Source organism: Planctomycetota bacterium (assembly GCA_033763975.1).
Lineage (GTDB): Bacteria > Planctomycetota > Phycisphaerae > Phycisphaerales > UBA1924 > RI-211.
Genome location: JANRJM010000013.1, coordinates 173,015 through 288,357, shown reverse-complemented (window position 1 = coordinate 288,357; position 115,343 = coordinate 173,015). Strand labels below are relative to the sequence as shown.

Genomic DNA, 115,343 nt, shown 5'->3' with positions numbered 1-115,343 from the left:
CGCGATCACCATCGGCGCGTCGTCGTACCGCGATCCGACGCGGTTCTTGGCGGGCGGCGCGGGCGGCACGGTCACGACCACCGGCGCGATCACCGGCACGACCGTCGACGCCGACCTCACCTTCGCCGGCGCGTCGAACGCCGTGTCGAACATCAGCACGCTCGGCACGCTCACGATCACCGGCGGCACGAACACCGCCGGCGGCGCGGGGGCCGCGGGCATCACGATCGTCGGCTCGCTCAACAACCTCGGCGGGTCGCTGGTCACCGGGGGCGGGGCGATCTCCCTCACCGGGCCGGTGGTGCTGACGGGCAACGCGCTCTGGGACAGCACCAACGCCGGGGCCTCGGCCGCCGGGGCGAACATCACGACCTCCGCCGGCATCGACGGCGCGTTCAACCTGACGCTCCGCGCCGGCACCGCCGGCGACATCACGGTGGGCGGGCTCACGGGCGGGGTCTCGCGCCTCGCGGACATCACCGTCGTCAGCGTCGCGGACACGACCGCGACCTTCACGGGCGACGTGCTCGCCGATTCGTTCACGCAGAACGCCGGGTCGTCGTCGTTCGGCGGGATCCTGAACGTGACCAACGGGGTCAGCCTCGCGGGCAACACGTTCACGTTCGCGGGCGACGTCGAGGCAGACTCGTTCACGCAGACCACGGGCAGCTCGACCTTCAACGGGCAGCTCAACGTCACGAACGCCATCGCGATCGACGGCACGACGTTCGCGTACAACCAGGCCGTGTCCGGCGGCACGTTCTCGCAGACCTCCGGCAGCGGGGCGTTCGCGGGCACCCTGACCGCGGGCGGGGCGATCGTCATCTCGGGCACGACGTTCACCTTCGGCGGGGCCGTCACGGGCACCACCTTCACGCAGAACTCCGGCGCGTCGACGTTCAACGGGCTGCTGACCACGTCGGCGGGCGGCGGGGTCTCGATCACGGGCTCCACGATCTCCATCAACGCGGGCATCACGACCACCGGCGGCGGTGGCGTCACGATCGTGAACTCCGGGCAGCTCACCATCGCGAACTCGAACCTCAGCCTCAACGGCGCGTTCGATAAGACCGGCGCGGGCGCCACGAACCTGGGCGCCAACATCACGACGGCCAACGCCAACATCGGATTCGGCGGCGGGGCCACGACGCTCACGCAGAACGTCACGCTCAGCACCGGCGCCGGCGCGGGCGACGTCACGTTCAACTCCACGATCGACGGCGCCCGCACGCTGCAGATCGGCGCGGGCACGGGCAGCGTCGCGTTCAACGCCGGCGTCGGCGGCGGCACCCCGCTCACCAGCCTCGTCGTCACCGGCGCGACCAACGTCACCGCCCTCTCCACCACCACCGTCACGCAGAACGTCGGCGTCACCGCGACCGGCACCGTCGCGTTCACCGGGCTTGTCACCGCCCCCACGGGCTTCGCCAGCAGCGGCGGGGTCTTCACCCAGCTCGGCGGCATCACCACGACCAACAGCGCCATCAGCGTCAACCACGCCGGCGCGGTCACCCAGGGCGGCGCCCTCATCGCCGGCTCCGGCGCCATCACCATCACCGGCTCCACCATCTCGCAGAACGGCACCGCCACGGGCGGCACGTACACCGCCACCGGCACCGACGGCATCGACATCGCCAACGACATCACCGCCACCACGGTCGACATCCACGCCGGCACCGACGGCACGGGCAACCTCACCTTCTCGGCGGCGAACATCGACGTCCTCGCCACCACCATCATGCTCAACGCCGGCGACGGCACGGGCGGCGTCGGCGGGGCCGCGGTCGACCTCACCACCAACGCCCCGGCCTTCCGCGCCCTCGCGGGCGGCTCCACCAGCCCCACCACCTTCGTCCACGAACAGGACGCCTCGATCTCCAACGCCCTCACCGCCCTCGCCGCCCAGTTCGGCAACGGGCCCGCCGGCATGAGCTACACGCTCTGCTCCAACGACGGCTCGGTCTTCATCACCGACGCGTCCAAGGTCGCCGGCTCCAACCTCACGCTCTGCGGCCTGGGCACCGGCGGCGGCTGCGTCGACATCTCCACCAACCTCGCCCTGGGCAACCTCTCGATCATCTCGCCCTGGTGCGTCTCGGCCTCCGTCACCATCGACGGCAACCTCGTCGAACTCCTCGGCGCAGGCCAGACCTTCGCCAACAACGTCGTCTTCCGCGCGGTCGAGCTCAACCTCGGCGGCACGGTCACCGGCACCGGCTCCCTCGCTTTCGAGCCCGGCAGCGCGTCGCAGGGCGTCACGCTCGGCGGCACGGCCAGCACCGGCGCCCTCGACCTCACCAGCGCCGAACTCGCGTTCCTCAGCAACGGCTACGCCGCCCTGCGGTTCGGCCGCGCCGACGGCACGGGTGTCGTCGGTACCGGCGGGGCCGTCACGCTCAACGACTCCACCACGTTCCAATCGCCCGGCGGGCAGGTCCGCATCGAGCACGCCCTGTTCGGCGTCGGCACCACCGCGTTCACGTTCGATGGCCCCGCGTTCCTCGCGGCCAACGTCACGACCATGGGCGGGGGCATGACCTTCAACGACGCCGTCACCGTCGCCGCCGCCGACGTGCTCGTCGACAGCACCGACGGCGGGGGCACCCCGCTGGGCGGGAACATCCTGTTCCTCGACACCGTCAACGCCGACGCCGCCGCGAACGATCGCGGGCTGCGGGTCGCGGCGGGCGGATCGGTCGTGGACTTCCGGGCCGACGTCGGCGGGGTCGAGGCGCTGGGCAGCCTGCTCGTGAACGCCGCGACCAACGCGCAGTCCATCTTCGTGGAGTCGGTCACCACCCGCGGCGCGCAGACGTACAACGGCTGGCTCTCGACCAGCGGGAACCTCACCAGCACGGTCGGCGGCGCGATCCTGGTGAACGGCAACCTGCAGCTCGAGAACGACCTGCTCATCGAGACCGCGGGCCTGTCGTCGTCGGACCGCATCGCCGTCAGCGGCCTGACCGACGGCGACGGGATGAGCGACTGGACGCTCACGCTCGACGCCGGGCTCGCGAACGCCGAACTGCTCGCGGCCGTCGGTTCGACGAACGCCCCCGCGTCGGTCATCGTCACCGGCGGCGGCATCATCGTCTTCGACGTGACCTCGGCCGGCGGGATCTCGCTCAACGGCGCCACCTTCCTCAACGGCGATCTCACGGGCGTGGGCGTGACGGTCGGCGGCCCGCTGCAGGTCAACGTCGACAGCGTGATCTCCGGTTCCACGTTCGCGAACCTGGGCGGCTCCGTGGGCTCCTTGGCCAACCAGGCCCGCCGCCTCACCATCAACTCGCCCACGACCACCATCGGCGGGTCGGTGGGGGGTGTCGCCGGCACCGAGCTGGGCTCGCTCGAGACCGATCTGGCGGGCGTCACCACGCTCGGCGGGTCGAGCTACAACGTCGTCGACGGGCTGCTCTTCCGCGACAACGTCGTGCTCTCGGGCGGCAGCACCGTGCTGTTCAGCGCACTCTCGACCGACTCGGGCAACGTGAACCACGGCGTGGTCTTCGGCGCCACGCTGAACGCGGCGGACTCCACCGCCCGCGCGGTCACCGTCAACACCGCCGCCGCGACCCGCTTCCGCGGGAGCGTCGGCGGCATGAACGCCCTGGGCTCGCTCACCACCAACGCCGGCGGGTTCACCCTGCTGGGCGGGAACGTCACGACGACCAACGTGCAGTCGTACGGCGACAACGTCACGCTCGAGAACGCCGCCCAGCTCAGCGCGTCGGGCGTCTCGTTCGCCGGCACGGTCGATTCGCTCGACGCCACGCCCCGGGCGCTCACCATCACCGCGCCGGGCGGCGGGGTGACCTTCGCGCAGGGCGTCGGCGCCACCAACGCGCTGGACTCGCTCAGCGTCACGGGTTCCACCATCGCGCTCCGCTCCGTCCGCACCTCCAACGCGCAGGCCTACACCGGGGCGGCGACCGTCGAGGGCGTCCTCCGCGTCGAGAACGGCGGCGGGATCACCGTCACCGGCCCGCTCACCGTCCTCGCCAACTCGCTGCTCTCCAGCAACTCCGGGGGCGTCAGCGTCACCGGGGCCACGTCGATCACCGACTCGACCATCTTCTCGCAGGACGGCGGCATCAGCATCACCGGCGCCACCACCCTCGCCAACGCCACCCTCGACACCGACACCGGCGCGATCACCATCACCGGCAACGTGCTGCTCACCGGCGACGCCGATTTCCTGACGCAGGGCAACGCCGCCGATGACGTCACCGTCACCGGCACCATCGACAGCTCGGGCGCCTCGCACGCCCTCACCATCAACGCCCGCGAGGACACGATGCTCCCCGGCGGGGACGTCACGCTCGGGGGCGACGCCGGGCTGGGCGCGGGGCTCTTCGCGCTCGACACGGTCACCATCGCCGGCAACACCATCTCGGTGCGGGGCGTCCGCAGCGCGGGCTCGCAGTCGTACACCGGCACGACCACGCTCAACGGCTCGCTCACCGCCACCGACGCCGGCGGCGCCGTGCTCCTGGGCGGGAACACGATCCTGGGCCAGACGCTCACGATCAGCACCGCATCCGGCGACGTCTCGTTCAACGGCACGGTCGACCACACCGGCACGCCCGCCGGGCTCACCGTCACCACCGGCGGCGCCAACACCGTCCGCTTCAACGGGGCCGTCGGCGGCGCGACCGACCCGTCGCGGCTCTCGAGCCTCACCGTCACCACCGCGCAGGGCGGCGTGGCGATCATCAACGCCCCGACGGTCCGGGCCAGCGGCGTTGTCGAGTTCAACAGCGGCGTGCAACTGGCGCAGGACGCGACGGTTGCCGGCTCCGCCGCGACCTTCGCCCGCGCGGTCGACAGCGACGCGACGCCACGCACCCTCAGCGTCACGAGCACCGGCGTCACCACCTTCGCCGGCGGCGTGGGGCAGACGGGCGTGCTCAAGCGCCTGACGACCGACGCCGGCGGGTCCACGCGGTTCCAGACCAACGCCCGCACGACGCACGGCATGATCTTCAACGACGCGGTCGAGGTCTTCGGGGCCGTCGTGCTCGACGGCGGGGGTAACGACACGTCCGACGACGCCGGCGATTCGGCCCTGCCCGGACGCTTCCGGCGCATGTTCTTCGGCGAGGGCATCTCCACCGGCGGCAGCGACGGCACCGCCGACCTCACCATCCTCACGGGCTTCGATCCCAACGGGGTCATCGCCCCGGTGGGCATCGAGGGGGACATCGGGGCGGCCAACGCCCGGTTCCGCAGCGTCAGCATCCGGCGCAGCGCGCAGGCCGGGTCCGCCAATGACGGGCGCGCGTCCACCGTGGTCTTCGCCCCAACCTTCGACGCCTCCGGCCGCGTCCTCGCGACCGGCGTGAACGACACGCGGAACTTCACGATCTTCGCCACCGAGAACTTCACGATGGGCGCGGGCGAGAAGATCACCGCGTTCGGCGCCTTCCGCGTGCTGCGGGCCGACTCCACCGGCGGCGACGGGCGCCTCACGGGCACCGCCACCATCGGCGACCTGGTCGCCCTGGGCGACATCACCGTCCGGGCCGCCAGCATCCGCATCGCTCCCCGCAACTCGACGTCGATCCTCGAGAAGCAGCGCGACAACGGCGGGGGCGTCGTGCAGAACGCCGCCCCCGTCACCGCCGCCGACGATCGCGTCAGCATCATCTCGGGCGGGTCCAACGCGTTCATCGGCTTCACCACGCTCACCGCGTCCGACGCTCCGCGGGTCATCTTCAGCAGCGAGGGCGCGGCCCAGGGCGACCTCCAGGGCGGGTTCCAGATCCAGGACTTCCAGTCCGGCAGCGACGGCATCGCCAACGGCGTGACCACCGCGCTCTTCGTCGACGAGGCGAACGCCTCGGTGCTCCGCCCGTTCGACCTCCGCGCCCGCGGCTCGGTCACCGAGACCATCGCGACGTCCATCGCGGGCGCCATCCCGCGCGAATCCGCCACGCGCGAAGTCTCCACGCCTCCCACCGTCAGCCAGGCCCTGCGTGAAGCCCTTCAGGAGATGGGCATCCGCGTCCGCGACCTCAGCTTCAACGAGCTCATCGAGTTCCTGGTCGGTTGGTCGACCTACCGCGACCTGCCGAACAAGCCCCGCCCGGCCAGCACCGACTACTCCGTCACCGCCAACCGGCTGTCGCTCGCCACGGTGCAGGCGGCGGTCGAGGCCTACCGCGCCCTGCTGTACACAACGACCGTCGGGCCCGACGGGCAGGAGATCTCCGAGAAGCGCACCGCCGAGCTCCAGGAGACCCTGGGCGCCGCGTGGGACGCCTACTTCGAGTCCACGGACGACCCCACGGGTGTTGGATTCCGCCAGTACCTGGAATCGCGTGGCGGGGAGGCGACGCCGGAAGAGGCCCGGGCGCTCGAGATCCTGAACGCCGCCCGGGAGGTCTTCGCCCGCCTGGACGCGCTGGGGCTGTCGTCGTTCGAGGCCTCGTTCCCGAAGGAAAGCCTGGTGGGCGAACTGCTCCCGCAGGAAATGACCTCGTCGGAGCAGCTCAAGGAGGCGATCGTCGGGCAGCAGTTGGCCATGTTCTAGGGAAAGGCTCCGACGCGCGGGCGGCGGGGTCAGGCAGCGGGGGAGTGAGCGGTGGCGTTAATCAACATCGAGAGTCTGACCCGCCCGCTCGAGGGCGAGAACCCGTGCGGGGAGAACCTCCGCTGGGATCGCGCGTACCTCGAACTGGAGCGGCTGGCCGAGGGAAGCGAAGAGCGCCAGGTCGGCACCACCGTGATCGCGGCCGAGGAGCCCGACTGGCGCGAGATCCGCGACAAGTGCGTCGAGCTGCTGGGGCGGGGGCGGCACCTGCGCCTGGGCGTGCTGCTCACCGTCGCGGCGGTGCGGCTGGAGGGCTACGCCGGGCTGCGCGACGGGCTGAAGGTCATCGAGGTGTGGCTCACCCAGTACTGGGACACCGTCTGGCCCGTGCTGGACGCCGAGGACAACAACGACCCCACCGAGCGGGTGAACGCGATCGGCGCGATCGCCACGCCGATGGCGACGTACGGCGACAAGACCCGCCTGCTCGACCGGGTGTACGACTGCCCGATCTGCGAGTCGCGCCAGTTGGGGAAGTTCTCGCTCCGGGACGTGGCGGTCGCCGCCGGAACGCTCAAGGAAGCCGGAGGCGGGTCGGCGCAGCCCGGGCAGGAGGGCGCCGAGAAGATCACGATCTCGATGATCGACGGCGCGTTCGCGGAAACGGCGGAAACGGACCGCGACCGGCTGGAGGCGATCGCCCAGGCCGCGGAAGAAGCGAGCGCGTCGCTGGACGTGATCTCGAGCGCGTTCTCCGAGAAGTGCGGGCCGGGCATCGGGCCCGACGTGATGCACCTCAAGACGATCCTGAAGGACGCGTCAACGGCGATCCGACGCCGCCTCTCGCCGGACGGATCCGGTTCCGAACAGACCACGATCGAAACGGTGGAAGTCACGGAGTCGGGCGAGACGGTGGTGGTCCGTCGGGCGGGGCTGTCGGGCGAGGTGACGAGCCGGGACGAGGCGGTGGCGGCGTTGGAGAAGGTGATCAAGTACTTCGAGGAGACCGAGCCGTCGAGCCCGGTGCCGTACGTGGCGACCCTGGCGAAGCTGATGATCGGGCGGGACTTCCGGGCAATTACCCGGGTGCTCCCGCCGGACGTGGTGCAGGTGATCGACACGGCGACGTCGAACGCGCAGTCGTAGGGGAGTCGAGATCCGAGGGGGATGGGGTGGTGCGTCGCGGGACGCTCTGGTACAGTGAACGAACACCCGGAATGTCGCAGCACGCGCGGGATGTCGTCCGGTCCGGGGGCCGGGGAGCGCGTGGAGAAGGTTTGGCGGTCGCGGGTTGAGTGACTCAAGGGGTCGCACATGGCCAAGGCAAGCAGTCAGAAGTTCATCGCTCGCAACCGCGCGCCGCGCGTGCAGATCGAGTATGACCTCGAGCTGTACGGGGCGCAGAAGAAGGTGAGCCTGCCGTTCGTCATGGGCGTGATGGCGGACCTGTCGGGCAAGCCGGCGGACGCGCTGCCGGGCGTGGCGGATCGCAAGTTCCTGGAGATCGACGTCGACAACTTCGACGAGCGTCTCAAGAGCGCGAAGCCCCGGGTGGCGTTCCAGGTGCCCAACACGCTGACGGGCGAGGGCAACATCCCGGTGGACATCACGTTCGAGAGCATGGAGGACTTCTCGCCCGCGGCGGTGGCGAAGAAGGTCGAGCCGCTGGCCCGCCTGCTCGAGGCGCGCACCCAGCTGGCGAACCTGCTCACGTACATGGACGGCAAGGGCGGGGCCGAAGCGCTGCTGAACAAGGTGCTGTCGGACCCGGAACTGCTCAAGAGTCTGGCGGCGGCTCCCAAGCCGGCCGAGGGGTAAAGCGCGGCAGGCCGCCGGGCGCCCGGGGGGGGCGGGGGCGGCGTTCGAGACAGGAACTACGGCCGGGCGGAACCCGCCCGAGCGTGGAGGAAGCGACCGATGGCCGAGGCACAAGCACAGGGGCTGAGCAGCATCCAGCTCGACGGGGGCGATCTCGAGTCACTCCTGCAGAAAGAGTTCAAACCCAAGACGTCGACCGCGAAGGACGCGATCGAGACCGCCGTCCGCACGCTCGCGGCACAGGCGCTCGACTCGACCAAGCTCATCTCCGACGACTCCGTGAAGTCGATCGAGGCGATGATCGCGGCGATCGATCAGAAGATCACCCAGCAGGTGACGCAGATCCTGCACCACGCCGACTTCCAGAAGCTCGAGGGCACGTGGCGCGGGCTCTACCACCTCGTCAGCAACACCGAGACCGACGAGTCCCTCAAGATCCGCGTCTTCAACATCTCCAAGAAGGACCTGTCGAAGACCATCGCGAAGTTCAAGGGCACGGCGTGGGACCAGAGCCCGCTCTTCAAGAAGCTCTACGAAGAGGAGTACGGGATGCCCGGCGGGCAGCCCTACGGCGCCATCATCGGTGACTACTTCTTCGATCAGACGGCCCAGGACGTCGAGATCCTCGCGGGCATGGCGCAGATCGCCGCGTCCGCGCACGCGCCATTCATCTCCGCCGCCGGCCCCACCCTCATGGGCATGGAAAGCTGGCAGGAGCTCTCGAACCCGCGTGACCTGACGAAGATCTTCCAGACGCCCGAGTACGCGCCCTGGCGCAGCCTGCGCGAGAGCGAGGACGCCCGGTACATCGGCCTCACGATGCCCCGCGTGCTCGCCCGCGCGCCGTACGACCCCAAGAACAACCCGGTGGAAGAGTTCGTCTACGAAGAGGACACCGAGGGCGCCAAGCACGACAAGTTCACCTGGATGAACGCCGCGTACACCATGGGCGTCAACATCACCCGCGCGTTCAAGCTCTACGGCTGGTGCTCGCGCATCCGCGGGGCCGAGTCGGGCGGCATGGTCGACGGGCTGCCGGTGCACACCTTCAAGACCGACGACGGCGGGACGGACATGAAGTGCCCGACCGAGATCGCCATCGGCGACCGCCGCGAGGCGGAACTGGCACGCAACGGGCTGATGCCCCTGTCGCACTGGAAGAACACGGACTACGCCGTGTTCGTCGGCGCCCAGAGCCTCCACAAGCCGGCCGAGTACGACGACCCGGACGCGACGGCCAACGCGAACCTGGGGGCGCGCCTGCCCTACCTGTTCGCGACGTGCCGGTTCGCGCACTACCTGAAGTGCATGGTGCGCGACAGGATCGGCGGGTTCTCGAACCCGGATCAGATGCAGAAGTGGCTCAACGACTGGATCAACCAGTACGTGGACTACGACCCGGCCAACTCGACCGAGACCTACAAGGCGACGCACCCGCTCGCGGGGGCGGAGGTCAAGGTGGAAGAGATCCCGGGGAACCCCGGGTACTACTCGTCGAAGTTCTTCCTGAGGCCGCACTACCAGCTGGAAGGCCTGACGGTGTCGCTGCGTCTGGTGAGCAAGCTGCCGTCGCAGAAGAAGTGAGTATCGGGCGGAGAGTGTCGCTCCGTCCGTGTCGGGTGGTTTGTCGGCCGCGTCGGGGGTGTTCCCCGGCGCGGGAACTTGAAGGAGAGGGTGTTCCTCTCCGGGTGTCGGAAGGTAAGGAGAAGCGGCTATGGCAGTTGACGCATTTCTGAAAATCGACGGGATCACGGGCGAGGCGATGGACTCGACGCACGCGAACTGGATCGACGTGCTGTCCTTCGGCTACGGCGTGACGCAGACGTCGGCGGCGTCGTCGGGCGGCGGTCTGACCGCCGGCAAGGCGAACCTGAACGAGTTCACGTTCTCGCAGAAGGTGCACCTCGGCTCGCCCGAGATGTTCATCCGCTGCTGCACGGGCAAGACCTCGCCCAAGGCGGACTTCGTGGTGCGCAAGTCCAGCGGCGACGCGAAGCCGCTGGAGTTCCTGAAGATCACGATGAAGAACGTGGTCATCACGAAGGTCGAGGCCTCCGGCGGCTCGTCGGGCGACGAAATCCCGACGGAGAACGTCGGCATGACCGCGGAAGAGATGAGCATCTACTACCAGGTTCAGACCGAGTCGGGCGCGGGCGGCGCGCACAAGACGGTCACCTTCAACCAGAAGCTCAACACGCACACGGTCGCCTGATCCGTTCGGCCGCTCGAGCGGCATGACACAACCAGTTTCCCTCGCGGGGATGCCTCCCCGCGAGGGGCTTTCTGTTGGCATGCCCGCGCATCGGCGCGGGCCAGGGAATGGGGGCTGCGCGCGTGACGCCGGAAGAACTCCTCAAGGCCGGACGCCTCGACGACTGTCTGTCCCAGACCGAGCGGGGGGTGCGCTCCGCGCCGGCGGACCCCAAGCTGCGCGTCATGCTCTTCCAGGTGCTCGCGGTGATGGGGCAGTGGGACCGGGCGCTGACGCAGCTCGAAGTGGCGGCGGAGATGAACGCCGAGAACGCGCTCATGGGGCAGATGTACCGCGCCGCCATCCTCTGCGAGAAGTTCCGCGAGGATGTCTTCGCCGGGCGCCGCAGCCCGCTCATCTTGGGTGAGCCCGAGGCGTGGATCGGCATGATGGTGCAGGCGGCGGCCCTGGCGGGGCAGGGCAATCACGCCGCCGCGAGCGATCTGCGCGCCCGCGCGCTCGAGGACGCGCCGACGTCGGCCGGCGAGATCGACATCGGGCCCGAGGAAGGGCGGACGCAGACGCAGCGGTTCGAGTGGATCGCGGACCTGGACGAGACCATGGGCCCGATGTTCGAGGCGCTGGTCGACGGGAAGTACTACTGGGTGCCCTGGAACCGCGTGCAGTTGCTCCGCCTGGAACCCCCGACCGACCTGCGCGACACCGTGTGGCTGCCCGGGCAGATGGTGCTGAGCGCCGGGGGCGAAAAGGTCGTGCTCATCCCCGCGCGGTACCCCGGGTCGGAGCTGGCCCGCCACGACGCGGGGCTGCGTCTGGGGCGGCGTACGGAGTTCGGGGACCGGGGCGGCTGGGAGGGCCCGCTGGGGCAGCGCATGCTGAACACCGACGCGGGCGAGTACGCGCTGCTGACGTGCCGGGCGGTGCGGATCGACGGCCCGCACGCACCGGTCGAGAGCGTGCCGCAGGCCGAGTAGCAAGGAGCGGGTCGGATGGCGGAACTCACGACATCGGAGCGATTGCAGCCGTCGCTGCTGGACCGCCTGATGGACGACGAGCCGACGGTGCGGACCGAATCGCGCGAGAAGCGGGTGATGTCGATGCGCAACCTGCGGACGGCGGTGCTGCGCGACCTGGAGTGGCTGCTGAACGCCGCCAGCCGCCCGACGGGCGACGAGATCCATCAGTACCCGCTGGTGGCGAAGAGCGTGCTGAACTACGGGATGCCGGACCTGACGGGGCTGGCGTCGGCGGGGCTGTCGCCGGTGCGGATCGAGCAGATGGTGTACGGGGCCATCCAGGCGTTCGAGCCGCGGATCACGTCGTCGACGCTGAACGTGCGGAGCGCGTCGTCGCAGGAGGGGTGGCACCTGACGTTCGAGATCGCCGGGGAGCTGTGCCCGCTGCCGATGCCCGAGGCGTTGTTCGTGCGGACCGACGTGGACATGGAAACGGGCCGCTGCGAGGTCCGGGAGGGCACGGGCTGACGATCGCCCGGCGACGCGCATGGACCGCCGCCTCATCCGCTACTACGACCGCGAGCTGCGCCACCTGCAGACGGTGGCGAAGGAGTTCGCGCACGAGTTCCCCAAGATCGCCGGACGTCTGGCGATCGAGGACTTCCCGTGCGTGGACCCGTACGTCGAGCGCCTGCTGGAGGGGTTCGCGTTCCTGGCGGCCCGGGTGCAGCTAAAGCTGGACGCCGAGTTCCCGCGCTTCACGCAGAACCTGCTCGAGACGGTCTACCCGCACTACCTCGCGCCCACGCCCTCGATGTGCGTGGTGCAGCTGCAGCCCGACCGGGGCGAGGCGGGCCTCGCGGACGGGTACCTCGTGCCCCGGGGCACGGTGCTGCGGGGCATGCCCGCGAAGGACATGACGGCGTGCGAGTTCCGCACGGCGCACGACGTGACGCTCAGCCCGGTGGAGGTCATCGAGGCCCAGTACTACACGCGTGACGTGGGCACGCTGGAGCTGGCCCGCGTGTGGGGCGCGCCCGAGGCGGACGTGACGCGGGCGCGCGGGGGGACGGGCGTCCGTGCCGCCCTGCGCCTGCGCCTGCGCACGACGGCGGGCCTGTCGTTCCACAAGATCAAGCTCCCATCGCTGACGATCTACCTGCGCGGGGCGGACGCGACGCCGTGGCGCGTGTACGAGCAGATGCTCGCGCACGCGCGGGGCGTCATCATCCGCCCGGTGCCCAGCGGGATGCGGGCCGGCGCCTGGCAGGTGAACCTGGGCCCGGAGGCGATCTCGCGCGTCGGGTTCGGCGCGAAGGAGGCGCTGCTGCCCTACGACGCGCGGAGTTTCCAGGGGTATCGCCTCCTGCACGAGTACTTCGCGTTCCCCGCGCGGTTCGGGTTCGTGCGGCTGAGCGGGCTGGCGCCGGCGCTGGCGCGCTGCGAGTCGGCGCTGCTCGACGTGATCATCCCGCTGAGCGCGGAGAACGCGGACCTCGAAGGCGCCATCGACGCGGGGACGTTCGCGCTGCACTGCACGCCGGCGGTCAACCTGTTCCCCCGCCGGGCCGAGCGGATCTACGTCTCGGACCGGTCGAACGAGTTCCTGGTCGTGCCGGACCGGACCAAGCCCTTGGACTACGAGGTGCACTCGGTGCGGTCGGTGACGGGGTTCGGGCTCAAGAGCGACGACGAGCGGGTCTTCCGCCCGTTCTACGCGGCGACGGACGTGGACGGCGGGCCGGGCACGGCGGGCGCGTACTTCGCCACCCACCGCGTCCCGCGGGCGCTCACGGAGCGCGAACGCCGGCAGGGCTCGCGCAGCAGCTACGCGGGGGGCGAGGTGTACGTGGCGCTCGTGGACGCGCAGGCGGCCCCGTACTCCACCGATCTCAAGCAGCTCGCGATCGAGACGATGTGCACGAACCGCGACCTGCCGCTGCAGATGCCGGTGGGCAAGGGCAAGACCGACTTCGCGCTCGACTCGGGCGCGCCGGTGGAGTCCGTGCGGGTGGTGGCGGGCCCCACCCCGCCCCGGGGCAGCCACGCCGAGGGCGAGACCGGGTGGCGGCTCATCAGCCACCTCGCGCTGAACTACCTGTCGCTGACGGACGAGGACCGCGACGGCGACGGGCAGATCACGCCCGACGAAGGGCGCGGGGCGGCGGCGCTGCGGGCGCTGCTGCGTCTGTACGGCGATGTGGGCGACCCGGTGATCCGCAAGCAGATCGACGGCGTGCGGGGCGTGCAGACGCGGGGCATCACGCGTCGCGTGCCCACGCCGGGCGTCGTGGCGTTCGCGCGCGGGCTGGAAGTGACGGTGACGCTGGACGAGGCACAGTTCGAGGGCACGGGCGTGTTCGCGCTCGGGGCCGTGCTGGAGCAGTTCTTCGCGAGGTACGTGTCGATGAACTCGTTCACCGAGACGGTGATCCGCTCGGAAGAACGCGGGGAGATCATGCGGTGGGCCGCCAAGGTCGGACAACGCCCGGTCCTCTAGGCGCGGGCACGGGAGGCCGGAGCCCCGGCGCGCCGGGTCCGGGCGCGAACGGCGCCCCCGACCCGCTGGAGGAGTTGCTGCGCGCCGAGCCGGAGCCCGAGCACGCACCGGCGGAGACGCGCCGTCCGATCGACCGGGCCGAGCGCGAGGACCTGTGGGACCGGCTGAACGTTCGGGCGTGGGGGCACGATTTCTTCGCGCTGGCACGCCGCATCGAGGCGCTGCACCCGGAGTTCCCCGGCTTCGGCGCGTCGTCGCGCGCGTCGGACGACCCCGTGCGCTTCGCGCAGGAGCCCACGCTGGCGTTCCCGCCCTGCACGGTGTCGCAGTTCCACTTCCCCAAGTCGACGGCCCCCGCACGCCTGTTCGTGCACTTCCTGGGGCTGCTGGGCCCGATGGGCCCGCTCCCGCTCCACTTCACCGAGCACGCCCTGCAGCGCGAGCTGCACTTCAAGGACCGCACGTTCTCGCGGTTCCTCGACGTCTTCAACCACCGCATGGTGTCGCTCTTCTACCGCTCGTGGGCCGCGAGCCAGATGCCCGCGAGCTACGACCGCGCGCTGCCGGTGGAGAACGCCGACGAGCTCGACGACGCCACCCGCGATCGGTATCTGGCGGGCGACGCCGACCGCTACGCGGTGTACGTCGGCTCGCTGTTCGGGCTGGGGGGCGAGGAAACCCGCCTGCGCGACGCGGTGCCCGACATCGGCAAGCTGCACTTCTCCGGGCGCCTCGCCACGCCGGGGCGCGGCCCCGAGGGCCTGTGCGCCATCCTCTCCAAGTACTTCGGCGTCGAGGTCGAGGTCGAGGAGTTCGCCGGGCGCTGGCTCGACCTTCCCGAGCAGTACTGGTGCCGCCTGGGCGCGCCGGGCCCGTCCTCCACGCTCGGCACGACGTCGGGCGGGATGATCGTCGCGGGCAACCGCGTGTGGGACTGCCAGGGCATGTTCCGCATCCGCCTGGGGCCGATGTCCCTCGCCGACTACCAGCGTCTGCTGCCCGACGGGCGGGCGGCCCGCCGGCTGGACGCGTGGATCCGCAACTACCTGGGCGATGAGTTCTCGTGGGAAGCCGTCCTCGCGCTGAAGGCGTCCGAGGTTCCCCCCACGCGACTCGGGGGCGACGCACGCCTGGGATGGACGACGTGGGTGCGCTGCGGCGAGAACACCGAAGATCGGGACGAACTGGTGATCAGGAGCACGCGCTGAAGGCAGGCTTCACGGGGAAGGCCGCGTCCGACTCGACCGGCGACCCTCAACTTCTGGAGTAACGTGGCATGGCGGGCATTCCTCGGGCGAAACTGTTCGGCAAGCTCAACGCGGTGGGGTACAAGGCGCTCGACGGCGCCGTCACGTTCTGCAAGCTGCGGAACAACGCGTACGTCGAGCTCGTGCACTGGCTGCACCAGCTCATGCAGACGCAGGACTCGGACCTGCACAAGATCATCAAGGCCTTCAACCTCGACGTCGGCCAGCTCGTCGCCGACACCCAGGGTGCGCTCGACCGCATCCGGGGCGATACCCAGGGCTCGCCCGATCTCGCGACGCACCTAGTGCACGGCGTGGAAAAGGCCTGGACCCTCGCCTCCCTGAAGTACGGCGAACACTCGATCCGCACCGGGCACGTCGTGCTCGCGTTCGCCTCCGACGACGACCTCAAGAAGGTGCTCTTCGGGATCTCCAAGCAGTTCCTGAAGGTGAACGCGGAGCAGCTCGCCGAGCAGTTCGCGAAGATCACCGACGGGAGCCCCGAGGCCGTCATGGCCGCCGCCGCCGATCGCGGGATCTCGGGCGCGCCCGGCGAGGCGAGCGGCGCGATGGCGCCCGCGCAGCTGGGCAAGCAGGAGGCCCTGGGCAAGTACTGCAAGGACCTCACCGAGAACGCGCGCTCGGGCAAGCAGGACCCGATCGTCGGGCGCGACGAGGAGATCCGCCAGTGCATCGACATCCTGATGCGCCGGCGTCAGAACAACCCGATCCTGACCGGCGAGGCGGGCGTGGGCAAGACGGCGGTCGTCGAGGGCTTCGCGCAGCGCATCGTGAAGGGCGACGTGCCGCCGCAGCTCAAGGACGTCCGTCTGCTGGAGCTTGACGTGGGCCTGCTGCAGGCCGGGGCGAGCATGAAGGGCGAGTTCGAGAACCGCCTGCGCCAGGTGATCGACGAGGTGCAGGCGAGCCCGCGCCCGATCATCCTGTTCATCGACGAGGCGCACTCGCTCATGGGCGCGGGCGGGGCGGCGGGCACGGGCGACGCGGCCCAGTTGCTCAAGCCCGCGCTGGCCCGCGGCACGCTCCGCACCGTCGCCGCCACCACCCAGAGCGAGTACAAGCAGCACATCGAGAAGGACCCGGCCATGAGCCGGCGATTCCAGGTCGTGAAGGTCGACGAGCCCGACGAGGCCAAGTGCCTGCTCATGATCCGCGGGCTCGCCGACGTCATGGAGAAGCACTTCAAGGTGCAGGTGCTCGACGAGGCGCTCGAGGCCGCCGTCAAGCTCAGCAAGCGGTACATCCAGGGACGCCAACTCCCCGACAAGGCCGTGAGCCTGATCGACACCGCGTGCGCCCGCGTCGCGGTGAGCCTGCACGCGACCCCCGGCGAGATCGACGACCTGCGCAAGCGCATCGACGGGCTCAACCGCGAGCTCGCGATCGTCGACAAGGAAATCCGCACCGGGGGCGACCACGCCAAGCGGCGCGAGGAACTCGTCGAGACCATCGCCATGGAGCAGAAGGGGCTCGACGCGCTCGAGGCCCGCTACGCGAAAGAGAAGGAGATCGTCGCGAAGATCCTCGACCTGCGGGGCAAGCTCGCGCCCGCGCCCGGCGCGGACGGGGCCAAGGGCGATGCCGCCAAGCCCGAGGCGGCCAAGGCGTCGGCCGAGCCCAAGCTGAGCGACGCGGAGCGCGCGAAGATCAAGGACGAGCTGACGGCCCTCAAGGCCCAGCTCGCGGAGTTCCAGGGCGAATCCCCGCTCATGACCCCCAGCGTCGATGCGCAGGCGGTGTCGGGCGTGGTGTCGGACTGGACCGGCATCCCGCTGGGGCGCATGGTGCGCGACGAGATGAAGACGGTGCTGACGCTGGGGGCGACGCTCGAGAAGCGCGTCATCGGCCAGCGCCACGCGCTCGACGCGATCGCGCAGCGCATCCAGCTCGCGCGGGCCAAGCTGGACAACCCCGGGCGCCCCGTGGGCGTCTTCCTGCTCGTGGGCCCCTCGGGCGTGGGCAAGACCGAGACGGCGATCGCGCTCGCGGAGGCGCTCTACGGCGGGCCGCAGGGCCTCATCACGATCAACATGAGCGAGTACCAGGAAGCGCACAAGGTGTCGCTGCTCATGGGCTCGCCCCCCGGGTACGTGGGGTACGGCAAGGGCGGGGTGATGACCGAGGCGGTGCGCCGGCGCCCGTACAGCGTGCTGCTGCTGGACGAGGTGGAGAAGGCGCACGCCGACGTGCACGAGATCTTCTTCCAGGTGTTCGACAAGGGCATGATGAAGGACAGCGAGGGCGTCGACATCAACTTCCAGAACACGATCATCCTGCTGACGAGCAACGTCGGCACGGACCTCGTGATGAAGATGTGCAAGGACCCCTCGCTGCGCCCGGACCCCGAGGGGCTGGTGAAGGGGATCAGGGAGCCCCTGCTGAAGGTGTTCCCGCCCGCGCTGCTGGGGCGGCTCAACATCGTGCCGTACTACCCCATCAGCGACGAGATGATGCGGGCGATCATCACGCTGCAGCTCTCGCGCGTGGGCCAGCGCGTGCGCGAGGGGCACAAGGTGCCGTTCTCGTACGACCCGGCGGTGGAAGACCTGATCGTGAGCCGCGTGACGGAGCTGGACAGCGGGGCGCGCGCGATCGACGCGATCATCACGCGCCAGATGCTGCCGGTCGTGGGGCGCGAGCTGCTCGAGCGCCTCATGGAAGGTCGGGGCGTGCACAAGGTGCACGTGGGCGTCAAGGACAGCGAGTTCCAGTACTCGTTCGAGTAGCAGCGAGGGAGTGGGGCGGCCATGCGGGGAGGGATCGTCATCCTGGGCAACGAGGGCACGCCGGGGCTGGACCTCGGGGTGTTCACCCCGTCGTTCCGCATCGCCTCCTCGGGCGGGGGGGGCGTGCCCGGCGACGTGCCCTCGAAGGTCTCGTACGTCGTGACCCGCGTGCGGGCGTACCTCTCGGACGAGTGGCGCCTGCTGGTCGACCAGCTCCGCACGCCCCGCACGATCGCGCTCATCGTGGGGGAGATCTTCGGGGGCGGGGCCGAGACGTTCGTGCCGAGCATGGCGTCGGCGGCGGGCGTGGTGGCGCAGTCGACGACGCTGCAGCAGGTCGCGCCGGACGTCAGCCGCCTTGTCACGCTCATGTGGAAGGCGGATTCCTGGCACGAACTGGAGGAGGCGGTGCGGATCCTCGCGCGCGTGATCGTGCGCGTGGGCCCGCAGGCGGCGTTCTGCATCCTCACGATGGGCAAGTGCCCGTCGATCTCGCCGGTGTCGCGCGCGATGGGGACGTCGGAAGCGGGCGGCGGGGCGATCGGCGAGGACGTCGTCCGCTCGTACATGTCGACGGGGGGCAACTCGCAGGGCGACGCGAAGCAGCGGTTCAGCAAGGGCATGAAGAGCCAGGTGACGCGGAACGTGCGCACCACGCTGGAGTTCATGGCCGAGACCGACGCCGCCGATCCGATCGTGGAGGAAGGGCCCAACGCGCTGGTGCAGCGGGTGCTCGAGGACATGAACCTCGAAGACTCGGTGATGCCCGAGCGCCTGAAGGCCGACACGCTGCTGATCGCGACGGCCGAATCGGGCATGGGCGGGTGGTTCGTGCACAAGGACTCGGGCGTGGGCACGCACGTGCAGGCGCAGGGGTACAAGGTAAAGGGCACGGTGGTGGCGCTCAAGGCGGCGGGTGCGCGGCGTGAGCAGGGTCGCCGCCTGTTCATCCCGCGCACGATGTACAGCCAGCTGCTGCGCCTGCCCCCGGAAGCGCCCCCGGCGCCGGTCCAGGAGATCGTGCCGGTGGGGTCGGTGATCGTCGAGATCGAGCAGAAACAGTTCGGCGGGCTGTTCATGTACCAGAACAGCGGGGTGGGGTTCCACGCGAAGGCGCGCGCGTTCCGGGTGAAGGGGCGCGTGCCGGCGAGCGTGGAGAGGCCGTCGGTGGGGGATCCCAAACGCCTGCTCTACATCCCCAGCGGGGCGTACCGCAACCTGCAGCAGTTGCCCCCCGAGGAACCGTGAACAGACGCAAGTTTGATCCGCGCGAGGCGCGCGGGCGGAGGTGAGGATCGATGGCGAAGTGGACACAGGCGAACCGCGCGATCGGCATCAGCACCCCGCTGGCGGACGACGTGCTGCTGCTGCAGGGCTTCTCGATGACCGAGGAGCTGGGGCGCCCGTTCGTGGCGCACCTCGAGCTGCGCAGCGAGCAGGGGGAGATCGACCCCAACGCGATCCTCGGCGGGAACGTGACGATCCGGGTGAACCTTCCCAACGGCGAGAACCGGTTCATCAACGGGTTCATCGCCCGGTTCTCGCAGGAGGAGTACCAGGGGGACGAGGCGTCGAACAAGTTCCGCGCGACGATGGTCCCGTGGCTGTGGTTCCTGACGCGGGCCGCCGGATGCCGCATCTTCCAGAACAAGAGCGTGCCCGACATCGTGAAGCAGGTCTTCGACGACCTCAAGTTCACGGACTACGAGTTCAAGACGACGGGGACGTACGCGGAGCGGGAGTACGTGGTGCAGTACCGCGAGACCTCGTTCAACTTCATCAGCCGCCTGCTGGAGGAAGAGGGCATCTACTACTGGTTCAAGCACGAGAACGGCAAGCACACGATGATCCTGAACGACACGCCCGCGCGCCACGAGCCCAACGAGCACTACGCGGAGGTCAAGTACGTGGGCGACGAGACCTCGTCGGTGGGGGAGGAGCGGGTGTGGGACCTGTCCGTCGAGCATCAGGTGCAGCCGGGGACCACGGCGATGATCGACTTCGACTTCACCGCCCCCACGAAGAACCTGTACGTGAAGCGTGAGGACCCCAAGCAGCACCCGCAGGCGGCGTTCGAGATCTTCGACTTCCCCGGGCGCTACAAGGAGTTCGCGGACGGCGAGACGTACGCGGCGATCCGGAACGAGGAGCTCGCGTGCCAGCACGTCGTGACGCGGCTTGTGGGGAACGTGCGGGGGATCACCGCGGGGAGCAAGTTCACGCTCACCGACTACCCGCTGGCCAGCCGCAACGCGGAGTACGTCTGCACGTCGGTGTCGTGCAGCGTGCAGGTGGACGAGTACGAGATGGGCAAGTCCGGTGACGGCGAGGGCGTGTTCCAGAGCGCGTTCACGTGCATCCCGGCGGACGTGCAGTTCCGCCCCGCGCGCACCACCCCCAGGCCCCACGTCGCCGGGCCGCAGACGGCGATCGTCGTCGGCCCCGACGGGGAGGAGATCTTCACCGATCCGGACGCGTTCGGTCGCGTGAAGGTGCACTTCCACTGGGACTGGAAGGAGAAGGCCGACGAGAACTGCTCGTGCTGGGTCCGCGTGTCGCAGAACTGGGCGGGCAAGCGCTGGGGGGCGCTGTTCCTGCCGCGCGTGGGGCAGGAGGTCATCGTGGACTTCCTGGAGGGCGACCCGGATTGCCCGGTGATCACGGGGCGCCTGTACAACAAGGACAACATGCCCCCGTACGCGCTCCCCGACAACAAGACGATGTCGACGATCAAGACCAACAGCAGCAAGGGGGGCGAGGGCTTCAACGAGCTGCGCTTCGAGGACAAGAAGGGCGAAGAGCAGATCTTCATGCACGCGGAGAAGAACTTCGACCTGCGCGTGAAGAACGACATGTTCGTGACGGTGCTGCACGACCGGCACGACATCGTGGAGAACGACCACGTCATCCACATCAAGCACGACACCAGCCGCCTGATCGACAACGACCTCAAGGAGGAGATCGCCAACGACCGCAACGTGAAGGTCGGGGGCAAGGAGGCCGTCGAGATCGCCGGGAGCAAGTCCCTCAGCGTGGCGGGCGACGTGATCGAGGAGTTCGGCGGGGCGATGAGCACGGCCGTCTCCGGCAAGCTCTCGATCCAGGCCGACAAGATCGTGCTCGAGGGCTCCACGAACATCACGCTGCAGGTCGGCAGCTCGTACATCGCCATCGATTCCAGCTCGATCGACATCGTCTCCACCGACATCACCATCAACGGCGAGAGCAGCATCACGGGCGAGGCGGGGAGCGAGCTCAAGCTCGAGGGCGGCAGTTCCGCCGAGCTCAAGGGGGGCTCGTCGCTCACCTGCGAGGGCGGGTCGAGCGCCGAGTTCAAGGGCGGGTCGAGCGCCACGCTCGACGGGGGCGCGTCCACCACCGTCAAGGGCGGCTCCATCACCGTCGGCTAAGGAACCCGCACGCCGTGCCGAGCGAAGGAACCACGCACCGGGTGATCTCCGGCGAGTGCATCGCGAGCATCGCCGTGCGCGCCGGGCATTTCCCCGACACCGTCTGGAACCACCCGGACAACCAGGCCCTTCGCGAACTTCGTGCGGACCCCAACGTGCTCCTCGTCGGCGACGAGGTCTTCGTCCCCGCCCTCCGCGAGAAGCAGGAATCCTGCGCCACCGAGCAGAAGCACCGCTTCCGGCGCAAGGGCGTCCCCAGCGAGCTCAACGTCCGCATCGAGTTCAACGGCGAGCCCCGCGCGGACATCCCCTACACCCTCGTCATCGACGGCGTATCGACCGACGGCCAGACCGACGCCGACGGCTGGGTCCGCGCGCCCATCCCCCCGGGCGCGCGCGACGCCCGCCTCACCCTCCGCCCGCAGGGCAAGCCCCCCGAGGAGATCCACCTCCAGCTCGGGCATCTCGACCCCGCCGACACCGTGTCGGGCCAGAAGGGGCGCCTGCGCAACCTCGGGTACTACCACGGCCCGATCGACAACACCCGCTGCGACGAGTTCCAGAGCGCGGTCCGTGTGTTCCAGAAGAAGATGTCGCTCCCCGAAACGGGGCGCGTCGACGCCGCCACCCGCGACAAGATCAAGAGCGAGCACCAGTCGTAGATCATGCCGCCCCCGCCCTCCATCCTGGACCTCGGCCCCGCGCGGGCGACCATCCCGCCGGGGTATGTCGAGAACACGCGCTTCGTCTTCAGCGACGAATCCCGGCGACTGGTCGTCTCGCGCTTCGATGATCCCGCCGAGTCGCCCGACGCCATCGCCGGCGAGAAGCACGACGCCGCGCTCGACGTCACGCAGGGGGCGGCCAAGGTGCTCGTCCGCGAGCCCCGCGCGCTCGACGAGCGCCCCGCCTTCCTCACGGTGTATGAGTTCACCGAGAAGGGACGCACCCAGCAGTTCGCCGCCCTCGTGCTCCAACTCCGCCACCAGCGCTACGCGCTGCTCCGCCTGAGCGGGCGGGGCGTGCGCCCGCTCATCGACCCCATGCTGGCCTCGGTCCGCGTGGGCACGAAGGTCCCCGGCGCGGTGCCCGCTGGCTTCGAGCGCGTGCGGGATTTCGTCGAGTTCCGCATGGCCGTGCCCAAGGGTCTCTCACGCCGCACCCCCTACACGTTCGAGGATCCCGGCGCGGGCGTGTCCTGGCGCATGGACGCGGCCCGGGTCGTGTCGAAGCAGTTCCCCGAGCTCGCCCGGCGCGTGCCCAGGCCCGCCTCGCTCGACACCGACCCCGACGCGACGACCAGCACCTTCCGGGGCGTGAAGCGATCCGGCCCGGTCACGATCGGGCAGACCATCGACACCGAGATGGCCGCTCCCGGCCCGATCGTCGCGTTCGCCGTCGTCACCGTCGAGGACGCGGTGCAGGTGCGTCTGAGCGGGCAGGCGCCCCCCGACGCCCGCGCGCGCCTCGAAGCGGATCTCGCGTCGATCATCGGCGGCATCGCGGTGTCGCCGGGGGGCGAGGACGAATGACCAACGGCGGGCCCACCATCTGCCGCGACGGGAGCAACCGCCTCGCCGGTCAGCGCGTGGCGATCATCTTCGTCCACGGGGTCATGGGCTCGCGCATTGCGCTCCCCGAGGACGACGACGCCTGGGACCCGGACCGCCCCATCACCAACATGCTCGGGTGGGCCTGGGCCAACAGCACCGAGAAGCGCGATCTGCTCGACTTCTCGAAGCGCGGCGTCATCATCCGCGAGCCCGCCGACGACTTCTCCACCAACCACGACGCCCGCGTCGCCCGCGGATGGGGCGGCGTGCGATGGGCCTCCTACGGCGCCTTCCTCGAGGTCGCCGAAGGATGGTCCTTCGGTTCCAACCAGACCCCCGTCTACGCCTACGGCTACGACTGGCGACAGCCCGTCGCGCAGATCGGCCTGCAGATGGCCGCCGACGTGCTGGGCGTCTCCCAGAGCTCCGGCGGGCGCCGCGCGCTCTTCGACGCCGACCGCTTCGGCGATTCCGGGCTCCTCGGGCACGCCGAGACCGACAAGTGCATCTTCATCACGCACAGCATGGGCGGGCTCGTCACCCGCATGGCGCTCCAGCAGTGCTCCGCCCTGCGCGACAAGACCGTCGCCGTGCTCCACGGCGTGCAGCCCGCGACCGGCGGCCCGCTCCTCTACCGGCGCATGGTCACCGGCGTCTTCTCCCCCGTCGACGGCAGCGGGTTTGAGGCCTGGGTCTTCCGCAACATCATCGGCCCGGGCGCGGGAGACATGAGCACCATGCTCAGCCGCTGCCCAGGCCCCATGCAGCTGCTCCCCGGCAACCTGCTGCGCGACGCGTGCGCCGCCGCGGGCGCTGGGATGATCACCTGGACCGAGTTCGAAGAGTCGCGCGCCACCGTCCACGCCGTCACCGAGAGCGTGTACAACGTCTTCCGGCGCGCCGAGACCGCCCGCCCGCCGGGGATCGTCCGCAGTTCGCTCCCCGCGGTCGTGCAGACAAACCTCAACACGCGGATCAGCGGGATCGAGAACTTCCACGCCCAACTCGGGTCGTGGAAGTTCGAGGACCGCACCTGGGCGTTCTACGGCACCGGGCTCGGCACCGACCACACCATCCACTTCGACTGCCCGCCCGTCACCTACCAGACCAACGCCTACTCCGCCGGGCGCGGCGGGGCCGTCGTCATCCACTCCGCGACCGATCCCTCCGGACGCACCGTCGTTCTCGACGCCACCCGCGATCTCTCCCGGCGCGGCTTCAACCCCACGCCCACCATCCCCGGCGCGCCCTCCACCGCGCCCGTCGGGCACGGCCCGCACGGCGACGAGACCGTCCCCCGCCTCAGCGGCGCCGGCCTCTTCCCGGACTCGCTCACCACCCCGCTCCCCGCGTCCGGCACCATCGACTTCTCTGCGTTCAAGCAGTTCGACGCCCCCAACGTCCAGCACGAGCCCGCCTACCGCAACGCCGGCATCCAGCGGCTTACCCGCCAATGGGTCCAGTATGTCCTCTCGTCCTGCTAGCGGAGATTGCCCATGGCCAGCAAAGAAAGCACGGAGATGGGGTCGGCCGTCGCCCCGGCCGCACCGGCGGAGGCACAGCCCGCCGCCGACGCCACCACCGGCGAGGTGAGCACCCTGCAGGGCACCGCGCGCGAGCTCGCCGCCGCCGCCCTGACATCGGTGCAGACGCAGGTCATCCAGGGCCGGCGCGACCCCGAGAAGACCGGCTGGATCGAGCTGCGCCTGACCGACCAGAAGGACAACCCCATCCCCGGCGAGACGTGGGAGATCACGTGCCCCGCGGGCACCGTGTTCCGCGGCACGACCGACGAGAAGGGCGTCGCCCGCGTGGAGGGCATCGACGAAGGCTCCTGCACCGTGTCGTTCCCCCGCCTCGACGCCGAAGCCTGGGAGCCCGGATAACCCCCCCGGAGAGGAGACGTTCTCATGCCGTCCGAACAGGTCACCGCCAATCGGGGCGACAGCGTTACGAGCATCGCCGAAGATCGCGGCTACTTCTGGCAGACCGTCTGGGAGCACGCCGACAACACCGAGCTCCGCGAGAAGCGGGGCGACCCGAACATCATCGCCGCCGGCGATGTCGTCGTCATCCCGCCCAAGACGCGCAAGGACGAGACCCGCGCCACCGGCGCCCGCCACGAGTTCAAGCGCAAGGGCGTGCCCGCGCAGCTCAAGCTGCGCCTCACCCGCCTGGGCTCGCCCCGCGCGGACGAGCCCTTCGTCCTCGTGCTCGACGGCAAGCACATCACGGGCAGCACCGACGGCGACGGCAAGATCGAGATCGACATCCCGCCCAACGCCCGCCAGGGCGAACTGCGCCTCAAGAACGGCAAAGAGGTGTACCCGATCACCGTCGGCGCGCTCGACCCCTGGGACACGCCCACGGGCGCGCAGCAGCGCCTGAACAACATGGGCTTCGCCTGCGGCAGCAGCGGGAACCTCACCGACGCCAAGTCCGTCGCCGCCATCCGCGCGTTCCAGGAGAAGTACGCCCTGCCCATCACCGGCGAGGCCGACCAGACCACCCTGCGCACCATCGACGAGAAACACGTCTAGGCCCACGCGCGGAGACCCAGCATGCTCGATTCCATCGGTTCAGCGATCGACACGGCGACCAGCGCCCTGGGCGGCAACGCCCAGCAGGCGTCGGACGTCGAGGCCGTCTTCCACATCGGTGAATCCCTCGTCGACCCCGACCCCAAGGTGAGCGGGAACATCTCGCCAAAGGCCGAGGGCTCGGGGAACGACCAGAACCGCCTGGGCAACGACGCGCCGACCGAGTTCGTGCACTTCGGGCGCACGCACGAGGACAGCGCGCTGCGCTTCCACCACGCGAAGGACGCCCTCGCCCACGCCGTCATGTTCCGCGACGGTCTGGCGCGCGAGGCGCTGCACCTGCACGGGTCGATCTCGAGCGCGAAGGCGATCTTCAAGGAGCACGCCGACGCGCAGGGCGCGATGGGGATGGCCGGGGCGGCGGTGGACGTGCTGATGGGCAGCGGCTCCACGGGCCTGGACGCCTCGCGCCTCGACGAGCTGCTGAACCGCGTGACGAGCGCGGGCACGACGTTCAACGCCGAGCAGGCGAAGTACCCCGACATCCACAAGGCCGGGGTCGATCTGCACAAGGCGCGCGCGAACTACCAGGACTGCATCGCCCAGCTCGCGACGCAGGCGCTGGAGCACAAGAGCGGGGGTGGCCCGGGCGGCGCGCTCGGCAACACGCTCGGGGCCGTCAGCGACGGCGTGGGCAGCGCGGTGGGGGGCGTCGGGGGCGGCGTCATGAAGGGCGCCACCATCGTGCAGAAGATCGTCGCCAAGCCCTTCGACATCTACCTGTCGATGTACCTGGCGCTGCGCGACGAGTACGAGGACGCGGTCGAGTTCCACAGCCACGCGCTCACCATCAAGTCCATCCGCGCCCGGGCGGTGCCCACGTTCCACGTCTGGTTCCCCCCGCCCCCGCCCGAGCCGGGCGAGCCGCCCGCCCCGCCCGACAACTCGACCAAGGACAAGCCCGACAACGAGGTCGCCAAGGCGATCCAGAAGGCCAACGAGGCGGTCGAGAAGGCGAAGAAGAAGGTCGAGGACACGCGCAAGAGCGTCGACGAGAAGATCCAGAAGGTCAAGGACTTCCTCTCGCCCGAGGCGCCACTCCCCGGCGGCCCGGGCGATCCGTCGCTCGACGCCATCTTCGGCGCGTTCACGAGCGGCGTCATCGACAAGCGCCTGCCCGACGGCAAGCTCCGGCGCCGCCAGAAGATCGTCCCGCTGCTCTGCGCCGCCATGGCCAAGGGCGTGGGCGTCGATTCGCTGCCGGGCTTTGTCACCAAGGCGGTCGAGAAGATCGCGCCCCGCAGCATCGCGCTCCTGCAGTTCATCCTGAAGCGCGCGATGAGCGCGGGCCTCACGATGGACTTCCAGCAGGAATCGCTGCGCAAGCTCGGGCGCGAGTGGTTCTTCGACACGCTGCTCGACATCCTGGTCGAGAAGTTCGCGTTCCTGCAGGACAGCCCGGGCGGGCTGTTCACGATCCAGGGGCAGCAGCTCACGAAGAAGGCCTTCCTCGAGAAAGGCCGCGACCTCATGCGCGACAAGTTCGGGCAGTACCTCGAGCCCATCCTCGACCTCGCGATGCAGAACATGGGCGACCGGCTGCGAGCGGCCATCGACGGGGCCCGCGACAAGCGCAGCCTGACCATGGAGGTCCTGCTCGCCCGCCTGCCCGAACTCACAGCCCTCGTCGTGCGCGACACGCTGCTGCCGGTCTACGACCTGCTCTTCGACGAACTCTTCGGGAAGGCCATGGGGGCCGCCACCAACGCCATCTCGCCCGTCAAGGCCATGATGGGCGACGCCAAGAAGAAGATGGACGAGGTCAAGAAGACGAAGGACAAGGTCCAGAACGTCAAGGACAAGCTCGGCGAGGGCATGAATATCGGGCTCGACACCGACTTCGGCAAGCTGAAGGACGAACTGCTGGGCGACGACGCCGGCCCGGGGGGACCCTCTGGCACGGCGGGGGGCTCGTTCCCCGGCGGCACGCGCGTGCTGGCCTGCGTGGGGGTCGAGGTCTCCAGCGCGGACATCGACGAGGTCGAGAACAACCAGAAGGTCGACTCCAAGATGTGGCCCGATCCGCCCAAGCCCACCCCCTGATTCCGTTCACCCAACCGCACCCGCGTGGTAGACTCATGCCGCGCGGGTACGCGAGCGAGGGGGCCTGTATGGCGAAGGCTGAGAGCGTGGAAATGGGCACGATCGTGGCCCCGGCCGCGATCGCCGAGGCGCAGGAGGCCGACGTCGCCGACCCCGGCGCCGTCGAGGCGCTCAAGCAGGAACAGCGCGAGGCCCAGTCGGGCAAGTACGGCTCGGTGCCGACCGAGCCGGTCCGCCCCGTCCCGCCGGAGGAAGCCGCCCCGGACGAGCCGCTGACGTGGATCGAGATCGAACTCGTTGACGAGGACGACAACCCCGTCCCGGGCGAGTCGTACCGCGTGACGACCTCCGACAACAAGGTCGCCACCGGCACGCTCAACGAGAAGGGCTTCGCCCGCATCGAGTACGTCAAGCCCGGCACGTGCACCGTGACCTTCCCGCGGCTCGACCAGGACGCGTGGGAGAGGGCGTAGCGCATGCCGATCGAGCGGCGTCCGTCGAACCCGCTTCCCCGCACGTTCGTCCCCCCCGGCGGGATCCGCTATCGCGTGCAGGACGGCGACGGCTTCGTCTCCGTCGCCCGGCGCCACAACATCGCCGACGTGTGGACGCTCATCGAGTTCAACTTCCGCACGCGCAGCCCCGCCGAGGTGAACTGGTACCTGCGGGAGAACGTCGGCTGCGTCCGCGCCACGCCCGACGGCAAGAACTGGATGTTCAGTTCGGACGACAACCCGGGCATCATCTACATCCCGCCCGCCCGCGAGCGCGCCCCCGTCGGCGACGGCGAGTTTGTGTTCCGCGAGGGCGACACGCTCGAGAGCGTCGCCTGGTGCCACGGGCACATCTGGGAGACCATCTGGGACGATGACGCGAACGAGGCAGTCCGCGAGGCCCGGCTGGACAAGGGCAACATCATCCCCGGCGACCGCCTCCACATCCCGCCCATCCGCCCCCGCGACGAGTCGGCGCCCGTGGAGCAGCGCACCCGCTTCCGGCGCAAGGGCGAGCCGATCGACCTGGGCATCCTCGAGCTCTACCTCGACCTGCGGCCGGGGGAGGTCTCCTCGAGCGAGGAGGCGTTCACGCTCGAAGGCAGCGGCGGGTGCCGCCCGTATCGCACGACGCGCAGCATCAAGGACGACGCCGTCGCCGGCGACCAGGGTGTCAGCCTCGTCTTCTACGGGATGCCGATGGACGCGACGTACACGCTCACGGTCGAGCTCGCGGACGGGACGCGGGCCACCCCGTTCCAGGACGTTCCGTTCCTTGAGCTGCACAAGGTGTCCGACGATCTGATTCCCGAGGCGGTCCGTCCGAACTAGCGGCCTCGCCAGAGCGAGCGCATCGTGGAGGCTGGGGCATGGCGGGGGGCAAGCTGTCCGATCTGCGGCGTCAGCAGGGCGAGGGCGATCCCGCGCAGACCCCCTTCGCCTTTGAGCCCGCGCCCCGCGGCGGGATGGCGCCCGAGCCTCCACGACGCACCCGCACCGTGCAGAGCGCCACGCTGTACCGCCATCGTCGATGGCTCGCCGCCCCAGCGCCCGACCCCACGACGCCCTACCTCACCGGGCGGTACGAGTGCGAGGACGAGCAGTTGGGGACGTTCACCCTGATGGTGAACCAGGCCGGCACGCGCCTCGAACTCTGGATGGTCGAGGTGCTGATGGCCTCGCGGCGAGACGAGCAGTACGCGCACATCTACGCGGACCGGAAAGAGGACGGCACGTTCGAGGTCCGCGCATACACGAACCCGCGCGAGGTTCTCGGCATCATCGCGTCCGCGTCGGTGGACGGGGGCAGAGGGCTGGAGTTCCGACTCGGCGCCACCGGGCAATCCGGCACGCTTCGATTCAAGCTCGTCGCCGAGATGCCCGTTGTGTCCGACGCCGTCCTGGAGCGCATCCCGCAGGATCGCCCCGAGTTCCGCCTGCTCGAACGCGCCCCGCTGTTCAGCACCCACCTGACGTGGCTGCGCCGTCAGCTCTCCCCGGAGAACATCGAGCCCTTCCTCCGCCGCTACGGCCAGGTCGCCGGCCAGCCCGGCGTTGCGGGCGACCAGTACCGGCTGGAGCGCGCCCGTGCGCTCGAGGAGTACCTCGCCAACGTCTTCTCCACCCAGGGGGCCGAGGGGTGGCACGCCAACGACATGCCCCTCGTGCGCTTCTACGCCAAGCTCTTTCTCTCCGCCCAGCGGGTCACGCTCAACAGCGTCTCTCGCTCACACCTTGACTGGATGCAGCTCATGGCGATCCAGGTGACGTCCATCCCCTGGCTGGGCAGCCGCGCATCAGAGCTGCCCGCCATGCGCGCAAACCTCGGGCTTGTCGCCGCGTCTCCCTCCGCTTCGGAGCAGTCCGCCGAACATCGGCACCGGTACGACATCCAGTTCGGCGTCGGCGGGCTCGGAGGCGAGGTCATCCTCATCGGCCTGGGCGGCTTCATCGGCGGGTGCACGGTCCGCAAGATCGCCTCCAACGGCGACGAGGTCTGGCGCCGCCAGTACCTGATGTGGTTCGGGCAGATCGGCGCAGGGTTCGGCGCCAACATCCAGATGGGCCAGATGAACGACGGCACCGGGTACTCCGCCGTGGACTGGACCCCCGACGACTTCCCCGGTGCGTTCTCCATCATCGGCAACGGGGCGCACGCCGGGCTCGGCATCGGCGGGGGCGGCGGCGCGCAGATGATGATGATCTACGGCCGAGGAAACCTGCCCCCGCTCGCCGTCGATCTCTCCAGTTGGTGGTCCTGGTCGTCGGAGATCGGCGGGGGGGTCGACGTCCTCACGCTCGCCAGCGGACGCCTGCACGCCAACGGCCAGGTGAACGAGCGCGTGCTCGAGCCCGGCGTGCTCACCGACAGCACCGATCACTACTGCGAGGGCGAGCGCGCCTCCGAGGTGCACTTCCGGCTCGGCGATGCCCTCCTCACCGACGACGCACGCCAACTCCTCCGCATCGCTCTTGCCAACGAGCTGCGGGCCGCCACCGACGCCGGCAGCACCCTCACCATCATCGCCCACGCCGATCGCGTGGACACCGAGGAACGCAACATCGAACTCACCCGCCTCCGCGCGTTCAACGTCTACCAGGCCATCAAGGACATCCTGGGAGACCACCTCGAGATCTCCGAAGAAAAGACCTACCTCTTCTGGCACGGCGAAGAACGGGCGCGACAGGCCGGCGACACCGACGGCTACCCGAACCAGCGCTGGCGCCGCGTCGAAGTCCTCCTCAATCACGGGATACTGATTACGCTTCGCTCGGAGTAGACGGGAGCAGATCACCATGGCCAGCGCCGAATCCGTCGAGATGGGGTCCATCGTCGCGCCAGCCGCCGTCGCCGAGGTCCACGAGGCCGACGTCGCCGACCCCGGCGCCGTCGAGGCGATCAAGCAGGTCCAGCGCGAGACCCAGTCCGGCAAGTACGGCTCGGTCAGCACCAAGCCCGTCACCCGCACGCCCGAAGAGGGCGGGCCCGCCCTCTCCGGCACCTCCGGCGGCGGGCCCGGCGAGATCCCAGAAACCACCTGGATCGACCTCGAGATGGTCGACCAGGACGACAAGCCCGTCTCCGGCGAGCGCTACGTCGTGACCGATTCCCAAGGCCGCGTCGCCCGCGGCACGCTCGACGAGAAGGGCAAGGCCCACATCACCGGCGTCGCGCCGGGCTCGTGCACCATCGAGTTCCCGGGCGTCGACGGACGGGGCTGGGAGCCGGCGTGACCGGCGCCCGGCCCGCGTCGTTCTTGCGGCACGCCCCCGCCTCCCGTACCATCGCTCCGAGGGAGTGACCGGACCATGCCCGCCCACATCGTGCAGCAGGGTGAATGCCTCTCGCTTCTCGCGAAGGTCTATGGCCTCGCCGACTGGAAGGTCATCTACGACGCGCCCGAGAACGCCGACTTCCGCGCGGCCCGCCCCGACCCCAACCTCATCTACCCCGGCGACGAGGTCTTCATCCCCACGCCCGAGGCCAAGCAGACCACCGGCTCCACCGAGCAGAACCACCGATTCAAGCTCACCCGCCCGCGCACCATGCTCCGCATCCGCGTCTGCGGGCTCGACCGCGAGCCCCTCGCCAACACCCCCTACACCCTCACCGTCGGCACCGCCAAGATGCAGGGCACGACCGACGCCGAGGGCATCCTCGAGCAGCTCATCGACGCCCGCGCCGACTCGGGCGTGCTCAAGGTCACCCTCGGCCAGGACAAGTTCCTCGACTGGCCCCTGAAGCTCGGCAACCTCGACCCCGTCGAGTACCTCACGGGCGTGCAGGCACGCCTCAAGAACCTCGGCCTCGACCCCGGCCCCATCGACGGCATCATGGGCCCCAAGACCAAGCGCGCCGTCATCGCGTTCCAGACGCTCCACCCGCCGCTCGATGTCGACGGCATCCCCGGGCCTCAGACGCAGGCCAAGCTCAAGGAGGTCCACGGGTGCTGATCCGCAGCGCCCGCTGACGTCGCCATGGCGATCCCACGCTTCCAGGACATGAGCTGCCACGGCGGCGCGCGACAGCTCGACGCGTCGATCCCGCGCCTCCGCCACGAGGCCTCTGATCTCGTCGCCACCGTCGTTCCCCGCATCCCCTGGATCGCGCTGCTGCCCCGCAGCCGCGACAAGGTCTTCGTGCAGGGCGAAGACCGCGGCCAGGACGCCCGTGCCCAGACCCTGCTGCCCAACTACCACCCCGCCAGCCCCGACATCCCCGAGTTCGCCGACATCGAAGGGCGCTTCTACATCGACATCGCCACCCGGATCAACAACGTCTGGAAGGCCCAGCGCAAGCTCACCGCCATCGTGTGGGACCAGGACTACCAACCCGTCGAGGGCACGCGCGTCGAGTTCCGACGCACCTCGGGCAGCACCCACTTCAAGTTCCTCGCCCCCGACAACACCGAGGTCGACGAGCTCGTCGGCGACAACGCGCCCCTCACCGACGCGCGCGGCCTGGCCGAGGTCACCGTCCGCCACCCGCCCCGCGAGGTCCCCACTGCCGACGCCGAGGTCAAGATCACCATCTCCATCGGCACCGACGAGGACTTCATCATCCTCCGCCTCGTGCGCAACACCGAGTCGCCCGCGCTCAACGACGTCGCGCGGCGCACCAGCGCCACCGCCGACCGACTGTTCGTCTACCAGCCCGACGCCACCAACCGCTCGCCCGCCACCCCGCTTCCCGAGGGCGACGACCCCGAGGGCGTCGTCCAGTTGCAGGAGATCCTCAACGAGGTGGTCTCGCGCAACAGGCGAGTGCCGGCGAATCAGTGGAACTACATCCCGCTGAACGGCCAGTACGCCGACGAGACCAGGGCCGCCGTCAAGCTCTATCTGCAGCACTTCGCGCCCATCAACACGCCCGCGAACTGGCCGTACAACCTCTCGACCATCGGGCTCGACGCCGCGCTCGTCGAGTACCTGAAGACCGAGTACCTGTTCGACCCGACGCTCGACGCCCACAAGGGCTGGATCGTCGACAAGCGGATCCTCGTGGGCCCCCCGCGCGACGCCACGAAGCCGACCGGCAACGCGTGGGACCTCGCGCCCGCGTCGATCGACGGGCTCTGGGAGCTGTACGAGGGCGTCGTGCGCCGTCTCCAGGCCGAGATGGTCCGCCTGGCCGAGATGTACGTCACCGAGCCGACGTTCTGGCTGCACCGCCCGGTGCACCAGCCCTACGTCCAGTCCGCCCAGCGCGTGTGGCGCATCCGCCAGAACGGCGTCGCCGTCCTCACCCAATCCAACGCCACGTCCGACCCGCTCCGCAGCCCGCCCGGCAACGCGCCCGACGGCACGCCCCTGGGCCAGCCGGTCGTGCTCATGGACGGCGAGCTGTACCCGCTCGTCGGCAACGGTGCGGCCGTCAACGGCTTCCGCCCGATCGTCCACCCCGCCGGCAACGGCTGGGTGCCCAACGCCAGCGGCGCCGAGTTCCGCGACGATCAGGCCACCCCGCAGAATCACGGCTTCGACCAGGCGATCGAAGGACGCGTCGGCGGCATGGCGTACTCCTTCGGCTGCAAGTGCCGCCCCGACGAGTACCGCAACGATCTCTTCGGCAACCCGCACGCCACCATCGCCGACAACCCGCCGCGCCGGCGCATCGCCGACTGGGCCGAGTACGAGGCCGAGCACAAGCCCGGGCTGCGGGGCGTCGGCAACCCCATCGCCCCCGAAGAAACCACCGCCAACTGGACCGGCTGCGACTGCAGCGGGTTCACGCAGAACTGCATCACCGAGGCCCTCTTCCCCGGCGGGGGCGTCCGCGTCGTGCCGAACTCGTTGATGCGGCGTCTGACCCGCTCCAGCCAGGCCGGCAACGGACGCGTGCACGCCAACGCGATCGGCTCCGGCGGGTTCGTCGGCAACGCCGCCTACGCGCGCCCCGTCCCTCTCCCCCAGAGCAACAACGCCTACGACCACTCCCGCCACTGGATCCGCCGGGGCGACCTCATCGCCGGCGGCGGGCACATCGTCTGGATCGAGCCCGAAGTCCCCGTCTTCCGGCGCAACGGCGCCGCCATCTCCATGAACGAGCAGGAGTTCCTCACCTACAACGAGCGCGGCGATGTCGGCGACTTCGACGCGAACTTCCAGCCACGCCCCTTCGCCCAGCGTCGATTCACCCGCAAGGCCATCCTGCAGCCGTTCCGCTGGTGGGGCCCCGCCATCAACCAGCGCGACATCGGCAAGCCCTACATCTGGCACTAACCACCATGGGCACCGAACGGCTCGACCCGCACGCCTTCCGCGCCGCCGAAACCGTCTTCCGCGCGCCCTTCGCCGACCTCGCCCTGCACGTCGAGTCCAGCAACCAGGGCCCGTTCTGCGACCACTGGCCCCGCTGCGCCGCCGTGCTCCCCGGGCGCGCCGTCGCGCTCGTTCACCAGCACACCTCCGACCAGCGCTGGCGCCTCACCATCTTTGATCCGCTCGGACGCATCGCCTCCCAGCGCCCGCTCGCCGGCATCCCCGGCATCGGCCTCAACACCGAGGTCTTCCCCCGCGCCGTCGGCTTCACCCCCGCCGGCGACATCCTCCTCCTCTTCTCCCGCGGCTTCGACAAAGCCCGCGCCGTCGCCAGCGACTTCGCCATCGCCGTCCTCTCCGCGCTCGGTCAGCCACTCGAGCACTGGAACCTCCCGCCCGACTTCCAGTTCTTCGGCGTCGCGTTCCCCATGGGCGAGCGCGTCCTCGCCTCGCTCTGGCAGCGCCCCGTCCCCGCCGCGTGGCGCTCGTACGCCCCCACGCGCGATGCCCGCTTCGGCACGGGCGTGTCGGGCGCGCTCGCGCCCGTCGCCGGGGCCGCGTCCTCGCCCGTCATCGTCGACCTTGTCTCCCGCACCGAGGCCCGCGTCCTCCGCCCGGGCGCCGAAGCCCGCACCGTCCGCTGGCGCGCAGGCCCGCTCGCGGGCCAGTCGGTCCACGGCCTCGGGCGCTTCTTCGGCATGGTCGACTTCCCCGAGCGCGAGATCGAAAGCCTCGGCGAAGGCCGCCCGCGCACGCTCGCGCTCTTCTACCTCGACATCGAACGCGCCGTCGTCATCCGCGTCGTTGAGACCCAGATCCTCCCGCTCCGCGACGACGACGCCGACACCCGCTTCGAGGTCTGCCTGCCCGGCCAGGGCGTCATCGACGCCGACGGCGACTACCACGAACTCGTCTGGACCCCCGACGCCCTGCTGCTGCGCCGCTACCCCAGCGACCGCGAGCGCCTCGCCGCCCGGCTCGACGTGCGCGAAGAAGAGCGCGGCGGGCGCGACGTGTTCTAGCCGACACCCCAACGTCTTGCTGCACAGTCGTTTGCGTGCGAGCTCCGCCCCGGGAACCCCGCGAAGTTAGCGGCGTCTAAACTCTCGCCGGCAAACGGGCTGATACCGTCCGAATCGGTGTCGGTGGTCGAAGCGTCGAGCGGGAGGTACGAGATGAAGCGTGCATCGAGCGGCGTCGCGGGAGCGGTGGTTCTGGGGGTTCTCTTCGCCGGGTGCAACGCCCCGCCCAAGGGCGAGCAGACCCGGCGCGTGGAAGTGAGCGACACCACCAAGGCCGAGCGGCGCAGCGCCCAGGTGCAGCCCGCCGCGCTCGTCGAGTTCTCCGACCAGGTCGCGCAGCAGCTCACCGAAGACCTCATCGCGCTCCCTGAGTTCAACTCCGGGCAGCGGGTGAGCGTCGTCTTCGGCGACCTCGTGAACAAGACCGGCATCGTCCCCACGAGCGACTTCGAGGCGTTCCGCACGCGCGTGCGCCAGAAGCTGGTGAACAGCAGCGTGGCGCGCAGCCGCATCCGCTGGATCGAAAGCCGCGCCAAGATGGAAGAACTCCGGCGGCTCGAGCTGGGCGGGGTCGAGGGCGAGACCGGCTCCACCACGCCCCTCAACCCGGGCATGACGTATTTCCTCAACGGCGAGATGTACCGCGTCGAGCGCGGCGCACAGGAAGTGAACCTGTACATGCTCTCGTTCAGCCTGAGCAACGCGCAGTCGCGCGAACTCATCTGGACCAACACGCCCTACGAGGTCAAGCAGACGCCCGGGCGCTAACGAGGACGGGTTCCGCACGCACGGAGGCACGCCCATGCACACGCTGGTCCGCCGGAGCGCCGCCTGCGCCGGGCTCGTCGCCCTCGCCCTGGGCGCCGCGGTCGCGCCCCTGGGCGCGTGCGCCGCCAAGCCCCGGTCGTCACGCCTGGCGGTGGATGACATCGAGTACACCGCGCGCGAGCTGGCGGCACGCCTGCAGGACAGCGACTTCCTGCGGGACCGTTCCCCAGAGTCCGAACGCGTCGTCATCGCGATCTCCAAGGTCGAGAACCTCTCGTCCGACGTCATCCCCGAGCCAGACCGCTGGTACATGATGGTGAAGGTCCGCGACAGCGCGAGCATCGACGCGCTGCGGCGTCTGCGGAACATCGTGTTCGTCGTCCCCGCCGAGCACCTGCGCGAGTCGGACACGCCCACCGAGTTCGACCGCGCCTACGCGAGCGGCCGGCGCCCCACGCACGAGATGACCGCGACGTTCCGCTCCGCCGTGCGCAGCGCGGGCGTGGACCGCACCGACGCGTACCTGTGCGAGCTGCGCATCACGAACATCGATACCCGCGAGGTGGCCTGGACGGGCATCGTGGAGTTCAAGAAGGTCGCCGTCGGCCGCGCGTACGACTGAGCCCGCCCCGCCCCGCACCCACGCATGACACGCACCCCGACCAACCACGCCGCTCCGATCGGACGCCGCGCCCGCGCGTGGGGCTGCGCGCTCGCGCTGCTCGCCTCGCTCGCCGGGGGCTGTGCGTCGCGCGACCGCGTGGACCGCAAGGTCGAGGCCGCCGCGCTCCGCGCCGAATACGGCGTGGCGCGCCAGGCCATCGAGGCGTCGCTCTCCGACAACCCGTCCGACAAGTCGTACCTGCTCGACCGGATGCGCCTGCTCATCCTGACGCTCGCCGACGGGCAGCCCGACGCCGCCGAGATCGCGTCGAACGAGCTGTACAACCTGCTGCGCACGCAGGGCCTGAACGACGATCGCACCGTGCGGGCCGCGGTCTTCAACGAGCGCGTCAAGATCTGGAAGGGCGAGCCCTTCGAGCAGGCGATGGCCTACTCGTACATCGCGCTGCAGAAGGCGATGCGGGGCGAGTGGGACAACACCCGGGCCGCGGCCCAGTCGTCGCTCTTCCTGCTGCGCGACTTCGGCGAGAACGAGCGGGGCGAGCGCGTGACGCGCGACGACCTCGCCCGCCGGGCGGCCCAGGCCGACGCGAGCGGGCGCAACGGCGACGCGCTGATCGAGAACGGCTACGTGCCCGCGCGCACGACGTTCACGCTGGGGTACCTGCTCAACGCCGTCGCCAACAAGGCGCTGGGGCGCGACGCCGAGGCGCGCGACAACCTGCGCGAGGCGGTCGCCATCGACCCCGCCCTCGAACCCCTCGCGCGACAGCTCGAGGCCGGCGGGTACAACACCGTCCTCGTCGTGGACTACGGGCGCGGGCCGGCGAAGGTCGCCTACGGCCCGGACGACGCCCTCGCCCGCTTCCAGCCCCTGACGCCCGCCGACGCCCGCCCCCTCCTGGCGCAGATCCTCCCGCCCTCGGGCGTGCCCGCCGGCCAGCCCGAGGGAACGCCCGTCGCCGCCGACCTCAACGCGATGGCCACCGACCTCATGTGGAACAGCCTCGAGAGCGTGCGCGAGGCCAAGAGCGTCATCGGCACCGTGCTCATCGCGGGCGGGGCCGTGCTCGCGACCAGCGGCGGGAACTCCGACGAAGAACGGCGCAACCGCGCGCTCGTCGGCGCCGGGCTCATCCTCGCCGGTGCGCTCCTCAAGGCCGGCGCATCCGCCGACACGCGCCACTGCGAGTTCCTGCCCCAGCGCGTCTACCTCGTGCCGCTCACCATCGATGTCGCCGCCAGCTCGATCCTGCTCGAAGTCGCCGGCGACAGCGCGTCGCGCACGGCCCTGGCCGGGCTCAACCCGCCCGCCGACGGACGCCTCCAACTCCGCTACGTGCGCCTGGGCGCGCCGGGCGCGTCCGACGCCGACTGGCGCCGATCCACGCGCGTCGTCTACGCCAACGACGAGTTCCCGTGGCGCGTCCCGGGCGACGACCTGCCCTACATCTTCGGCGGGCGCTGCGTGCGCACGCCGACGCCCGAGGTCATGAAGATCTACCACGACGCGGGCAACCTCACGTGGATGTCCTCGACCGAACTCGCGAACCTGTACCGCGAAGAGGGCATCACGTTCGAGGTTGAGGCGCAGCAGGGGCGCTCGCGCCTGCACGTGCTCGAAGGGGGCACGTCGCTGGTGTGCCCGCTCCCGGGCACGATCGGGTACCAGCGCCTGTTCGCGCAAGAGCACCGCGCGTACAAGCCGGTCTCGGACGCGCTCAAGGACGCGATCGCCCGATACCGGGCCGGCAGCGTGCTCGGCGCCGGCACCCGCACGATCACGCCCCCGCCCACCCAGCCCTGACGCACGCACATGTCGGATTGACCGACTCCCAACGACCCACAGGAGACCCGCCCGATGACCCGCTCGCTGACCCGACCCGCCGTGATGTTGATCGCTCTCTCGACCGCCGCCCTGCTCGGCCCGGCCGCCTGCCGCAACTCCGAAAAGGGCCCGTACGCCGGCAAGCGCGACACCCTCGCGACGACGACGACGCCCGCGGGCCAGCAGCCGTGGGGCGCGGGCGAGCAGCCCCAGGACGCGCGTCGCGAATACCCGCAGATCGAGGTGCTGGAGCGCGAGCTCGGGCGCCATCTCACCTTCGCCGAGCCCGCCGTCACCAAGGGCGAGATCATGACCGTCACCGTGCCGGTGCGCGTGCTGGGCGACACGGGCGAGTACTCGCGCATCCAGTACCAGTTCATGTTCTTCGACGAGGCCGGTGTCCCGCTCCGCGTGCAGAACGACTGGAAGTACCAGCTTCTGGACGCCCGGCGGCAGGAGTTCCTCCGGGGCGTCTCGAGCGACACCGCCGCCACCTGGCGTCTGCGCGTGCAGCTCAACCGCTGACGCCCACCGGGGCGCAGGCCCGAATACACTCGCGGCTCATGGGCACACGCACCGCTCCCGCCCCGCTGGTCGGCGTCATCATGGGCTCGCGCTCCGACTGGGAGACCATGCAGCACGCCGCCGACACGCTGCAGGCCCTTGGCATCGCGCACGAGGTCCGCGTGGTCTCCGCGCACCGCACGCCCGACCGCCTCTTCGAGTACGCGTCGTCCGCCGCGGAGCGCGGGCTGCACGTCATCATCGCCGGCGCGGGCGGGGCGGCACACCTGCCGGGCATGGCCGCCAGCAAGACGCATCTGCCCGTGCTGGGCGTGCCGGTCGAGAGCCACGCCCTCAAGGGGCTCGACTCGCTGCTCTCCATCGTGCAGATGCCCGCGGGCGTGCCGGTGCACACGTTCGCGATCGGGCGGGCTGGTGCGATCAACGCGGCGTTCGCCGCCGCCGCCATCCTCGCGCTGCACGACGACGCGATCCGTGACGCGCTGCTCGCGCACCGCGCCCGCCAGACGCGCGACGTGCTCGACGCCGACGACCCGCGCCGCGACGCGCCGCGCGCGAAGAAGCCCGCGGCGTCAAAGACCGCCCGGGCATCCAAGCCCGCCCGCCCTTCCGCAACGAGGTGATCCGTGCTCATCGGCGTGGTCGGGGGCGGACAGCTCGGGCGCATGCTCGCTCTCGCGGGCATCCCGCTGGGCATGCGCTTCCGGTTCTTCGACGTGACCCCCGACGCCCCGGCCCGCCATGTCGGCGAGCTCGTCGTCGGTGATTTCAGCGACCCCGCCGCCGGCGACCGCTTCGCTTTCGGCCACGATGATCCGCTCGACGCCATCACCTTCGAGTTCGAGAACGTCCCCGTCTCCGTCGCGCACCGTCTGGCGGCGGCCCGTCCGACCTTTCCGCCCCCGCGGGCGCTCGCCGTCGGCCAGGACCGCGCGCAGGAGAAGGCGCTCTTCTCGCGCATCGGGCTCGAAGTGCCCGCGTACCGCGTGGTGTTCACGCACGCCGAGTTCGCCGACGCCGTCGCGTCGCTTGGCCCGCCACTCGTCGCCAAGACCTGCCGCATGGGCTACGACGGCAAGGGCCAGGCCGTCATCCGCGCCGAGGCCGACACCGGCCGGGCCTGGCACGTGCTGCAGGGCGCGGCCCCGCTGGGCATCATCGTCGAGCGCATGGTGCCGTTTGACGCGGAGGTCTCGGTCATCGCCTGCCGCGCACGCGACGGCGCCACCGCGTGCTACCCGCTGATCGAGAATGTCCATCGCCAGGGCATCCTGCGCGTCTCGCGCGTCCCCTCGCGCTGGAGCGTGCTGCAGGCGGCGGCCGAGCACGCCGCGTCGCGCATCCTCGACGAGCTCGACTACGTCGGCGTGCTCACGATCGAGTTCTTCGTGGTGCAGGGGCGCCTGCTCGCCAACGAGATGGCGCCGCGCGTGCACAACAGCGGGCACTGGACCATCGAGGGCGCCGCGACGAGCCAGTTCGCGAACCACGTCCGCGCGGTCGCGGGCCTGCCGCTGGGGCCCTGCCATGCGCTGGGCCCGTGCGCGATGGTGAACATCATCGGCCGCTCGCCCCCGCTCGCGGCGTTGCTCTCCGTGCCCGGCGCATCGGTGCACCTCTACGACAAGGCCCCGCGCCCGGGGCGCAAGCTGGGGCACGTCACGCTCCGCGCCCACAGCCCGACCGAGCTCGACGCCACGCTCGCGCACGCCGCGGCTCTGTGCGACGAAGCTACCGAGTAAGCCGGCCGACGCCCCGGCGTGCCACCAACGACAACGCCCCGGGCGTGTGCCCGGGGCGTTGGTGAGATCACGAGTTCAACGGCGTGGTGAAGTGGAACAGGAAGATCGGGAAGCAGCCCGCGCTCGCGCGTCGGGCTCGTACGGGCGCGAACTTACGGGCAGGGCTGCCCGGCGACGACCTGCTCGAGGCCGGCGATGTCGTCCTGGTCGACGTTGCCGTCGCGGTTGAAGTCCGGATCGCTCGACGAGCACGAGGGGTCGCCCGCGACGACCTGCGCGAGGCACGCGATGTCGTCCTGGTCGACGTTGCCGTCCTGGTTGAAGTCGGGCTCGCAGGGCGGGGCCGACTCGCACTCGATGTTCGGCGCGCCCGGGGTGAGCGTGAAGTTCGGGTTGAGGACCTGCCCGTTGTCGGGAACGAACAGCGTCTCGTTGGGATCGGCGACCCACGGGCCAAAGCCGCCGCCGAGCACGTCCATGGTCACCCACCCGCCGCAGAGGCGCATCAGGGTGTCGGGCGTGAACGCGCTGGTTCCCGGGCGGATGTAGTCGGTGACATCGGGCCCGCCCAGCTGCGTGGAATACTGCAGGTGCGTGTCGCGGTTGTCGCCCTCCTTGTACCCCACGGCGTCGACGACGCGCGTCCAGGGCTGCGAGTCGAGCACGCCGTCGTTGTTCGCGTCGAGATCGTCGCCGACCGCGCCCGTGAAGCCCTCGACGATCAGGTACGTGTTCGAGCCGTTCTCGATGTCGGGGCTGAAGTCCTGCACGAAGATCGCCGTCGCGGGCTCGGCCTCGGGGATGAGCGCGTCCGTGCTGTCACGCCACATGAACAGGCGGTTGGCGCCGGTCGACTGCCCGGTAAGGGACAGCGCCTGGTCGATGGTGCCCGCGACGCACCCGCTGCCGCAGTCGCCCTCGATGACGAGGATCGTGAGCCCGTCCAGGCTCTGGTTGGGAGCCGCGCTGAGCAGCTCGATGAACTCGCGCCCCTGGTCCGTGCCCGGCGCGTTCACGAAGATCTCGTTGAACTGCACCTGGCCCTGCGCCACCCCGGCCAGCGCGACGAGCGCGCACACACCCATGAACTTCTTCATCGTTCGATCTCCTCTGATCCTCCCGGATCGTGTCGTACCGACTTCCCGGCGGGCTCGCTCGCCCCGCGCGACGCGCGCGGGCACGGACGATCCCGCCCCGCCCTGCCCCACCTACCAGTTGAGGCCCTGCTTCGTCAGCCAGCCCCCGTACACCTTGCCCTCGAGTTCGTCGTACTGGATGGTCCAGCGCCCGTTGACCTGCACGCTGCTCGCTTCCCACCGCCCGTCGCGACGCCCCGTGTCGGCGAACACCGCGACATGCCCGTCCGCGAACCCGATGTTGCCGTACATCTTGTCGTGGTTCACCTCGCCGGTGACCTTCCCGCCCTTGCCGTGCACCGGCCCCCAGTCCTCGTACCGCTGGCGCCCCGCGCCCGGAACGTTCAGGAACGGGACGCTCACCATCGACACGGGCCCGTCCGTCAGCACCTTCGCGCCCGGCACGATCTGCCCGTCCAGCAGCACGTCGTCGTCCGGGTCGAGCAGCACCGCCGCACCGTCGGCCAGCATCGGGACGATCGAGGGGGTCGCCGTGTTGCCGAGGCTCTTCTCGTTCAGCGGGCCCCGCAGCGTCGTGCGGTCCTTGTAGTTGCCCGTCTGCCGGTGGTTCTTCACGTCCGTGTGGGCCATGTACCACGACTGGCAGTAGTTCGTGTTGAACCCGCGGTCCGCCAGTTCGTCCAGTTGCGGCTGGGTGAAGCCGCGGTACGCCCCGCCGCTGTTCGCGCGCGAGAACGCCAGCGACTGGCTCGCCCGCGCGGGGCTCGAGGGGCACAACATGTTCGCCGCGTTGCCGAACCCGCCCAGCACGAAGTCCGCCACCCATCCCGTGGTGTCCAGCGAGCCGTAACTCTCGTCCGAGTCGTTGTCCCAGGGCCCGCTGGAGAAGTACCCGCGCTGGTCGTTCGCGTAGGCCGCGAACCCGGTCACGAACTGGCGCAGGTTGGCCGCGCACTTGGTGGTGCGCCCGCTCTCGCGCGCGTTCCCCAACGCCGGCAGCAGAATGCCGATCAGCAACGCAATCACAGCGATGACGACCAGCAGTTCGATCAGGGTAAACCCGAGTCGCCCATGCCGCGACCTGTCCATGCGTCAGTTTCCCGCTTCGCGCCGTCCAAACTCGAAGAGGGGAAACCTAGGGTTGATCGGCGATCTAAGTGTTAAGAAAGCGCAAACTTCACTCGCGCCCGCGGCGGGCCGGGCTTACTTCGCGCCGGCGGGACGAAGCGGCAGCGGGGGGCGGACCGAACGCGCAACGGCCTCCCACGCAAGCACTTTAAAGTTTGGCCCCTGCCCCTCGTTGTCCGCGTCCTGCACGACCACGCACCCGAACGGCATCGTGGCGCCCAGGGCCGCGGCACTCGCGGCGATCTCGCCGGGGTACTGCACCTCGTCGACGGACGCCGTGCGCTCAATGCCGAACACGCGCAGGCGCTCGAAGGTGCGGAGGTCGTACAGCACCACCTGTGTCGACCGGTCGAACGTCGCGAGCAGATACCCCGACCCATCCGCGTGGACGAACGTCGCGAGACCGATAACCGGCTTTATCAGTGCCTTGGGCGTCGGCGGTACGACAGCCGCGCCCGGCTGACCCCCCTGAACCGGGTACCTCCAGATGGCTCCCGTGGCGTCGCCGACCAGCACGTTCCCGGCGTGGACGGCGACGGCGCCAACTTCGGCGGGGTGCTTGAACGTTGTCGCGCGGGCGGCGCTGCGCGAGCCGTCGGGCGCGGGGGTGAGGCGGTGGTGCTCGATCGCGCCGCCGGGCAGCGCGACGACGCAGTCGAGGGCGGAAGCGTCAACGCCGGGGGCGAGCGCGACCGCGGTCGGGGTGGGGGCGGGCAGCGCGATGGAGAGGCCCGGGGCGAGGGAGAGCTTGCCGGCGGCCGAGATCTCGACGAAGGCGAGTGCGGGCTGCCCGCGCAGAGAAACGGCGGCGATGCCCGTGCCCCCGGGCAGTGAGCAAAGCGCGATCTGGTCGGCGCCGGGAAGATCGAGGATCTGCGTGGCGCGTCCGCCCAGATCGAAGGCAACGACGCCCGTGCGGGCGTGGGTGCCGAGGATCAGGCTGGCGGCGGGATCGCGCGAGTTGGTCCACACGGCCGGCGCGACGGCGGCGTCGGCGACGTCGGCGCGGGGATCGGTCTCGAGCGTGGGGGTGGCCCGGGGCGGGGGCGCAGAGGCCGCGGCGAGGCCGATGCTCAGCAGGGTGCAGATCGCGGCGCGGCGTGGGGCGGCGGGCATGGCGGTGTCCTCCGCGAGAAGGTTATCACCCGTGCCGGTCGGGCTGGGGGGGCGGGCGCGGAGCGCGCGCGCGGTGGGCGGCTGGACGACGCGGGAGGTCTGACCGATATCCGCACCGGGCCTCTCGCGCCCGCCGAGGACCGCACCGTGCCGACGAAGACCCGGAGGCTGCGCACGATCTCACGCCTGTGCGGCGTCGGCAACGGCGAACGCGCGGTGATCATTCCCGGCCTGTGCGTCGGCGGGCTGGTGCTGGGCGTGGTGGGCGTGTCGACCTGGTGGACGGTGCGTTCGGCGCGCGAGGCGGCGGAGGACGCACGGCGCACGCAGGTGCAGGCGGTGTCGCGCGTGCTGAGCCAGAGCGCGGAGACGATGCTCGCGGGGTCGGAGTGGACGGCGCTGCGCCGGATGGTGGCGGACGCGGCGCGCGAGCTGGAACTGGGCCGCTGCCGCATCGTGCTGAGCGACGGGACGGTGCTCGCGGACGCGGACCCGTCGCGGATCTCGGTGGTGACGCCCGAGGCGTGGCCCCCGCCTGGGGCGATGGTGGTGACGCCGCACGTGCCGGGGCGGGTCGAGGTGCGCACGCCCCTGCTGGTGCCCGGGCACGGGCAGGCGATGCTGGAGGTTGGCGCGGCGGTGACGTACCCCGGGTGGACGGCGTGGGAAGCGCAGGCGGGCATCGGGGTGGGCGCCTTCGCGGGCGTGCTGCTGACGTACCGGGTGATGCGCCGGCGGTGGCTGGCCCTGGGCGCGATCGGCGACGCGCTGCGGTGGAACGCGGGGGGCGAGCGTGACGCGGCGTCGCTGGAGGTCTCGCCCGCGCTGGGGGGCGAGGCGGCGTCGTGGAACGCGCTGGTGCGTGAGCGTGAAGCGCTGCGCGTGCGGACGCTGCTGACGGCGAGCGCCGAGCCGGGCGGGACCGCGCGGGCCGCCGAGGGCGCGATGACCGCGGCGCTCGACGCGCTGTGGCACGGCGTGCTGGTGCTGGACGAGCGCGGGGTGGTCGTGGCGGCGAACGGGGCGGCGGGCGTGGTGCTGCAGGCGGCCCGCGAGGCGATCGTGGGCGCGCCGGCGGCGCGCCTGCTGGGCGCGGGCGGCGGATCGGACATCGTCTCGGGCGTGCTGGCCGAGGGGTCGCGGTCTCGCGCGAGCGTTGAGGTCGAGCGCACCGGGAGCGGGGGCGAGCGGACGATGCTGCGGCTGACGGCGCGGCGGCTGCGGCGCGAGGACGGGGCGGCGGCGGTGGTGGTGATCGAGGACGTGACCCAGCAGCGCGTGGCGGACGAGAGCCGCAACGCGTTCGTGGCGCAGGCGACGCACGAGCTGCGCACGCCCCTGACGAACATCCGGCTGTACGCCGAGACGCTGGTGGACGACGGGGAGAACGACCCGGCGTTGCGGGCCAAGTGCCTGAACGTGATCACGGGCGAGTCGCGCCGCTTGGAACGGATCATCGCGGACATGCTGAGCGTGTCGGAGATGGAGGCCGGCGTGCTGAAGCTGCGCACGGACGACGTGCGTCTGGACGCGCTGTTCGAGGAGCTGGAGGCGGACTTCCGGGCGCAGGCGGAGGACCGGGAGATCGCGCTGCGGGTGGAGCTGCCCCCGAAGCTGCCGGTGATCCAGGGCGATCGGGACAAGCTGGTGCTGGCGCTGCACAACCTGGTGGGCAACGCGCTCAAGTACACGCCCGCGGGCGGGGCGGTGCGGGTGAAGGCGGACGCGGAGGGGGGCGTGCTGCGGGTGAGCGTGACGGACAACGGGATCGGGATCAAGCCCGAGGAGCAGGAGCTGGTGTTCGAGCGGTTCTACCGGGCGAAGGACAAGCGGATCACCGGGATCACGGGGTCGGGGCTGGGGCTGGCGCTGGCGCGGCAGGTGGTGCGGATGCACGGCGGGGACATCACGGTGGAGAGCCAGGTGGACAAGGGGAGCACGTTCACGCTGTCGGTGCCGCTGGCGCCGTCGCCGGCGGTGTGCCAGGCCGCGTAGCCGGGGGTGACCGGGGATGGACATCGAGGAACAGCGACAGGGAGCGGTCACGGTGCTCAGGCCGGTGGGCCCGCTGGTGCAGGGCGAGGTCGAGCAGTTCCGCGCGCGAGCGCGCGAGGTGTCGACGCGTTCGCTGGGGCGGCTGGTGATGGACGCCTCGGGCATCCCGTACGTGGACAGCCTGGGGCTCGAGGCGCTGGTGGGCGCGAGCGACGACCTGAGCGCCGGGGGACGGGCGCTGCGCGTGGCGGGGGCGGGCGAGACGCTGCGCGAGGTGCTGGACCTGACGGGGCTGGCGGACCGGTTCGAGTTCTACGAGGACGTGCACACGGCGGTGCGGAGCTTCCTGTGAGCCAGGCGAGCGGACAACCCGGGTTCCCGTCCGCGGGGCGCGTGCGCGTGGGCGACGTGCTGCTGGCCGAGGGGCACATCACGCCCGAGCAGCTGGAGCGCGCGCTTACGGAGCAGCGCACGGGCGGGCGCCTGCTGGGCGAGATGCTGGTGCAGCAGGGGGTCATCAGCCCGTCGGTGCTCGTGCGATCGGTCGCGAAGTGCCTGGGCGTGAAGGGCGTCACGCTGCGCCACGGGCTCATCGACCCGGCGCTGCTGAAGCTGCTGGGCGCCGAGGAGTGCGAGCGTCTGCGCGTCATCCCGATGTTCAAGGTGGGGCGCGAACTGACGGTGGCGATGGCCGAGCCCCAGAGCCTGCCGACGATCGACCGCGTGGCGCACCTCTCGGGGTGCACGGTGCGCCCGGTGCTCGCCATGGAGGCGAACATCCTCGAGTTCGTGAAGAAGTACTCGTCGGGCGATGTCGACGTCGACGAGTTCCTCACGAAACTCCAGGACGCGGCGGTGGAGGTGGTGGAGCGCGAGTCGGTGGACGAAGGGCCCTCCACCGACCTGGACCGGATGGTCGCGGGCAGCCCGATCGTGAACCTGGTGAACATCGCGCTGCTGACGGCGGTGAAGGACCGGGCGAGCGACATCCACATCGAGCCCGACAAGAAGGGGACGCGGATCCGCTACCGCATCGACGGGAACCTGCGCGACCTGATGAAGCCCCCCTCGGGCATGCACGCGGCGATCGTCTCGCGGGTGAAGGTCATCGGCAAGATGGACATCGCGGAGAAACGCCTGCCGCAGGAGGGGCGCGTGCGGATCGTGGCGGAGGGGCGCGAGATCGACCTGCGCGTGTCGAGCATGCCGACGCTGCTGGGCGAGAAGATCGTGGTGCGCGTGCTCGACAAGCAGAACCTGAAGGTGCGGCTGGAGGACCTGGGGTTCCGGGCCGAGCCCCTCGTCACGTTCAAGCGATTCCTGCAGCAGTCGCACGGGATGGCGCTGGTGACGGGCCCGACAGGGAGCGGGAAGACCACGACGCTGTACTCGGCGCTGGAACTGCTGCGCGGGCCCGAGGTGAACCTGCTGACGGTGGAGGACCCGGTCGAGTATCAGCTCGACATGGTGAACCAGATCCAGACGAACGAGCCGATCGGGCTGACGTTCGCGCGGGCGTTGCGGAGCATTCTGCGACAGGACCCGGACGTGATCATGGTGGGCGAGATCCGCGACAACGAGACGGCGCGCGTCGCGGTGCAGGCGGCGCTGACGGGGCACCTGGTGCTCGCGACGCTGCACACCAACGACGCGCCCGGCGCGGTGGCGCGATTGGTAGACATGGGCATCGAGACGTACCTGCTGAGCGGGGCGCTGAACGGCGCGGTGGCGCAGCGTCTGGCGCGGACGATCTGCGCCGGGTGCGCGACGCGCTACTACCCCAGCGAGCAGGTGCTGCAGGACGCGGGGCTCGACGCGACGCACGCGGGCAAGGCGTTCCGCAAGGGGGCCGGCTGCCAGCGCTGCCACGACTCGGGGTACCAGGGGCGGCTGGGCGTGTACGAGGTGTTCGAGGTGACGCCCGAGATCCGGCGTCTGGTGCACCACGGGCGCCCGACGCACGAGCTGCGCGCGAAGATGCGCGAGCAGGGGATGCTGACGCTGCGCGAGGAGGGCGTGCTGCTGGCGATCGACGGGAAGACGAACCTCGAGGAGATCCTGCGGGTGACGCAGAACGACGACGAGCAGCGCGCGGCGCCGGCGCACAAGGAGGCCGCGTGAAGTTCCGCGTGACCGGGTACGCCAAGGACGGGACATCGCTGCGCGAGACGGTGGAAGCGCCGAGCGCGCGCGAGGCGGGCGAGGAGGTTGCGCGCCGGGGCGTGTTCGTGTCGGAGGTGCGGGAGGTGCGGGGCGAGGGCGCGGGGCGCCGGCGCGTGCCGCGCCTGGGCGGGGGCGCGCGGGCGGAGCGGGCGGCGGCGTTCCTGCGGCAGCTGGCGGTGCTGGTGCAGACGGGCACGCCGCTGGTCGAGGCGATCACGTCGATCGAGCGCCAGCAGCCCGCGGGCGCGTGGCGCGACGCGCTGGCGTCGATGCGGACGCGTCTGGAAGAGGGCTCGCAGTTGTCGGAGACGCTGGCGCAGCACCCGGCGTACTTCGACGGGGTGTGCCGCAGCCTGATCTCGGCGGGCGAGTCGGGCGGGCGTCTGGACGCGATGCTGCAGCGTCTGGCGGTGTTCATGCGCCAGCGGGTGCGGGTGCGCAAGCAGTTGACCGGGGCGCTGGTGTACCCGGCGCTGCTGGTGGTGGTGGCGCTGGGCGTGACGGCGGGGATGCTGGGGTTCGTGATGCCGCGGTTCGAGGGGCTGTTCAAGACGCTCGACGCGCCGCTCCCGCCGACTACGCGCCTGCTGATGGACACCTCGGCGCTGGTGCGGACGTACTGGTACGTGGTCGTGGGGGTAGCGCTGGGGATCCCGGCGTCGCTGTACGTCTACGCGGGCACGCCGGGCGGGCGCCGGGCGCTGGAGCGTTGCATGCTGCGCACGCCACAGGTGGGGCGGCTGATGCGCGGGTTCGCGCTGGCGCGTCTGTCGCGCGTGCTGGGGGTGCTGCTGGAAGGGCGCGTGCCGATGCTGGACGCGCTGCGCCTGACGCGCGAGGCGGCTGGGGTAGCGAGCTTCGAGGCGCTGCTGGGCGAGGTCGAGTCGAGCGTGACGCGCGGGGAGAACGTGAGCACCGCGTTCAGCCAGTCGGACCTCGTGCCGCCGGTGATGGTGGAGGCGATCCGCAGCGGGGAGCGCTCGGGCCAGGTGCCCGCCGTGCTGCTGGCGATGGCCGACGCGATGGACGAGGACAACGAGGTGCTGCTGAAGACCGTCACCGGGCTGCTCGAGCCGGTGATCCTGGTGCTGCTCGGGCTCGTCGTGGGCGGGATGGCGATCAGCATGTTCCTGCCACTGTTCGACCTCACGGCGGCGGGAGGTGGGCGATGATCGCGCCCCGGGCGACGCTGATCGGCGTAGACCTCACCGGCGGCGTCGTGCGCCTGGCGCAGGGCGACGTGCGGGGCGGGCGCGTGCGGGTGCGCGCGTGGGCGTCGGGCGTGCGCTCGCCCGCGCGCGAGCCCGGCGCGATCTTCACGCCCGAAGACGCCTCGCTCGTCGCCGGGCTCGTGCGCCGCGGCGGGTTCTCGGGCGACCGTGTCGGCGTGGTGCTGCCCCAGCCGCTCGTGCTGAGCGCCTCGCTGGAACTGCCTCCTCGCTCGAGCGGGGCGCCGCTGGACCAGATCGCGCGGCTGGAGCTGGCCCGCGCGTCGCGCGTGGACGCGTCCGGCGTGCACCACGTCATGTGGGAAGTGCCGCCGCCCCCCCGTGCCAAGGACGGGCTGCACGCGATGTGCCTGGGCGTGGTGCGCGATCGCGTCGAGCCGATCATCGAGCGCCTGGAAGACGAGGGGCTCGAGTGCGTCGCGATGGAGTCCGGCGGGATGGCGATGGCGCGCGCCGCCGATGCGCTCGCGCTCCCCGGAGTGCTGACGTGCGTGCTCGACGTGGGCTGGGACGGGCTGACCATCGTGCTGGTGCTCGACCGCGCGATCGTGTTCGAGCGGGTCGTCGAGTCCACGAGTTGGAGGCAGGTGTGCGAGGACGTCGGCGCGCGGGGCGGCCTGCCGCCGGATCTCGTGCGGAGCCTCGCGCGGACGACCGACGCATCGGCCGACGCCTCGCCGGCGCTCCCCGAACGCGTCCGCGGGGCGATGCGGGGCGTGCAGACGGACTTTGGCGCGCGGGCCGCGCCGGAGGTGGCGCGCTCGCTGGCGTACGCGGCCCATCGCTACCCGGGGGCGCGTCCGGGGCGGGTGCTGCTCTGCGGCGAAGGGTGGCACGCCTCGGGCCTGCGCGAGCGCCTCGCCGAGTCGCTGGGCCTGCCCGTGCAAGAGCTCGACCCCGCGCGCCTCTGGGAGATCGATGACGCGGGGCCCGGGCGCGCGCCGATCGACCCCGCCTTCGCGATCGCGCTGGGCGTGGCGGTGCGCGACGTCCCGACCCGCGCCGGCGCACGGAGGGCGGCATGAACGGCGCGCTCAATCTGCTGCCCGCCTCGCGCGTCCGCGCGCTGCGCCTGCGCGCCCGCGCCCGCGCCTGGACCGGCGCCTGCGCGGCGTACGTCGTGCTGCTGGGCGCCGGCTGGGCGTGGACGGCGCTCTCTCGCCCGGCGACCGCCTCGCCCGCGGGCGACCTCGCCGAGACGCAGACCCGCCTGGCCGACGCCGAACGCGCGTGCCAGGCCCTGCGCCGGTCGGTCTCGGTCGCCGACGAACGACTGTCGACCGCGCGCGCCGTGGGCGACCATCCCGACTGGAGCCTGCTGCTCGATCTCCTGGCGCGGGCCAAGCGGGCGGACGTCGCGTTCGAGCGCGTGTCACTCTCGTCGCGCGGCGGGGGCCCGCCCCGCGCGGGCGAGGGCCTCGTGCGCCGCGGGCCCTGGACGCTCTCGCTCGCCGGGGTCGGCGGCTCGCAGCGCGCGGTATCGGACTTCGCGCTGCGCCTCGAAGAGTCGGGCGTCTTCGAGAGCGTGGCGGTCGTGGAACTCCGGTCCCGCGGCGACGCCCGCCCCGATCGCCCCGCGCTCGTGGAGTTCGGCGTGCAGTGCGCGCTGCGCGACGGTGCCTCCAAGGAGCCCCGCCGATGAACCTCGCACGTGTCTTCTCGGCGGTCGACCTCGTCGGCGTGGCCTGCGTCGCGGGCCTCACGCTGCTGGGCTACCTGGGCGTGGTCCGCCCCGCGCAGCAGGCGGCGGCGGCGGCGCGGCACGAGCGCGCCCAGCTCGACGAGCAGCGAGGCCTGCTCGACGCGCGCGAACGCGAGGTGCGCACGCTGCGCGAGCAGCTCGCCCGCGCCGAGGCCGACCTCGGCACGCAGGTCGTGCTGGGGCCCGCCTCGGGGCTCACGTCGCGCCTGGCGGCGATCCCGGAACTGGGCGACGAACTGGGCGTGCTGGTCCGCGAGGTGGCGCCGCGGCAGCCCACGCAGACTCCCCGCTACGGGACGATCCCGATCGTCGTGGGGGGCGAGTGCCCGCCCCACTCGTTCGCGCCGTTCCTGGGAGCGCTGCGCGAGCGGTTCCCGGACATGGAGACGGTCGCCTTCGGCGTGGGCGCCCGCCCCGATGCGCCCGACGAGCCGGCCCGGTTCACCGTCGAGATGATCTGGTACACGCGTGCCGGTGACGCCGCGCGTGCCGACGCCGACACGACATCCCGCGCGGAGCGGCCTTGACGGACGCCCGCGCGTATCGCCCATTCGGAGCGTGGAACTCACCGCACAACAGAAGTTCGCGTCCGGGGTGCTCGTGATCGGCCTGATCGCCCTGGGGGTCGACAAGCTCGTGCTCTCGGGCGGGGCGGCCCCGGCCACGGCGCACGCCACGACCGATACCGGCGGGGCCCCGGCGCCCGCGGCCTCGGCGCGCGCGCGGGCGCCGGAGGCCGAGTCGTTGGCCGAACGCCTGCGCCGGATGGCGGCCCAGATGGAGGGCGAGCCGCCCCCGGGCGGGGTCTTCCGCTGCCCGCCGGAGTGGCTGCCCGGGCCGTCCGACGACGCCCCGGCGCCTGTCGATGCGCCGGAGGTGTCCTCGACGCCGACGGGGCTGCGGCTGACGTCGGTCTCGACGGGAGTGGCGGTGGTGAACGGGGTGACGCTCGCGCTGGGCGAGAGCGTGGCCCTGCCCGACGGATCGGGACGCGCGACGCTGGTGGCGGTGGACGCGAAGGAGCGTCGCGCGACGTTCTCGGTCGCGGGGCACGAGGTCGCGTTGCAGGTTCCCACGGGAACGCGGGGCGCGCCGCGCTGAAGGTGGGATCATGCCGCTCGTGCGGGCTGGATGGTGCGCGAGTTGCTCAACACGAGTGCGTGAGGGGACGATGCAACATGCGGTCGGCGGGCGTCGGGCGATGGCCCCGGGCCCGACGCAGCCCCACCGGGCACATCGGAGGACGTCATGCGGCACGCCGTGCGTCGTGGATTCAGCCTGATCGAGCTGGTGATCGTCGTCGTCATCATCGGGATCATCGCGGCGATCGCGATCCCGCGGATGAGCCGCGGCGCGGCGGGCGCCGCGGACGCGGCCCTCTCGGGCAACCTCACCATTCTGCGCAACGCCATCGACCTGTTCCACACGGAGCACGGCGGGACGGACGCGGACTGGCCCAAGGTCCTCACCTTTGAAGCGCAGCTGACGACGTACACCAAGCTCGACGGCACGGCGAACGCGACCAAGACCGGCGAGTTCATCTTTGGCCCGTACCTGCGCGCCATTCCCCCGCTGCCCGTGGGGAGCAAGAAGGGCCAGACCGGCGTCGCCGCGGCGGTCGGCGCCACCGTGGGCTGGGTGTACGACGAGAGCACCGGCGCCATCCAGGCGGCGCTCGCCGACGGCGAGGTCGACGCGAACGGCAAGAAGTACAACGCGTATTGAGGGGGCGGGGCCGTCGTGCACGGCGCAACTCCCGAACAGTCTGTCGTGCAGGGGGCGCAGGGGCTCGACTGATGCACCCGCCAGCCGAACGTCGCCCGGCGAACGAACTTCGCCGGGCCTTTGCGCGCCCCGGGTTCAGCCTGATCGAGCTCGTGCTCGTGCTCGGCGTGGTGGCGGTCGTCGCGGCGATGGCCGTCCCGCGCTACGCCGTCGCGCAGAACCGCTACCGCGTCGACGCGAGCGCCCGGCGGGTCGCGGCGGAACTCGAGCTGGCGCGAGAGACCGCCGAAGCGTCGAGCGCGCCCGTGGTCGTCATGTTCTTCGAGGGCTACTGCCAGTTCAAGGTGCGTCCCGCGCGGGGCACGCCCCGCACGCCCGACCTGTCCATCGAGCCCTACGGGGGCGTCATCTCGACCGCGACGTTCGGGACCTCGGACTCGGTCACGTTCGACGCGTTCGCCCGCCCGAGCGACGCCGGCACGGTGACCGTCCGCGCCGGGCGGGTCGCTTCCACCGTGACGGTCGCGTCCGACGGGTCCGTGCGGGTGGGCACCCCGGAAGTGGTCGCGACGCGCGTGGTCGTCGATCGGACGCGCTCCGTGCCGGCCGACATCGAGGTGGGCGAGGTCACCGCCGAGGAGGACAAGCGATGACGCGCCGGGCCTTCTCGCTCCTCGAGATGGTCGTGAGCCTCGGTGTCGTCGCGCTCATCGGCGCGGCGCTGGCCTCTTCCATGGTGCTCGCGGCCCGGGCCTCCCCGCGCGAGGACGACGCCGTGTCCCGCACGCTCGCCGCGCGTCGGATCGCCGAACGCGTTGCGTCCGACGTCTCGCTCGCGACCGCGATCGTCGCGCGGTCTGCGCACGCGGTCGAGCTGACGCTCGCCGACCAGGACCAGGACGACGTCCACGAGACCGTCTCGTGGGCGTGGTCGGGCACCCCCGGCGATCCGCTCGTGCGCGCCCAGAACGGGAAGCAGACCCACGCCTTCGACGACGTGCACGCGTTCTCCATCGACTGGGACACGGTGAACGACTCGGTGACCGCCGCCACCGCGGGCTCGTACGGCTCGGAGGTGCTGCTCGCGTCGTTCGACGACGACGCCGACGGCTCGACCGCGCTCACCGCGTCGACCCGCGTCGCGCAGTTCATCTGCCCGACGCTGCCCGCCGGCGCAACGCACTACAGCATCTCGCGTCTGCGCGTCCGCGTCTCGCCTTCCAGCATCCTCTCCGCGACGCTCGTCGCCGATTGCACGCTTCCCGACGGCGACGACCTCCCCGGCACGGTCGAGTCGTCGGCGTCCGCGCTGCTGGCCCTCAACCTCCCGGCGGCGTCGTGGATCACCTTTGACTTCTCGGGCTTCGGCGCCGGGCCGTCGGACATCCCCGCCGGCACCGGGCGGTGGTTCGTCTTCCGCCAGGCGCTGCTGCCGTTCGTCTCGTTCCCCACGCAGTCGGCGGTCGCGAACACGGAAGCGGGCGTCGCCGTCTCGACCTCCTCCGGCGCCTCGTGGGGCGCTCGCCCCGACGTGAGCCTGCGCTACGAGCTGTACGGCTTGGTAAAGCAGCCCGGTACCATTGTCGCCAGCGCGGCCCGGGCCTCGGGCGTGCGCGTGCACGTCGACTCGGGCGGGAGCGACGGCGAAGCACGCGCCGGCGCCGGCATGCCCGCGAGGCCCCTGCTGCCCGCGTTGTCCGCCACGCCCCTCGTGCTCGACATCTCGGTGACGGCGGACGAGCCGATCGTCGCGGAGGACAAGTGATGCGCCGGGGCTTCTCGCTCATCGAGGCGACGATCGCCGCGGCCGTGCTCGTCGTGCTCGTGATCGGCGCGCTGGAAACCCTGGGCGCCACCGCCCGGGCACGCCACCGGCTCGCGGATGCGGCCCGGGCGCACGCGCTCGCCGAATCGCTGTGCGCCGAGGTCGGCGCCCGGGCGTTCAGCGACCCCGACGCCGGCACGGACGCCATCGGGCCAAACCCGGGCGACGCGGGCGTGACGCGCGCGGGGTTCGACGACGTGGACGACTACCACGCCCTTTCCGAGAAGCCCCCCGAGTCGCGCGACGGCGTCGCGGGGGCCGACGGGTCCTGGCAGCGCGACACCGAGGTCGTGTGGATGACGCGGCTGCCCTCCGGCGCCTTGACGCCCTCGCTCACCGCGACCTCCATCAAGCGCGTGACCGTCACGGTGCGCAAGGACGGCGTGCCGCTCGCGACGCGGGTGGTCTACCGGACGCGCGGCGCCGACGAGGTGCTCCCGTGAAGCGCCGCCGACGCGGCGGGGTGTACGCGCTCGTGTTGTGCGTGGGCGTGGCGCTCACCGGGCTGGGCATCGCGGCGCTCGGGATCGTGCGGGTGCAGCGCACGAGCGCGGAAGCGGGGGGCGACGCCGCCGACGCGCGCCGGGCCGCCGCGTCCGCGTTCGAGATCGTGTGCGACGTGCTGCACGCCGACCCGCGGGGCACGTCGTGGCGTGCGGACAAGGGGCCCTACACGGCGGTCAACCACGCCGACGCCGGGCTTCGCATGGCCGGCACGCTGGCCGATCCCGCGGGTGATCTGACGGCGGACACCGGCGAGCCCGTGCGTCTCGAGGTGCTCGCGGCAAAGGGGGCCGCACGCCAGGGCCTGCGCGCCGATGCGCTGCCGAGCTTCGGGCACCTCGCGAGTGTCACGGCCGGGTGCGTCTGGGCGGGCGGGAGCGCGACGTTCAACGGCACGACCGTCTTCGCCGACGACGTCATCGGCGCGAACGGCGCGATGCACGCCGTCTCCGCGAGCGTCGCGGCGCCCGTCGCCGCCGGCGCGATCACCGGCTCCTCGTTCCAGCGGTCGACCCGTGTGCTGACCGAGCCGGTCGAGATGCCGGGCCCGGGCGTGGTGGCGGCGTGGTCGGCGATGGGCACGCCGATCGCATACGCCTCGCTCACGGGGGGCGAACTGCGGGACGTGGTGCTGTCGTCCTCGTCGAACCCGTTCGGCGCCGCGGACCCGAACGGCATCTATGTCATCGACTGCCGGGGTGCGCCCGTGCGTCTGCGCGAGTGCCGCATCGTCGGCACCCTCGTGCTGGTGGATGTCGGGGCGGGGGCCCAGATCATGGAGAGCGTGCTCCTCGAGCCCGGCGCGGGCGGCGTGTCGCTCATCGTCGACGGGTCCATCGCCATCACGCAGACCTCGACGGACTTCGCGGAGTCGTCGCTGCGCGTGAACCTCAACCCCGCCGGCACGCCCTACCGTGGCGTGAGCGACGCCGATCAGAGCGACTCGTACCCGGGGTTGCTGCGCGGGCTCATCTACGCGACGGGCGACGTCGCGTGCAAGGGCGTCGTGACCATCGAGGGCGTGCTGCTGGTCGGGAGGCACTTCGCGACGGAAGGGCGCCTCACCGTCCGCGCGGCCCGCCCGGCGACGCCCGCCCCCGGCTTCCGCGAGACGGTGGGGTGGTCCATCGACGGCGCAACGCTGACGCGGGTGGTCGAGTAGAGCGCTGTGAATCGCCTCACGCGGCCTGGGCCGCCTCGGCACGCCGCGCGTTGAACAGTTCGTCGTACCCGGTCAGGTCGATCGTCCGCAGCAGCGACGCGATGCGCGCGTCCAGTTGGCTCCCGCCGCACCGCTCGATCTCGGCCAGCACGCGCGGGCGGGGCATGGCGGGGCGGTACGAGCGGTTGCTGCTCATGGCGTCGAAGGTGTCGGCGACGGCGATGAGGCGCGCGATCAGCGGGATGTCCTCGCCCGCGAGCCCCGCGGGGTACCCGTGCCCGTCGTAGCGCTCGTGGTGGTGCAGCACGCCCGGGAGCACGTCCTCGAACCCCGGGATGTCGCGCAGGATGCGGTGCCCGATGGCCGGGTGCTGCTTGACGGCGTCGAACTCCTGCGGGGTGAGCGCGCCGGGCTTGCACAGCACCCCCTCGGGCACGCCGATCTTGCCCACGTCGTGCACCAGGCCCGCGATGTGCACGCGGTCGCTCTCGCGCTTCGAGAGCCCGGACGCGAGCGCGAGCTCGCGCGCCATCCACGCGACCCGCTCGGAGTGGCCGAACGTGTAGCGGTCCTTCGCGTCGATCGCCGCCGAGAGCGCCCGCACCGTGCCGACGAACGAGGCGTGCAGGTCGTCGTACAGCGCGAGGTTGTCGGCGAACGCCGTCACCAGCCCGGCGGACGCCTCCATGAGCTGGCTGTCGTAGCTGCTGACGAACGGGTCCTCGCCGTGCTTGCCCCCGCAGAGCAGCACGCCCGCGACCTGCCCCTTGCAGCGGACGGGCTCGACGATGATCTGGGGGGGCGTGCCCTCGACGGCGAAGGGGCTCTGGCTGGTGATGGTGCCGGTCTCGCCGCACGCGCGGAGCAGCCCCATCGCACCCTCGCGGAGGCGCGGGTGCGCGACCGGCGTCTGCCCGCGCGAGAGCGTCATCCCGCGCAGGCGGGGCGTGATCGCCGGCGCGTCGGAGAAGACCGCCGCCACCCACGAGAAGCTCATCGTCGCGTGCAGGCGCTCGCACACCATGCCCAGGAATCCGGCGGCGTCGAAGGGCCCGTGCATCGAGCGTCCGAGCGAGTACAGCAGGTCGATCGTGTCGAACGACTCGCCCAGTTGGCGCGAGAAGCCCTCGATCGTCTCGTCGCGCTCGTGCAGCTCGAGCGCGTCGGCCGCGAGCCCCTCGAGCGTGCGGCGCACCAGCTCTGCGGGGCGCGCCCCCCCGCACACGAACGCCGACAGATCGGCGCGCGTCGCGTGCGGATCGAGCGAGGCGTGCCGGCACATCTCGGCGAACGCCGGGTCGGCGTGGAAGCCCTCGTCGAGCACGAGCGCCGCGATGCGCCCGCGCTCGCCACGCACCGTGGTGTACGCGACCAGCGCGATGCGCACCTTCGGCGCGGCGTCCACCACGCCCGAGTGCGCCGCCCCGTTCACCGCCGTCATCACCCGCGGGGTCCGCATGAGCGCCGCCAGCGCCCGCGGCCGCACCGTCGTGCCCGCGATCCGCCCCTCCGGCGTCAGCAGGCACGCCCCCAGGCCCAGCAGCTCGCACCGATCGATGATCGCGGCGCCGATGTCCCGTGCGGTGCGGTCGTTCATGGCACGTCCCTCTACGCGGCCAGGGCCGACGGATCGCCCGGGGCCCGGTCCGGGCCCAGCAGGGCCCGCACGCGATCGACCAGCTGCTTCACGCCGAACGGCTTCGCGATCACCTGGCGGATGTTCGTGTGCTCGAGGTCCTCCGGCGCGATGATGTACCCGCGCGCCGTCAGCATCAGCGCGGGCGTCTCGCGCGTCGGCGCCATCTCCCGCAGCACGCGGCACATCTCCAGCCCGCTCATCACGGGCATCTGCAGGTCGCTCAGGATGAGGTCCGGGCTCAGCCCGCCGAGCACCGCGTCCACGCCCTCCTGCCCCGTCCGCGCCTCGTGCACGACGTACCCGTGCGCGCGGAGCTTGTGCGCGATCACCTGGCGGATCGGCGCCTCGTCGTCGCACACCAGCACCGTTCTCGCGCGAGCCGCGTTCATGTGCTCCCGACATCGAACCCCCGGCGCGCGTCCTTGAGCCCGCGCCTCATCACCGCCGTTCTGGGACCTCGGTGCGCGGCGCAGAGTGAATCTCCCGCGGTTTCCTATACTCTTCCGTGCCCCCCGCGACCCCCGACGGCTCACACCCCACCCGCGAGGTCGTGCCCGACGCCCCCGCCCCGATCCTCGCCCCCGAAGGACGTCCCATCCTCGCCGGCTTTGTCGTCGGTGGCGTGCTCGTCAGCGCCATCGCCATCGGCGGGCTCTACACCATCGGGCTCGAGCACGTCGCCTACCCCGTCCCGGTGGTCGCGCTGCTGCTGATCGTCTGGTGCGCCTGGTTCTTCCGCGATCCCCCGCGGAGAATCCCGCAGGAGACAGGCGCTTTCCTCAGCGCCGCCGACGGACGCGTCTGCCTCATCGACCGCGCGCCGCCGCCGCCCGAACTCGGCCTGGGCGACGAGCCCCGCGATCGCGTGTGCGTGTTCATGAACGTCTTCGATGTCCACGTGAACCGTGCGCCAGCGCGTGGCGTGGTCGAGCGCCTCGAGCACCGCGCGGGCAAGTTCTTCAACGCGTCCTTCGACAAGGCCAGCACCGACAACGAGCGGCTCTCGATGCTGCTGCGCCTTCCCGACGGCGCCGCCCTGCCGGTCGTGCAGATCGCGGGGCTCGTCGCGCGACGCATCGTCTGCCGCGTGAGCGTCGGGAAGCAACTCGCCGCCGGCGAACGCTACGGAATGATCCGGTTCGGCTCGCGGGTGGACCTCTATCTTCCTGCGGGGACGGAAGTGACGGCGCGCCTGGGACAGCGGGCGGTGGCGGGGGAGACGATCCTGGCGCGTCGCGCCGGCTAGGCCGCCGCACGCTATCTCCGGAGCACCGATGTTCATCCGCCTGGGCCCACGCAAGCACGAGTTCCCGGTCGCCGCCCTCATCCCGAACCTGCTCACCACGGTGGCGCTCTGCTGCGGGCTGGCGGCGTTGCACTTCGCGACGCGTCACGAGTGGGATCGCGCGCTGGGCGCGGTCGTGCTCGCGGGCGTCTTCGACGCGCTCGACGGGCGGGCCGCCCGCCTCCTGCGCGTCAGCTCCGGTTTCGGGGCCGTGCTCGATTCGCTCTCCGACTTCCTCGCCTTCGGGATCGCGCCCGCGATGATCCTGCACGAGTGGCTGCGCGTGCAGGAGAAGCTCGAGGGCAAGCTCGGCGCCTTCGCCCTGGCCGCGTTCGTCACCTACGCCCTGTGCGCGGCCCTGCGCCTCGCGCGATTCACCGCCGACGCCCCCGCGTCCAAAGCACCCCGCGCGGATCGCGCGCCCGAGCGGACGCCCGGCGCCCCGGCGGGCGAACGCACGATCGAGCGGCCCGCGACCTACTTCACCGGCATGCCCTCGCCCGCCGCGGCGGGCGCGGTGCTCATCCCGCCCATGCTCGCGCGATCCGGCATCCTCGACTGGACCGCACCCGCGTGGGTCGTCATGGTGTACACGCTGGTCATCGCGGTGCTCATGGTCACGCGCGTGCCCATGTTCTCGCTCAAGGCGCTCCGCATCACGCGCCGCGCGGTCGTCCCGCTGCTGGTCTGCGTCGGGCTGCTCGCGGTCGGGGCGGCGGTGGACCTGTGGCTCACGCTCAGCGTGCTCGCGGCGCTCTACGTGCTCTCGATCCCGCTGACGCTCGTCGCCGCCCGGCGGCGTGCCGGCGCGATGGGCTGCACGACGCCTCCCGACGCCGCCCCGGGCGAGCGCGCCGACCCCTCGGCCGACCCCGCCGCCCGCTGACCTCCCCGGACCTCCGCTCGCGCCCGCGCCGACGTCACTTCGGCGTCAGCCACAGGATGCCGACGACCGTGCTGGCGATGGCGATGACCGCCGCCAGCAGCGCCTCGCCCGCGATGAGGCCCGACGCAACCGGCGTGTTGTACTTCTCGCACTGCTTCGCGTGCACACGCCGCCACACCTCGGTCAGCACCGCGCCGATCGCGAAGCTGAGCGAGTTCGCGAACGGCACGACCCACGCGAGCCCCAGCCCCATGGCGCTGGGCAGGTACTTGCGGCTCTTGGGGAACAGCGCGCCCGCCAGCGGGAGCAGGATCCCCACCAGCCCGCCCACCACGATCGCCGCCTGCGCCGTCTGCGGCACGCTGTCGAGCCCCTTCGTCAGCGCCTCGGCGAAGGCCCGCCACATGTTCGCCGCCGGCGGGTTGTACTCCTCCAGCACGTCCTTGTTCGGGAACATCAGGTACCACGCCGGCACCACCGACAGCGTGCCGAAGAAGCACCCGAAGAACTGCGCGAGGAACTGCTTGCGCGGGTTCGCGCCCAGCAGGTACCCGCTCTTGAGGTCGGTCAGCAGGTCCGCCGACGCGCCGCCCGCCGCCGACGTCACGCCCGCCGACATCAGGTTCACCGTCACGTTCCCCTTCGCGAGCAGCGCGTACAGGAGCTGCGTCACCTTCCCCATCGCGCCGATGGGCGTCGTGTCGGTCTCGCCCGTGGCGCGGCAGCACACCAGCGCCACCGGGAACGCCATCACCACCGCGATCGTGCCCAGCAGATAGCTCATCTGGAACGCGTAGTGCTGCAGGATCACCAGGCCCAGCCCGATCGGCACCAGCCCGATGACCAGCCACATGAACGGGACTTCGATCGCGTCCATCGCCGTCGATTCGGCCCCCGGCGCCTTCTTCTCGATCTTGAACGCCCGCACCAGCGCCTTCCACTGCACCGCCAGGCTCGTGAGGCTCGAGAAGATCATCAGGCTCGTGCCGCCCCACAGCGACCAGCGGATCGGGTTGAAGGCCCCCTCGGGCCCGTACGTGAACGACGTGACCGCGTTCCCGGTCGCGCTTGCATCCAGCCCGTGCAGGTACGGGATGAAGAACAGGAACAGCAGCAGCGATCCGCCGAGCATCGACAGCGACACGCGCAGGCCCACGATCATCCCCGCCGCCACCAGCAGCCCGCTGGGCTCAAAGCCCCATGTCGCGACCGTGCCGCGGGGCACGAGCCAGGAGCTCGGGAACGCCATGAACTCGGGCACCTTCAGCCACTTGCTCGCGTCCACCAGCCACAGCGGCGCCTTCTTCGCCTCGTGCAGCAGGTGCACGAGCCCCTCGTACGACCGCAGGAACGCCAGCAGCATGCCGATGAGCAACGCCGCGACCAGGCTCGTGGCCTTCTGCGCGGCCTCGCGCCCCTTGGTGTACAGGCTGCGCAGCGTCTCCGCCGCGGCGATCCCGCTGGGGAAGGGCAACTGCTCGTGGTTGATCATCTGGCGCTTCATGGGGATGGCGAGGAACACCCCCAGCCCCGCGCTCAGCAGCACGAACGGCACGAGCACCTGCCAGTTCATGTGGTTGCCGCTGATGAGCAGCAGCGCGCCGACGGCGGTGCCGACCGTGCCGCCCGTGGAGTACCCCGCCGCCGACGCCGTGCTCGCCATGCACGTGTTCTCGAGGATCGACATCTGGCGCAGCTTGCCGCCTGTCAGGGCGCGCAGCGCGTTCCAGATGACGTAGCTGAGCACGCACGCCGTGATCGCGACGCCGAACGCCCACCCGAGCTTCACCGTCGTGTACAGGTTCGAGAGGGACATGAGCATGCCCAGCACGCCCCCCATGAGCACCGCGCGCAGCGTGAGCTGCGGCATGCGGTCGCCCTGGTACACGTGGCGGAACCAGTGCCGGTCCTTCTCCTCCGGGCTCGCGTCGGGCGAGAGCGGCGGGGGCGGGGCGAGGCGCGGGTCGTCGCCCGCCATGGGCCCGGAAGCCGCTCCAGAAACAGCGTCGGCCATGAGTGTCCTTCCCGCGGGCGGTTGGCCCGCAAGGGGGCAGACTAACAGAACGCGCCGTTCGGCACGTCTTGCTCGCGCCGGCGGGGCCCGGTAATCTCCCGGCCTCGGCCCATCGGCCGACCTGCGAACTGGGTGCCGCCGACGGAGGGAACATGCTCGTACGCGCCGCTGCGACCGTGCTGCTCGCCGGAGGGATCATCTGCCTCGGCGGCGCCTACAAGAGCATGGAAGACAACTCGCAGTATCACACGTACTTGGCCAACTTGGAGGCGGGCATCATCGCCGGGCAGATGGCCGGGGGCTACTTCCGCGATGGCGGGAAGTCGATGGAAGAGCGAATGAGCAGCTTGGGTGCGCTTGCGGACAGCACCAACGCAAACTTCTGGTGGTATCTCGTCCCGGGCGCGTTCATGTGCGCGTTCGGCGTGGCCGGGTTCACCGCTCGGCGTGAACGGGTCGCGGCAGGTGTACCCGGCAGCGCGCTCGTCCACTGATGCGCGAGGTTGACGCGATCGGCCAGCCCCTATTCCACCACCGCCGTCGCCCAGCCGTCGTACACCCCGTCGTGGGACTCGACCATCTCGGTGAGCATCGCCCGCATCTCCTGCACGACGTCCATGGTCACCGCGTGCGTCCGCGTGAGTTGCAGGAAGTACGCCGCCTCGTCGCCTTCTTCGACGCCCCGGTCGGTGACCTCGAACCCCGCGCGGGCGGCGTCGCGTTCCACCGCCGCCGCGGCCTCCTTCGTCGGCAGGTACACGCCGTGGTCCACCGGCCGCTCCTGCTCGAGCCGGTCGCCCTTGGATTCGAGCGTCTCGATCAGCATCCAGTCGAGGTACTGCCCGAACGCCTCGGGGGGCGGGAACATCGCGCCGTACTGCGACCACTCGGGGTCGTCCTGCGAGCCGACCTCCACCGCGCGCTCGCCCATCGCCCGCTTCGCGGCGGGGCCGATGTGCGTCGCCGCCTCGGTCGACGAGTAGTACCACAGGTCCAGCACGCCCGCGCCGCGCACCGTCGCGACGTGCAGCACGCCGTACGCCGCGATCGCCTCGCCGAGCGACTCCTCCGCGTCGTGCAGCGCGTCACGCTCGTCCTGCGAACCCATGCCGTCCTCGCCCGGCTCGGCGAAGGGCACGCGCACCAGCGTGCAGCAGGGGCGCGACGCGTCCGGCGCGTGCTCGCCCAACGCCGTGTTCACCAGGCACGAGAGCACGCCCTCCTCGGCCTCTACCACGTGCCCGATCCACTGCTCGTCCATTCGCTCACCCCCTGTCGTATCCGAGCACCCGCTTCCCGAAGTCCAGTCCCATCGCCTTTTTCGCGAGGTACAGCGTCTCTTCCGCCACGACATTCGCGCGTTTCACGCCGTCTTTGATGATCTCGACGATGCGCGTGTCGCCCGCGGGCGATTCGAACTCGGCCCGGCGTGCCCGCATGGGCTCGAGCAGGCGGTTGATCGCCTCGGCGACTTCGGCCTTGACGTGCCCGTCGCCCAGGTTGTCGCCCCGCCGGTAGCGGTCCTTGAGCTCGGCGACGCGGGCCTCGTCGGTGATGAACGCCTCGACGAACCTGAACAGCACGTTGTCGGGGTCGCCCGGCTCGGTGGGGCTCTGGCGCCCGGTCGTGATCTTGTTGATCTTCTTCTGCACGTCCTTCGCGCTGTCGCTCAGGAAGATCGCGTTGCCCAGGCTCTTGCTCATCTTCTGCGTGCCGTCGCCCACGCCCGGCAGGCGCCCCACGCGACCGATGAGCGCCCGGGGAATCGGGAACACGCCCCCCGCCTGCACATAGTCCGCGTCCTCCGTGCGGTTGGGCACGGCGCAGTACAACTGGTTGAACTTCCGCGCCGCCTTGCGGCACATCTCGATGTGCGGCGCCTGGTCCTCGCCCACCGGCACGTACACCGGGCGGAACGCCAGGATGTCCGCGCACTGCCCCACCGTGTACATCGGGAACCCGAACGAGTACTTGTCCGCCAGCCCCTTGGTCTCGAGCTCGTGGATGAGCGTCGGGTTGCCCATCACGTCATTGAACGACAGCAGCATCGCGAAGTACCACGTCAACTCGGCGATCGCGGGCACCTCGGTCTGCAAAACAATGGTCGAACGCGCGGGGTCGATGCCCGCCGCCAGCCAGTCCTTCACGATCTCGATGGTGTCCTGGCGGATGTCCTGGGGCTTGTCGAAGCGCGTGGTGAAGGCGTGCATGTTCGCGAGCAGGAAGTAGCAGTCGTACTCGTCCTGCAGCGCGACCCGCCGCTCGACGCTGCCCACCCAGTGCCCCAGGTGCAGGCGCCCGGTGGGGGTGTCGCCGGTCAGGATGCGGGGCTTGGATGGGCTGGCGCTCATGGCGGCAAGGGTAGTGCCGGGCGGGCCCGAACGCCGCCTAGGCCGTCGTGATCGCCAGCGCCACGTTGGCCGCGTTGAAGATCGCGTGCATGGCGATGGGCACGCCCAGCGAGCGCGTCCGCTCGTACGCCGCCCCCAGCACGACGCCCAGCGCGCCGATCACCGCGAGCGAGTACCACGCCATGCCCTGCCCGAGGTGGGCGGCGGCGAAGATCACGGACGTGAGCAACACCGCGGCCCAGGGCCGCCCCGTCGCGCGCACCGCCAGCGACTGCAAGAACCCGCGGTACAGCACCTCCTCGAACACCGGCGCGACGAGCACCGCCAGCGCCACCATCAGCCACGCCCAGGGCTCGCGCGGGTTGTCGACCAGCGCCCGCAGCGTCGGGTGCGAGATCTGCTCCGGGGGCTGGCCCGTCGCCAGTCGATGGGCGGCCACACACACGAGGCTCACGCCCTGCACCAGCGGCCAGCCGAGCGCCAAGAGCGCCGCCCCGAGCAGCAGCCCGCGTACACGGATGTGCAGCCCGCTGGCCGGTGCCAACTTCGCCAGGTGGACCGACAGCGAGAGCGCGCACAACAGCCCGCCGGCGTAGCCCCACAACGCCGTCAGCGACTGCGCGCGGAGCGAGGCGTTGCCCGCCCCGCCCAGCACCCACGAGGCGAGCCCCGCGCAGGCGCCCAAGGCCAGCCACGACGCGATCGCCGCGTTCAGCCACAGCCACCACGGGATGCCCGTCACCCGGCGCGCGCGCAGGCGCCACAGTCCGCGCGAGAGCACGAACGCAACCGCCGCGCCGGCCCACGCCAGGTGCAGCAGCGCCCAGGGCTCGAGCAGCCCGCGGAGCGCGCCCGCGTCGGCGGGGCCGGAGGTTGGCGGCGCGCCCAGCGCGACGGACGGCGCGCCAACAATGGCCCCGATGACCAGCCCGATCGCGACGCTCGACCGGATCATCGCGCACAAGCGCGAGGAGGTCGCCCGAGCGAGCCGGGAGACTCCGCTCGACGCGCTCCGCGAGCGATGCGCGCAGGCCGAGCCCCCGCGCAACTTCTTCGCCGCGGTGACGCGCCCCGTGACGCACTCGACGAGCGTGATCGCGGAGATCAAGCGGCGGAGCCCCTCGTCCGGGCTGCTGCGCCGTGAGTACGACACGCGCGACTGGCGGCCGGAGGACATCGCCACAACGTATCACCGCGCCGGCGCCGCGGCGATCTCCTGCCTGACCGACCGCGAGTTCTTCGGGGGGGATCTTTCCTTTATCGCCCGCGTCAAGGCCGCCGTCCCGCTCCCGGTGCTCCGCAAGGACTTCATCATCGACGCGTGGCAGGTGTACGAATCGCGGGCCGCGGGCGCCGACGCCATCCTGCTCATCGCCGAGTGCCTTTCCGAGAGCCTGCTCGTCGACCTGCTCATCCTCGCCCAGCAGCTCCGGCTCACCACGCTGCTCGAGGTGCACAGCCTCGACAATCTCCTGCGCGTGCGTCCGCACGTGGGCTTCCCGCACCGCAGCTACGCGCTGCTGGGCATCAACAACCGCGATCTCGCGACGATGACCGTCGACCTGGGCACCACGCTCCGCATGGCCGAACTCGTCGAGGACCGCACGGTGCTCGTCAGCGAGTCGGGCATCCGCACGCCCGACGACCTGCGGCGTCTGCGCGGGGCGGGGGTCCGCATCGCGCTCGTGGGCGAGCACCTCATGCGCCAGCCCGACCCGGGCGAGGCCCTGCGGGCCCTGCTCGCCTAGGGCGAGCGCCGCCCCCGCGACACGCGAACAATCAGCCGATGCCCCGCGCCCTTCTGATCCTCGCCGTTCTTCTCTTCCTCACCATCCCCGTTCGCGCGCAGGAAGCGGGCGAAGAGGACGCGCCCAAGCTCAACAACCTCCCGCGAACCCCTGCTGCGCAGCCCGGGGCGGCGTCCACGCCGCCCGCCGCGCCGCAGGCAAACCCCGCCCGCGAGCTCTTCGTCCGCGCCGCCCGGTCCATCCGCGAGGCCAAGAGCATCACCTATTCCGCCCGGTCCTACTCCACCGGGTCCTTCCTGGGCAGCACCTCCCGCGCCATCCGCGCCGACGCCCGCCAGGTCCGGGCGCCCGGGGGCATTCTCCCCGGCTGGCGCCTCCGCCTCACCGGGCAGATCTCCGCGCCCGGCGGCAAAGACCCCTGGACCGACTTCGACGTCGCTTGGCTGGTCAACGGCGTCGAGTGGGTCGACCACACCGCCCGCACGGTCATCGAGAAATCCGGCATCGACGCCCGGCGCGCCCGGGGCGTCAACGCGATCGCCGCCGTCCGCCTCGACGACCTCACGTCGCCCCAGCCCTTCGCGCGCGAGCTCGCGGGCTCGGAGTTCGAGCCCCAGCCCACCCAGGACCTCGACGGCACGCGCTGCGAGGGTGTGCTCGTCACCTTCAACGACGGGCGCAACCGCGCGGTCTGGTACTTCAGTGAAGACGACCACCTGCCCCGCCGCGTCGAGCGCATCATCACCAGCAAGGACACCGAGACCGGTCGCGTCGTCCTCGAGTGGACCAACGTCCGCGTAGACACCGCCGACCCGGCGCCCACCCTGCTCGCGAGCCTGCGCGTCGACGTTCCCGAGGGCTACACCGAAGACCGCCCGCCCGCGCCCGTGCCCGTCCCGGGCGCGAACACGCCCGGAGGCCCCACCTTCGAACGCCCCGCCAAGTCCGAGCCGAAGGACCCCGTCAACCCCGCCCCGATCGACCCCGCTCCCGCCGATGCGGCGCCCCCGGCCACCCCCGACCCGACGCCCCCTCCCGCCCCGCGCCTGGCGCCGGAGTTCGAGCTCCGCACGCCAACGGGAGACACCGTGAGCCTCGCGAGCCTGCGGGGCTCTGTCGTGCTGCTCGAGTTCGCCGGCAGTTGGGCCGTGCGTCTGCGCGAGGCGCACGCCGAGCTCGGCCCCGTCCTCGAGCGCGTGCAGGGCCGCAACGTCCGGGCCTACACGCTGGCGGTGCGCGAGAAGTCGCGCGACCTCGCGATCGCCGGGCACGCCCCGCCCTCCGACGCGCTGGGCCTGCTGCTCGACGCGGACGCCACCGCCCGCGCGTTCGGCGCGCACGTCTTCCCGTCGTACGCGATCGTGGACGGCGCGGGCGTGCTCGTCATGCCCCCGACGCGGTACGTCCCCGAGACGACGATGGCGGAACTCTCCGCGGCGCTCGACGCCGCCCTGGGCGAGCCCGCGCCGGGCGCGGACACGCCCCCGCCCGCGCCGTAACGCGACGCCTCTCCGAAACCACACCCGAGCCCGGGCCGCCGGCGGCTTACTTGGCGGCCTTGATCGCCGCCTGCGCCGCCGCCAGCCGCGCGATGGGCACCCGGAACGGCGAGCACGACACGTAGTCGAGCCCTGCGCTGTGGAAGAACCAGACGCTCTTGGGGTCGCCCCCGTGCTCGCCGCAGATCCCCACCTTGAGGTCGGGCCTGGTGGCGCGCCCCTTCTTGACGCCCATCTCCACGAGCTGTCCCACGCCCCCGGCGTCGAGCGTCTGGAACGGGTCGTGCGGGAGGATCTCGCGCGACAGGTAGTCGGGCAGGAACGCCCCCGCGTCGTCGCGCGAGTACCCGAAGGTCATCTGCGTCAGGTCGTTGGTGCCGAACGAGAAGAAGTCGGCCTTCTCCGCGATCTCGTCGGCGGTGATCGCCGCCCGCGGCACCTCGATCATCGTGCCGATCTTGATGTCCAGGCGCGGGCGATAGTCCTCGCTCTCCTTCACCTGCGCGATCACCTGCTCGACCTGCTCGCGCAAGACCGCCAGCTCCTTGCGCGTGCCCACCAGCGGGATCATGATCTCCGGGAACACCTTGATGTTGCTGCGCAGGCAGTCGATCGCGGCCTCCGTGATCGCCCGCACCTGCATCTCCAGCACCTCGGGGTACGTCACGCACAGGCGGCACCCGCGGTGCCCCAGCATCGGGTTCGCCTCGTGCAAGGCCGACACCCGCGTCCGCACCTTCTCCAGGCTCACGCCCAACTGCTGCGCCATCTCCTTCTGCGCCTTCTCCTCGTGCGGCAGGAACTCGTGCAGCGGGGGATCGATCAGCCGGATCGTCACCGGCAGGCCCTTCATCGCCTTGAAGATCCCCATGAAGTCGTCGCGCTGGAAGGGCAGCAGCTTATTCAGCGCCTTCTCCCGCGCCTCGCGCGTCTCCGCCAGGATCATCTCCCGCATCACCTTGATGCGGTCGCCCTCGAAGAACATGTGCTCGGTGCGGCACAGGCCGATCCCCTCCGCCCCGAACCCGCGCGCCCGCTCCGCGTCCTCGGGCGTGTCCGCGTTCGTCCGAACCCCCAGCGTCCGGTACTTGTCCGCCCACTTCATCACCTGCGAGAAGTCCCCCGACAGCTTCGGCTCCACGCTCGCCAGGTGCCCCGCGATGACCTCGCCCGTGCTCCCGTCGATCGAGATCACGTCCTCGCGCCCGAACGTGCGCCCCTTCACCGTCATCTTGCCCTTCACCGGGTCGATCTCGAGCTCGCCCGCGCCCACCACGCAGCACTTGCCCCACCCGCACGCCACCACCGCCGCGTGGCTCGTCCGCCCGCCCGTGCTCGTCAGGATCCCCGCCGCCGAGTGCATCCCCTCCACGTCCTCCGGGCTCGTCTCGCGCCGCACGAGGATGACCTTCTCGCCGTTGTGCGCGCGGTCGACGGCCTCCGCCGCCGTGAACGCCGGCTTGCCCACCGCCGCCCCCGGCGAGGCGGGAATCCCCAGCGTCAGCACGTCCGCGTTCTTCTTCTTCGAGGGGTCGAAGCTGGGCAGCAGCAGCTGCGTCAGGTCCTGCGCGGGGATGCGCAGCAGCGCCGTCTTCTCGTCGATCAGGCGCTCGCGCACCATGTCGCACGCGACGCGCACCGCCGAGAAGCCGTTGCGCTTGCCGGTGCGCGTCTGGAGCATGTACAGCGTCCCGCGCTCGATGGTGAACTCGATGTCCTGCATGTCCCGGTAGTGCTTCTCGAGCTTCGCCTTGATCTCGAGCAGCTGCGCGTAGACCTTCTTGTTCCACTTGGGCATCTGATCCACCTGGATGGGAGTCCGGATGCCCGCGACGACGTCCTCGCCCTGCGCGTTCACGAGGTACTCCCCGTACAGGGCGTTCTCGCCCGTCGCGGGGTTGCGCGTGAAGGCGACGCCCGTGCCCGAGTCGTCGCCCATGTTGCCGTAGACCATCGTCTGGACGTTCACCGCCGTGCCGTTCAGCCCGCTGATGCCCGCGATGCGCCGGTACGAGATCGCCCGCTCGCCCTCCCAGCTCTTGAAGACCGCCTCGATCGCCAGCTCGAGCTGCTTGAACGGGTTCTGCGGGAAGACCTCGCCCTTGAAGCGCTGGTACACCGCCTTGTACGCCTCGCACAGCTCGATCATGCCCTGCTCGGGCACGTCCGTGTCGGCCTTCGCCTTGTACTTCGTCTTGATCTTCGTGAAGGCGTCCTCGAAGTGGTGGTGGTCCACGCCCATCACCACGTCGCCGAACATGTTGATCAGCCGGCGGTACGAGTCGTACGCGAACCGCACGTTGCCCGTGCTCGCCGCCAGCCCCGCCACGCTCGCGTCCGTGAGCCCCAGGTTCAGGATCGTGTCCATCATCCCGGGCATCGACACCGCCGCACCCGAACGCACCGAGACCAGCAGCGGGTTGCCGTTGTCGCCGAACTTCTTCCCCGTCTCCTTCTCGATGAGCGCGATGTTCTTGTGCACCTCGTTCATCAGCCCGTGCGGGAGACGCTGCCCGTTGCGGTAGTACGACGCGCACGTGTCCGTCGTGATCGTGAACCCCGGGGGCACCGGCAGCCCGATGCTCACCATGTCCGCCAGGTTCGCGCCCTTGCCACCGAGCAGCGGCTTCATCTCCGCCGTCCCCTCGCAGCGCGACCTGCCGAAGTAATACACCATCTTCCCCGGCTTGTTCCGCATCGCCGGGGCCGGCTGCGCCGCCTCCTCCGCGCGTCGCGTCAGCTTCTTCATGGACTTCTTCGTGTCCGCCTTGCCGGCGGCGTGCTGGATCGACGGACGGGACTTCGCGCTGGTCATCGAATCCCTTTCTCGCACCCGGTGCGCCGAACTCGCGCCCGCGGAGAACTCCGCGGCTCCACCGCCGCCACGTTCTTCGCCAAGTCCGCGTTCGGGTCCTGATCGGACGCCGGGCTCGCTCCCGTGCGCCACTCCGGGCCGGGCCACAAGTCTAGGAACGGGCCGTCACGGAAGCGAGTTTTCACACCTTTCCCACCCGCCTCCCGTAGCATCCGACGTGTCCTGCCGCCCGATCGACCTCCCGCTCGAGCCGGGCCACGTGCTCGAACGCTGGCCCTCCGACCGCCCCCTCGCCGCCTGCTGGGCCGCCCCGAACGCCCCGCACCGCTGGACCGTCCTCGCCTCGCCGCACCCCGTCCTCGACCCTGCCGACGCCGAACGCCACCTCAGCCTGCCCCTCGCCGCCGGCGGCGCGGCCCAGTGCCCCGAGGCGTCCGCCGACCTGCCTCCCTTCCGGGGCGGGCTCATCGGCTGGGTCGCCTACGACGCCGCCCGCGCGCTCGAGCCCCGTGCCTTCCTCCCGACGCGTTTTCCGCCCGCCGACGCCCCCGACATGGTCTGGGCCCGCTGCCCCGACGCCCTTGCCTACGACGCCCATCGCCGCGTGTGGTGGGCAATCGGCGACGGCGCCGCCCTCGTCGCTGACCTCGAATCAGCGCCCCCGCGCGAGACATTCCGCGTCGGCCCGCTGCGATCGCGCACCGGCCGGGCGGCCTACCTCGCCGCCTGCGCCCGCGTCATCGAGTACATCCGCGCGGGCGACATCTACCAGGCCAACCTCGCCCACCGCCTCGACGCCCCCTTCGAGGGCAGCTCCCGCGCCCTCTGGCGGGCCATGCTCCACGCCGCCCACCCCTGGCACGGCGTGTACGTCGAATCTCCCGCGCACGCCCTCACGATGTGCGGCGTCAGCCCCGAGCTCTTCCTCGAGTTCGACCCCGCCTCCCGGCGCCTCACCACCCGCCCCATGAAGGGCACGCGCCCCGCGACGCCCGGCGCCAGGGCCGACCTCGAGCACAGCCCCAAGGACCGCGCCGAACTCGCGATGATCGTCGACCTCATGCGCAACGACCTGGGCCGCGTCTGCGAACTCGGCTCCGTCCGCGTCGATCGCCCGCGCGACATCGATCGCCACGCCGCCCTCTGGCAGGCGACCGCCACCGTGTCGGGCACGCTCGAGCACGGGCGCAGCGCGCTGGACGTGCTCCGGGCCGCGTTCCCCTGCGGCTCGGTCACGGGCGCCCCCAAGGTCCGCGCCATGCAGATCATCGACGAACTGGAGCCCGAGCCCCGGGGCCCGTACTGCGGGCTGGCCGGGTTCGTGTCCGACCACGGCGCGTTCTCGTGGGCCGTGTCCATCCGCACCGCGATCGTGCGTCACGCCGCGTCGGGCGCGCGCCTGCACTACAGCGTCGGCGCGGGCATCGTCGCCGACAGCGACCCGCCGGGCGAGTGGCGCGAGACGCTCGCCAAGGCCGCCGCGCTCCGCAAGGCCCTGCGCACCCCCGCCGGGAGCACCCGCCCGTGACCGACCGTCCGCCCGTCAGCGCCCCGCCCGGCCCGCGCCTCCGCACCGATCTCGTCGACGTCTACGTCTTCCGCCGCCCCGACGGGCGTGCCCCCGAGTTCCTGCAACTGCGGCGCGCCCGCCCGCCGATGCACGGCACGTGGCAGCCGGTGATGGGGCACGTCGAGCCGGGCGAGTCCGCGCCGCACGCCGCCCTGCGCGAACTGCAAGAAGAAACTGGCCTGTCGCGCACCAGCCCCGCGCTGCGGGGCTTCTGGGCCCTGGAGAGCGTCCACCCGTTCTACCTCGCGGGGCGCGACGAGATCGTGCTCTCGCCCCGCTTCGCCGTCGAGGTCGACCCCGCGTGGAAGCCCGACCTCACCCGCGACCCCGCCCACCCGCACGAGCCCGCCCATGACGATGCCCGGTGGACCGCCAGCGCCGACGCGTTCATCTGGCCGGGCCAGCGCGCGTGCATCGCCGAGATCTACGCCCTGATCCTGCCCGAGGTCTCGCCCGTGCGGGCCGTGCTCGCGATCGATCCCGCGACGGTGGCGCGGTAGGTCCTAGGCCGCCTCGCCCCGCGCGCCCGCCTCGACCGCGCGATCGGAAGCCGCTGGCGACGCTCGGCGCGACGGGCGGCGCACGTTCGTCGCCTCCCGCCCGATGTCCCACGGCGCCAGCACCATCGGCAGGTGCGGCGCGTGCCACCGGCGACGCCGGTCGATCGCGTCGAGCATCGGCCCCGGCGAGAGCGTGCCCACCACGCGCACCGCGGCTTCCTCGCTCTCCCCCGCCAGGCGCACGCCCAGTTCTTCCAGCGCCCGCACGACGGCCCAGGCGTTCTTGCCCTCGTCCACCAACGCCGCGCTCGCGAACGGACGCGCCGCGTGGGCCCGCCCCAGCGCGGCCCGTGCCGCCGCCAGCCCGGTGAACCGGTCCCACAGGTCGTGCGACATGGGCGTGCGGGGTTGCTCGCGCACGGTCTCGCGCAGCGCCGTCAGGCCTCGCCCGAACCCGTCCAGCGCGCGCTCCTTCACGGCGATCGCCCGGTAGCGCCGGCGCACCTCGCGGAGGCGCTCCAGCCGCTCGTGCTCCGGCGCGTACCGCTGCATCACCCACCCGTTGTTGCGCACCAGGCGCTCCAGGATCAGGTTCATGTCGCGGTTGGCGCTCACCTTCTCGTGACGCACGCGGAACGCCGGCTCGAACGCCACCCGCAGCCCCGCCAGCAGCATCTTCGCGGCCAGGTCGTACTCCTCGGCGTAGTAGCCGAACGCCGGGTCGTACCCGCCCAGTCGCAGGAAGACCTCGCGCCGGATCGCCACCCCGCAGCCGATGAACACCTCGGGCAGCCCGCCCGATTCGCGCACGCCGAACGTCTCGCCCGCCGGTTCCTGCAGCCAGATGTCCGCCGACACCGCGCCCACGTCCGCCCCCTGGCGGGCCAGCACGCCCGCGAACCCCAGGTCAAGCGGGTACGAGTCGTCGTCGAGCATGACGATCCACGCGCTCCGCGGGTCCGAGGCGCGCACGCCGTGGTTCCGGGCCGCCGCACCTTCGTTCGTGGGCAGCAGCACCTGGCGCACGCCGATGCCCCCCGCCAGCACGCGGGGCAGCACCAGCCGCTCGCGCGAGTCGTTGTCGACGATCACGACTTCGGCCCCGCCCGCCGCGGCGTGATCGCCGAGCATCGTCAGCCGGTGCAGCGTGGCGCGCAAGCGCTCGGGTCGGTCGCGGGTCGGGATGACGTACGAGATCATGCGTGTGCGCCCTGCGTGTCGGTCGTCGGACGGCCCGGGCACCCGCCCCGGCCCCGGCGGTGCATCCGCAACCGCGGTGCCGTGTCGTTCGGACTTTGCCGGCGGCGGTTACCCCGCACGGCTCATCGCCGGAGCCCGCCCCGCCCCCGGATCACCCGAATAGGTGAGATGCGAGGCGTGCACCCGAGCGATCAGATGCCGCAGATCGTGCGCCGTCACCGGGAGATTCCCCAGTCGCTGCACCTCGACCCCCGCCGCGACCGCCCCCAGGAACGCCGCCTGCAGCATGGTGCCCCCGGAGGACAGCGCGAGCGTCGCGGTCGTCAGCAGCGCGTCGCCGCAGCCGAGCGGGTCGAGCGGGATGGGCACCAGCGCCGGGACGTGCTGCGAGTCCAGGCGGGTTCGCCACTCGTCGCCCGCGCTCGCCGCGTCGGGCAGGCGGTCGAACGCGATCAGCCCCTCGGACCCCATCGTGATGATCGCCCCGCGCGAGCGGGTTTCTTCCAGCAGCCTCCACACGACCAGCGGCAGGCCCTCGGCGTGCAGGCGCAGCGCCTCGCGCGCCTCGGACTCGCTGGGGCACAGCAGGTCCATCTGCGAGAACCCCGCCAGCGACGAGCGCTTCCCGCTCACGTCTCCCGACAGCACGCCCGACACCGGGCGCAGCGCCCGCGTCAGCGCGCCCAGCGTGCTCGGCGTGAAGAGCCCGAGCCCGAAGTCCGCCACGATCGCCGCGTCGCACCGCCCGGCCTCGCGCCCCAGGCCCAAGTCCAGCGGATCGCCCGCGCGGCTTTCCGCCGCCGCCTCCCGCGCCATCCGGCGCAGGTGCTCGTGCTGCGTCTGGTCCAGCACCAGGGGCTCGACCAGGTCCAGCTTCATCACCTTCTGCGAGCCCACGAGAAAGCGCTGCTTCTCTCCCAGCGGCGCGTCGACCTTCAGCGATCGCACCTCGATGCCCTCGCCCTCCAGGCGCGTGCGGACGCCCGCGCCGTCGGGCCCGTCCGGCAGCGCCGTCACCAGCACCGCCCGCGCGCCCAGCGCCGTCGCGTGGCGTGCGATGATCGCCGCCCCGCCGTCGTAGTGGCGTGCCTCCAGCGGGCGCAGGGTCATCATCGCGCTCTCGCCCGCCACCTCGGGGCGATCGCAGAAGATGTACGTGTCGCGGATCACCTCGCCCACGACCACCACCCGCCGCCCCCGGAACCCCGCGATGAGTTCGTACAGCGCCTGCCCGGACAGGCTCGGGTGCCCTTCCAGGGCCTTGAGGCGCTGCAGGTATGGGTCCGCGCTGCGTTCCAGCGCCGCGATCAGCGCGGTCGAACTGAACACCACGTCGCCGGAGGTAAACACCACCTTCCCGCCGTGGCGCTCCACGACCTTCCGCTCCGCCGCAAACCGCGGGTCGTGGTTGGTCTCGTATTCCTTGCCCTTGACGTACACATCCGGGCGCACGGCCTCGAGCAGGTCCGCCGCCGTCGCGTGCCGGTCGACGTGCACGAGGTCGACGCAGTCGAGCGCCGCGAGGTTCTCGGCGCGCAGTTCCTCGGGGATCAGCGGGCGTCCGTCGCCCTTGCGCACGCCCGGATCGGGCGAGATCGTTACCAGCAGCAGGTCGCCCAGGGCCCGCGCCTGACGCAGGTGCCGGATGTGCCCGGGGTGCACGATGTCGAAGCACCCGTGACACTGCACGAGTCGCCGCCCCTCCGCGCGCGCCGCCGCCCGCGCGCGGGCCAGCCCCGCCGCGTCGACGATCTTCCCCGCCACGCCCCGCGGCATGCCGCCCGGCACTTCTCCGTTCGTCCCTCGGTCCCACATGCGTGCCCTTCTATCGGCTCGCTCCCGCCCGTGGCACGCGAAAGCGCCCGCGTCCGTCCCGCCCGCGGCCCCCGCTGGCGAGCCGCACGCCCGCCGGTCGATACTCCAGCCCGTGACCCAGGCCCCCGCCGCCCCAAGCCGTGCCTCGCTCTCGCGCGATGACCTGGTCCGCATCGGGCGCGACGGGCGTCCCTGGGAGTTCCTCCCGCTCGCCGCCGCCGCCCTCGCCCTGGCCCCCGCCGATCACGGGCTGCGGTTCCTCGCCGCGGCCAATCTCGCGCGCCTCGGCCTCAAGGCCCTCGCCGAGGAACTGCTCCTCAGCCTCCCCGACGCCGTCCGCGATCACCCGGATATCCGTGGCCTCGCGAGCGCACTTTCCGCGCTCCCGCGCGATCTGCTCTCGCCCGACGTCCGCATGCACACGCTGCGCACCAACCTCGACGCCTGCCCGGCGCTCGCGGCGTCGCTCCACGAGCATCTGGGCGCGTGGACGCTCCGCCAGCCGGGCGTCGAGTGGTACCGGGCGCTGGACGGCACGATCGTGCGTCGTGCCGCGGCCGCCCCGCGCGCCGACCTGCGCGTGCTCGCCTGGCTCGCGAATGCCCGGGCCCAGGGCGTGGCCGCCGCCAAGAGCCTCCGCCCGCCCGACGCGCTCTACGCCTCGCCCGCCGTCATCGAAGGGCTCGACCCGCCCTGGACGCTCCTCGAAGCCTGGCGTGCGACCATGCCGGACTCCAACGGCTACCGCCCGCGTCTGTGGGTCGTGCAGGCCGACCCGGGCGAGGCCCTCGACGGGCTGGCGTCCGCAGATCTTCGCGAACCCCTCGCCGACGCGCGGGTCCGCGTGCTCGTCGGGCCCGACGCCGGCGCACGCCTCCGCGCGGACCTCGCATCGCGCCACGCCGAGATCCTGCCGGGGCTGGTGCTCTCCAGCCCGTTCGTGCGTGCGCGCGTGTCGCCCGCGCTCGGCGAGGTGCTCTCCGCGTCATTGGAAGCCCAGGGCCGGGAACTGGACACGCTGCACGCGCGCGTGCAGGCCCGCTACGCCCCGCGCGACCGCGCGTTCTGGGCGGCCCGGTACGACGCCGCCCGCGCGGGCGGGCCCCCGCTGCGCGTGCTGGTTCCCATCAGCCGGCACAGCACGTTCGTGCGGCACGCCGCCGACGACCTCGCCCGTGCGCTCCGCGACGCCGGCTGCGTCTGCGAGGTGCTCACCGAGCCCGACGCGCACGCGCGCCTCTCGGCGGTCGCGTACGTCGAGGCGCTCGACCGGCTCGACCCGGACCTCATCGTGCTCGTGAACTTCACGCGCCGGGCGATCGGCGAGGCCATCCCCGCGAACGTCCCGTTCGTCACGTGGATCCAGGACGCGATGTCGCACCTCCTCGACGCCGAGGAAGGGCGCGCCCAGGGCCCGCTCGACCTCGTCGCCGGGCACCTGCTCCCCGAGCTCTTCGGCACGTTCGGCTACCCGCGCGAGCGCACGCTCGCCTTCCCCGTCGTCGCCAGCGAGGCCAAGTTCCACGACGCGCCCGTCGACCCCGCGCTCGCCGCCCGACTCGCCTGCGACATCGCCTTCGTGACCCACCACAGCGAAGCGCCCGAGGCCATGCTCGCCCGCCTGCTCGCGGGCGTGGAACGCGGCGGCCCGCGCCGGGCGACGCTCGAACGCATCTGGCAGCGCACGCGAGAGCACGTCGCGGGCGCCAGCCCCGCCCCCGGCGACGCCGAGGTCCGAGCGATCGCGCTCGACGAACTGCGGCGCGAGCTCGGCGCCGACCCGCCCGGCGCGCTTCTCGCCCACGTCACGCGCTCCTTCGCGCTGCCCCTGGCCGATCGCCTGCTCCGCCACCAGACCATCGCGTGGGCCTCGGACATCTGCGAGCGCCGGGGCTGGAGGCTCCGCCTGTACGGGCGCGGGTGGGACGCGCACCCGGCGTTCGCCCGCTGGGCCCACGGCGACCTCGAGCACGCCGAGACGCTGCGTGCCGCGTACCGGTGCGCGGGCGTCACGATCCACGCGAGCATCACCACGACCACGCACCAGCGCGTGATGGAGTGCGCGCTCAGCGGCGGGCTGCCAGTGTGCCGCCTGCTCAAGCCCGACTTCGACGACCTCACGTTCCGCGCGGCCCTCGAAGCATCGCGGCGGGAAGAGCCCACGGTGTGCCACGTCGGCACGCGCCTGGGCGGGCACCTCGCGCACGACCACCCCGAATGCCGCGACCTGATGGACGCCCGGCGCGGGCTGGGCCTGACGACCGACGACTGCATCTGGGTGAGCGAACGCCGCCGCCGGATCTACCTGGAACGCGACATCCTCCCCGCGTTCGAGACCACGCCCCAGTGGCTGCTGGGCGGGCTGGGCGAGGGCGCGTTCCGCGACGCACCCGGGCTCGAACGCCTCGCGGAGCGCGCGATCGGCGACGGCGCGTGGCGGCGTGCGCGCTCGTCGGGCATCGCGTCGCGCGTGCGCACGCGCTACACCCACCGCGTGTTCGCCCGGTCGCTGCTCGGGTTCGTGCACGGCGCGCTGGCCAGCCGGCCGGCCGGCGCGCCCTCTACGCCCGGCGGAGCACCGCCCACATCGTGCCCAGGCGCAGGTTCAGCGAGTCCATCACGTCCGTCCCGTTGACGATCCACGACAGATTGCCCACGCTCTCAAAGTCCATCTGCTCGACGTCGAACCCGTTGCGGGCGGCCCCGGTCTCGACGAACGCCCGCGCGTCCTCCGCGCCGAAGAACCAGCGGTGCCGGTCGGGCGGCGGCTGCGACGGCAGCCCGTAGTACTTCAGCCGCCCCTTCGCCCCGTCGCGCAGCGCGTCCAGCAGGCAGCGCACGGGGTTCGGGAGCGAGACGACCACGTGCCCGTTCGCGACGCGGCAGAGCTCGTCGAACACCCCGTGACAGCGCTCCAGGTGCTCCAGCACGTCCGTGCACACCACCGTGTCGTACGACCGGTTTGCGAGGGGCAGCGGGCTCGCGTCCAGGTTCAGCACGATGTCCGACCCCGGCGCCATGTCGACGCCCGTGTAGCGGGACGGGCTCGCGACCAGCGCCCGCAGCGGCGCCTTGTCGCACCCGACGTCGAGCACGCTCCCGTGCAGGATCGGGGCGTACTTCTCCGCGATGTACCGCGCCTTGGTCTCGCGGTCGGTGTAGCGGTACGCCGTCGCGTACCGGGGCTCGCCCGTCGGCGTGCCCGTGGAGGCCGCGGGACCGGTCGTGCTCGCTGTGGCCAGGGTCGTCATGGGTCCTCCGATCCGAGTTATCGGCGCTCCGGGAACTGGCCTTCGGAGTTTTCCCCCCCGCCCCGCACGGCCGATAAGTACCCGGCATGACTCCAGGCGTGTCGGTAGCGCTCCCGGTTCACCGCGACGACGGCGGCCTCGCCGAGGCCTTCGCGTGCATCGCCGCGCAGCGCGACGTCGATCTCGAGATCCTGCTCGTCCTCAACGGCGCCGACGCCCCCACCGCCCGCACCGCCCGCGACCTCGCGGGGAGCGACCCGCGCGCCCGGGTCATCGAGTTGCCCGGCGCCAACCTCGCCGCCGGGCTCAACGAGGCCCTCCGCCGCGCCCGGCACGCGCTCGTCGCGCGCATGGACGCCGACGACCGCTGCCCGCCCGACCGCCTCGCGCGACAGGCCGCCGCGATGCACGCCGCGCCGAACCTCGCGGCGCTGGGCACGGCGTACGAACGCGTCGGGCCCGACGGCGCGCGCATCGACCGCGTCCTGCCCCCGACCGACCCGCGCGAGACCCGCTGGCGCCTGCTGCTCGAGAACGTCTTCTGCCACGGCTCGATGATGCTGCGCCGCGACGCCGTCCTGGCAGTCGGCGGGTACGACGAGCGCTGCACCCGGGCGCAGGACTACGACCTCTGGCTGCGCCTCGCCCGCGCCGCCGACCTCGCGAACCTGCCCGACGTGCTGTACACCTACCGCGTGCGCGACGCGGACGCGCCCAGCGCTAACTGCGCCGCGCAGGCGGCCGTCGCGGCCGGCGCCCCGCTCGACGCGCTCGCCTTCCTGCCCGACGCCCCCGACCCCCAGGCCCGGCGCGCCCTGCGCGACGCGCTCGCCCGCCAGATCGCCGCGAACGCGCCCGACCCCGACGCCATCGGCGCGCTCCTGACACGGGACGGCCCGTCCCGCGAGGGGATCCACGCGTACCTGCTCGCGCACTGGCGCCGCGCGGGCGCCCTGCACCACGCCGCCGACGCCGGACGCGTCGCGTGCCTGCGCGACGTCGGGCGGCACATGCGCGACGCGGGCGCGCGCGAGGTCACCCTGTGGGGCGCGGGCGCCGGCGCCGCGTGGATCATCGATCGCCAGCACGACCTCGCCCTGCCCATCGCCGCCATCGTCGACGACGCCCCGCCCGACACCACCCGGCACGGCCTGCGCGTCTCGCGCCCCGACTCGCTCGCCCCCGGCGCGCACGTGCTCATCGCCAGCGAGCGGTTCGCGGACGCCATCTGGCGCGCGAGCGAGCCCCACCGCGCGCGGGGCGTGCATGTCTGGCGGCTCGCGCCCGTCCGCGGCCCGCGCGCGGAGGCCGCCCGATGACCCCGCCCCCGCTCGTCAGCGTCGTCGTCCCGCTGTTCAACAGCGCGTCCACCGTGCGAGACACGCTTGCGTCGCTGCGCGCCCAGTCGCTGCGCGACTGGCACTGCATCGTCGTTGACGACGGCTCGACCGACGACGGCCCGGCGCTCGTCCGCGCCCTCGCGCAGGACGACGCCCGCCTCGAGCTCGTGCACCAGGCCAACCGCGGGCTCGCGGGGGCGCGCAACGCCGGCCTCCCGCGCTGCCGCGGGCGCTACGTGTACTTCCTCGACGCCGACGACCTCGCCCTCCCCGGCGCACTGGCGGCGCTGGTCGACGCCTGCGAGCGCACGCCCCGCGCCACCGGGGCGGCGTACGGAGGGATCGAGTTCCGCGACGAGCGTGCCACGCTCCTCGACGCCTCGCCCCACGAGGCCCGCCACGACGTCGGCCTACACGAACTGCTCGCGGGCAACCCGTTCATCGTGCATTCCACCATGCTCCGGCGCGATCTCCTCGGCGACGACCGCTTCGACGAGCGCCTCCGCGTGGGCGAGGACTACGACCTGTGGCTGCGCCTCGCGTCGCGCGGCGTGCGCTGGGCCGGCACGCCCGCGCTCGTCGCGGGGTACCGCCTGCGCGCCCGCAGCCTGAGCCGCGACTTCGGCGCGATGCTGCGCGTGGGCCAATCGTCGGTGCGGGGCGGCTTCGCGCGGGCGCGTCTCGCGCCGGGGCCCGCGTGCGACGCTTCTCCCGCGCGCGAACGCGCCGTGCTCGCGCGTCTCGCGCTCGACTACGCGACCATGGCCGCCGTGGCGCCCGGGGGCGATGCGCGTCTCGCGCTCGGCGTGATGCGCGACGGGCTGGCGCCCGACGATGGCTTCGCGCCGGGCACGCTCGAGCCGGACGCGTTCGCCGCGGCGCTCTACTGGGGCGTGCTGTACGGGCGGTGCGAGCGCCCGTTCCTTCGCCCGACCGACGGGCTGCCCGCGTGGTGGGCGCTTGCCGAGCGATGGTGGGACGTCTGCGCCGCGTCGGGCATGCTGCGTGATCCACGCGGCACGCGCCGGGCGGCGGCCGCGCGACTGCTCGACCCGGTCGCGATCGCCGACCGCCTGCTCGACCGCGTGCCCGGCCCGGGCGTCACGGTCGTCGGCTGCGGGCGCAACGGACGCGCGCTGATCGCCCGTGCCATTGAGCGTTCGCTCCGCGTGCGCGTGCGAGACGACCGTCCGCCCGGCGCGCTGGGCGCGCTCCCGCCGGGCGTCGAGCCCGAGCCTATGGACGCGCCGTGGGGGCTGCCGCCGGTCGTGACGCCCCTGCACGACGAGGCGCTGGCCCCGCGATTCCCGGGTGCGCCGCGCTGGCGCGACGCGCTGGCGGCCCTCGTGCGCGAGGCCGTTGCGTCGCGCGACCCGCGAGAGGCCGCCGCGTGACCCCGCTCGTCTCGTCGATCATCCCCGCCTTCAACGCCGAGGCGACGCTCGCCCGCGCGCTCGACTCGCTGCTCGCGCAGAGCGTCCCCGCGTGGGAGGCGATCGTCGTGGACGACGGCTCGACCGACGGCACGGGCGCGCTCGCCCGCGCGTACGCCGCCCGAGATCGGCGCATCCGCGTGGTCTCGCAGCCCAACGCCGGCCCGTCGATCGCCCGCAACCAAGGGATCGGCCTGGCCTCGGGCGCGTTCGTTTACTTTCTCGACGCCGACGACTGGCTGCTGCCCGCCGGGTTCGAAGGCCTGCTCGGCGGGGCGGGCGCGGGCGACGCGGCGTGCGGCGCGACCCTGCTGTGCGACCCCGCCGGGCGCACGCTGCACCGCATCGCCGCCGGGCCCGGCGTGGTCGACGAGCACAGGCTCGCGCTCGGCAACGCGCTCTGCACGGGCTCGCACCTTGTGCGCCGCGCTCGCTACGACGCCGAGAAGTTCGACCCCGCGCGCCGCGCCGCCGAAGACTTTGACCTCTGGTCGCGCCTCGCCGCCCGCGGGCTGCGCTGGACGCCCGTCGACGCCGACGTGTCGGTCCACCGCGTCATGCCGGCGGGGCTCAGCAGCGACGTCGCGGGGATGCTGCGCGCGGTGCGGGAGATCCTGTCCCGCTCGCGCGAGCGGCTCGCGCTCGAGCCCGCCGGCCGCGCCGCGCGAGCCGGTGCGCCCGCGCGCGCCGCGCTGGAGTTCTGCACGCTCCGTGCGGCGGGCGACGCCACGCCCGAACGCGCCGTCGACATGTGGCGCGCCGACCCGACGCTCGACGCCCCCGGGGTGATCTCCCCCGCGCACACCGCCGACGCTGCGCGGTGGGCGCCGGTGCTCGTGCGCGCCGTGCACGAGTCGTCGGCGTCGGCGTGGGAGGTGTGGCCGGGGGTGCTGCGCTGGTGGCGCGCGTGCGAACGTGCGGGCTGGGGCGCGCCGGGCTTCGCCCGCGACGCCGCCGCGTGCCTCGCGCCGCTGCTCGTTGCGCCAGAGGCGATCATGGACGCGCTCTTGCACGGGCTCGAGCCGCCAGACGCGGTGCTCGTCGCGGGCTATGGCACGAACGGGCGCCTGCTCGTCGATGCGGCGCGAGCGCGCGGGCTCGACGTCGACATCCACGACGATCGTTTGCCCGCCGGCGCGGGGGCTTCCGCGGCTGTCGCGTCCCAGGCGGGGGCTTCCGCGCCCGCGTTTCCACCCTCGGGGCCAGAAGGGCTCAGCCACCACAGTGCTTCGCGCCCCCAGGATTCACTCCGCCCGAAGGATCCGCTCCGCCCCGACACGCGCGCCGTCATCGTCACGCCGCTCGACGACGAACGCCTCGCGTCCCGCTGGGCGGGCGACCTGCGCCTCCGCCGGTGGCGCGTCGTGCGAGACGAACTCGCCGCGACGATCGATGGCCGCCTCGCGACGCTCCTCGACGCCGTCTCCTAGGTCCCGCGCTCACGACGCGCGGCGTGCCGGTTCGTCCTCGAACATCTCGGGCAGCAGCACGCGATCGATCCCCGCCTCGCGCAGACGCGACACGATCGTCTCGCGCCGGTCGGGCGTCACGAGCACGCGGTGCGACGACGTGAGGTCGTGCACGCCGAGGCGCGGCACCGGGCAGTGCGCCCCCGGGTGGTCGTCGATCGCCGCCACCGGCACGGGGCCATCGGCCAGCGCGTCGAGCGCCGCCCGCCCGTTGAGCCCGAGCCCATAGATCACGAGCGTTCCCCCGGCCGGCACCGCCGCCGCGGCCCGGCGCGCGATCGTCGCCCAGCGCCCGGGCGTCCACGACACGCGCGGCGCGAGCGCGGGCCGATCGGGCAGGCAGCGCGCGATCGTCGCCCGCCACGCGGCCGCGCGCATCCCCGCGTCGTGCTCGCCCACGGCGTGCCGCCGGCAGAACGCTTCGCGCAGCGCGCCCACCAGTTCCGCGTCGTCGTCGGCGGTCAGGGGCCCCAGTTCGGCGCGGATGGCGCGCACGAGCCCGGCGTCGTCGGCCGCTACCCCCCGCGCGAGGTGGCGAAGGTGCCAGCGCCGTTCGAGCGCGCGTTCATCAAGCCCCGCACGCCGCGCCGCCGCCGCGGCGCTGGTGCGAACCACGCGCAGCCCCTCGCGCCACATGCGTTCGACGCCCGCCGAGAGCGACTGGGCCCGCAGGCGGCAGACGAACAGCGCCGCCGGCTCAATGGCCCAGCGGGCGCCGATGGCGTCGAGGCGCAGCCACAGGTCCCAGTCCTCAACGACCGGCAGCGATTCGTCGAACACCGCCCCGCCGCCGCGCACGCGGTCCAGCGCGTCGCGCCGCACCACCACGCCCCCGACGCCCAGCGGGTTCATGCCCGCCAGCCGATCGGTGTGCAGGTCGTGCTCCCCGACGCGGTACGTCCAGCCCAAATCGTCGAGCATTGGCCCGACATACCGAAACCAGCACGCGGCGGCGTCGGCGTCGCGCAGCCGCGCCAGCATCCGCCGCGCGAAATCCGGTTCGACCAGGTCGTCGGCGTCCAGGAAGCAGATCGCCGGCGCGGTGGTGCTCCGATAACCCGTGTTGCGAGCGGCGGCAAGCCCGCCGTTGGTCCGACGCTCGATCCGGATGCGCGGATCGTTGATCTCGCCGACCACCGCCTCGGGGTTGTCCTGGCCGCCGTCGTCGACCACGACCGCACGCCAGCGCGGCTCGGATTGCGCGACCAGCGAACGCAGCGTGTCCGCCAGCGTGTCGGCGGCGTTGTACGCGGGGACGACGAACTCGACGGCGGGGCGGTCGGGCACGCACACAAGATCGGCCGACGGGCCGCCGCAGCCGGAACGTGCGGCCCCGAACACATCCCGCAAATCGCGTCGGCGGGGGATCGGTTCTGTCGTACCCCCGCCCGAGTGGGTGGTCGGGTGCCGGTGACTCTGGTGGATTGAGATGGCGGGCGGACCGATAGAAGCGGAGATGGGCCGCGGGATCGCCGACTGCCTGGTGCTGGTGTTTACGGAAGGGGTGTCACTGCGCGCGTGGGCGAACCTGGGGATGCTGGAGCGCGAGTGGGCGCTGTACCGAGCATTGGGGCCGCAGTACGGGCGGCTGGTGCTGGTGACCTACGGCGGGCGGGATGACCGCGCGGCGCTGGAGCCGGAGTTGACGCCCGAGGAGTCGTCGAAACTGACGGTCGTGAGCAACGAGGACGGGCTGTCGCCGGCGGAGTACCTCCGAACGGTGCCCGCGCGGGTGCGGGCGGCGGTCGCGGGCTGCGAGTCGGTGGTGGTGAAGACGAACCAGATGCAGGGCGGCGAGGCGGCGGTGGAGATCACCCGGGCGCTGCGCGCCAGCGGGTGCGCCGCGGGGCTGATCGCCCGCGGGGGCTATCTCTGGACGCGGTTCGTCGCGCACGAGCACGGCCCGCAGAGCGCCGCGGCCCTGTCGGCCGCCCAGCGCGAGCGCGCCCTGTGCCAGGCCGCGGACATCGTCGTCGGGACGACCGGCGACATGGTGGACGACCTGGCGTGGCGGTACGGGCTGGAGCCGTCGCGCTGCGTGGTGGTGCCGAACTACGTGCTGCTCGACGTGGAGCCCCGCGCGAGCGAGGACCGCGAGCCGGGCACGCTGCTGTACGCCGGGCAGCTCTCGAAACGCAAGAACGTCGATTTGCTGGTGCGTGCGGTGGCGCTGCTGCCCGAAGAACGCCGCAGGAACGTGGTGCTGGAGATCATCGGCGAGGGCGACCAGCGCGGCGCGCTCGAGAAGCTGGCGAAGGAACTGGGCGCGCCGGTCCGGTTCCGCAGCCGCATCCCGCACCGCGAACTGGTGGAGCGGATGTCGCGGTGCACGGCGTACGTCCAGTCGTCGGAACTGGAAGGGCACCCCAAGACCGTGCTGGAAGCCATGGCGGCCGGGGCGCCGGTGCTGGTGGTGAAGGCGCCGGGCCTGGCGGAGGTCGTGACGCACGGGATGAACGGGCTGCGCGTCGACGCCGACCCGCAGGCGCTCGCAACGGCGATCGAGGAACTGCTGAACGACGCCGAGTGGCGCGACATGCTGGGCTGCTCGGCGGCGCGCACGGTGCGCAACGAGGTCGGCCTGCCCCGGATCGTGGAGGTCGAGACCGAGGTGCACAAGCGGGCCCTGGCCCACGCCTCGCGCAGCGCGCTGCGCGTCTCCGCGTAACCCGCGCCTTCGCCCAAGTCTCCCCGTCGGCACAACCGATACAGACGGTCCGGAGGGCGCGCACGCCGCGCCCGGAGAGGACGTCATGACGCAGGTTGCGCGGCACGAGGTGCGGTGGAGCCCGGAACTGCTCGAGGCCGACGCCCCCGGCGCGGTCGAGGCCTTCTTCCGCAGCCTGCACGGCTACGCGAAGCGGCTCTCGCCCGAGCAGCGGGCGCGGGTGCTCTTCGGGCTCGACGCCCGCCTGTACGAGTGGCTGGGCGAGAGCGCCATCGAGTCTGACGGCGGGCTGCACCCCAAGCACCGCCTCACGCGCTACCACGAGTTCTTCGTCCAGCGCGTCCGCGCGGGCGAGCGGGTCATCGACCTGGGCTGCGGCGTGGGGGCGCTCGCCTGCGCGATCGCGCAGCAGGCCGGGGCGCACGTCACGGGCCTGGACCTCTCGGAAGCGAACGTGCGCGCATGCCGCGAACGGGCGGCACGCGCGGGCGTGTCCGAACGGTCGTCGTTCGACATCGGCGACATCACCACGACACGCGTCCCGGGGTCGTTCGACGTCGTCGTGCTCTCGAACGTGCTCGAGCACCTCACGCAGCGGGCGGCCCGCCTGGCGGTGTGGCGCGCGTGGTACGGCGCCGAGCGCTTCCTGGTCCGCGTGCCCGCGTTCGACCGCGACTGGCGCGTGCCGTTCCGCAAGGAACTGGGCCTCGAATGGCGCCTCGACCCGACGCACGAGACCGAGTACACGCGCGACCAACTGCGGAGCGAACTGCGCGAGGCGGGGCTCGAGGTGCGCGAGTGCGTCGCGATATGGGGCGAGTACTGGGTCGAAGCGCACGTCCCGCGCCCCGACCCGGCCGACGCCTGGCGCCGCCAGAACGCGCCGGGACTGTCGCCCGACGAGTACCGGCGGGTGCAACTGGAGCGCAGCCTGTCGCTGAAGGACCACGACCCGGGCGATCGGGCCCGCCGGCTGATCGAGCGCATGAGCGACTTTGTGCCCACGACGCCCGAGCCGCGGATCCTGTGCGTGGGCTGCCGCAACGGGCACGAGCTGGACCACCTGGCCCGGGCCGGCTACGTGCACACGCTGGGGATCGATCTGCACGCGGCCGATCCGCGCGTGCACGTGATGGACATGCACGCCCTGGACCTGCAGGGCGCGTCGTTCGACGTCGTGTACGCCTCGCACAGCCTCGAGCACGCGCTCGACCCCGAGAAGGCGGCCCGCGAGTGGATGCGCGTGCTGCGCCCGGGCGGCACGATCGTGATCGAGGTGCCCGTCCGCTACGGACGCCGCGGCGCGGACCTGTGGGACTTCGAGTCTCCCCAGGGCGTCGCCGCGCTCTTCCCCGGCACGCGCGTGGTGTGGAGCGAGGTCGGGCCGCAGGTCGGTGCGCCGGCGCAGCAGGCGGCCCGGGTCATCCTGCGAGCAACGGCGGGGGCCTGATGACGCAGACCCTGAGCACCCCGCGACCACCGGCCGTCGACCCCCGCGTCGACGACCTGGCGTACTCCGTCCGGCGGTACTTCGTCGACGAGTTCTTCACGCGCCGCGTGGCGCGCTTGCCCCCGGGCGCCCGCGTCGTCGACATCGGCGGCATCAAGGGACGCAAGCGCGGGCAGTTCGACCTCGACGCCTGCGACGTCCGCGCCATCCGCGTCAACACGAGCGCGGCGGCGTCGCCCGATGTCGTCGCTGACGCGGCCTGCATCCCGCTGCCCGACGCCCAGGCCGACGCCGTCATCATGGGCGAGGTGGTCGAGCACCTGCCCGATCCCGTCGCGGCCCTGCGCGAGGCCGCCCGCCTGCTCCGCCCCGGGGGCGAACTGCTGGCGACCGCGCCGTTCATGTTCCGCGTGCACGACGATCCCATCGACGTCGGGCGCTACACCCCTTACTGGTGGACCACCACGCTGCGCGCCTGCGGCTTCGGCGACATCGCCGTCGAGCCCCAGGGCATGTTCTTCAGCGTGCTCGCCGAACTCCTGCGCGGCTGGGCCCTGCACCTGCGCGACACCGACGGGTTCTGGCCGGGCGTCGAGGCGCACGCCATGCCCTTCGTCCGCTGGGTGCGCGAGCGCGCCCTCGCCCACGAGCGATCACTCGGCGAGCGTGCGCACCCGTACTACCGGAGCTTCGCCACCGGCTACGGCGTGCGGGCGGTGCGCGCATGAGCGCCGCCCCGCCGACGCGCGTGTACCTCTGTTCCGGCGACGGCACGGGCTGGGCGGTGGACGAGGACCGGCGATTGACCGCGATGGCCCTGGCGCGCGTCGCGACGCTCGTGCCCACGCCGCCCGAGGCGGAGGTGATCCACGCGTGCTGGTGGGAGCCGCTGATGGCGCTGCCCGCCGACGCGGTGCGCGGGCGGGCGGTGGTGTGCCACATGGCGGGCGATCCGGCGCGCGTGCTGAGCGAGCCGCGGTTCCGCGGGGCCGTCCGCCGCGTCACGACCTGGATCGCGCAGTCGCGCGGCGCGCTCGAGAAACTGCGCACCCTCGGGCTCGCGTGCGCGTACGTGCCCTACGCGATCGACCCCGCGTGGCTGCACGCGCCGGGGGGCGAGGCGACGGGCGATGCACAGGCGAGCGCCTGGGCGAGCGGCGTGCGGGCGCGCCTGCCCGAGGGCGCGTACGTCATCGCGAACTTCCACCGCGACACCGCCGGCCCGGGGTACCGCGGCGGGGGCGTGGGCAACTGGGTCCCCAAGCTCGTCAAAGGGCCCGACCTGTTCGTCGAGATCCTCGCCGAACTGCGCCGGCGCGGGCGGAACGTCGCCGCCCTGCTCGCGGGCCCCCGGCGACACTGGGTGCGCGAGCGCCTGCGCGAGCGCGCCGTGCCGTACGCCTTCGCGGGGCATGAAACACCCGACGACGACTACCCGGGCGCGATCCTGCCCGCGGCGAAGATCCTGGCGCTCTACCGCGGAGCGGACCTGTGCCTGGTGACGAGCCGCTCCGAAGGCGGCCCGCGCGCGGTGCTCGAAGCGTCGGCCCTGGGCGTGCCGGTGCTGAGCACGCCCGTGGGCCTGGCGCCCGACGTGCTGAGCCCCGAGTGCCTGTACACCGACGTCGTCGAGGCGGTCGAGAAGATCGAGGCGGACATCGAGTCTCGCGCCGGCGCGTCCGCGCCGGACGCGGGCGGAACGCTCGCCCGGTTCGCGCCCGCGCACCGCGAGATCGTCCGTGCGCGCCACACGCCCGACGCGAACGTGCTCCGCTTCGTTGAGGTGTACGCGAACGCCGCGCGAGAGGCCGCGGCGAGATCGACCCCGTCGCCGATCACGTCGGCCGCGTCGGTGCGTTCCCCCGCGCGTGTGGCGCCCCCGAGGCGCGAGGGCGTCGTCTCGTTCTGGAACAACTTCACCCCGCCGCCCTGGGGCGGGGGCAACCAGTTCATGATGGCGCTCATGCACGCGGCGCAGCGCCGCGGCGTGCGCGTGGCGGCGAACGGGCAGAGCCCGGGCGAGGGCCGCGACGCCGGGGCCGCGCTCCGTGCGTCCGACTTCGCGGGGCACATCGTCAACTCCGTGCAGTTCCCCATCGACGCGTTCGAACGCCTCGTCGAGCCCGGCAGCGTCCGCGTCGTCCACCGCATCGACGGGCCCATCAGCACGCTGCGCGGCACGCCCGAATCGCTCGAACAGGACCGGCGCTGCTTCGACTTCAACGCCCGCTACGCGAGCGCCACGGTCATCCAGTCGTGGCACACGCTCACGAACATCGCCGCCCTGGGCTTCGACGTCGTGAACCCCGTGCTCGTGCTTAATGCCTGCGACCCCGCGATCTTCCGGCGCGCCGAGCGCCTGCGACGCCCGGGCGAACGCCTCCGCGTCATCGCGACCAGTTGGTCGCCCTCGCCCGGCAAGGGCGCGCCCGTGTACGAATGGCTGGACCGGAACCTCGACTTCGAGCGATTCGATGTCACGTTCGTGGGCAACTGCCCCGTCGCGATGCGACGCGTGCGCGTCGTCGAGCCCCAGCCCTCCGAGCGTCTGGCCGATCTGCTGCGCGAGCACGACGTCTATCTGACCGCGTCGCGCAACGACCCGTGCTCGAACGCGCTCATCGAGGGGCTCGCCTGCGGCCTGCCCGCGGTCTACCTGGATTCGGGCGGGCACCCCGAGCTCGCCGGGCTCGGGGGCGTGGCGTTCCGCAGGCCGTCGGAGATCCCCGCGGCGTTGGAGCGCATCCGCCGGCACTACGACGTGTACCGCAACCTGATCGTGACCGAGCCGCTCGACGAGGTGTGCGACAAGTACCTCGCGCTGCTGCTCGACGACCGCGTGTACCAGGTGTGACGACGTGTGCGGGCTTCGTTCGGAGCCCGCCGGCGACCGGCGAGAACCCGGAACGGACGCGGGCACGACGGTGGCGCGTGACGGCGCGGGCGATCTGCCCGGCGCGGCTGGCACGGGGGCGGGCGTGCACGCCCCGCCGACTGTGCCGGCCCGCACGCGCGGGCCGATGTACTTCGCGGGGCGGGGAGGGCGCGGGGGCGCTCCGAGGAGATCGACCGTGCTGCGGCTGATCGTGTCAGGGTGTGCCGGACTGGACGTGCGCGGGTGGTCCACCGTCGGGCCGTTCGACGGGGCCGACCTGCGCCTGGACCCGGGCGAGCGCGAGTGGCCACTGGCGGACGGCGTCGTGGACTGCGTGTACGTGCGCGACGTGGTGGAGTTCCTCTCGCCCGAGCAGTGCGAGACCTTCTTCCGCGAGGTCCGTCGCGTCGTGCGCCCCGGCGGGCTGCGCGAGTCGGCGGACGGCTCGGCCCCGTTCGAGGGCGGGCTCGTGCGCGTCGTCTTCCCCGACATGCCCGCCGCGCTGCGCGCCGCGGCAGATCGCGAGGTTGACTTCTTCGCCGTCGCGTCGGCGGCCCGCGCCACCAAGGACGGCACGTGGGCCGAGCGGCTCTCGCGCTGGCTATACGCACCCCGCGCCGACGGACGCCCGCGCGCCTGGGCGCCCGATGACGAGAGCATCGCCGCCCTGCTGAAGCGCGCCGGCTTCGAGGGCGTCTATCGCGCCGCGGGTGGAAAGAGCCTGCACCCGGCGATGCGCGAGGTGACCCGCACCGAGAACATGCCCGACGTGCTCTTCAGCGAGGCCTGGCGCAGTGCCGAGGCCGCCCGGAGGGCGGCGTGAGCAAGCGCCCCCGCTCGGCGCCGGCCAAGGCCCCGCCGTCCAAGGCCGCGCCGTCCAAGGCCGCGCTGCGCCGCGTGGCGCTGCTGGTCTTCGACTTCGACGGCGTGATGACCGACAACCGCGTGCTGGTGATGGAGGACGGGCGCGAGGGCGTGTTCTGCAACCGCTCCGACGGGCTGGGCATCGGCCTGCTGCGCGACGCCGGCCTGCCGATGCTCGTGATGAGCAAGGAGCGCAACCCGGTGGTCGCGGCCCGATGCCGCAAACTCCGCCTGGACTGCGTGCAGGGCGTGGACGACAAGGTGACCGAACTCCGCCGGCGCTGCGGCGACCTGGGCCTGGCGCTCGCGCGCGTCGCGTACGTGGGCAACGACGTGAACGACGAGGCGTGCATGCGCGCCGTGGGCATGCCCATCGCCGTGGCCGACGCGTGGCCCGCCGCCCGGCGCGCCGCGAAGTTCATCACCACGCGTCCGGGCGGGCACGGGGCCGTCCGCGAGATCTGCGACTGGTTCCTGGGCGCGCTGTCGAAGTAGCCGCGGCACCCCGCGCTACCGTCGGGCATGACCGCCGCCTTCCTCGTCGCGCTGCCCTCGGGGTTGGTCGTGTCCGGCGTCGCGTCGTGGGCGGTGCGCCTGCTGGGCGCGCTCGTGGCCCGCGGACGCCCGTGCGGGCTCATCCTCCACGCCTCGCCCGCGCGCCACCCCCCGCTCGCGATCGACCTGGACCCGCGCATCCGCGTCACCGACCTGCGCGATCGCCCGCCCCTCGAAGACGCCGGGGGCGAGGTCGACGCGTTCGTCGCGCCCTACGCGCACGCCGCGGCGACGCTCGCGGCCGAAGCGCGGGGCGTCGTGATCAGCCCGAATCTCCTGGGCGACTGCTACGCGATCGCCGCCCGCGCCGCGCAGGCCCAGCCCGCCGCCCGCATCGTCGGCTGGCTCCACAGCGACATCCCGTACGAGTACCACGTGCAGGCGCACTTCGCGCCGATCATCTCGCGCTTCGTGCCCGCGAGCCGCACCTTGGAGCGCACGCTCGCCTCGCGCCTGCCCGACCGCGCGGGCGACATCGTCCGCATCCCGCACGGGGTCGAGATGCCCGGGGCCATCCCCGTGCGCCCGGCGTACCCGGGGCGCCCGCTGCGCCTCGTCTACGCCGGGCGGCTGGACCACACGCCCAAGCGCGTGCTGGCGCTGGTCGCGGCGAGCGACGCGCTCACGCGGCGCGGGTTCTCGCACGAGCTCGCGATCGTCGGCGACGGGCCCGCGACGCCCGACGTCGAGCGCGCCATCCGGGGCAAGCCGGCGATCGTGCGACTGCACGCGCAGCCCCCGGCCCGCGTGCTCGGGCTGCTGGCGCACGCGGACGTCGCGCTGCTCGCGTCGACCTTCGAGGGGCTGTCGCTCGCGGTGATCGAGGCCATGAGCCGCGGCTGCGTGCCCGTCGTCACCCGCACCGACTCGGGCGACGAACTCATCGACGACGGCGTGTCGGGCGTGATCGTCGACGCGGGCCCCGAACAGCCGATCGCGGCGGTGGGGGAGCAGTTGGCCTCGGGGATCGAGCGTGCGGCGGGAGATCTCGCGCGACTGCGCACCGGCGCGTTCGAACGCGCGCGCGGCGCGTTCGCGATTGATCGCCAGGCCGACGCCGTCGGACGCCTGCTGGACGACGTCGCGTTGGGGCCGGCGCGCACGTGGCCCGCGGAGCGCCCGTGCGCGTTCGCCGGCGCCGGGGGCGGGTCGGTGCCGCCGGCGGGCGAGGTGCGCCTGCGCGCGGTGCTCGCCGGTCTGTCGGGGCGCGCGCTGGCGGTGCACGGCACGGGACGCCACACCATCGAACTGCGCCACGTGCTCGAGCCCCTCGCGCACGCCCCGGCTGGCGCGACGCGCATCGTCGCGTTCATCGACGACGATCCCGCGAGGCAGGGCGGCACGCTCTGGGGCGTGCCCGTCGTGGCGCCCGAGCGCGCCGGCGAATCCGGCGCGACCGACGTCGTGGTGTCGTCGTGGATCAACCAGCGCGCGATCCTCTCCCGCCGCCGCGTGTACGAGGGCCAGGGCCTGCGCGTGCACGCGATCTACCCGGGCGAGTAAGCACCGCGTGCCCCGCCCGCTCCGTTCGTGTCGCCGACCGAGTGTTTCGGGGCCGCACTCAGTCCGTCGTCACCGGCTCGCCGACCAGTTCACGCACGATGTCGCGCGCCGCGACGTCGTCGAGGGCGTCGAGCAGCCCGCGCCGCCAGGCCCAGCGTTTGAGGGGCAGGTGCGCGTCGTACAAGGCCGTGATGTTGTCGTGCATCTGCCCGGCGGGCGTGTCGGCGAGCGCGAGGAACCACAGGCACACGCGCCGGAGCCCGGTGAGGCCCTCGTGCACGTGGCGCCGGGCGGCGTCGACCTCGACCGGCGAGAGGATGTCGCGTCGGAACAAGTCGCGGCACATCTCCGGGAAGCGTGCCGCGTACACCCGCGCGGTGCGTCCGAGGTGGTACTCGCGGCGCAGGTACTCGGCGGGTTCGATGCGGTGGTCGTGCACGACGCGCGCCCCCGGGCGGAAGAACACGGGCACGCGCGCGCGATACGCGAACTCGATGTCGTCGTACCCGTACGTGCCGTCGATCTCGAAGAAGCGTGTCTCGCGCAGCAGGTCCGTCGGCAGCGAGAGGTTGAGCGTCCACGCGTGCCGGTAGCCCCAGTCGCGGTCGCGGTCGTTCCAGTGCGGGAGCATGCGGTCGTAGAAGAACACCATCGAGGTCTCTCGCACGACCTGGTCGAAGAGCCGGTCGGGCGTGTGGCGCTTCCACGGCGCGTCGCCCAGGACGAGCGCCCGCGGATCGGCGAGCGTGCGCCGGGCCGCGACGTGCGCGTCCAGCAGCGTCGGCTCGGGCACGACGTCGTCGTTGAGGAGGATCGTGAGCGCGCCCGCGGCCAGACGGGCGAGCGCATTGCGCACGGCGCCCGGGCCGCCTTTGGGAAGGTCGACCACCCGCAGGCCGGGCCGGTCGCCCCAGGCGTCGTGGGCGGCGCGGGCCGAGGCGCCCTCGTCCCCGCCGTCGACGCCGACGAGCACCTCGAAGCGGGCGTCGGTGTGCTGGCGGGCGAGGGCCCCGACGCACGCGCCGAGTTTCGCCGCTCGCCGGTGCGTCGGGATGAGCACGCTCACGTCCATGACGAGCGTTATCGGCCCGCACGACGCGCGACATGAAGCGCGGCGTGCGCAATGTGGGGGGCGTGCGCGGGCGGCGCACGCGTCTCCCGGGACGTCGCGGTGGGGCGGGCCCGACGCGGGGTCGATACACGCTGCGTCTGCCTGTTCGGAGGTCGTTCCCCCATGAGCCTGGAATACACGACCGAACGCCGCCGCAGTCCCCGCCAGGCGCTCACGCGCCCGTGCAAGGTCTACCACGTGGGGAGCGCGCGGTACATGCCGGGCACGACGCGCGACGTCGCGTCCGGCGGGGCGCTGCTCGCCATTGATTCACCCCGCCCCATCGAGGTCGGCGACGTCATCGACGTGCACATCGGCTGGGACGATCGCACGCTGCTCTCGAGCGCGAGCAAGGTGCCCGCCCGCGTCATGCGCGTGCTCCGCACCGATTCACCCCGCCAGTTCGTCGGCGTCGCCTTCCAGGGCGCCGTCGCGGGCGTGCGCCGTCTCGCGGCGTGAGCGCGCCCACCGCGACCCTACAGTCCGCCATGCTCTGGCAGCCGTCGCTCCCCGAGGCGTACCGGCGGCTTGCGCCCGATGACCTGGCGCGTGCCATCGATGCACGCCGCGCAGAACTCGGCTCGCGACTGGTCGTCCTCGGGCACCACTACCAGACCGACGAGGTCGTGCGCCACGCCGACCACACCGGCGACTCGCTGAAACTCTCGCAGATCGCCGCGGGCCTCGCGACGCAGCGCCCGCCCGACGACGCGCTCGAGTTCGTCGTCTTCTGCGGCGTGCACTTCATGGCCGAGTCCGCCGACATGCTCACGCCCGACCGCGTGCGCGTCATCCTCCCCGATCTCTCCGCCGGCTGCTCGATGGCCGACATGGCCCAGTACGACGACACCGTGCAGGCCTGGGACGCGATGCACGCGTCGCTCCGCGAGGGCGGCTGGGGCGGACGCATCATCCCCGTGACGTACGTCAACTCGTCCGCGGCGATCAAGGCCTTCGTCGGCGAGCGGGGCGGCGCCTGCTGCACCTCGAGCAACGCCCGCGAGGTGCTGCGATGGGCGTTGGCCGGGGGCGAACGCGTTGCGTCGCCCGGCGAGGACATCAGGGTGCTCTTCCTGCCCGATCAGCACCTGGGGCGCAACACCGCCGCCAAGGAGGGCATCGACGTCGCCCGCAACAGCGCCGTCTACGACCCGCGCCTGGCGCGCCGGGGCGACGAACTGGGCGGCATGACGGCGACCGCGCTCGCCGACGCGCGCATCATCCTCTGGGCCGGCCATTGCTCGGTGCACAAGCTCTTCCGCCCCGAGCACTGCGCGCAGGTGCGCGAGCGCGACCGCGCCGAGGGCACGAGCACCACGATCCTCGTCCACCCCGAGTGCGCGAAAGAGGTCGTCGACCTGGCCGACCTCGACGGCAGCACCGAGTTCATCATCCGCACGATCCGCGACGCCCCCGCCGGCTCACGCTGGGCGGTGGGCACCGAGGTGCACCTGGTCTCGCGCCTCGCGCGCGAGGCGGCCCCCCGGGGCGTCGACGTCCGCATCCTGTCCGATTGCCAGTGCCTCTGCACCACGATGTACCGCATCGACGAGCCCCACCTGCTCTGGGTGCTCGACAACCTCGTCGGATCGTTCGAGGGGCGGGGCGGGGGCAAGGAAGGGCGGCCCCGCGTCGTGAACGAGATCCGCGTGCCCCCCGCGGTGCGCGACCTCGCGCTCCGCGCCCTCGACCGCATGCTGGCGCTCTCGCCCCGAACGCCCGGCACCGCCCTGCGGATGGCCCAGGCCGACTAGAACGCCGGCGCCCCTTACTGGCTGTTCGCCGGCACCTTGACGGGCACCTTCACCTCGGCGATGGTCGCCGACGGCGGGGGGGTCAGCTCGACGCTCTCGCGCATGAGGCGTCCGACCTTGAAGCGCACCGCCCGCTTGGCGGGGACGTCGACCTTCTGCAGGGTCTTGGGGTTCTGGGCCAGGCGCGCGGCGCGCGTCTTGACCTCGAACACGCCGAAATCGCGGAACTCCAGGCGGTTGCCCCGCTTCAGCTCCACGATGATCAGATCGAGGAACTCCTGCAGGGTGCGCTTCACATCCGCGCGCGGCAGGCGCGTCCGCTCGGAGATGCGTTCCACCAGGTCCTTCTTGGTGATCGTCGGCATGGGAGATCCTGCTGGCTGACTGACCCGCTCGAGGCGTTGGAACGTCGGATGAACAAGTTCACATGCGGTGGAGACGCGGAAGGCTGCAAGCGACGGTAGAGCCCGCGAGTCCGTGCGGATCGCCCCGGCCTTTGGCCGCGCCGGGGCAGGGGGCAAGTATCACGCGCCCGACTCTCAAGGTCAATGCCTATCGAAGTTTGAAGCGCGCTCAGAACTCCAGAACCAGACCGGCGTACAGCCCCTGCAGGGACCCGTCGTACTCATATGCTTCCACGCCGTCGCCGGACGACACACCCACGAACATCGCCCTATAGCCTATCTGGACGCCCACGTTGCGGTGGGGCTGCCACGACCCGCCCACGAAGATGTCCACCCCGTACGAACTGGTGTCCCCCAGCGGGAGATACCCCACGTCGATCTTCGCGTCCAGCGTGAACTGCTCCAGGAACAGCGCCGAGACCTTCACGCCCACCAGCGGGTGCGCCGTCGTCTCCTCGGCGCTCGCGACGTTCGACGCCGGCGGCGCGAACGCCACGTCCAGGTTCGCGACCTCCCAGTCCGTCTGAAACACCCGCACGCCCGCCAGCACATCCACCCGCCAGCGCAGGGCGTACCCGTCGCGGCCCGAGAGCGGCGACCGCACGCCCTTGGCGATGGTGTACATCGCCTCGATCTCGAGATCCAGTACGTCGACCGACGACGTGATGCGGTCGCCGTCCGCGATCGGCAGGTCGCCGATCCGCCCGGCGCGCCCGCTGGCCTGCTGATCGTTGGAGAAAGCGAACCCGCGCAGCCCGATCCCCCAGTCGCCCTTGCGCAGCGTGATCTCGCCCAGGGGCTGCACGAGCGACGTGTCGTCCAGGTCCAGGTCCGCCAGGTCCGTCGTGTCGTTGCTCGGCGCGCCCGCCGCGCGAGGCAACTGCACGTCGCCCGCGATGCCCACGAACCACACGCTCGGCTCGAACCGCACCGTCCACGCCGCCTCGTCCCGCCATGTCGGCGGCGTTTCGCGCGCCGGCGACGCCTCCGCCGGCGCCACGCCCGGCTCCAGCACCTGCGCCACCGCCACGGGGCACAGCAGCCCCGCGGCACACCACGCGATCAACCTTCCAGCATCCTGCATGTTCATGCGGTCTCTCCGGACAAGCGGGCAGGGAGCGTACCGCGCCCCCGCGCGGCACGCGAGCCCGCTCCCCCCACCTAGCCTTCCCGCGTGCCCCTGCCCCGCGGCGTGATCCTCGGCATCGAGATCAGCAACCCCTCCGCGCGCACTCAGCACGCCCCGTGGGCGCCCGGTGTCGCCCTCGCCCGCGTCGCCGACGCCGTTCCGGTCCTGCTGGCCTTCGAGCCCCTGGCCGGCCAAAGTCCTCACGACGATGACCTGCTCCCCGCCGTCGCACGCCTCTGTCGGGCGGGCGACGTTCGACCCGCCGACCTCGCCGGCGTCGCGGTTTCGGTCGGGCCCGGCGGGTTCACGGCCCTGCGCATCAGCGTCGCGGCCGGCGCCATGATCGCCGAGGCCACCGGCGCGCGGTGCTTCGCCGTGCCCACCGCCCACGTCGTCGCCCGGCGCGCCGCCCAGAGCGCGCCCTTCGCCGTCGCGCTCGCCTCCAAGGGCGACTCCGCCTGGATCCAGGTCTTCGAGCGGGCCGACCGTCCCCGGGCGCCGGGCGGAATCTGCACGCCCGACGCCCTCGCGTCGCTGGGCGTCGCCCGCCTCGTCGCCGATCACTACCTGCCCGACGCGATGCGCACGCGGGCGGCGTCGCTGGGCATCGTCATCGAGCCCCCCGCGTTCGACGCCCTCGCGTGCATCGAGGCCGCCGCCGACCTGGAACCCACCGACCCGGCCCAACTGCGCCCCCTGTACCCCCGAGAACCCGAGGCGGTGACGAAGTGGCGCGAGCGTCACGAGGGCTGAGGGGCGGATAACCCGCGGGCGGGATCCCCCTGTGAAGTTGGGCAGAGTCGAGGTCGATAGACCGGCAGACTGGCGGCTTGCCGCCGGGGGGCCGCGCGTGGACCAGACGGGACGACAAGCCAACGGGCGCGAGGGGACGCACGATCCCAAGCGCGTGTTCTCCACGGGCGAAGCCGCGGCGATCTGCAAGGTCAGCCAGCAGACCATCATCCGGTGCTTCGACGCGGGGCGGATCGGGGGCTTTCGGGTGCCCGGGAGCAAGTTCCGGCGCATCCCGCGCGAGGAGTTGCTCCGCTTCATGCGAGCGAACAACATCCCGGCGGACCTGCTCGAGGCGCACTCGCCCGTGGGGCGTGTGCTGTTCGTGAGCGAGGCCGGCCCCGTCGCCGATGCGTGGGCGAGCGCGATGGGCGAGGGCGTGCACTGGCGCATCGCGCGCGACGCCTTCGAGGCCGGTCGCGAGGTCGAACGATTCCGCCCCCACGTGCTGGTGCTCGCCGGCGCCGTGCCCGGGCTGACCGAACGCACCCTGCGCGAGCGGGTGCAGGGCGAGGTCGCCCCCGGCGCCGTGCTGGCCCTCGAGCCGGGCCTGGGCACGCAGGACGCGTGCGCCGCGATCCGCCGCGCGCTCGAGGATGCCTCGGGCGGCCCCACGCGCTCCTGAGATTTCCGTCCGGTCGCGCTGAACACCGGACGGTGCCGGGCCGATGCTCGCAGCGTCCACATGGCACGACGCACCACCCCACCCCCCGCCCCCGCACAAACGCTCAAGGACGCGAGCGTGCTGGTGGTGTCGGCAAAGCGTGCGCGGCGCGAAGATCTCGCCCGGTCGCTGGGCGCCTGGGCGGGGCACGTCGAATCCTGCGACGCCGAGCACGCCCCCCAGCACGCGTCCCGCGCCGATCTCGTGCTGCTGGACCTCCCCGGATCCATCGACCTCTGGCTGCGGCTCGAGCACGCCCGCCCCGGCCTCGCCGGCGTCATCGTCCGTGAATCGCCCGACGCGGCGTTCCTCACCCGGGCGCTCCGCGCGGGCGTCGGCGACGTCCTCGACGCCGCCGCAGGGCCCGACACCATCGCGCACAGCCTGGCCGGCGCCTGGGCACGCGTCCAGCGCAGCCAGCGGGGCGTGGTGCGCGAGCGCCGACGCGTCCGCCGCCTGCTGGCCCTCGCGGCCCACCTCCGCGGGTCGCGCCGCGAACTCGCCCAGCAGATGAGCGACCTGTGCGCCCAGATGGCCGGCTCGTACCGCGACCTCTCCGATCAGATGCGCACCGTCTCGATGTGCAGCGAACTCTCCGCCATCCTCCGCCAGGAACTCGACGTCGAGAGCCTGCTGCGCACGACCCTGGAATACACCCTGCGCCGCATCGGCTCCACCAACGCCGCCATCTTCCTGCCCAACTCGCTCGGCGACTACACCCTCGGCGCGTACGTGAACTACGACTGCCCGAAGGACGCGTCCGAGTCGATGTTCGCCGACATGGCCGAGGTCGTCGCCCCCGCGTTCGAATCCGGCGAGGCCCCCGTCGTGCTCCGCACCCCCGCCGAGATCACCGGGGCCCTGGGACGCGAGTCCCCCTGCCTGCAGGACCGCTCGATGGTCGCCATCCCCTGCCGCGCACAGGGCGAGTGCGTCGGCGTGGCGCTCTTCTTCCGCGACCGCCGGACGCCCTTCGCCGACGCCCACGTCCGCACGCTCGGGCTCATCGGCTCGCTCTTCGCCGAGCAGATGGCCCGCGTCGTCCGCACGCACAACCGCCACCTGCCCAAGAGCCAGTGGGACGGCCCGGGCGAGGCCGGCCCCGACGACTTCGATCTTCGCGCCTAGCCCGTTCGTACCCTCCCCTGTGAGCGCCCCCGACGAGTTCCCCGACAACGCCCCGCCCGGCGAGGACGCCGACGCGCTCGATGCCGAAGCGCTCGACCCCGACGGGCCGGACGACGCCGATCTGTCCGATCCCGCCGGCGAGGCGCCGCCTCTTGTCGCTCCCGCGGGCCCGCGCGACGCGCGCCTCGTCCGCCTGCTGGGCGTAGCGCGGGCGCTCCCGCGCGAGCCGGGCGTGTACCTGATGAAAGACGCCGCCGGCACGGTGGTGTACGTGGGCAAGGCGCTGGTGCTGGCCGAACGCGTGTCGTCGTACTTCGTGCCCAGCGCCGACCTGGGCTACCAGAAGAACCGCCTGCTGGACGTCGTCGAGGCCGTCGACGTCATCCCGTGCGAGAGCGAGTGGGAGGCCCTGCTCACCGAGAACCGGCTGATCAAGGACCTGAAGCCCCGGTTCAACGTGCGCCTGACCGACGACAAGACGTTCCCGTACCTCGCGATCACGATGCGCGAGGACTTCCCCCGCGTGTTCGTGACGCGCGCCCCGTCGAGCCCGGACCTCAAGGGCGCCCGCATCTTCGGGCCCTTCACGAACGCCGGCGCGCTGCGCGAGGCGATCTCGATCCTGCAGAAGGTCTTCAAGTTCCGCACGTGCCACCTCGACATCGACGCGGGCGACCCCAAGAACGCGCGCTTCCGCCCGTGCCTGCTCTACGCGATCAACCAGTGCACCGCGCCGTGCGCCGACAAAGTCACCCGCGACCTCTACCGCGCGGACATCGACCGGTTCCTGCGGTTCCTCGCGGGCAAGCGCAGCGTGATGCTGCGCGAGCTGCGGGCCGAGATGGAGCAGGCCGCCGCCGTCCTGCGCTTCGAGCAGGCCGCCGCCATCCGCGACCAGATCCGCGCCATCGAGAAGCTCGACGAGCGCGCCACCCGGGGCGATCAGTGGCAGCCCGAGGCCGAGGCGCTCGTGCTCGAGCCCGGCAAGGCGCTCAAGAGCCTCCAGAAGACGCTCGAGCTCGACGAGCCCATCCGCTGCATCGAGGGGATCGACATCGCGCACCTCAAGGGGGGCGAGACCGTCGCGAGCAAGGTCTCGTTCATCGACGGGCGTCCGTTCAAGAGCGAGTACCGGCGGTACAAGATCCGCACCGTCGAGGGCGGCAACGACGACTACGCGAGCATCCGCGAGGCCGTCTCGCGCCGCTACCGCGACGCGGGCGAGGGCCAGGAACTCTTCCCCGACGTCATCGTCATCGACGGCGGGCTCGGCCAGCTCCACGCCGCCCTCGAGGTCTTCGACCTCCTCCGCGCCAAGCCCCCCATGGTCATCAGCCTCGCGAAGAAGGAAGAACTCATCTTCGTCCAGCGCCGGGCGGCCCCCATCCGCCTCCCGCGCACCAACCCGGGCCTGCGCCTCGTCCAGGCCGTCCGCGACGAAGCCCACCGCTTCGCCCAGCACTACCACCACGTCCTCCGCCGCAAGAAGACGCTGGAAGAGGACTGAGCAGGCCGCGAGACGCCGGGTCCGCCCGTCCGCCCCCTACCCTCCGGTGATGTCCACGACGACCGCCCCGGACCCGTCCCCGCTCATCGACGCCGACCTCCCGCGCCTGCGCGAACTGCGCCGCGATCTGCACCAGCACCCCGAGCTCTCGATGCACGAGCGCCGCACCAGCGAGGTCGTGCAGCGCGAGCTCCGCGCCTGCGGCATCGAGATCAAAGCCGGGCTGGGTGGCGGCACGGGCGTGCTGGGATACCTGCCCCCCACGCGTGGCGACGGCGCGACGACCATCGCGCTCCGCGCCGACATGGACGCGCTGCCCATCGAGGAGCGCACGGGCAAGCCCTACGCCAGCCGCACGCCGGGCGTCATGCACGCCTGCGGGCACGACGGGCACACCACGATCCTGCTGGGCGTCGCGAAGGTGCTCTCGCGCCTGCCCGTGCGCGAGCGGGGCGTGACGTTCGTCTTCCAGCCCGCCGAAGAAGACGGCGGCGGGGCCGAGAAGATGTGCCGCGAGGGCGTCCTCGCCGGCGCCGCCGGGGGCGGGCTGGGCACGCCCGTCACGCGGATGTACGGCCTGCACGCCTGGCCCACCGTCCAGGTCGGCAAGGCCGCCACCCGCGTCGGCCCGCTCATGGCCTCCACCGACGACTTCGTCGTCACCGTCAAGGGCCGCCAGTGCCACGGCGCATACCCGCACTTCGGCGCCGACCCGATCGTCGCCGCGGCCCACATCATCACGGCGTTGCAGACCGTCGCGTCGCGCAACGTCGCGCCCATCGACAGCACCGTCGTCACCGTCGGGCAGATTAACGCCGGCACCGCGAACAACATCATCCCCGAGACCTGCACCCTCGTCGGCACCGTCCGCGCCCTCCGCGCCGACACCCGACGCCTCGCGAAGGAGCGCTTCTTCGCCATCGTCGAGGGCGCGGCCCGGGCGCTGGGCTGCGAGGCCCGCATCGAGTGGAACGAGGGCTACCCCGTCACCGAGAACGAGCCCGACGCCACCGAACGCTTCTTCACCATCGCGCGCGACGTGCTCGGGGGCGACCGCGTCGAGAAGGTCGAGCACGCCACCATGGGGGGCGAGGACTTCGCGTACTACGGCAAGCACGTCCCCGCGTGCTTCTTCTTCCTGGGCCTGCGCCCCAGCAACGCCACGACCTACCCCACGCTCCACCAGGCCGACTTCGACTTCAACGACGACGCCCTGCCCATCGGCATCGAACTCATGTGCAACCTCGCGCTGCGGGGCTAGCCGTCACTTGTGGGGCGTAAAGGGCGTGCCGTCCGGCAGCACGATCGCGTCGATGATCGCCCGGTACTCGGCCTCGGTCTGGACCGAGATCACGCTGCCGTCGGCGTACCCCACCATCCACGGCGGGCCCGGGATCGTGGGGTTCTCATACAGCAGCACCGTCTGCGGCGGAGACTCGATGCGCGACATGTTCCCCAGCGGAACGTAGAAATAACTCGGCCCGCTCGCCGGCGGGCGGGGCGACGTGAACATCTCCCCCGTGACCCCGTACGGCGCGAGGACCGAGGGCAGGTCGACGCCCAGCGGCGGGAGCGTGTCGCCGTTGTCGACCGCGTACGTCACCAGGCCCTGCTGGATCATGCGCATCTGCGCCATGCTCTGCATGGAGAGCGCCGCGTCGCGCGCCTTGCTGATCGCGGGCATCAGCACCAGCGCCGAGATCCCCCCGCACACCACCAGCAGCAGAACCACCACGCCGGCGATGATGGCGATGATGGCGCCCGCGCCCATGCCCTTCTTGGGCGCCGGGGGCTGGTACGCGGGCTGGCCGGCGTTCATGTGCGACATCGCGGTTCCTCCCTGGCTCGCACAGTCTATGGGAAGCCCGCGTTCAGGGTTTCGCGCTCCCGGCCGGGCGCTCCGCCAGGCGCATGCACCACAGCGGACCCATCACAGCGACCTTGCCGATCTTGGCTCGCCGCCAGAGCCATCGTCCGCGGCCACCCTTGAAGTCGATCGCATCCCACGGGATGCTCATGGGCCCGCAGCCGATAAGGCGGAGCAACGCCGAGGGCCGAAGGTGCAGGCAGTGCTCGTCCACGACGACATGAACGCAGAACCCCATGTTGAACAAGTCGAAGGAGAAGCTCTGAAAGTTCCGTGAGACGCTGGGCTCCACGACATCTCGGGGCGGGTACGCCTGCTGCAGCGGGCCCCAGGTGTACGCGCGGAACGAATGCAGCAAGACCCAGACGATGAGCGCATCGACCGCGAGAAGGATCGCGACGATGAGAATGATCTGCTGAGATTGCGGCATGGGTCCTCCTGCGTGCCCATTCTCACGATCTCAATCTCTCGGAGCACGTGTCCTACACGCCCAGCTCGTCCGCGACCGACTCGAGCGTCTCGGGCCCGTCGTCCTGCTGCCCCACAGGCCGCGCCGTCGCCAGCGCCTTGCCCGACGCGTCCGTCAGCGCCGCCCCCGACATCGTGCGGATGATCGGCACCGGGTGCGACCGCTCGTGGGCCGCCAGCGCCTTCTCCAGCCCCGCGCGCGTCGCCTCGGGCAGTTCCGCCCACTTCCCGCGTCCGCGGCACTTGGGGAACCGCGAGCACCCGAGCCAGGGCCCGCGCACCCCGCCCCGCAGGCTCAGCGGCGCCTTGCACGTCGGGCAGGCCAGGTCCGTCTGGTACGCGGGCGGGCTCTTCGCCACCACGCGCCCTTTCTTGTCCAGGTTCAGGATCCCGTCGCACGGGTTCGCTTTGTCGGCGTAGCGCGAGCACCCCAGGAACGCCCCGAACCGCCCGACGCGCTTCGTCATCGCCGAGCCGCAGATCGGGCACGCCACGTCCACCGTCTCCGCCGCCGGGCGGGGCTTCCCGTCGCGATCCACCGGGCTCGCGTAGTTGCACGCGGGGTACGTCGAGCACGACAGGAACCGCCCGTTCTTCCCGAACCGGTACACCAGCCCCGACCCGCACTGCGGGCACTTGTACTCGTCCGGCGCCGGCACGGTCTCGGCCTTCGCGTGCACCAGCGTCTTCTCGGCGTCGCGGAGCTGGTCCTGGAACGGCGCGTAGAACCGGTGCAGCATCTGGATCCAGTCCAGGTGCTCGTCCTCCACCAGGTCCAGGTCCTTCTCCATCTCGCGCGTGTACCCGACGTCCATGATCGACGGGATCGCCTCGATCAGCTTGTCCGTCACCACCTCGCCCAGGTCGCTCGCGAAGAACCGCCCCGACTCCTTCTCCACGTACTTGCGGTCCTGAATGGTCTGGATGATCGACGCGTACGTCGACGGACGCCCGATCCCCTCGGCCTCCAGCGTCTTGACCAGGCTCGCCTCCGAGTACCGCGCCGGGGGCGCGCTGAACCGCTGCTCGGGCTCGAGCGCCACCGGCGACAACGCCGCCCCTTCGCGCAGCGCGGGCATCGTCTGCTCGTCCGCCGACTGCGGCACGCCCGCGACGCGGTAGTACCCGTCGAACACCAGCGCCCGCCCGCCCGCGCGGAACGTGCAGGGCCGGGCCGGATCCACCCCGCCCACGATCAGCACGCTCGTCGCGTCCCACTGCGCGCTCGTCATCTGCGACGCCACGAACCGCTCCCACACCAGCGTGTACAGACGCAACTGGTCGGGCGTCAGCGCCCCGCGCACCCGGCTCGGCGAAAGGTCCAGCGACGTCGGGCGGATCGCCTCGTGCGCCTCCTGCGCCCCCTTGTTCGACGACTTGTAGAAGTTCGGCGTCTCGGGCAGGTACCGCCCGCCGAACTGGCGCGAGATGTACCCCCGCACGCTCTCGATCGCCTCCGCCGAGATGTGCGTCGAGTCCGTTCGCATGTACGTGATGAGCCCCACCGGGCCCTCGCCCGGCACGTCCACACCCTCGTACAACTGCTGCGCCGTCCGCATCGTCCGCTGCGCCCCAAAGCCCAGGCGGCTCGACGCCGCCTGCTGCAGCGTGCTCGTGATGAACGGCGCGGGCGGGCGGCTCGTCGTCCGGCGCGTCTCGATGCTCGTCACCCGGTACGTCGCCTTCGCGTCCACCACCCCGACCACCTCGCGCCGGTACCGAGCCGGCCCGCGCCCCGACGCGTCCTCGCGCACCCGGCGCGTGATGTCCGTCAGCCCCGCCAGGCGCGCCGCCTCCGCCACGCGCGGCGTGACGTCGTGCGCCTCCGCCGTGTTGAACGCCGCCGCCGCACGCTCGTGGCGCGTCCGGATGCCCTCGGGCGTCAGGTCCGTCGCCGGCCCAAGCAGGTCATCGGCCCGGATCGAGCAGTCGAACTTCTCGCCCGCGACCTCGATCAACTCCGCGCGGAACGACGCGTGCTCGCCCATCCACGCCGCCCGCGCCTTCTGCGTCGGCTCGGCCCCCTTGGCGTCGCGCTCCGACGCGAACGCCCGCCACGCCTCGCGCAGCCCCGGCGCCGCCGCCAGGTCCGGCGTGAACACGCCCTCGATGCCCCAGATCTCGTCGGGCACGAACACCCGGATCTCGCGCTCGCGCTCCACCACCAGCCGCACCGCCACCGACTGCACCCGCCCCGCCGACAGCCCCCGCGCCACCTTCTTCCACAGCAGCGGCGACACCTGGTACCCCACGATCCGGTCCAAAATCCGACGCGCCTGCTGCGCGTTCACCCGGTCCTCGTCGATCGGGTGCGGCCTCGAGAACGCCCGCTCGATCTCCGCCTTCGTGATCGCCGCGAACACCACCCGCTTCGCGTCCGACGACGCGATCCCCAGCTCCTGCGCCAGGTGCCACGCGATCGCCTCGCCCTCGCGGTCCAAGTCCGTCGCGAACCACACGTCCCGCCCCGACGACAGCGTTTCCTTCGCCGCCCGCTTCAGGTCCGCGATCACCCGCTCCTTCCCCTCCGACACCTCGTAGTGCGGGCGAAAGTCGTGCTCCAGATCTACCCCGGGCACCGGCGCCTTCACCCCTTTCGGGTTGCGGCTTGGCAGGTCGCGCACATGACCCACCGACGCCAGCACCAGGTAGTCGCGTCCCAGGTACTTATTGATCGTCTTCGCCTTCGACGGCGATTCCACGATCACCAGGTGCCGGTCCTTGGCCGCCCCGGGGCGATACGCCGTCGTCGCCTGCCGCCGCGCCCGCCCGCCCCGCCCCCGTGCGCCCCCCGCCGCCGGACGCCCGGCCGCGGCTCCCCCCTCGGACGCACTGCCGTCTTCGCCCGCGTCAATCGCGGGCGCAGCGTCGCCCGCCGGCTTCGCGGCACGCTTCGGTCGGGACTTTCGAACCGGTTTCTTCCCCATGCTCGTGGAACTCGAACCCCAACAGTACCCTTTCATCGGCCCGAAGGTTCGTTCTCGCTACCAAAGGTCCGGGAACGGCGACAGTCAAGTTCATTCGGAAAACGTTCGGGTTTGCCGCCCCGCGCCCCCGGCGGCGGCCTCCGCGCCGCCTATCCGACGCCTTCGATGCGCGACAGCACCGCGTCGCTCCAGTCCTGCGGCACAAAAGTCCCCGCGTCGATCCGAATCGCCCGCGCATCCACGCTCAGCCGACGCAGCCACGTCCGCTGGCTCTTCGCGAACCGACGCGTGTCGATCTTGATCCGTTCCACCGCCTCGTCCAACGGCCGCGTCCCCTCGAACACCGGGATCAACTGCTTGTACCCCAGCGCTTCGCGCGCTTGCGGGCCCAGGCGGCCCGCCTCCCAAAGCCCCCGGGCCTCCGCCGCCAGCCCCTGCTCCATCATCGCCCGCACGCGCGCGTTGATCCGCCGGTTGATCGCGTCCACCGGCCAGTCGAGCACCACCAGGCGCATCCCCGGCGCCCCGGGCTCACCGCGCGATTCGGGCCCGCCGTCCCACTGCGTCTGGTGCTCGCTGATCGGCCGCCCCGTCAGACGGAACACCTCCAGCGCCCGCACCGTCCGGCGTTCGTCGTTGGGATGAATCCGCGCCGCCGCCGCCGGATCAACCCGCTCCAACTCCGCCCGGCGTGCCCCCGCGTCCATCGCGTACAGCGCGGCACGCAGGCCCTCGTCCGCGCCCGGCCCTTCGAACAGCCCGTCCAGCAACGCCTTCACGTACAGGTGCGTCCCCCCGACGACCAGGGGCCAGTGTCCGCGCCCGCGGATCTCCGTGATCGCCTGCTGCGCCCGCGTCAGCCAGTCGTGCAGCGTGAACCGCTCGGTCGGCTCCGCCACGTCGATCAGGTGGTGGGGCACGCGCGCCCGCTCCTCGGGCGTCGGCTTCGCCGTGCCGATGTCCAGGCCCCGGTACACCTGGAACGCGTCCGCCGCCACGATCTCCACGCGTGCCGCGCCGACGCGCGCGGCGAGGTCGAGCGACAGCGCGGACTTGCCGCCCGCCGTCGGTCCCGCGATGACCAGGGTGGGGGGCGTGGGGGGCGTGGGGGGCGTCACGGGGTAGGGTCCGCGGCTTCCCTACGGTTGTCCAGCATGCCCATCCCGCGGATCGCTATCGTCGGACGACCGAACGTCGGCAAATCGTCGCTCATGAACATGATCGCGGGGGCCAAGGTCTCCATTGTCGACCCCACCGCCGGCACCACGCGCGACCGCGTGACGGCCATCGTCGACATGGACCCGCCCGTCAAGGGCGGGGAGTCCAAGGTCGCCGAGTTCGTCGATACCGGGGGCTTCGGCGTGTACGTCGCCGACGGTGCCCGCTTCGACGAGGTCGGCAACGACCTCGCCATGCTTACCGACGACATCGAGAGCCAGATCGCCAACGCGATCGAGAACGCCGACCTCGTGCTGTTCTGCGTCGACGCGCAGGCGGGTGTCACGCCCGCCGATCAGGAGATTGCCCGCCTGCTGCGCGAGCGGCGCCTGGGCTCCAAGCCCGCGCGGGGGAAGGCCCGCCGGGCGACGCGCCGCAAGGACGCCGCCGCCGAGCCCGCCGACGGCGCACCGCCCACGGACGCCAAGCGCGCCAAAGGCGTGAAGGGCATCGCGGGCATCAAGGCGGCGCACACCGAGGCGCCGGGCGGCTCATCGCGCGACGGCCCGCCGATCCGCATCGTCGCGACCAAGGTCGACGGGCCCAAGTGGGAGGCCCACGCCGCCGAGATCGCCGAGCTCGGCTTCGGCGAGCCGCTGATCGTGTCGTCGAAGAACAACTACTTCCGGCGCGAGTTCATGAACGAGGTGTGGTCGCTCACGCCGCGCGCCACGCCCGAGGAAAGCCGCCGGTCCGCCGCCGACCTGCTGGTCGCGGTCATCGGCAAGCGCAACGCCGGCAAGAGCACGCTGGTGAACACGCTCGCGGGCGAGCCCCGGATGATCGCCTCGGAGATCCCCGGCACGACCCGCGACGCGGTGGACGTGCGCCTGGAGTACGGCGATCGCGTCGTCGTGATGATCGACACCGCGGGCCTGCGCCGCAAGCGCAGCTTCCAGAACCAGATCGAGTGGTACGCGCTCGACCGCCTGCAGCGCGCGGTCGACCGCAGCGACGTCGTGCTGCTGCTCGTCGACGCCACCGAGAAGATCAGCCAGGTCGACGAGCACCTCGCCCAGATGGTGCAGAAGGCGTTCAAGCCCTGCGTGCTCGTGGTGAACAAGTGGGACGCCGTCCAGGGCCGCGTCGGGGCGCACGGGCGCGTCGTCACGCCCGCGGCCTACGAGAAGTACCTCCGGCGCGAGCTCAACGGCCTGGCGCACGCCCCGGTCTCGTTCATGTCGGGCGAGTCTGGGCTCAACGTCCGCGCGACGCTCGATCTCGCCTTCGACCTGCGCGAGCAGTCGCGGGCGCGCGTCACCACGGGCAAGCTCAACCGCCTCGTGCGCTCCATCCTCGACACGCGCGGGCCCAGCGACGTGCGCGGGCGCTTCGCCAAGGTCTACTACGTCGCCCAGACCGGCGTCGAGCCCCCGACCATCACCATGGTCGTCAACCACCCGGACCTCTTCCGCCCCGGCTACCTCCGGTTCCTCATGAACCGCTTCCGCGAGGAACTCCCCTTCGGCGAGGTCCCCGTCCGCATCGTCGTGCGCAAACGCCGCCAGCGCGAGGACGATCTCGTCGCGGCCGACGAGGGCGGCGACGGCGCCACCATCCGCGTCTCGCGCGGACGCAAGGGCGTCCGGCAGCGCGTCGAGGGCAAGCGCGTCGGCGCCGTCAGCAAGCCCGGCACGCCCGACGAGCTCGGCGAAGAACTGCTCTCCGACGAACTCAGCGAGGTCGTCGACGTCGACCAGTTCGCCGAAGACCCCGACGAGTACTTCGACGACGACGACGAATAGCGCGCTACGCCGCCAGGCGCCCGCGCGCCGCTTCCGCCAGTTCCACCGCCGTCACCAGCGACGGACGCTCCGCTTCGCCCCCGCGCGGGGCCATCTCGGCCCGGATGCGGTCGAACTCGGCGTGGATCCGGTCGAAGGCGTCCACCACGCGCGGGTCCAGGTGCGTGCCGCGGCTCGCGACGATGACGTCCCGCGCCTTGGCGTGCGGCATCGCCGGCTTGTACACCCGCTTGCTCGTGAGCGCGTCGTACACGTCCGCCAGCGCCACCACCCGGGCGGCCAGCGGGATCTGCTCGCCCTCCAGGCGGTACGGGTACCCCGTGCCGTCCCAGCGCTCGTGGTGCGAGAGGGTGATCTGGATGCCCATGTCGAGCAGGTCGTCCTGGCCGACACGCTTGCGGATCGCCACCAGCGTGTCCGCGCCGATGAGCGGGTGCAGCTCCATCAGGCGCCGTTCCTCGGGCGTGAGCGCGCCGGGCTTGAGCAGGATGGAATCGGCGATGCCGACCTTGCCGATGTCGTGCATCGACGCCGCCAGCCGCAGCAGATCGATCCACCCGCGCGTGATCTCCGAGAACTCGTCGCGCAACGCGCGGGCCAGCGTCTCGCTGTAGCGGCAGATGCGGTCGAGGTGGCTGCCCGTGTCGGTGTCCCGATAGTCCGCGAGCTTCGCCAGCCCGAAGATCAGCCCGTTGCGGATGTCCAGCCCCCGGCGCACCCGCCGCTCGAGTTCCTCTTCCAGGCTGCGGTTCGCGCGCATCAGGATGCTGTCGTATCGGCGCACCAGCAGCGCCGACCCCAGCACCGTCAGCACCAGCGCGCCCGCGCCCGCCACGGCGGTCCACAAGAGCACCTCGCTCGAGAGGCTCGCCGCCGCCGCCCCCGCCGCGTCGGCGGGCATCAGCACCACGACCTTCGCCTGCGCCGCGTCGGTGTACACCACGCCCACCAGCGCGCGCCCGCCCAGGAACTCCACCTCGCCCGACAGCGGCACGTGCGGGCGCAGCTGCCCCAGTTCCATCTGCTCGCCCCCCGGCACGAGCGTCACCCGCTGCTCCCGATAATCCACCCGACGCAGCCCCGGGTTGGCCTCCAGCGCCGGGTGGCACAGCAGCGACCCGTACCGGTCCAGCACCAGCAGCGTCCCGCCGGGTGGTTGCGACGCACGCACCATCTCCTGCGCGCGCTGCCACGCCTCGTTCCCGTGACGCACCGGCCCGTCCACGCCCCGCTCGAGCTGCGCCGCGAATGCCGCCGCCCGACGCCCCGCGTCCTCGATCGTCCGCTCGCGCACCTTGCTCGTGAGCCCCGCCCGCGTCGCGTGCAGCGACGCCAGCCAGCCCGCGCCGATCACCACGCCCTGCAGCAGCACCGTCGCGGCGATGAGCCGCCGCCGGCTGCGAAGCGCGAAACGCCTGGTCTTGGGGGAAGCCGACACATTTCTACCATCGGCCCCGCACGCCCCCGCCTCGACCACCGCCCCGCCACGCCCCCGCTCCCCGCGGCGCACGCTGTTCACACCGCGCACGCGGCAACCGATAACGACGCCCCGCGGGGTGCTACGGCAGCGGGAACACCCCGGCGATCAGCCGGTCCGCCGCCGCCAGGTGCGCCCCCGCCTGCTCCGACGTCACCGGCGCCGCATCCGGGATCGGTGCCACCCCCGCGTCCTTCGCCAGCGACTCGCGGATCGGCACGTTCCGCGAATCGCTCGCGGCCAGCGCCCGCTCCACCTCCGCCGACAGCAGGAAATCCGCCAGCCGGCGCGCCGTGTTCGGATGGGGCCCGCCCCGCACCAGCGCCACCGTGTTCGGGATCACCACCGCCCCCGCGCTCGGCAGCCCCTCGACCTTCGCCCGGGGCTTGTCGGGCGACTCGAACACCATCCCCACGGGCCACTGCTGGCGCCGGGCGGCGTGCACGTCGTCGGTGTCCGTCAGGCCCACGTCGATCTCGCCCAGGAAGATCGCGCGCACCACCGACGAGTTCCCGTCGTACACGCGCACCCCGTTGTCGCGCAGCGCCAGCAGCCATTCGCGCACCGGGTCCTCGCCGTGCATCGCGATCAACGCCGCGATCTGCGTGCGCGTCGTGCCGAACTGCGGACGGGCGATGCCCACCCGCCCGCTCCAGCGGGCGTCCGTGAGGTCGCGCAGGCGCGTCGGGGCGTCGGCCGCCTGCACGCGCGTCTCGTTGAACGCGATGACCCGCGCCCGCAGCGCGAACCCGTACCAGGTGCGGTCCGTCGCGCGGTGCGCCGCGGGCCACGCCGCCCCCAGCGTCGCCTCCTGCTTGCTCGCGAAGGGCTCCAGCACGCCCGCCTTCGCCAGCGCGATCGTGCCCAGCGCCTCGTTCGACCACCACACGTCCGCCCGGGGAGACTCGCGCTCCGCCAGCAGACGCTCCACCAGGCCGGTCGTCTTCGTCGCCTCCGTGTCGCCCACGACCTTCACCGTGAGCCCGCTCTGGCGCTCGAACGACTCGAGGATCGGCGGCAGCAGGAACGCGTCGGTGCTCGTGTACAGCACCACCTCCCCGCCCCCGCCCACGTCGTCGGAGGTCACCCCGCCCCGCGCGCCGAGCACCAGGTAGGCGGAGAGCGCGACGCACACCGCCGCGAACGCCAGCGACGAAACCGCCACGCCGATGCGCGTCGACCGCGGGAGCGCCATCCACGCGTCCCACCACGCGCGGAGTTTCCAGCGCACTTCTTCCCGGATGCGTGCGGTGCGTCCCATGTGATCGCGAGAATACACGCCCGTCGAGCGTGGCGAGGCCCCGGTGGTCCCGCCCCCGCACGCGCCGCCCGGGCCCCGTCGCGCCGCCGAGGCTAGTTGGGCGTCGCCGGCGCGGGCCGCGTGCCGGTGTCCTTCTTCACCCGCTCCTGCAGGCGCCCGAAGTACGTCTTGACCGCGTCGTGATACTCACGCGGCACGGACTGGCTGTCGAGCGCCTCGGCCGCCTCGCTCGCGCTGGATTCCACCACGCGCTCGAACTCCGCGACCGACTCGCCCTTCACCTGCGCGCCGTACACGAGGCGCGAGCCGATGATCGGGCCCGCGGTCGTCTGCGTGTTCGCCTTCACCTTCTCGGTGGTGTAGTCGATCGGCGAGGACTCCGGGCTCGCGCCGTTGCCCCTGCCGGGCCCGCCCGAGCCTTGCCCCATCCGCTGGCTGTTGCCCTCGCGCCACGACCCGTTCTGGCCCGTGCCCGACTGGCCGTCGCCGGGCATGTCGCCCCCCATGCACTGCCCGGCCAGTTCGGCGAGCTGCTTCTTCGCCTCGTCCAGGGCCGCGTCCAGGTTCTCCATGTCCGACTGGATCATCTCCATCTCGGAGAGCTCGCCCGCGAGCTGCTCGAGCCCTTCCATGCCCTCCTGCTGCAGCCCCTCTTGGGTCATGCCCTCGGCCGCCTTGGACATCGCCTCGCTCATCGACTGGCACTGGGCCTGGGTCTGCATCGCCGCCTTCGCCATCTCCATCAACTGCTTCTTCTGCTCGTCGGAGAGGTTCTGCGCCTGCTCGAGCGCCTTCTTGAGGTCCTCGGGGTTCCCCGACGCCGCCTTCTGCGCCAGTTCCTGCGCGCTCTTCTTGTCGAGGCCCTGCTGCTCCAGCTTCTTGGCGAGCGCCTGCTGGTCCTTGCCCATCTTCTCGAGCTGCTTGGCCAGGTTCTCCATCTGCTTCTTGGCCTGCTCCTGCGCTTCCGGAGACATCGAGTTGTCGGCGAGCTGCTGCTCGAACTGCTTCAGCATGTCCTGGGCCTTGTTGAAGTCGCCCCGCGCCAGCATGCGCGAGAACTCGTCCAGCGGCCCCTCGCCCGGCTGGCGGAGCTGGCGCATCGCCTCGCGGATCGCCTCGGCCTGCGCCGCCTTCTCGCCCTCCTTCTCCTGCTCGAGCTTGTCAGTCAGCGCCGTCAGTTTCCGCACCGCCGCCCGCTGGATCGCCTCGGGATCGTCCATCTCGGGCTTCTGGTTCTCGGCGTTCACGTCCCCCGTCTCGTCGACGAACTGGACCTTCGCCTTCTCCAGCATCTTCTTGATCTCGGCCTCGCGCGTCTGGATCTCGGCCTTCACCGCCTCGACCCGCTCCACCCGGCGCACCTCCGCGACCTTCTTCTCCGTCACGCCCAGCACGTCCAGGTTCGGCACCGCGAACCAGATGATCGCCAGCGCCATCCCCGCGCCCAGCGGCGCCGGCCACAGGCGCGGCGCCTCGAACGGGATCGCCCGCGACACGTCCACGCCCTTCGCCGTGCGCTGCGCGCTCTCCACCACCGCGACGCTCCACGGATCGCGCTCGCGCTCCAGGTACATCGCCGTGCTCAACGCTTCCTTCAGGTCCGCCCGCTCGTCCAGCGTCTGCGCCACCGAGATCGCCCGCTGCCGACGAACCAGCGCCGCCACCACCGAGCCCGCCAGCACCGCGATCGGGCCCCACAGCGCGACCAGCGGCCACACCGGCGCGAACGCCGCCTTCAGCCCGAATGTCTGCTCCACCAGGCGCGCCACGATCACCAGCCCGATCGCCCCGGCCAGCGCCACCGCCAGCACGCGCCCGAAATCAATCAGCGCCAGCCGCACGCCCGCCTTGCGCACCACCTTCCGGACGTCGCTCATGGCCGAGCCTCCCGGGAAAACCCCCCGCCACCGGCAAGCGTAGCCAGCGCCGCCCCGCGCACGGGTGTTCCCTTCCTTCGGACGTTGTAGGGGGCTGGCGGGTTCGGGTTGCGGAACTTCGCTGTGACAGACATGATGCGCATGGTGTCGATCCTCTCCGCCATTCCTTCCCGCACCCTTTCAAAATCCGAACAAGCGATCGCTCCACAAGCCCGCCCCGCCCCGCTCCCCATCGCCCTGGGCGTCACGGGCCTGCCCGACGCCTCGGACATGCACCGCGCGTGGTGGTTCTGGGCCCTGCTCGCGCTCCGCCGCCTGGCCGCGCTGCTCGCCGCGGCCTGCGCCGCGGGCCCGATGGTCGCGGTCGAACTCGGGCCCATCCCGCTGGGCGTGCTGTACCTGGCGGCTCTTCCCTGGCGCTGGCGAGAGGCCGCCGCCATTCTGCGCGAGCCGCTCTTCTGGGCGATCTGGCTCTGGGCCGCGTGGATCACCCTCTCGTTCCTCTGGACGCCCGATCTCTCCAAGGGCGTGTGGGAACTCGGCACGTCGCGCTTCGCGTGGGTCGCGCTCGCGCTCTACACCGAACTGCGCAGCCGGCGTGCGCTGATCGTGGCGCTCATGGCCGGCTTTCTGCTCACGAACCTCTCGCAGGCCGCGCTGGCCATCGTCCGCGCCGCGGGCTGGCATGCGCTCGACTTCAACCCGCACTTCCCCGATCGCAACCCCGGCTGGTGGGTGCATCCGGCCGTCTGC

95 protein-coding genes (2 of these 95 running past the window's edge) are annotated in these 115,343 nt (G+C 71.9%); 71 read left to right on the top strand and 24 right to left on the bottom strand.

Annotation, left to right across the window (positions count from 1 at the left end; all coding sequences use genetic code 11):
• From SFY69_08565 to SFY69_08415, 31 genes are all read left to right on the top strand, one after another.
• A protein-coding gene (locus tag SFY69_08565; protein MDX2132091.1) for a filamentous hemagglutinin N-terminal domain-containing protein crosses the window boundary here: on the top strand, nucleotides 1–6,535 show its 3' end. Its footprint begins 7,454 nt before the window's first position; 6,535 of the gene's 13,989 nt are visible here — the last part of the coding sequence; its start codon lies off the left edge, out of view; its stop codon occupies nucleotides 6,533–6,535.
• 51 nt (nucleotides 6,536–6,586) lie between these two features.
• On the top strand, nucleotides 6,587–7,681 hold the full coding sequence (gene tssA / locus SFY69_08560; GenBank protein ID MDX2132090.1) for a type VI secretion system protein TssA: 1,095 nt from the start codon (nucleotides 6,587–6,589) through the stop codon (nucleotides 7,679–7,681).
• A gap of 168 nt (nucleotides 7,682–7,849) precedes the next feature.
• Nucleotides 7,850–8,353, top strand: coding sequence for a type VI secretion system contractile sheath small subunit (gene tssB, locus SFY69_08555; protein MDX2132089.1), 504 nt, complete (start codon nucleotides 7,850–7,852; stop codon nucleotides 8,351–8,353).
• Between the two features lie 99 nt (nucleotides 8,354–8,452).
• On the top strand, nucleotides 8,453–9,937 hold the full coding sequence (tssC, locus tag SFY69_08550; protein ID MDX2132088.1) for a type VI secretion system contractile sheath large subunit: 1,485 nt from the start codon (nucleotides 8,453–8,455) through the stop codon (nucleotides 9,935–9,937).
• Nucleotides 9,938–10,067: 130 nt separating this feature from the next.
• Entirely contained in the window at nucleotides 10,068–10,565 is a 498-nt protein-coding gene (locus SFY69_08545) for a type VI secretion system tube protein Hcp (GenBank protein MDX2132087.1), read from the top strand.
• A 122-nt stretch (nucleotides 10,566–10,687) separates the two neighbouring features.
• Nucleotides 10,688–11,539 (top strand): type VI secretion system accessory protein TagJ, encoded by an 852-nt coding sequence (locus tag SFY69_08540; GenBank protein MDX2132086.1) that lies wholly within the window; start codon nucleotides 10,688–10,690, stop codon nucleotides 11,537–11,539.
• Between the two features lie 15 nt (nucleotides 11,540–11,554).
• Nucleotides 11,555–12,049 carry a type VI secretion system baseplate subunit TssE gene (gene tssE, locus SFY69_08535; protein MDX2132085.1) on the top strand — a complete coding sequence of 165 codons (495 nt, stop codon included), beginning with the start codon at nucleotides 11,555–11,557 and terminating at the stop codon, nucleotides 12,047–12,049.
• Between the two features lie 19 nt (nucleotides 12,050–12,068).
• The gene (tssF, locus tag SFY69_08530; GenBank protein ID MDX2132084.1) at nucleotides 12,069–14,021 is read left to right on the top strand and encodes a type VI secretion system baseplate subunit TssF; all 1,953 of its coding nucleotides are present in this window, start codon (nucleotides 12,069–12,071) and stop codon (nucleotides 14,019–14,021) included.
• The gene (gene tssG, locus SFY69_08525; protein MDX2132083.1) at nucleotides 13,985–15,229 is read left to right on the top strand and encodes a type VI secretion system baseplate subunit TssG; all 1,245 of its coding nucleotides are present in this window, start codon (nucleotides 13,985–13,987) and stop codon (nucleotides 15,227–15,229) included. The genes tssF and tssG overlap by 37 nt, the downstream gene beginning before the upstream one ends.
• A 68-nt stretch (nucleotides 15,230–15,297) precedes the next feature.
• Nucleotides 15,298–18,015, top strand: coding sequence for a type VI secretion system ATPase TssH (gene tssH, locus SFY69_08520; protein ID MDX2132082.1), 2,718 nt, complete (start codon nucleotides 15,298–15,300; stop codon nucleotides 18,013–18,015).
• Nucleotides 18,016–18,036: 21 nt separating this feature from the next.
• A complete protein-coding gene (locus SFY69_08515) occupies nucleotides 18,037–19,263 on the top strand; it encodes a hypothetical protein (GenBank protein ID MDX2132081.1) in 1,227 nt (408 codons plus the stop codon).
• A 50-nt stretch (nucleotides 19,264–19,313) separates the two neighbouring features.
• Nucleotides 19,314–21,425: a type VI secretion system tip protein TssI/VgrG gene (tssI, locus tag SFY69_08510; GenBank protein MDX2132080.1), complete on the top strand. Its 2,112-nt coding sequence runs from the start codon at nucleotides 19,314–19,316 to the stop codon at nucleotides 21,423–21,425.
• Nucleotides 21,426–21,439: 14 nt separating this feature from the next.
• A complete protein-coding gene (locus SFY69_08505) occupies nucleotides 21,440–22,087 on the top strand; it encodes a peptidoglycan-binding domain-containing protein (GenBank protein ID MDX2132079.1) in 648 nt (215 codons plus the stop codon).
• A 3-nt stretch (nucleotides 22,088–22,090) separates the two neighbouring features.
• Nucleotides 22,091–22,957, top strand: coding sequence for a hypothetical protein (locus SFY69_08500; protein ID MDX2132078.1), 867 nt, complete (start codon nucleotides 22,091–22,093; stop codon nucleotides 22,955–22,957).
• Nucleotides 22,954–24,462, top strand: a complete 1,509-nt coding sequence (locus SFY69_08495; GenBank protein MDX2132077.1) for a hypothetical protein — start codon at nucleotides 22,954–22,956, stop codon at nucleotides 24,460–24,462. The genes SFY69_08500 and SFY69_08495 overlap by 4 nt, the downstream gene beginning before the upstream one ends.
• A 12-nt stretch (nucleotides 24,463–24,474) precedes the next feature.
• A complete protein-coding gene (locus SFY69_08490) occupies nucleotides 24,475–24,864 on the top strand; it encodes a hypothetical protein (GenBank protein MDX2132076.1) in 390 nt (129 codons plus the stop codon).
• Between the two features lie 24 nt (nucleotides 24,865–24,888).
• Nucleotides 24,889–25,518: a peptidoglycan-binding domain-containing protein gene (locus SFY69_08485; GenBank protein MDX2132075.1), complete on the top strand. Its 630-nt coding sequence runs from the start codon at nucleotides 24,889–24,891 to the stop codon at nucleotides 25,516–25,518.
• Nucleotides 25,519–25,539: 21 nt separating this feature from the next.
• On the top strand, nucleotides 25,540–27,621 hold the full coding sequence (locus tag SFY69_08480; protein MDX2132074.1) for a hypothetical protein: 2,082 nt from the start codon (nucleotides 25,540–25,542) through the stop codon (nucleotides 27,619–27,621).
• 68 nt (nucleotides 27,622–27,689) lie between these two features.
• Nucleotides 27,690–28,094, top strand: a complete 405-nt coding sequence (locus SFY69_08475) for a hypothetical protein (protein ID MDX2132073.1) — start codon at nucleotides 27,690–27,692, stop codon at nucleotides 28,092–28,094.
• A gap of 3 nt (nucleotides 28,095–28,097) precedes the next feature.
• Nucleotides 28,098–28,946, top strand: coding sequence for a LysM peptidoglycan-binding domain-containing protein (locus SFY69_08470; GenBank protein ID MDX2132072.1), 849 nt, complete (start codon nucleotides 28,098–28,100; stop codon nucleotides 28,944–28,946).
• Between the two features lie 38 nt (nucleotides 28,947–28,984).
• Complete coding sequence (locus SFY69_08465) at nucleotides 28,985–30,895, top strand: OmpA family protein (GenBank protein MDX2132071.1); 1,911 nt, start codon at nucleotides 28,985–28,987, stop codon at nucleotides 30,893–30,895.
• Nucleotides 30,896–30,911: 16 nt separating this feature from the next.
• Entirely contained in the window at nucleotides 30,912–31,349 is a 438-nt protein-coding gene (locus SFY69_08460; GenBank protein ID MDX2132070.1) for a hypothetical protein, read from the top strand.
• 75 nt (nucleotides 31,350–31,424) lie between these two features.
• Nucleotides 31,425–32,069, top strand: a complete 645-nt coding sequence (locus tag SFY69_08455) for a peptidoglycan-binding protein (protein MDX2132069.1) — start codon at nucleotides 31,425–31,427, stop codon at nucleotides 32,067–32,069.
• A gap of 24 nt (nucleotides 32,070–32,093) precedes the next feature.
• A complete protein-coding gene (locus SFY69_08450; GenBank protein ID MDX2132068.1) occupies nucleotides 32,094–34,337 on the top strand; it encodes a hypothetical protein in 2,244 nt (747 codons plus the stop codon).
• A gap of 5 nt (nucleotides 34,338–34,342) precedes the next feature.
• A complete protein-coding gene (locus SFY69_08445; protein MDX2132067.1) occupies nucleotides 34,343–35,398 on the top strand; it encodes a hypothetical protein in 1,056 nt (351 codons plus the stop codon).
• 153 nt (nucleotides 35,399–35,551) lie between these two features.
• Nucleotides 35,552–36,166 carry a YtxH domain-containing protein gene (locus SFY69_08440; protein MDX2132066.1) on the top strand — a complete coding sequence of 205 codons (615 nt, stop codon included), beginning with the start codon at nucleotides 35,552–35,554 and terminating at the stop codon, nucleotides 36,164–36,166.
• A gap of 34 nt (nucleotides 36,167–36,200) precedes the next feature.
• Nucleotides 36,201–36,788 carry a hypothetical protein gene (locus SFY69_08435; GenBank protein ID MDX2132065.1) on the top strand — a complete coding sequence of 196 codons (588 nt, stop codon included), beginning with the start codon at nucleotides 36,201–36,203 and terminating at the stop codon, nucleotides 36,786–36,788.
• A 24-nt stretch (nucleotides 36,789–36,812) separates the two neighbouring features.
• Nucleotides 36,813–38,597: a hypothetical protein gene (locus SFY69_08430; GenBank protein MDX2132064.1), complete on the top strand. Its 1,785-nt coding sequence runs from the start codon at nucleotides 36,813–36,815 to the stop codon at nucleotides 38,595–38,597.
• Nucleotides 38,598–38,651: 54 nt separating this feature from the next.
• Complete coding sequence (locus tag SFY69_08425) at nucleotides 38,652–39,143, top strand: hypothetical protein (protein ID MDX2132063.1); 492 nt, start codon at nucleotides 38,652–38,654, stop codon at nucleotides 39,141–39,143.
• 38 nt (nucleotides 39,144–39,181) lie between these two features.
• A complete protein-coding gene (gene purE, locus SFY69_08420) occupies nucleotides 39,182–39,766 on the top strand; it encodes a 5-(carboxyamino)imidazole ribonucleotide mutase (GenBank protein ID MDX2132062.1) in 585 nt (194 codons plus the stop codon).
• A gap of 3 nt (nucleotides 39,767–39,769) precedes the next feature.
• Complete coding sequence (locus tag SFY69_08415; GenBank protein MDX2132061.1) at nucleotides 39,770–40,885, top strand: 5-(carboxyamino)imidazole ribonucleotide synthase; 1,116 nt, start codon at nucleotides 39,770–39,772, stop codon at nucleotides 40,883–40,885.
• A gap of 152 nt (nucleotides 40,886–41,037) precedes the next feature.
• Here the strand turns inward: SFY69_08415 and SFY69_08410 are convergent, their stop codons facing one another.
• From SFY69_08410 to SFY69_08400, 3 genes are all read right to left on the bottom strand, one after another.
• Nucleotides 41,038–41,982, bottom strand: coding sequence for a hypothetical protein (locus SFY69_08410; GenBank protein ID MDX2132060.1), 945 nt, complete (start codon nucleotides 41,980–41,982; stop codon nucleotides 41,038–41,040).
• 111 nt (nucleotides 41,983–42,093) lie between these two features.
• Entirely contained in the window at nucleotides 42,094–43,071 is a 978-nt protein-coding gene (locus SFY69_08405) for a type II secretion system protein (protein ID MDX2132059.1), read from the bottom strand.
• 114 nt (nucleotides 43,072–43,185) lie between these two features.
• A complete protein-coding gene (locus tag SFY69_08400; protein MDX2132058.1) occupies nucleotides 43,186–44,226 on the bottom strand; it encodes a phytase in 1,041 nt (346 codons plus the stop codon).
• Between the two features lie 147 nt (nucleotides 44,227–44,373).
• Here SFY69_08400 and SFY69_08395 point away from each other — a divergent pair, with 147 nt between their 5' ends.
• The 13 genes from SFY69_08395 (at nucleotide 44,374) to SFY69_08335 (ending at nucleotide 56,531) form a co-directional block, all read left to right on the top strand.
• The gene (locus SFY69_08395; GenBank protein ID MDX2132057.1) at nucleotides 44,374–46,221 is read left to right on the top strand and encodes an ATP-binding protein; all 1,848 of its coding nucleotides are present in this window, start codon (nucleotides 44,374–44,376) and stop codon (nucleotides 46,219–46,221) included.
• Between the two features lie 16 nt (nucleotides 46,222–46,237).
• Entirely contained in the window at nucleotides 46,238–46,573 is a 336-nt protein-coding gene (locus SFY69_08390) for an STAS domain-containing protein (protein ID MDX2132056.1), read from the top strand.
• Entirely contained in the window at nucleotides 46,570–48,342 is a 1,773-nt protein-coding gene (locus tag SFY69_08385) for an ATPase, T2SS/T4P/T4SS family (GenBank protein MDX2132055.1), read from the top strand. The genes SFY69_08390 and SFY69_08385 overlap by 4 nt, the downstream gene beginning before the upstream one ends.
• On the top strand, nucleotides 48,339–49,556 hold the full coding sequence (locus tag SFY69_08380) for a type II secretion system F family protein (protein ID MDX2132054.1): 1,218 nt from the start codon (nucleotides 48,339–48,341) through the stop codon (nucleotides 49,554–49,556). Before SFY69_08385 ends, SFY69_08380 begins: the two co-directional genes overlap by 4 nt.
• Nucleotides 49,553–50,638, top strand: a complete 1,086-nt coding sequence (locus SFY69_08375; protein ID MDX2132053.1) for a hypothetical protein — start codon at nucleotides 49,553–49,555, stop codon at nucleotides 50,636–50,638. The genes SFY69_08380 and SFY69_08375 overlap by 4 nt, the downstream gene beginning before the upstream one ends.
• Nucleotides 50,635–51,255, top strand: coding sequence for a PilN domain-containing protein (locus SFY69_08370; GenBank protein ID MDX2132052.1), 621 nt, complete (start codon nucleotides 50,635–50,637; stop codon nucleotides 51,253–51,255). Before SFY69_08375 ends, SFY69_08370 begins: the two co-directional genes overlap by 4 nt.
• A complete protein-coding gene (locus SFY69_08365; protein MDX2132051.1) occupies nucleotides 51,252–51,842 on the top strand; it encodes a hypothetical protein in 591 nt (196 codons plus the stop codon). Before SFY69_08370 ends, SFY69_08365 begins: the two co-directional genes overlap by 4 nt.
• Nucleotides 51,843–51,873: 31 nt before the next feature.
• Nucleotides 51,874–52,416: a hypothetical protein gene (locus tag SFY69_08360; protein ID MDX2132050.1), complete on the top strand. Its 543-nt coding sequence runs from the start codon at nucleotides 51,874–51,876 to the stop codon at nucleotides 52,414–52,416.
• A gap of 147 nt (nucleotides 52,417–52,563) precedes the next feature.
• Nucleotides 52,564–53,040: a prepilin-type N-terminal cleavage/methylation domain-containing protein gene (locus tag SFY69_08355; protein ID MDX2132049.1), complete on the top strand. Its 477-nt coding sequence runs from the start codon at nucleotides 52,564–52,566 to the stop codon at nucleotides 53,038–53,040.
• A gap of 71 nt (nucleotides 53,041–53,111) precedes the next feature.
• On the top strand, nucleotides 53,112–53,693 hold the full coding sequence (locus SFY69_08350) for a GspH/FimT family protein (GenBank protein MDX2132048.1): 582 nt from the start codon (nucleotides 53,112–53,114) through the stop codon (nucleotides 53,691–53,693).
• Entirely contained in the window at nucleotides 53,690–54,805 is a 1,116-nt protein-coding gene (locus SFY69_08345; protein ID MDX2132047.1) for a type II secretion system protein, read from the top strand. Before SFY69_08350 ends, SFY69_08345 begins: the two co-directional genes overlap by 4 nt.
• On the top strand, nucleotides 54,805–55,308 hold the full coding sequence (locus SFY69_08340) for a prepilin-type N-terminal cleavage/methylation domain-containing protein (GenBank protein ID MDX2132046.1): 504 nt from the start codon (nucleotides 54,805–54,807) through the stop codon (nucleotides 55,306–55,308). The genes SFY69_08345 and SFY69_08340 overlap by 1 nt, the downstream gene beginning before the upstream one ends.
• Nucleotides 55,305–56,531: a hypothetical protein gene (locus SFY69_08335; GenBank protein MDX2132045.1), complete on the top strand. Its 1,227-nt coding sequence runs from the start codon at nucleotides 55,305–55,307 to the stop codon at nucleotides 56,529–56,531. Before SFY69_08340 ends, SFY69_08335 begins: the two co-directional genes overlap by 4 nt.
• Nucleotides 56,532–56,547: 16 nt before the next feature.
• On the opposite strand, the gene SFY69_08330 is transcribed toward SFY69_08335, so the two are convergent.
• Nucleotides 56,548–58,128 (bottom strand): HD-GYP domain-containing protein, encoded by a 1,581-nt coding sequence (locus SFY69_08330; GenBank protein ID MDX2132044.1) that lies wholly within the window; start codon nucleotides 58,126–58,128, stop codon nucleotides 56,548–56,550.
• Between the two features lie 11 nt (nucleotides 58,129–58,139).
• Complete coding sequence (locus SFY69_08325) at nucleotides 58,140–58,559, bottom strand: response regulator (protein ID MDX2132043.1); 420 nt, start codon at nucleotides 58,557–58,559, stop codon at nucleotides 58,140–58,142.
• A gap of 161 nt (nucleotides 58,560–58,720) precedes the next feature.
• Between SFY69_08325 and SFY69_08320 the strand changes: the two genes are divergently transcribed.
• Both SFY69_08320 and SFY69_08315 read left to right on the top strand, forming a co-directional pair.
• Nucleotides 58,721–59,416, top strand: a complete 696-nt coding sequence (locus tag SFY69_08320; protein ID MDX2132042.1) for a phosphatidylserine decarboxylase — start codon at nucleotides 58,721–58,723, stop codon at nucleotides 59,414–59,416.
• Between the two features lie 28 nt (nucleotides 59,417–59,444).
• Entirely contained in the window at nucleotides 59,445–60,341 is an 897-nt protein-coding gene (locus SFY69_08315; GenBank protein MDX2132041.1) for a phosphatidylcholine/phosphatidylserine synthase, read from the top strand.
• Between the two features lie 34 nt (nucleotides 60,342–60,375).
• On the opposite strand, the gene SFY69_08310 is transcribed toward SFY69_08315, so the two are convergent.
• The gene (locus tag SFY69_08310; GenBank protein ID MDX2132040.1) at nucleotides 60,376–62,355 is read right to left on the bottom strand and encodes an OPT family oligopeptide transporter; all 1,980 of its coding nucleotides are present in this window, start codon (nucleotides 62,353–62,355) and stop codon (nucleotides 60,376–60,378) included.
• 152 nt (nucleotides 62,356–62,507) lie between these two features.
• Here SFY69_08310 and SFY69_08305 point away from each other — a divergent pair, with 152 nt between their 5' ends.
• Entirely contained in the window at nucleotides 62,508–62,849 is a 342-nt protein-coding gene (locus SFY69_08305) for a hypothetical protein (GenBank protein ID MDX2132039.1), read from the top strand.
• A gap of 29 nt (nucleotides 62,850–62,878) precedes the next feature.
• On the opposite strand, the gene SFY69_08300 is transcribed toward SFY69_08305, so the two are convergent.
• The 3 genes from SFY69_08300 to SFY69_08290 are packed head-to-tail and all read right to left on the bottom strand — an operon-like array spanning nucleotide 62,879 to nucleotide 65,661.
• On the bottom strand, nucleotides 62,879–63,616 hold the full coding sequence (locus SFY69_08300; GenBank protein ID MDX2132038.1) for a DUF695 domain-containing protein: 738 nt from the start codon (nucleotides 63,614–63,616) through the stop codon (nucleotides 62,879–62,881).
• Nucleotides 63,617–63,620: 4 nt separating this feature from the next.
• Nucleotides 63,621–64,706 carry a tryptophan--tRNA ligase gene (gene trpS / locus SFY69_08295; protein ID MDX2132037.1) on the bottom strand — a complete coding sequence of 362 codons (1,086 nt, stop codon included), beginning with the start codon at nucleotides 64,704–64,706 and terminating at the stop codon, nucleotides 63,621–63,623.
• A 37-nt stretch (nucleotides 64,707–64,743) separates the two neighbouring features.
• Nucleotides 64,744–65,661 (bottom strand): CPBP family intramembrane glutamic endopeptidase, encoded by a 918-nt coding sequence (locus SFY69_08290; protein ID MDX2132036.1) that lies wholly within the window; start codon nucleotides 65,659–65,661, stop codon nucleotides 64,744–64,746.
• Between SFY69_08290 and trpC the strand changes: the two genes are divergently transcribed.
• Both trpC and SFY69_08280 read left to right on the top strand, forming a co-directional pair.
• Nucleotides 65,627–66,454 (top strand): indole-3-glycerol phosphate synthase TrpC, encoded by an 828-nt coding sequence (trpC, locus tag SFY69_08285; GenBank protein ID MDX2132035.1) that lies wholly within the window; start codon nucleotides 65,627–65,629, stop codon nucleotides 66,452–66,454. The genes SFY69_08290 and trpC overlap by 35 nt on opposite strands.
• A 38-nt stretch (nucleotides 66,455–66,492) precedes the next feature.
• The gene (locus SFY69_08280; protein MDX2132034.1) at nucleotides 66,493–67,953 is read left to right on the top strand and encodes a TlpA disulfide reductase family protein; all 1,461 of its coding nucleotides are present in this window, start codon (nucleotides 66,493–66,495) and stop codon (nucleotides 67,951–67,953) included.
• 46 nt (nucleotides 67,954–67,999) lie between these two features.
• On the opposite strand, the gene ppdK is transcribed toward SFY69_08280, so the two are convergent.
• Nucleotides 68,000–70,651, bottom strand: coding sequence for a pyruvate, phosphate dikinase (ppdK, locus tag SFY69_08275; GenBank protein ID MDX2132033.1), 2,652 nt, complete (start codon nucleotides 70,649–70,651; stop codon nucleotides 68,000–68,002).
• Between the two features lie 334 nt (nucleotides 70,652–70,985).
• Here ppdK and SFY69_08270 point away from each other — a divergent pair, with 334 nt between their 5' ends.
• Together SFY69_08270 and SFY69_08265 are read left to right on the top strand one after the other, a co-directional pair.
• The gene (locus SFY69_08270) at nucleotides 70,986–72,296 is read left to right on the top strand and encodes an anthranilate synthase component I family protein (protein MDX2132032.1); all 1,311 of its coding nucleotides are present in this window, start codon (nucleotides 70,986–70,988) and stop codon (nucleotides 72,294–72,296) included.
• Nucleotides 72,293–72,838, top strand: a complete 546-nt coding sequence (locus SFY69_08265) for an NUDIX domain-containing protein (GenBank protein ID MDX2132031.1) — start codon at nucleotides 72,293–72,295, stop codon at nucleotides 72,836–72,838. The genes SFY69_08270 and SFY69_08265 overlap by 4 nt, the downstream gene beginning before the upstream one ends.
• Before the next feature lie 3 nt (nucleotides 72,839–72,841).
• Here the strand turns inward: SFY69_08265 and SFY69_08260 are convergent, their stop codons facing one another.
• Both SFY69_08260 and SFY69_08255 read right to left on the bottom strand, forming a co-directional pair.
• On the bottom strand, nucleotides 72,842–74,038 hold the full coding sequence (locus tag SFY69_08260; GenBank protein MDX2132030.1) for a glycosyltransferase: 1,197 nt from the start codon (nucleotides 74,036–74,038) through the stop codon (nucleotides 72,842–72,844).
• Nucleotides 74,039–74,146: 108 nt separating this feature from the next.
• Nucleotides 74,147–75,853 carry a PfkB family carbohydrate kinase gene (locus tag SFY69_08255; protein ID MDX2132029.1) on the bottom strand — a complete coding sequence of 569 codons (1,707 nt, stop codon included), beginning with the start codon at nucleotides 75,851–75,853 and terminating at the stop codon, nucleotides 74,147–74,149.
• 112 nt (nucleotides 75,854–75,965) lie between these two features.
• On the opposite strand from SFY69_08255, the gene SFY69_08250 reads away from it, so the two are divergent.
• On the top strand, nucleotides 75,966–78,488 hold the full coding sequence (locus SFY69_08250) for a hypothetical protein (protein ID MDX2132028.1): 2,523 nt from the start codon (nucleotides 75,966–75,968) through the stop codon (nucleotides 78,486–78,488).
• On the opposite strand, the gene SFY69_08245 is transcribed toward SFY69_08250, so the two are convergent.
• Nucleotides 78,415–79,104, bottom strand: coding sequence for a methyltransferase domain-containing protein (locus SFY69_08245; GenBank protein ID MDX2132027.1), 690 nt, complete (start codon nucleotides 79,102–79,104; stop codon nucleotides 78,415–78,417). The genes SFY69_08250 and SFY69_08245 overlap by 74 nt on opposite strands.
• Before the next feature lie 98 nt (nucleotides 79,105–79,202).
• Between SFY69_08245 and SFY69_08240 the strand changes: the two genes are divergently transcribed.
• Genes SFY69_08240 through SFY69_08230 form a run of 3 tightly spaced genes read left to right on the top strand, consistent with a single transcriptional unit; the run spans nucleotide 79,203 to nucleotide 83,307 of the window.
• A complete protein-coding gene (locus SFY69_08240; GenBank protein MDX2132026.1) occupies nucleotides 79,203–80,423 on the top strand; it encodes a glycosyltransferase in 1,221 nt (406 codons plus the stop codon).
• Nucleotides 80,420–81,838 carry a glycosyltransferase gene (locus SFY69_08235; GenBank protein MDX2132025.1) on the top strand — a complete coding sequence of 473 codons (1,419 nt, stop codon included), beginning with the start codon at nucleotides 80,420–80,422 and terminating at the stop codon, nucleotides 81,836–81,838. The genes SFY69_08240 and SFY69_08235 overlap by 4 nt, the downstream gene beginning before the upstream one ends.
• Entirely contained in the window at nucleotides 81,835–83,307 is a 1,473-nt protein-coding gene (locus tag SFY69_08230; protein MDX2132024.1) for a glycosyltransferase, read from the top strand. The genes SFY69_08235 and SFY69_08230 overlap by 4 nt, the downstream gene beginning before the upstream one ends.
• Nucleotides 83,308–83,316: 9 nt before the next feature.
• On the opposite strand, the gene SFY69_08225 is transcribed toward SFY69_08230, so the two are convergent.
• Nucleotides 83,317–84,633, bottom strand: a complete 1,317-nt coding sequence (locus tag SFY69_08225) for a glycosyltransferase family A protein (GenBank protein ID MDX2132023.1) — start codon at nucleotides 84,631–84,633, stop codon at nucleotides 83,317–83,319.
• A gap of 169 nt (nucleotides 84,634–84,802) precedes the next feature.
• On the opposite strand from SFY69_08225, the gene SFY69_08220 reads away from it, so the two are divergent.
• The 7 genes from SFY69_08220 to SFY69_08190 all read left to right on the top strand — a co-directional run bounded on the left by SFY69_08220 (nucleotide 84,803) and on the right by SFY69_08190 (nucleotide 93,261).
• A complete protein-coding gene (locus tag SFY69_08220; GenBank protein MDX2132022.1) occupies nucleotides 84,803–86,014 on the top strand; it encodes a glycosyltransferase family 4 protein in 1,212 nt (403 codons plus the stop codon).
• Nucleotides 86,015–86,099: 85 nt separating this feature from the next.
• Nucleotides 86,100–87,464, top strand: coding sequence for a methyltransferase domain-containing protein (locus tag SFY69_08215; GenBank protein MDX2132021.1), 1,365 nt, complete (start codon nucleotides 86,100–86,102; stop codon nucleotides 87,462–87,464).
• Nucleotides 87,464–88,192, top strand: a complete 729-nt coding sequence (locus SFY69_08210) for a class I SAM-dependent methyltransferase (protein ID MDX2132020.1) — start codon at nucleotides 87,464–87,466, stop codon at nucleotides 88,190–88,192. The genes SFY69_08215 and SFY69_08210 overlap by 1 nt, the downstream gene beginning before the upstream one ends.
• Complete coding sequence (locus SFY69_08205; GenBank protein ID MDX2132019.1) at nucleotides 88,189–90,318, top strand: glycosyltransferase; 2,130 nt, start codon at nucleotides 88,189–88,191, stop codon at nucleotides 90,316–90,318. Before SFY69_08210 ends, SFY69_08205 begins: the two co-directional genes overlap by 4 nt.
• 217 nt (nucleotides 90,319–90,535) lie before the next feature.
• Nucleotides 90,536–91,162 carry a class I SAM-dependent methyltransferase gene (locus tag SFY69_08200; protein MDX2132018.1) on the top strand — a complete coding sequence of 209 codons (627 nt, stop codon included), beginning with the start codon at nucleotides 90,536–90,538 and terminating at the stop codon, nucleotides 91,160–91,162.
• Entirely contained in the window at nucleotides 91,159–91,698 is a 540-nt protein-coding gene (locus tag SFY69_08195) for an HAD hydrolase family protein (protein ID MDX2132017.1), read from the top strand. The genes SFY69_08200 and SFY69_08195 overlap by 4 nt, the downstream gene beginning before the upstream one ends.
• A 27-nt stretch (nucleotides 91,699–91,725) precedes the next feature.
• Entirely contained in the window at nucleotides 91,726–93,261 is a 1,536-nt protein-coding gene (locus SFY69_08190; GenBank protein MDX2132016.1) for a glycosyltransferase family 4 protein, read from the top strand.
• Between the two features lie 58 nt (nucleotides 93,262–93,319).
• On the opposite strand, the gene SFY69_08185 is transcribed toward SFY69_08190, so the two are convergent.
• Nucleotides 93,320–94,327 carry a glycosyltransferase gene (locus tag SFY69_08185; protein ID MDX2132015.1) on the bottom strand — a complete coding sequence of 336 codons (1,008 nt, stop codon included), beginning with the start codon at nucleotides 94,325–94,327 and terminating at the stop codon, nucleotides 93,320–93,322.
• Nucleotides 94,328–94,495: 168 nt separating this feature from the next.
• On the opposite strand from SFY69_08185, the gene SFY69_08180 reads away from it, so the two are divergent.
• The gene (locus tag SFY69_08180) at nucleotides 94,496–94,831 is read left to right on the top strand and encodes a PilZ domain-containing protein (GenBank protein ID MDX2132014.1); all 336 of its coding nucleotides are present in this window, start codon (nucleotides 94,496–94,498) and stop codon (nucleotides 94,829–94,831) included.
• A 29-nt stretch (nucleotides 94,832–94,860) separates the two neighbouring features.
• On the top strand, nucleotides 94,861–96,126 hold the full coding sequence (gene nadA / locus SFY69_08175) for a quinolinate synthase NadA (protein ID MDX2132013.1): 1,266 nt from the start codon (nucleotides 94,861–94,863) through the stop codon (nucleotides 96,124–96,126).
• A gap of 14 nt (nucleotides 96,127–96,140) precedes the next feature.
• Here nadA and SFY69_08170 read toward each other — a convergent pair whose 3' ends face one another.
• Together SFY69_08170 and SFY69_08165 are read right to left on the bottom strand one after the other, a co-directional pair.
• Nucleotides 96,141–96,491, bottom strand: a complete 351-nt coding sequence (locus tag SFY69_08170) for an HU family DNA-binding protein (GenBank protein ID MDX2132012.1) — start codon at nucleotides 96,489–96,491, stop codon at nucleotides 96,141–96,143.
• Between the two features lie 208 nt (nucleotides 96,492–96,699).
• Nucleotides 96,700–97,620 carry a hypothetical protein gene (locus tag SFY69_08165; protein MDX2132011.1) on the bottom strand — a complete coding sequence of 307 codons (921 nt, stop codon included), beginning with the start codon at nucleotides 97,618–97,620 and terminating at the stop codon, nucleotides 96,700–96,702.
• Nucleotides 97,621–97,704: 84 nt separating this feature from the next.
• Between SFY69_08165 and SFY69_08160 the strand changes: the two genes are divergently transcribed.
• From SFY69_08160 to SFY69_08140, 5 genes are all read left to right on the top strand, one after another.
• Complete coding sequence (locus tag SFY69_08160) at nucleotides 97,705–98,412, top strand: hypothetical protein (protein ID MDX2132010.1); 708 nt, start codon at nucleotides 97,705–97,707, stop codon at nucleotides 98,410–98,412.
• 97 nt (nucleotides 98,413–98,509) lie between these two features.
• Nucleotides 98,510–99,076, top strand: coding sequence for a helix-turn-helix domain-containing protein (locus SFY69_08155; GenBank protein ID MDX2132009.1), 567 nt, complete (start codon nucleotides 98,510–98,512; stop codon nucleotides 99,074–99,076).
• A gap of 60 nt (nucleotides 99,077–99,136) precedes the next feature.
• Nucleotides 99,137–100,243: a GAF domain-containing protein gene (locus tag SFY69_08150; GenBank protein MDX2132008.1), complete on the top strand. Its 1,107-nt coding sequence runs from the start codon at nucleotides 99,137–99,139 to the stop codon at nucleotides 100,241–100,243.
• Nucleotides 100,244–100,262: 19 nt separating this feature from the next.
• Nucleotides 100,263–101,750, top strand: coding sequence for an excinuclease ABC subunit UvrC (locus tag SFY69_08145; protein MDX2132007.1), 1,488 nt, complete (start codon nucleotides 100,263–100,265; stop codon nucleotides 101,748–101,750).
• A 49-nt stretch (nucleotides 101,751–101,799) separates the two neighbouring features.
• Nucleotides 101,800–103,011 (top strand): amidohydrolase, encoded by a 1,212-nt coding sequence (locus SFY69_08140; protein MDX2132006.1) that lies wholly within the window; start codon nucleotides 101,800–101,802, stop codon nucleotides 103,009–103,011.
• A 3-nt stretch (nucleotides 103,012–103,014) separates the two neighbouring features.
• On the opposite strand, the gene SFY69_08135 is transcribed toward SFY69_08140, so the two are convergent.
• From SFY69_08135 to miaA, 4 genes are all read right to left on the bottom strand, one after another.
• Nucleotides 103,015–103,578 carry a hypothetical protein gene (locus tag SFY69_08135; protein ID MDX2132005.1) on the bottom strand — a complete coding sequence of 188 codons (564 nt, stop codon included), beginning with the start codon at nucleotides 103,576–103,578 and terminating at the stop codon, nucleotides 103,015–103,017.
• Nucleotides 103,579–103,621: 43 nt separating this feature from the next.
• A complete protein-coding gene (locus tag SFY69_08130) occupies nucleotides 103,622–104,047 on the bottom strand; it encodes a hypothetical protein (GenBank protein MDX2132004.1) in 426 nt (141 codons plus the stop codon).
• Nucleotides 104,048–104,099: 52 nt separating this feature from the next.
• On the bottom strand, nucleotides 104,100–107,012 hold the full coding sequence (locus tag SFY69_08125; protein ID MDX2132003.1) for a DNA topoisomerase: 2,913 nt from the start codon (nucleotides 107,010–107,012) through the stop codon (nucleotides 104,100–104,102).
• Between the two features lie 149 nt (nucleotides 107,013–107,161).
• Nucleotides 107,162–108,130, bottom strand: coding sequence for a tRNA (adenosine(37)-N6)-dimethylallyltransferase MiaA (gene miaA / locus SFY69_08120; protein MDX2132002.1), 969 nt, complete (start codon nucleotides 108,128–108,130; stop codon nucleotides 107,162–107,164).
• A gap of 36 nt (nucleotides 108,131–108,166) precedes the next feature.
• Between miaA and SFY69_08115 the strand changes: the two genes are divergently transcribed.
• Nucleotides 108,167–109,975, top strand: a complete 1,809-nt coding sequence (locus SFY69_08115) for a GTPase (protein MDX2132001.1) — start codon at nucleotides 108,167–108,169, stop codon at nucleotides 109,973–109,975.
• Between the two features lie 4 nt (nucleotides 109,976–109,979).
• Here the strand turns inward: SFY69_08115 and SFY69_08110 are convergent, their stop codons facing one another.
• From SFY69_08110 to SFY69_08100, 3 genes are all read right to left on the bottom strand, one after another.
• The gene (locus tag SFY69_08110; protein ID MDX2132000.1) at nucleotides 109,980–111,413 is read right to left on the bottom strand and encodes an HD domain-containing phosphohydrolase; all 1,434 of its coding nucleotides are present in this window, start codon (nucleotides 111,411–111,413) and stop codon (nucleotides 109,980–109,982) included.
• Between the two features lie 121 nt (nucleotides 111,414–111,534).
• A complete protein-coding gene (locus SFY69_08105) occupies nucleotides 111,535–112,713 on the bottom strand; it encodes an ABC transporter substrate-binding protein (protein ID MDX2131999.1) in 1,179 nt (392 codons plus the stop codon).
• Nucleotides 112,714–112,805: 92 nt separating this feature from the next.
• Nucleotides 112,806–114,590, bottom strand: a complete 1,785-nt coding sequence (locus SFY69_08100) for a hypothetical protein (GenBank protein ID MDX2131998.1) — start codon at nucleotides 114,588–114,590, stop codon at nucleotides 112,806–112,808.
• A gap of 132 nt (nucleotides 114,591–114,722) precedes the next feature.
• Here SFY69_08100 and SFY69_08095 point away from each other — a divergent pair, with 132 nt between their 5' ends.
• Nucleotides 114,723–115,343, top strand: the beginning of a protein-coding gene (locus tag SFY69_08095; GenBank protein MDX2131997.1) for an O-antigen ligase family protein. 783 nt of this gene lie beyond the right edge of the window; only the first 621 of its 1,404 coding nucleotides appear in the window; its start codon is at nucleotides 114,723–114,725; its stop codon lies beyond the right edge, outside the window.

Excerpts from the sequence above, each read along its gene's own strand:
- SFY69_08490 (MDX2132076.1), top strand. The coding sequence starts at position 24,475 with ATGGCCAGCAAAGAAAGCACGGAGATGGGGTCGGCCGTCGCCCCGGCC.
- ppdK (MDX2132033.1), bottom strand. The coding sequence starts at position 70,651 with ATGCGGAACAAGCCGGGGAAGATGGTGTATTACTTCGGCAGGTCGCGC.
- tssB (MDX2132089.1), top strand. The coding sequence starts at position 7,850 with ATGGCCAAGGCAAGCAGTCAGAAGTTCATCGCTCGCAACCGCGCGCCG.
- SFY69_08545 (MDX2132087.1), top strand. The coding sequence starts at position 10,068 with ATGGCAGTTGACGCATTTCTGAAAATCGACGGGATCACGGGCGAGGCG.
- SFY69_08405 (MDX2132059.1), bottom strand. The coding sequence starts at position 43,071 with ATGGACAGGTCGCGGCATGGGCGACTCGGGTTTACCCTGATCGAACTG.
- SFY69_08260 (MDX2132030.1), bottom strand. The coding sequence starts at position 74,038 with ATGATCTCGTACGTCATCCCGACCCGCGACCGACCCGAGCGCTTGCGC.
- SFY69_08170 (MDX2132012.1), bottom strand. The coding sequence starts at position 96,491 with ATGCCGACGATCACCAAGAAGGACCTGGTGGAACGCATCTCCGAGCGG.
- SFY69_08410 (MDX2132060.1), bottom strand. The coding sequence starts at position 41,982 with ATGAAGAAGTTCATGGGTGTGTGCGCGCTCGTCGCGCTGGCCGGGGTG.
- SFY69_08140 (MDX2132006.1), top strand. The coding sequence starts at position 101,800 with ATGTCCACGACGACCGCCCCGGACCCGTCCCCGCTCATCGACGCCGAC.
- SFY69_08445 (MDX2132067.1), top strand. The coding sequence starts at position 34,343 with ATGGGCACCGAACGGCTCGACCCGCACGCCTTCCGCGCCGCCGAAACC.
- SFY69_08480 (MDX2132074.1), top strand. The coding sequence starts at position 25,540 with ATGCTCGATTCCATCGGTTCAGCGATCGACACGGCGACCAGCGCCCTG.
- tssE (MDX2132085.1), top strand. The coding sequence starts at position 11,555 with ATGGCGGAACTCACGACATCGGAGCGATTGCAGCCGTCGCTGCTGGAC.
- trpS (MDX2132037.1), bottom strand. The coding sequence starts at position 64,706 with ATGAGCGCCAGCCCATCCAAGCCCCGCATCCTGACCGGCGACACCCCC.
- SFY69_08470 (MDX2132072.1), top strand. The coding sequence starts at position 28,098 with ATGCCGATCGAGCGGCGTCCGTCGAACCCGCTTCCCCGCACGTTCGTC.
- SFY69_08475 (MDX2132073.1), top strand. The coding sequence starts at position 27,690 with ATGGCGAAGGCTGAGAGCGTGGAAATGGGCACGATCGTGGCCCCGGCC.
- SFY69_08400 (MDX2132058.1), bottom strand. The coding sequence starts at position 44,226 with ATGCCCGCCGCCCCACGCCGCGCCGCGATCTGCACCCTGCTGAGCATC.
- SFY69_08330 (MDX2132044.1), bottom strand. The coding sequence starts at position 58,128 with ATGAACGACCGCACCGCACGGGACATCGGCGCCGCGATCATCGATCGG.
- SFY69_08255 (MDX2132029.1), bottom strand. The coding sequence starts at position 75,853 with ATGTGGGACCGAGGGACGAACGGAGAAGTGCCGGGCGGCATGCCGCGG.
- SFY69_08130 (MDX2132004.1), bottom strand. The coding sequence starts at position 104,047 with ATGCCGCAATCTCAGCAGATCATTCTCATCGTCGCGATCCTTCTCGCG.
- SFY69_08220 (MDX2132022.1), top strand. The coding sequence starts at position 84,803 with ATGGGCCGCGGGATCGCCGACTGCCTGGTGCTGGTGTTTACGGAAGGG.
- nadA (MDX2132013.1), top strand. The coding sequence starts at position 94,861 with ATGCTCTGGCAGCCGTCGCTCCCCGAGGCGTACCGGCGGCTTGCGCCC.
- SFY69_08115 (MDX2132001.1), top strand. The coding sequence starts at position 108,167 with ATGCCCATCCCGCGGATCGCTATCGTCGGACGACCGAACGTCGGCAAA.
- SFY69_08215 (MDX2132021.1), top strand. The coding sequence starts at position 86,100 with ATGACGCAGGTTGCGCGGCACGAGGTGCGGTGGAGCCCGGAACTGCTC.
- SFY69_08290 (MDX2132036.1), bottom strand. The coding sequence starts at position 65,661 with ATGATCCGGTCGAGCGTCGCGATCGGGCTGGTCATCGGGGCCATTGTT.
- SFY69_08350 (MDX2132048.1), top strand. The coding sequence starts at position 53,112 with ATGCACCCGCCAGCCGAACGTCGCCCGGCGAACGAACTTCGCCGGGCC.
- SFY69_08375 (MDX2132053.1), top strand. The coding sequence starts at position 49,553 with ATGATCGCGCCCCGGGCGACGCTGATCGGCGTAGACCTCACCGGCGGC.
- SFY69_08345 (MDX2132047.1), top strand. The coding sequence starts at position 53,690 with ATGACGCGCCGGGCCTTCTCGCTCCTCGAGATGGTCGTGAGCCTCGGT.
- SFY69_08455 (MDX2132069.1), top strand. The coding sequence starts at position 31,425 with ATGCCCGCCCACATCGTGCAGCAGGGTGAATGCCTCTCGCTTCTCGCG.
- SFY69_08300 (MDX2132038.1), bottom strand. The coding sequence starts at position 63,616 with ATGGACGAGCAGTGGATCGGGCACGTGGTAGAGGCCGAGGAGGGCGTG.
- SFY69_08450 (MDX2132068.1), top strand. The coding sequence starts at position 32,094 with ATGGCGATCCCACGCTTCCAGGACATGAGCTGCCACGGCGGCGCGCGA.
- SFY69_08485 (MDX2132075.1), top strand. The coding sequence starts at position 24,889 with ATGCCGTCCGAACAGGTCACCGCCAATCGGGGCGACAGCGTTACGAGC.
- tssI (MDX2132080.1), top strand. The coding sequence starts at position 19,314 with ATGGCGAAGTGGACACAGGCGAACCGCGCGATCGGCATCAGCACCCCG.
- SFY69_08135 (MDX2132005.1), bottom strand. The coding sequence starts at position 103,578 with ATGTCGCACATGAACGCCGGCCAGCCCGCGTACCAGCCCCCGGCGCCC.
- SFY69_08210 (MDX2132020.1), top strand. The coding sequence starts at position 87,464 with ATGACGCAGACCCTGAGCACCCCGCGACCACCGGCCGTCGACCCCCGC.
- SFY69_08390 (MDX2132056.1), top strand. The coding sequence starts at position 46,238 with ATGGACATCGAGGAACAGCGACAGGGAGCGGTCACGGTGCTCAGGCCG.
- SFY69_08325 (MDX2132043.1), bottom strand. The coding sequence starts at position 58,559 with ATGAACGCGGCTCGCGCGAGAACGGTGCTGGTGTGCGACGACGAGGCG.
- SFY69_08365 (MDX2132051.1), top strand. The coding sequence starts at position 51,252 with ATGAACCTCGCACGTGTCTTCTCGGCGGTCGACCTCGTCGGCGTGGCC.
- tssF (MDX2132084.1), top strand. The coding sequence starts at position 12,069 with ATGGACCGCCGCCTCATCCGCTACTACGACCGCGAGCTGCGCCACCTG.
- SFY69_08150 (MDX2132008.1), top strand. The coding sequence starts at position 99,137 with ATGGCACGACGCACCACCCCACCCCCCGCCCCCGCACAAACGCTCAAG.
- SFY69_08315 (MDX2132041.1), top strand. The coding sequence starts at position 59,445 with ATGTTCATCCGCCTGGGCCCACGCAAGCACGAGTTCCCGGTCGCCGCC.
- SFY69_08280 (MDX2132034.1), top strand. The coding sequence starts at position 66,493 with ATGCCCCGCGCCCTTCTGATCCTCGCCGTTCTTCTCTTCCTCACCATC.
- SFY69_08105 (MDX2131999.1), bottom strand. The coding sequence starts at position 112,713 with ATGGGACGCACCGCACGCATCCGGGAAGAAGTGCGCTGGAAACTCCGC.
- SFY69_08310 (MDX2132040.1), bottom strand. The coding sequence starts at position 62,355 with ATGGCCGACGCTGTTTCTGGAGCGGCTTCCGGGCCCATGGCGGGCGAC.
- SFY69_08165 (MDX2132011.1), bottom strand. The coding sequence starts at position 97,620 with ATGAACATGCAGGATGCTGGAAGGTTGATCGCGTGGTGTGCCGCGGGG.
- SFY69_08340 (MDX2132046.1), top strand. The coding sequence starts at position 54,805 with ATGCGCCGGGGCTTCTCGCTCATCGAGGCGACGATCGCCGCGGCCGTG.
- SFY69_08435 (MDX2132065.1), top strand. The coding sequence starts at position 36,201 with ATGCACACGCTGGTCCGCCGGAGCGCCGCCTGCGCCGGGCTCGTCGCC.
- SFY69_08440 (MDX2132066.1), top strand. The coding sequence starts at position 35,552 with ATGAAGCGTGCATCGAGCGGCGTCGCGGGAGCGGTGGTTCTGGGGGTT.
- SFY69_08180 (MDX2132014.1), top strand. The coding sequence starts at position 94,496 with ATGAGCCTGGAATACACGACCGAACGCCGCCGCAGTCCCCGCCAGGCG.
- SFY69_08370 (MDX2132052.1), top strand. The coding sequence starts at position 50,635 with ATGAACGGCGCGCTCAATCTGCTGCCCGCCTCGCGCGTCCGCGCGCTG.
- SFY69_08515 (MDX2132081.1), top strand. The coding sequence starts at position 18,037 with ATGCGGGGAGGGATCGTCATCCTGGGCAACGAGGGCACGCCGGGGCTG.
- SFY69_08500 (MDX2132078.1), top strand. The coding sequence starts at position 22,091 with ATGCCGCCCCCGCCCTCCATCCTGGACCTCGGCCCCGCGCGGGCGACC.
- SFY69_08100 (MDX2131998.1), bottom strand. The coding sequence starts at position 114,590 with ATGAGCGACGTCCGGAAGGTGGTGCGCAAGGCGGGCGTGCGGCTGGCG.
- tssC (MDX2132088.1), top strand. The coding sequence starts at position 8,453 with ATGGCCGAGGCACAAGCACAGGGGCTGAGCAGCATCCAGCTCGACGGG.
- SFY69_08125 (MDX2132003.1), bottom strand. The coding sequence starts at position 107,012 with ATGGGGAAGAAACCGGTTCGAAAGTCCCGACCGAAGCGTGCCGCGAAG.
- SFY69_08305 (MDX2132039.1), top strand. The coding sequence starts at position 62,508 with ATGCTCGTACGCGCCGCTGCGACCGTGCTGCTCGCCGGAGGGATCATC.
- SFY69_08355 (MDX2132049.1), top strand. The coding sequence starts at position 52,564 with ATGCGGCACGCCGTGCGTCGTGGATTCAGCCTGATCGAGCTGGTGATC.
- SFY69_08425 (MDX2132063.1), top strand. The coding sequence starts at position 38,652 with ATGACCCGCTCGCTGACCCGACCCGCCGTGATGTTGATCGCTCTCTCG.
- tssH (MDX2132082.1), top strand. The coding sequence starts at position 15,298 with ATGGCGGGCATTCCTCGGGCGAAACTGTTCGGCAAGCTCAACGCGGTG.
- SFY69_08495 (MDX2132077.1), top strand. The coding sequence starts at position 22,954 with ATGACCAACGGCGGGCCCACCATCTGCCGCGACGGGAGCAACCGCCTC.
- purE (MDX2132062.1), top strand. The coding sequence starts at position 39,182 with ATGGGCACACGCACCGCTCCCGCCCCGCTGGTCGGCGTCATCATGGGC.
- SFY69_08235 (MDX2132025.1), top strand. The coding sequence starts at position 80,420 with ATGACCCCGCCCCCGCTCGTCAGCGTCGTCGTCCCGCTGTTCAACAGC.
- trpC (MDX2132035.1), top strand. The coding sequence starts at position 65,627 with ATGACCAGCCCGATCGCGACGCTCGACCGGATCATCGCGCACAAGCGC.
- SFY69_08245 (MDX2132027.1), bottom strand. The coding sequence starts at position 79,104 with ATGACGACCCTGGCCACAGCGAGCACGACCGGTCCCGCGGCCTCCACG.
- SFY69_08205 (MDX2132019.1), top strand. The coding sequence starts at position 88,189 with ATGAGCGCCGCCCCGCCGACGCGCGTGTACCTCTGTTCCGGCGACGGC.
- SFY69_08430 (MDX2132064.1), top strand. The coding sequence starts at position 36,813 with ATGACACGCACCCCGACCAACCACGCCGCTCCGATCGGACGCCGCGCC.
- SFY69_08465 (MDX2132071.1), top strand. The coding sequence starts at position 28,985 with ATGGCGGGGGGCAAGCTGTCCGATCTGCGGCGTCAGCAGGGCGAGGGC.
- SFY69_08190 (MDX2132016.1), top strand. The coding sequence starts at position 91,726 with ATGACCGCCGCCTTCCTCGTCGCGCTGCCCTCGGGGTTGGTCGTGTCC.
- SFY69_08460 (MDX2132070.1), top strand. The coding sequence starts at position 30,912 with ATGGCCAGCGCCGAATCCGTCGAGATGGGGTCCATCGTCGCGCCAGCC.